General features: G+C 66.7%; 107 protein-coding genes and 1 pseudogene (1 of these 108 running past the window's edge). 60 read left to right on the forward strand and 48 right to left on the reverse strand.

Going from position 1 to position 114574, the window contains the following annotated elements; translation table 11 throughout:
• Window positions 1-259: 259 nt before the first annotated feature.
• The 4 genes from A7G45_RS26300 to A7G45_RS26315 all read left to right on the forward strand — a co-directional run bounded on the left by A7G45_RS26300 (window position 260) and on the right by A7G45_RS26315 (window position 3338).
• Complete coding sequence (locus tag A7G45_RS26300) at window positions 260-541, forward strand: phosphoribosyl-ATP diphosphatase (protein WP_043401046.1); 282 nt, start codon at window positions 260-262, stop codon at window positions 539-541.
• Between the two features lie 26 nt (window positions 542-567).
• Window positions 568-1413, forward strand: a complete 846-nt coding sequence (gene hisG, locus A7G45_RS26305; RefSeq protein WP_260941541.1) for an ATP phosphoribosyltransferase — start codon at window positions 568-570, stop codon at window positions 1411-1413.
• A gap of 61 nt (window positions 1414-1474) precedes the next feature.
• Entirely contained in the window at window positions 1475-1975 is a 501-nt protein-coding gene (locus A7G45_RS26310; protein WP_043401051.1) for a DUF4126 family protein, read from the forward strand.
• Window positions 1965-3338 carry an FAD-containing oxidoreductase gene (locus A7G45_RS26315; protein ID WP_260941320.1) on the forward strand — a complete coding sequence of 458 codons (1374 nt, stop codon included), beginning with the start codon at window positions 1965-1967 and terminating at the stop codon, window positions 3336-3338. Before A7G45_RS26310 ends, A7G45_RS26315 begins: the two co-directional genes overlap by 11 nt.
• On the opposite strand, the gene A7G45_RS26320 is transcribed toward A7G45_RS26315, so the two are convergent.
• The 4 genes from A7G45_RS26320 to A7G45_RS26335 all read right to left on the reverse strand — a co-directional run bounded on the left by A7G45_RS26320 (window position 3322) and on the right by A7G45_RS26335 (window position 8136).
• Window positions 3322-3957: a flavodoxin family protein gene (locus A7G45_RS26320; protein WP_260941322.1), complete on the reverse strand. Its 636-nt coding sequence runs from the start codon at window positions 3955-3957 to the stop codon at window positions 3322-3324. The genes A7G45_RS26315 and A7G45_RS26320 overlap by 17 nt on opposite strands.
• A 9-nt stretch (window positions 3958-3966) precedes the next feature.
• Window positions 3967-4494 (reverse strand): SRPBCC family protein, encoded by a 528-nt coding sequence (locus A7G45_RS26325; protein ID WP_260941323.1) that lies wholly within the window; start codon window positions 4492-4494, stop codon window positions 3967-3969.
• The gene (locus A7G45_RS26330) at window positions 4481-4807 is read right to left on the reverse strand and encodes an ArsR/SmtB family transcription factor (RefSeq protein ID WP_043400991.1); all 327 of its coding nucleotides are present in this window, start codon (window positions 4805-4807) and stop codon (window positions 4481-4483) included. The genes A7G45_RS26325 and A7G45_RS26330 overlap by 14 nt, the downstream gene beginning before the upstream one ends.
• Before the next feature lie 80 nt (window positions 4808-4887).
• Entirely contained in the window at window positions 4888-8136 is a 3249-nt protein-coding gene (locus A7G45_RS26335; RefSeq protein ID WP_377042123.1) for an arabinosyltransferase domain-containing protein, read from the reverse strand.
• A 70-nt stretch (window positions 8137-8206) separates the two neighbouring features.
• Here A7G45_RS26335 and A7G45_RS26340 point away from each other — a divergent pair, with 70 nt between their 5' ends.
• Both A7G45_RS26340 and A7G45_RS26345 read left to right on the forward strand, forming a co-directional pair.
• Window positions 8207-8809 carry a TetR/AcrR family transcriptional regulator gene (locus A7G45_RS26340; protein WP_260941325.1) on the forward strand — a complete coding sequence of 201 codons (603 nt, stop codon included), beginning with the start codon at window positions 8207-8209 and terminating at the stop codon, window positions 8807-8809.
• A gap of 142 nt (window positions 8810-8951) precedes the next feature.
• Entirely contained in the window at window positions 8952-9746 is a 795-nt protein-coding gene (locus A7G45_RS26345) for an LLM class flavin-dependent oxidoreductase (RefSeq protein WP_260941327.1), read from the forward strand.
• On the opposite strand, the gene A7G45_RS26350 is transcribed toward A7G45_RS26345, so the two are convergent.
• Window positions 9707-11281 carry an MFS transporter gene (locus tag A7G45_RS26350; RefSeq protein WP_260941329.1) on the reverse strand — a complete coding sequence of 525 codons (1575 nt, stop codon included), beginning with the start codon at window positions 11279-11281 and terminating at the stop codon, window positions 9707-9709. The genes A7G45_RS26345 and A7G45_RS26350 overlap by 40 nt on opposite strands.
• A 23-nt stretch (window positions 11282-11304) precedes the next feature.
• Window positions 11305-12183, reverse strand: a complete 879-nt coding sequence (locus A7G45_RS26355; protein WP_260941331.1) for an alpha/beta fold hydrolase — start codon at window positions 12181-12183, stop codon at window positions 11305-11307.
• Window positions 12184-12244: 61 nt separating this feature from the next.
• On the opposite strand from A7G45_RS26355, the gene A7G45_RS26360 reads away from it, so the two are divergent.
• Window positions 12245-12895, forward strand: coding sequence for a winged helix-turn-helix transcriptional regulator (locus tag A7G45_RS26360; RefSeq protein ID WP_260941333.1), 651 nt, complete (start codon window positions 12245-12247; stop codon window positions 12893-12895).
• A gap of 9 nt (window positions 12896-12904) precedes the next feature.
• Here A7G45_RS26360 and A7G45_RS26365 read toward each other — a convergent pair whose 3' ends face one another.
• Complete coding sequence (locus A7G45_RS26365) at window positions 12905-13696, reverse strand: thioesterase family protein (RefSeq protein ID WP_260941335.1); 792 nt, start codon at window positions 13694-13696, stop codon at window positions 12905-12907.
• Window positions 13693-14526 carry a RecB family exonuclease gene (locus A7G45_RS26370; RefSeq protein ID WP_043986631.1) on the reverse strand — a complete coding sequence of 278 codons (834 nt, stop codon included), beginning with the start codon at window positions 14524-14526 and terminating at the stop codon, window positions 13693-13695. The genes A7G45_RS26365 and A7G45_RS26370 overlap by 4 nt, the downstream gene beginning before the upstream one ends.
• A gap of 120 nt (window positions 14527-14646) precedes the next feature.
• Between A7G45_RS26370 and A7G45_RS26375 the strand changes: the two genes are divergently transcribed.
• Window positions 14647-15504, forward strand: coding sequence for a tRNA (adenine-N1)-methyltransferase (locus A7G45_RS26375; RefSeq protein WP_260941337.1), 858 nt, complete (start codon window positions 14647-14649; stop codon window positions 15502-15504).
• Here A7G45_RS26375 and A7G45_RS26380 read toward each other — a convergent pair.
• Genes A7G45_RS26380 through A7G45_RS26390 form a run of 3 tightly spaced genes read right to left on the reverse strand, consistent with a single transcriptional unit; the run spans window position 15501 to window position 16849 of the window.
• On the reverse strand, window positions 15501-15791 hold the full coding sequence (locus tag A7G45_RS26380; RefSeq protein WP_260941338.1) for a DUF503 domain-containing protein: 291 nt from the start codon (window positions 15789-15791) through the stop codon (window positions 15501-15503). The genes A7G45_RS26375 and A7G45_RS26380 overlap by 4 nt on opposite strands.
• A 7-nt stretch (window positions 15792-15798) precedes the next feature.
• Complete coding sequence (locus A7G45_RS26385; protein ID WP_260941339.1) at window positions 15799-16326, reverse strand: lipoprotein LppK; 528 nt, start codon at window positions 16324-16326, stop codon at window positions 15799-15801.
• A 16-nt stretch (window positions 16327-16342) separates the two neighbouring features.
• Window positions 16343-16849 carry an MTB12 family secreted protein gene (locus A7G45_RS26390; protein ID WP_043393137.1) on the reverse strand — a complete coding sequence of 169 codons (507 nt, stop codon included), beginning with the start codon at window positions 16847-16849 and terminating at the stop codon, window positions 16343-16345.
• Between the two features lie 167 nt (window positions 16850-17016).
• On the opposite strand from A7G45_RS26390, the gene arc reads away from it, so the two are divergent.
• Complete coding sequence (gene arc / locus A7G45_RS26395) at window positions 17017-18855, forward strand: proteasome ATPase (protein WP_377042133.1); 1839 nt, start codon at window positions 17017-17019, stop codon at window positions 18853-18855.
• Window positions 18856-18903: 48 nt separating this feature from the next.
• Here the strand turns inward: arc and A7G45_RS26400 are convergent, their stop codons facing one another.
• Window positions 18904-20058: a hypothetical protein gene (locus A7G45_RS26400; RefSeq protein WP_260941341.1), complete on the reverse strand. Its 1155-nt coding sequence runs from the start codon at window positions 20056-20058 to the stop codon at window positions 18904-18906.
• Between the two features lie 43 nt (window positions 20059-20101).
• Here A7G45_RS26400 and dop point away from each other — a divergent pair, with 43 nt between their 5' ends.
• From dop to prcA, 4 genes are all read left to right on the forward strand, one after another.
• On the forward strand, window positions 20102-21610 hold the full coding sequence (gene dop, locus A7G45_RS26405; RefSeq protein WP_260941342.1) for a depupylase/deamidase Dop: 1509 nt from the start codon (window positions 20102-20104) through the stop codon (window positions 21608-21610).
• A 74-nt stretch (window positions 21611-21684) separates the two neighbouring features.
• Window positions 21685-21879: a ubiquitin-like protein Pup gene (locus A7G45_RS26410; protein ID WP_061001614.1), complete on the forward strand. Its 195-nt coding sequence runs from the start codon at window positions 21685-21687 to the stop codon at window positions 21877-21879.
• Entirely contained in the window at window positions 21876-22718 is an 843-nt protein-coding gene (prcB, locus tag A7G45_RS26415) for a proteasome subunit beta (protein WP_377042124.1), read from the forward strand. The genes A7G45_RS26410 and prcB overlap by 4 nt, the downstream gene beginning before the upstream one ends.
• The gene (gene prcA, locus A7G45_RS26420) at window positions 22718-23479 is read left to right on the forward strand and encodes a proteasome subunit alpha (RefSeq protein ID WP_260941347.1); all 762 of its coding nucleotides are present in this window, start codon (window positions 22718-22720) and stop codon (window positions 23477-23479) included. Before prcB ends, prcA begins: the two co-directional genes overlap by 1 nt.
• Here the strand turns inward: prcA and A7G45_RS26425 are convergent, their stop codons facing one another.
• On the reverse strand, window positions 23480-24088 hold the full coding sequence (locus tag A7G45_RS26425) for a TetR/AcrR family transcriptional regulator C-terminal domain-containing protein (RefSeq protein WP_260941348.1): 609 nt from the start codon (window positions 24086-24088) through the stop codon (window positions 23480-23482).
• Window positions 24089-24171: 83 nt separating this feature from the next.
• Here A7G45_RS26425 and A7G45_RS26430 point away from each other — a divergent pair, with 83 nt between their 5' ends.
• From A7G45_RS26430 to A7G45_RS26445, 4 genes are all read left to right on the forward strand, one after another.
• Window positions 24172-25155 carry a nitrilase-related carbon-nitrogen hydrolase gene (locus tag A7G45_RS26430; RefSeq protein ID WP_260941349.1) on the forward strand — a complete coding sequence of 328 codons (984 nt, stop codon included), beginning with the start codon at window positions 24172-24174 and terminating at the stop codon, window positions 25153-25155.
• On the forward strand, window positions 25152-26177 hold the full coding sequence (locus A7G45_RS26435; protein ID WP_260941350.1) for an agmatine deiminase family protein: 1026 nt from the start codon (window positions 25152-25154) through the stop codon (window positions 26175-26177). The genes A7G45_RS26430 and A7G45_RS26435 overlap by 4 nt, the downstream gene beginning before the upstream one ends.
• 153 nt (window positions 26178-26330) lie before the next feature.
• Window positions 26331-26606 carry a DUF3303 domain-containing protein gene (locus A7G45_RS26440; protein WP_260941351.1) on the forward strand — a complete coding sequence of 92 codons (276 nt, stop codon included), beginning with the start codon at window positions 26331-26333 and terminating at the stop codon, window positions 26604-26606.
• Between the two features lie 54 nt (window positions 26607-26660).
• Window positions 26661-27098 carry a VOC family protein gene (locus A7G45_RS26445; RefSeq protein WP_260941352.1) on the forward strand — a complete coding sequence of 146 codons (438 nt, stop codon included), beginning with the start codon at window positions 26661-26663 and terminating at the stop codon, window positions 27096-27098.
• On the opposite strand, the gene A7G45_RS26450 is transcribed toward A7G45_RS26445, so the two are convergent.
• From A7G45_RS26450 to gabT, 3 genes are read right to left on the reverse strand one after another with little or no spacing between them, the layout of a single operon-like run.
• Entirely contained in the window at window positions 27085-29667 is a 2583-nt protein-coding gene (locus tag A7G45_RS26450) for an NAD-glutamate dehydrogenase domain-containing protein (RefSeq protein WP_260941354.1), read from the reverse strand. The genes A7G45_RS26445 and A7G45_RS26450 overlap by 14 nt on opposite strands.
• A gap of 48 nt (window positions 29668-29715) precedes the next feature.
• Complete coding sequence (locus tag A7G45_RS26455; protein WP_260941356.1) at window positions 29716-31170, reverse strand: NAD-dependent succinate-semialdehyde dehydrogenase; 1455 nt, start codon at window positions 31168-31170, stop codon at window positions 29716-29718.
• Entirely contained in the window at window positions 31167-32507 is a 1341-nt protein-coding gene (gene gabT, locus A7G45_RS26460) for a 4-aminobutyrate--2-oxoglutarate transaminase (protein ID WP_043393168.1), read from the reverse strand. Before gabT ends, A7G45_RS26455 begins: the two co-directional genes overlap by 4 nt.
• A 180-nt stretch (window positions 32508-32687) precedes the next feature.
• Here gabT and A7G45_RS26465 point away from each other — a divergent pair, with 180 nt between their 5' ends.
• Window positions 32688-34418, forward strand: a complete 1731-nt coding sequence (locus A7G45_RS26465) for a biotin carboxylase (protein WP_260941357.1) — start codon at window positions 32688-32690, stop codon at window positions 34416-34418.
• Window positions 34419-34465: 47 nt separating this feature from the next.
• Window positions 34466-35650, forward strand: coding sequence for a serine hydrolase domain-containing protein (locus A7G45_RS26470; RefSeq protein ID WP_260941358.1), 1185 nt, complete (start codon window positions 34466-34468; stop codon window positions 35648-35650).
• Window positions 35651-35668: 18 nt separating this feature from the next.
• Here A7G45_RS26470 and A7G45_RS26475 read toward each other — a convergent pair whose 3' ends face one another.
• Window positions 35669-36685, reverse strand: coding sequence for an AraC family transcriptional regulator (locus A7G45_RS26475; protein WP_260941545.1), 1017 nt, complete (start codon window positions 36683-36685; stop codon window positions 35669-35671).
• 120 nt (window positions 36686-36805) lie between these two features.
• On the opposite strand from A7G45_RS26475, the gene A7G45_RS26480 reads away from it, so the two are divergent.
• On the forward strand, window positions 36806-38827 hold the full coding sequence (locus A7G45_RS26480; RefSeq protein WP_260941359.1) for a fatty acid desaturase: 2022 nt from the start codon (window positions 36806-36808) through the stop codon (window positions 38825-38827).
• A gap of 462 nt (window positions 38828-39289) precedes the next feature.
• Here the strand turns inward: A7G45_RS26480 and A7G45_RS26485 are convergent, their stop codons facing one another.
• From A7G45_RS26485 to A7G45_RS26500, 4 genes are all read right to left on the reverse strand, one after another.
• Complete coding sequence (locus tag A7G45_RS26485) at window positions 39290-40831, reverse strand: APC family permease (protein ID WP_260941360.1); 1542 nt, start codon at window positions 40829-40831, stop codon at window positions 39290-39292.
• Complete coding sequence (locus A7G45_RS26490) at window positions 40824-41675, reverse strand: universal stress protein (protein ID WP_260941362.1); 852 nt, start codon at window positions 41673-41675, stop codon at window positions 40824-40826. Before A7G45_RS26490 ends, A7G45_RS26485 begins: the two co-directional genes overlap by 8 nt.
• A 3-nt stretch (window positions 41676-41678) precedes the next feature.
• Entirely contained in the window at window positions 41679-43622 is a 1944-nt protein-coding gene (locus tag A7G45_RS26495) for a primary-amine oxidase (RefSeq protein ID WP_260941363.1), read from the reverse strand.
• A gap of 63 nt (window positions 43623-43685) precedes the next feature.
• Window positions 43686-45116 carry a gamma-aminobutyraldehyde dehydrogenase gene (locus A7G45_RS26500; protein ID WP_260941364.1) on the reverse strand — a complete coding sequence of 477 codons (1431 nt, stop codon included), beginning with the start codon at window positions 45114-45116 and terminating at the stop codon, window positions 43686-43688.
• A gap of 139 nt (window positions 45117-45255) precedes the next feature.
• On the opposite strand from A7G45_RS26500, the gene A7G45_RS26505 reads away from it, so the two are divergent.
• Window positions 45256-46791 carry a PucR family transcriptional regulator gene (locus tag A7G45_RS26505; RefSeq protein ID WP_260941547.1) on the forward strand — a complete coding sequence of 512 codons (1536 nt, stop codon included), beginning with the start codon at window positions 45256-45258 and terminating at the stop codon, window positions 46789-46791.
• Here A7G45_RS26505 and A7G45_RS26510 read toward each other — a convergent pair whose 3' ends face one another.
• Both A7G45_RS26510 and A7G45_RS26515 read right to left on the reverse strand, forming a co-directional pair.
• On the reverse strand, window positions 46792-49635 hold the full coding sequence (locus A7G45_RS26510) for an MMPL/RND family transporter (protein ID WP_260941365.1): 2844 nt from the start codon (window positions 49633-49635) through the stop codon (window positions 46792-46794).
• Window positions 49632-50063 carry an MmpS family transport accessory protein gene (locus A7G45_RS26515; RefSeq protein WP_260941366.1) on the reverse strand — a complete coding sequence of 144 codons (432 nt, stop codon included), beginning with the start codon at window positions 50061-50063 and terminating at the stop codon, window positions 49632-49634. The genes A7G45_RS26510 and A7G45_RS26515 overlap by 4 nt, the downstream gene beginning before the upstream one ends.
• A 252-nt stretch (window positions 50064-50315) precedes the next feature.
• On the opposite strand from A7G45_RS26515, the gene A7G45_RS26520 reads away from it, so the two are divergent.
• The 3 genes from A7G45_RS26520 to A7G45_RS26530 all read left to right on the forward strand — a co-directional run bounded on the left by A7G45_RS26520 (window position 50316) and on the right by A7G45_RS26530 (window position 52602).
• Window positions 50316-50924 carry a mycothiol-dependent nitroreductase Rv2466c family protein gene (locus A7G45_RS26520; RefSeq protein WP_260941367.1) on the forward strand — a complete coding sequence of 203 codons (609 nt, stop codon included), beginning with the start codon at window positions 50316-50318 and terminating at the stop codon, window positions 50922-50924.
• Window positions 50925-51095: 171 nt separating this feature from the next.
• A complete protein-coding gene (locus A7G45_RS26525; protein ID WP_260941368.1) occupies window positions 51096-52277 on the forward strand; it encodes an NAD(P)/FAD-dependent oxidoreductase in 1182 nt (393 codons plus the stop codon).
• 55 nt (window positions 52278-52332) lie between these two features.
• Window positions 52333-52602 carry a metal-sensitive transcriptional regulator gene (locus A7G45_RS26530; protein ID WP_043393193.1) on the forward strand — a complete coding sequence of 90 codons (270 nt, stop codon included), beginning with the start codon at window positions 52333-52335 and terminating at the stop codon, window positions 52600-52602.
• A gap of 18 nt (window positions 52603-52620) precedes the next feature.
• Here the strand turns inward: A7G45_RS26530 and A7G45_RS26535 are convergent, their stop codons facing one another.
• A complete protein-coding gene (locus A7G45_RS26535; protein ID WP_260941370.1) occupies window positions 52621-53313 on the reverse strand; it encodes a cupin domain-containing protein in 693 nt (230 codons plus the stop codon).
• Between the two features lie 172 nt (window positions 53314-53485).
• Here A7G45_RS26535 and A7G45_RS26540 point away from each other — a divergent pair, with 172 nt between their 5' ends.
• From A7G45_RS26540 to A7G45_RS26570, 7 genes are all read left to right on the forward strand, one after another.
• Window positions 53486-53692: a hypothetical protein gene (locus A7G45_RS26540; protein ID WP_043393199.1), complete on the forward strand. Its 207-nt coding sequence runs from the start codon at window positions 53486-53488 to the stop codon at window positions 53690-53692.
• Between the two features lie 134 nt (window positions 53693-53826).
• Window positions 53827-55185 carry a Pup--protein ligase gene (gene pafA, locus A7G45_RS26545; protein ID WP_110789119.1) on the forward strand — a complete coding sequence of 453 codons (1359 nt, stop codon included), beginning with the start codon at window positions 53827-53829 and terminating at the stop codon, window positions 55183-55185.
• Between the two features lie 69 nt (window positions 55186-55254).
• Window positions 55255-56244 (forward strand): helix-turn-helix transcriptional regulator, encoded by a 990-nt coding sequence (locus A7G45_RS26550; protein ID WP_043986644.1) that lies wholly within the window; start codon window positions 55255-55257, stop codon window positions 56242-56244.
• Window positions 56241-57221: a helix-turn-helix transcriptional regulator gene (locus tag A7G45_RS26555; protein WP_260941372.1), complete on the forward strand. Its 981-nt coding sequence runs from the start codon at window positions 56241-56243 to the stop codon at window positions 57219-57221. Before A7G45_RS26550 ends, A7G45_RS26555 begins: the two co-directional genes overlap by 4 nt.
• Window positions 57222-57252: 31 nt before the next feature.
• Window positions 57253-57510, forward strand: a complete 258-nt coding sequence (gene tatA / locus A7G45_RS26560) for a Sec-independent protein translocase subunit TatA (RefSeq protein WP_043393213.1) — start codon at window positions 57253-57255, stop codon at window positions 57508-57510.
• A 61-nt stretch (window positions 57511-57571) separates the two neighbouring features.
• Window positions 57572-58519 carry a twin-arginine translocase subunit TatC gene (gene tatC, locus A7G45_RS26565; protein WP_260941373.1) on the forward strand — a complete coding sequence of 316 codons (948 nt, stop codon included), beginning with the start codon at window positions 57572-57574 and terminating at the stop codon, window positions 58517-58519.
• The gene (locus A7G45_RS26570) at window positions 58503-61361 is read left to right on the forward strand and encodes a DEAD/DEAH box helicase (protein ID WP_260941375.1); all 2859 of its coding nucleotides are present in this window, start codon (window positions 58503-58505) and stop codon (window positions 61359-61361) included. The genes tatC and A7G45_RS26570 overlap by 17 nt, the downstream gene beginning before the upstream one ends.
• 15 nt (window positions 61362-61376) lie before the next feature.
• Here A7G45_RS26570 and A7G45_RS26575 read toward each other — a convergent pair whose 3' ends face one another.
• Window positions 61377-62255, reverse strand: coding sequence for an MBL fold metallo-hydrolase (locus A7G45_RS26575; protein WP_260941377.1), 879 nt, complete (start codon window positions 62253-62255; stop codon window positions 61377-61379).
• A 158-nt stretch (window positions 62256-62413) separates the two neighbouring features.
• On the opposite strand from A7G45_RS26575, the gene A7G45_RS26580 reads away from it, so the two are divergent.
• Window positions 62414-63154, forward strand: a complete 741-nt coding sequence (locus A7G45_RS26580; protein ID WP_043393222.1) for a DUF4333 domain-containing protein — start codon at window positions 62414-62416, stop codon at window positions 63152-63154.
• 350 nt (window positions 63155-63504) lie between these two features.
• Here A7G45_RS26580 and A7G45_RS26585 read toward each other — a convergent pair whose 3' ends face one another.
• On the reverse strand, window positions 63505-66018 hold the full coding sequence (locus tag A7G45_RS26585; protein WP_260941378.1) for an arylsulfatase: 2514 nt from the start codon (window positions 66016-66018) through the stop codon (window positions 63505-63507).
• A gap of 63 nt (window positions 66019-66081) precedes the next feature.
• Between A7G45_RS26585 and A7G45_RS26590 the strand changes: the two are divergent.
• Window positions 66082-66361, forward strand: a pseudogene (locus tag A7G45_RS26590) (arylsulfatase); the annotation flags it as partial.
• A gap of 107 nt (window positions 66362-66468) precedes the next feature.
• Here A7G45_RS26590 and A7G45_RS26595 read toward each other — a convergent pair.
• The 4 genes from A7G45_RS26595 to A7G45_RS26610 all read right to left on the reverse strand — a co-directional run bounded on the left by A7G45_RS26595 (window position 66469) and on the right by A7G45_RS26610 (window position 70790).
• Window positions 66469-67374: an oxygenase MpaB family protein gene (locus tag A7G45_RS26595; protein WP_071288001.1), complete on the reverse strand. Its 906-nt coding sequence runs from the start codon at window positions 67372-67374 to the stop codon at window positions 66469-66471.
• A gap of 197 nt (window positions 67375-67571) precedes the next feature.
• Window positions 67572-68633 (reverse strand): oxygenase MpaB family protein, encoded by a 1062-nt coding sequence (locus A7G45_RS26600; RefSeq protein ID WP_162625426.1) that lies wholly within the window; start codon window positions 68631-68633, stop codon window positions 67572-67574.
• Between the two features lie 77 nt (window positions 68634-68710).
• Window positions 68711-69349 (reverse strand): TetR/AcrR family transcriptional regulator, encoded by a 639-nt coding sequence (locus A7G45_RS26605; RefSeq protein ID WP_260941379.1) that lies wholly within the window; start codon window positions 69347-69349, stop codon window positions 68711-68713.
• 490 nt (window positions 69350-69839) lie between these two features.
• Entirely contained in the window at window positions 69840-70790 is a 951-nt protein-coding gene (locus tag A7G45_RS26610) for a 5'-3' exonuclease (protein WP_043393225.1), read from the reverse strand.
• A 91-nt stretch (window positions 70791-70881) separates the two neighbouring features.
• Here A7G45_RS26610 and A7G45_RS26615 point away from each other — a divergent pair, with 91 nt between their 5' ends.
• The 4 genes from A7G45_RS26615 (at window position 70882) to A7G45_RS26630 (ending at window position 75658) form a co-directional block, all read left to right on the forward strand.
• On the forward strand, window positions 70882-72006 hold the full coding sequence (locus A7G45_RS26615; protein WP_260941549.1) for a M24 family metallopeptidase: 1125 nt from the start codon (window positions 70882-70884) through the stop codon (window positions 72004-72006).
• A gap of 42 nt (window positions 72007-72048) precedes the next feature.
• The gene (locus A7G45_RS26620; RefSeq protein WP_043986603.1) at window positions 72049-73374 is read left to right on the forward strand and encodes an ABC1 kinase family protein; all 1326 of its coding nucleotides are present in this window, start codon (window positions 72049-72051) and stop codon (window positions 73372-73374) included.
• A gap of 141 nt (window positions 73375-73515) precedes the next feature.
• Window positions 73516-74925 (forward strand): HNH endonuclease signature motif containing protein, encoded by a 1410-nt coding sequence (locus tag A7G45_RS26625; protein ID WP_260941380.1) that lies wholly within the window; start codon window positions 73516-73518, stop codon window positions 74923-74925.
• 97 nt (window positions 74926-75022) lie between these two features.
• Window positions 75023-75658 carry a class I SAM-dependent methyltransferase gene (locus A7G45_RS26630; protein WP_260941381.1) on the forward strand — a complete coding sequence of 212 codons (636 nt, stop codon included), beginning with the start codon at window positions 75023-75025 and terminating at the stop codon, window positions 75656-75658.
• Here A7G45_RS26630 and A7G45_RS26635 read toward each other — a convergent pair.
• Window positions 75636-76031 (reverse strand): MmcQ/YjbR family DNA-binding protein, encoded by a 396-nt coding sequence (locus A7G45_RS26635; protein WP_260941552.1) that lies wholly within the window; start codon window positions 76029-76031, stop codon window positions 75636-75638. The genes A7G45_RS26630 and A7G45_RS26635 overlap by 23 nt on opposite strands.
• A 123-nt stretch (window positions 76032-76154) precedes the next feature.
• Between A7G45_RS26635 and A7G45_RS26640 the strand changes: the two genes are divergently transcribed.
• Both A7G45_RS26640 and ligA read left to right on the forward strand, forming a co-directional pair.
• Window positions 76155-78155, forward strand: a complete 2001-nt coding sequence (locus A7G45_RS26640) for an alkaline phosphatase family protein (RefSeq protein ID WP_260941382.1) — start codon at window positions 76155-76157, stop codon at window positions 78153-78155.
• Window positions 78156-78183: 28 nt separating this feature from the next.
• Complete coding sequence (gene ligA, locus A7G45_RS26645; protein WP_043393233.1) at window positions 78184-80274, forward strand: NAD-dependent DNA ligase LigA; 2091 nt, start codon at window positions 78184-78186, stop codon at window positions 80272-80274.
• Window positions 80275-80291: 17 nt separating this feature from the next.
• Here the strand turns inward: ligA and A7G45_RS26650 are convergent, their stop codons facing one another.
• The 6 genes from A7G45_RS26650 to A7G45_RS26675 form a co-directional block, all read right to left on the reverse strand.
• Entirely contained in the window at window positions 80292-81041 is a 750-nt protein-coding gene (locus A7G45_RS26650) for an MIP/aquaporin family protein (protein ID WP_081936602.1), read from the reverse strand.
• A 76-nt stretch (window positions 81042-81117) separates the two neighbouring features.
• A complete protein-coding gene (locus A7G45_RS26655; RefSeq protein WP_260941383.1) occupies window positions 81118-82701 on the reverse strand; it encodes a polyamine aminopropyltransferase in 1584 nt (527 codons plus the stop codon).
• A complete protein-coding gene (locus A7G45_RS26660) occupies window positions 82701-83159 on the reverse strand; it encodes a DUF350 domain-containing protein (RefSeq protein WP_043393237.1) in 459 nt (152 codons plus the stop codon). The genes A7G45_RS26655 and A7G45_RS26660 overlap by 1 nt, the downstream gene beginning before the upstream one ends.
• A gap of 25 nt (window positions 83160-83184) precedes the next feature.
• On the reverse strand, window positions 83185-83601 hold the full coding sequence (locus A7G45_RS26665; RefSeq protein ID WP_043393239.1) for a DUF4247 domain-containing protein: 417 nt from the start codon (window positions 83599-83601) through the stop codon (window positions 83185-83187).
• 5 nt (window positions 83602-83606) lie between these two features.
• Window positions 83607-84218 carry a DUF4178 domain-containing protein gene (locus A7G45_RS26670; protein WP_043393242.1) on the reverse strand — a complete coding sequence of 204 codons (612 nt, stop codon included), beginning with the start codon at window positions 84216-84218 and terminating at the stop codon, window positions 83607-83609.
• A gap of 100 nt (window positions 84219-84318) precedes the next feature.
• Window positions 84319-84975: an ACT domain-containing protein gene (locus A7G45_RS26675; protein ID WP_110789118.1), complete on the reverse strand. Its 657-nt coding sequence runs from the start codon at window positions 84973-84975 to the stop codon at window positions 84319-84321.
• Between the two features lie 113 nt (window positions 84976-85088).
• Here A7G45_RS26675 and gatC point away from each other — a divergent pair, with 113 nt between their 5' ends.
• The 3 genes from gatC to A7G45_RS26690 all read left to right on the forward strand — a co-directional run bounded on the left by gatC (window position 85089) and on the right by A7G45_RS26690 (window position 87997).
• Window positions 85089-85388, forward strand: a complete 300-nt coding sequence (gene gatC, locus A7G45_RS26680; RefSeq protein WP_043393243.1) for an Asp-tRNA(Asn)/Glu-tRNA(Gln) amidotransferase subunit GatC — start codon at window positions 85089-85091, stop codon at window positions 85386-85388.
• Window positions 85385-86869 carry an Asp-tRNA(Asn)/Glu-tRNA(Gln) amidotransferase subunit GatA gene (gatA, locus tag A7G45_RS26685; RefSeq protein WP_043393245.1) on the forward strand — a complete coding sequence of 495 codons (1485 nt, stop codon included), beginning with the start codon at window positions 85385-85387 and terminating at the stop codon, window positions 86867-86869. Before gatC ends, gatA begins: the two co-directional genes overlap by 4 nt.
• A 96-nt stretch (window positions 86870-86965) precedes the next feature.
• Window positions 86966-87997: an ATP-dependent 6-phosphofructokinase gene (locus A7G45_RS26690; RefSeq protein ID WP_043393248.1), complete on the forward strand. Its 1032-nt coding sequence runs from the start codon at window positions 86966-86968 to the stop codon at window positions 87995-87997.
• On the opposite strand, the gene A7G45_RS26695 is transcribed toward A7G45_RS26690, so the two are convergent.
• Both A7G45_RS26695 and A7G45_RS26700 read right to left on the reverse strand, forming a co-directional pair.
• Window positions 87994-88995 carry a glycerophosphodiester phosphodiesterase family protein gene (locus tag A7G45_RS26695; RefSeq protein WP_260941384.1) on the reverse strand — a complete coding sequence of 334 codons (1002 nt, stop codon included), beginning with the start codon at window positions 88993-88995 and terminating at the stop codon, window positions 87994-87996. The genes A7G45_RS26690 and A7G45_RS26695 overlap by 4 nt on opposite strands.
• A gap of 44 nt (window positions 88996-89039) precedes the next feature.
• Window positions 89040-89711 carry a hypothetical protein gene (locus tag A7G45_RS26700; protein WP_260941385.1) on the reverse strand — a complete coding sequence of 224 codons (672 nt, stop codon included), beginning with the start codon at window positions 89709-89711 and terminating at the stop codon, window positions 89040-89042.
• Between the two features lie 23 nt (window positions 89712-89734).
• Here A7G45_RS26700 and gatB point away from each other — a divergent pair, with 23 nt between their 5' ends.
• Window positions 89735-91231: an Asp-tRNA(Asn)/Glu-tRNA(Gln) amidotransferase subunit GatB gene (gene gatB / locus A7G45_RS26705; protein ID WP_260941386.1), complete on the forward strand. Its 1497-nt coding sequence runs from the start codon at window positions 89735-89737 to the stop codon at window positions 91229-91231.
• Here gatB and A7G45_RS26710 read toward each other — a convergent pair.
• Both A7G45_RS26710 and A7G45_RS26715 read right to left on the reverse strand, forming a co-directional pair.
• The gene (locus A7G45_RS26710) at window positions 91228-92340 is read right to left on the reverse strand and encodes a hypothetical protein (RefSeq protein ID WP_260941387.1); all 1113 of its coding nucleotides are present in this window, start codon (window positions 92338-92340) and stop codon (window positions 91228-91230) included. The genes gatB and A7G45_RS26710 overlap by 4 nt on opposite strands.
• Window positions 92341-92366: 26 nt before the next feature.
• Window positions 92367-93542 (reverse strand): PQQ-dependent sugar dehydrogenase, encoded by a 1176-nt coding sequence (locus A7G45_RS26715; protein WP_197063755.1) that lies wholly within the window; start codon window positions 93540-93542, stop codon window positions 92367-92369.
• A 139-nt stretch (window positions 93543-93681) separates the two neighbouring features.
• Here A7G45_RS26715 and A7G45_RS26720 point away from each other — a divergent pair, with 139 nt between their 5' ends.
• Complete coding sequence (locus A7G45_RS26720) at window positions 93682-94566, forward strand: DoxX family protein (RefSeq protein ID WP_260941388.1); 885 nt, start codon at window positions 93682-93684, stop codon at window positions 94564-94566.
• Between the two features lie 11 nt (window positions 94567-94577).
• Here the strand turns inward: A7G45_RS26720 and A7G45_RS26725 are convergent, their stop codons facing one another.
• Window positions 94578-94988 carry a PH domain-containing protein gene (locus A7G45_RS26725; protein ID WP_260941554.1) on the reverse strand — a complete coding sequence of 137 codons (411 nt, stop codon included), beginning with the start codon at window positions 94986-94988 and terminating at the stop codon, window positions 94578-94580.
• Between the two features lie 260 nt (window positions 94989-95248).
• Here A7G45_RS26725 and A7G45_RS26730 point away from each other — a divergent pair, with 260 nt between their 5' ends.
• The 3 genes from A7G45_RS26730 to ilvC all read left to right on the forward strand — a co-directional run bounded on the left by A7G45_RS26730 (window position 95249) and on the right by ilvC (window position 98678).
• On the forward strand, window positions 95249-97090 hold the full coding sequence (locus tag A7G45_RS26730; protein ID WP_043393266.1) for an acetolactate synthase large subunit: 1842 nt from the start codon (window positions 95249-95251) through the stop codon (window positions 97088-97090).
• Complete coding sequence (gene ilvN / locus A7G45_RS26735; protein WP_260941389.1) at window positions 97090-97596, forward strand: acetolactate synthase small subunit; 507 nt, start codon at window positions 97090-97092, stop codon at window positions 97594-97596. Before A7G45_RS26730 ends, ilvN begins: the two co-directional genes overlap by 1 nt.
• Window positions 97597-97676: 80 nt before the next feature.
• On the forward strand, window positions 97677-98678 hold the full coding sequence (ilvC, locus tag A7G45_RS26740; protein ID WP_260941556.1) for a ketol-acid reductoisomerase: 1002 nt from the start codon (window positions 97677-97679) through the stop codon (window positions 98676-98678).
• Between the two features lie 136 nt (window positions 98679-98814).
• Here ilvC and wrbA read toward each other — a convergent pair whose 3' ends face one another.
• Window positions 98815-99414 carry an NAD(P)H:quinone oxidoreductase gene (gene wrbA, locus A7G45_RS26745; protein ID WP_260941390.1) on the reverse strand — a complete coding sequence of 200 codons (600 nt, stop codon included), beginning with the start codon at window positions 99412-99414 and terminating at the stop codon, window positions 98815-98817.
• A gap of 14 nt (window positions 99415-99428) precedes the next feature.
• Complete coding sequence (locus tag A7G45_RS26750; protein ID WP_260941391.1) at window positions 99429-100889, reverse strand: phytoene desaturase family protein; 1461 nt, start codon at window positions 100887-100889, stop codon at window positions 99429-99431.
• Window positions 100890-100976: 87 nt separating this feature from the next.
• Here A7G45_RS26750 and serA point away from each other — a divergent pair, with 87 nt between their 5' ends.
• From serA to A7G45_RS26765, 3 genes are read left to right on the forward strand one after another with little or no spacing between them, the layout of a single operon-like run.
• A complete protein-coding gene (gene serA, locus A7G45_RS26755; RefSeq protein WP_043986588.1) occupies window positions 100977-102563 on the forward strand; it encodes a phosphoglycerate dehydrogenase in 1587 nt (528 codons plus the stop codon).
• Complete coding sequence (locus A7G45_RS26760) at window positions 102560-103570, forward strand: 3-isopropylmalate dehydrogenase (protein WP_043986587.1); 1011 nt, start codon at window positions 102560-102562, stop codon at window positions 103568-103570. Before serA ends, A7G45_RS26760 begins: the two co-directional genes overlap by 4 nt.
• A 4-nt stretch (window positions 103571-103574) precedes the next feature.
• Entirely contained in the window at window positions 103575-104147 is a 573-nt protein-coding gene (locus A7G45_RS26765; protein ID WP_110789117.1) for a hypothetical protein, read from the forward strand.
• Here A7G45_RS26765 and A7G45_RS26770 read toward each other — a convergent pair.
• Window positions 104136-104990 carry a helix-turn-helix transcriptional regulator gene (locus A7G45_RS26770; protein WP_260941392.1) on the reverse strand — a complete coding sequence of 285 codons (855 nt, stop codon included), beginning with the start codon at window positions 104988-104990 and terminating at the stop codon, window positions 104136-104138. The two genes, A7G45_RS26765 and A7G45_RS26770, sit on opposite strands and share 12 nt — an antisense overlap.
• Window positions 104991-105118: 128 nt before the next feature.
• On the opposite strand from A7G45_RS26770, the gene A7G45_RS26775 reads away from it, so the two are divergent.
• From A7G45_RS26775 to A7G45_RS26805, 7 genes are all read left to right on the forward strand, one after another.
• Window positions 105119-106042, forward strand: a complete 924-nt coding sequence (locus A7G45_RS26775) for an alpha/beta hydrolase (RefSeq protein ID WP_260941393.1) — start codon at window positions 105119-105121, stop codon at window positions 106040-106042.
• Window positions 106043-106044: 2 nt separating this feature from the next.
• Window positions 106045-106980: an alpha/beta hydrolase gene (locus tag A7G45_RS26780; RefSeq protein ID WP_260941394.1), complete on the forward strand. Its 936-nt coding sequence runs from the start codon at window positions 106045-106047 to the stop codon at window positions 106978-106980.
• A gap of 46 nt (window positions 106981-107026) precedes the next feature.
• Window positions 107027-107908: a class A beta-lactamase gene (gene bla / locus A7G45_RS26785; RefSeq protein WP_260941395.1), complete on the forward strand. Its 882-nt coding sequence runs from the start codon at window positions 107027-107029 to the stop codon at window positions 107906-107908.
• A 9-nt stretch (window positions 107909-107917) separates the two neighbouring features.
• Window positions 107918-109192: a DUF7373 family lipoprotein gene (locus tag A7G45_RS26790; RefSeq protein WP_260941396.1), complete on the forward strand. Its 1275-nt coding sequence runs from the start codon at window positions 107918-107920 to the stop codon at window positions 109190-109192.
• A 78-nt stretch (window positions 109193-109270) separates the two neighbouring features.
• The gene (locus tag A7G45_RS26795; RefSeq protein ID WP_260941397.1) at window positions 109271-109897 is read left to right on the forward strand and encodes a dihydrofolate reductase family protein; all 627 of its coding nucleotides are present in this window, start codon (window positions 109271-109273) and stop codon (window positions 109895-109897) included.
• Window positions 109894-110202, forward strand: coding sequence for a hypothetical protein (locus tag A7G45_RS26800; RefSeq protein ID WP_260941398.1), 309 nt, complete (start codon window positions 109894-109896; stop codon window positions 110200-110202). Before A7G45_RS26795 ends, A7G45_RS26800 begins: the two co-directional genes overlap by 4 nt.
• Before the next feature lie 33 nt (window positions 110203-110235).
• The gene (locus A7G45_RS26805; protein WP_260941399.1) at window positions 110236-110520 is read left to right on the forward strand and encodes a hypothetical protein; all 285 of its coding nucleotides are present in this window, start codon (window positions 110236-110238) and stop codon (window positions 110518-110520) included.
• A 33-nt stretch (window positions 110521-110553) separates the two neighbouring features.
• Here A7G45_RS26805 and A7G45_RS26810 read toward each other — a convergent pair whose 3' ends face one another.
• From A7G45_RS26810 to A7G45_RS26820, 3 genes are all read right to left on the reverse strand, one after another.
• Window positions 110554-111495, reverse strand: coding sequence for a GNAT family N-acetyltransferase (locus tag A7G45_RS26810; RefSeq protein WP_260941400.1), 942 nt, complete (start codon window positions 111493-111495; stop codon window positions 110554-110556).
• Window positions 111496-111576: 81 nt separating this feature from the next.
• Window positions 111577-112002, reverse strand: a complete 426-nt coding sequence (locus A7G45_RS26815) for a type II toxin-antitoxin system VapC family toxin (RefSeq protein WP_260941559.1) — start codon at window positions 112000-112002, stop codon at window positions 111577-111579.
• Complete coding sequence (locus A7G45_RS26820; RefSeq protein ID WP_061001016.1) at window positions 111999-112238, reverse strand: AbrB/MazE/SpoVT family DNA-binding domain-containing protein; 240 nt, start codon at window positions 112236-112238, stop codon at window positions 111999-112001. The genes A7G45_RS26815 and A7G45_RS26820 overlap by 4 nt, the downstream gene beginning before the upstream one ends.
• A 106-nt stretch (window positions 112239-112344) precedes the next feature.
• On the opposite strand from A7G45_RS26820, the gene A7G45_RS26825 reads away from it, so the two are divergent.
• The 3 genes in view from A7G45_RS26825 to A7G45_RS26835 are tightly spaced (each overlapping or abutting the next) and all read left to right on the forward strand, a layout consistent with a single transcriptional unit that may run on beyond the window.
• On the forward strand, window positions 112345-113799 hold the full coding sequence (locus A7G45_RS26825) for a DUF3375 domain-containing protein (RefSeq protein ID WP_260941401.1): 1455 nt from the start codon (window positions 112345-112347) through the stop codon (window positions 113797-113799).
• Window positions 113796-114395 (forward strand): DUF4194 domain-containing protein, encoded by a 600-nt coding sequence (locus tag A7G45_RS26830; RefSeq protein WP_260941402.1) that lies wholly within the window; start codon window positions 113796-113798, stop codon window positions 114393-114395. The genes A7G45_RS26825 and A7G45_RS26830 overlap by 4 nt, the downstream gene beginning before the upstream one ends.
• Window positions 114388-114574 carry the beginning of an ATP-binding protein gene (locus tag A7G45_RS26835; protein WP_260941403.1) on the forward strand. 3092 nt of this gene lie beyond the right edge of the window, so only the first 187 of its 3279 coding nucleotides appear in the window; it begins with the start codon at window positions 114388-114390; the stop codon falls past the right edge of the window. Before A7G45_RS26830 ends, A7G45_RS26835 begins: the two co-directional genes overlap by 8 nt.

Below are 114574 nucleotides of genomic sequence, written 5' to 3' on the forward strand. Positions count from 1 at the left end.
CGTCCAGGCCGGTGTAGTCCAGGGCTGCGATCCGGGCCGCGGCGGCGGCGTACTCGGCGTAGGCCTCCTCGATCACGGCCGCGTCGGTCAATCCCATACTTCGAACACTAGTTCGAATCACCGACATTTCGCTGTGACGAATGTGCTGCTAGTTACCTACCGTGACCAGCGAAAACAAAGTGACCAAAGTTTTTTCGAGACTGGGTGTGCTGCCGCCGCGGCGCCCCGGGCAGCCACGTGCACAGCCCACGTCCGCAGCGTGAAACAATTGCAGCCCGTGAAGACCTTCGATGCGCTATTCGCCGAGCTCAGTGAGCGAGCGCAGACCCGGCCGGCCGGCAGCGGCACCGTCGCAGCGTTGGACGCCGGGGTGCATCACCTGGGCAAGAAGATCATCGAAGAGGCCGGCGAAGTGTGGATCGCCGCCGAATACGAGAGCGACGACGAGCTGGCCGGCGAAATCAGCCAGCTCCTGTACTGGACGCAGGTGCTGATGATCAAGCGCGGCCTGACCCTCGACGACGTGTACGGCAAGCTGTGAACACCGCGACGAACGAGACCAACGGCATGCTCCGCGTCGCCGTCCCGAACAAGGGCGCGCTCAGCGAGTCGGCCGCCCACATCCTGTCCGAGGCCGGATACCGCCGCCGCACCGATCCCAAGGACCTGACGGTCGTCGACCCGGTCAACAAGGTCGAGTTCTTCTTCCTGCGGCCCAAGGACATTGCGATCTATGTGGGGTCCGGGCAGCTGGACTTCGGCATCACCGGCCGCGACCTGGCCGCTGAGTCGATGGCGCCCGTCAGTGAGCGGCTGGCGCTGGGCTTCGGCTCGTCGACGTTCCGGTACGCCGCGCCCGCCGGGCGGGATTGGTCGGTGGCCGACCTCGCCGGCAAGCGCGTCGCCAGTGCTTACCCGAACCTGGTGCGGAAAGACCTGGCCGGCAAGGGGATTGAGGCCACCGTGATCCGCCTCGATGGCGCGGTGGAGATCTCGATCCAGCTCGGAGTGGCCGACGCGATCGCTGACGTCGTCGGCTCCGGTCGGACCTTGGCGCTGCACAATCTGGTGGCCTTCGGCGAATCGCTGTGCGATTCGGAGGGCGTGCTGATCGAGCGTGCCGACGCGGCGCCCGATCAGGCCCGTGACCAGCTCGCGGCTCGTATCCAGGGTGTGGTCTTCGGGCAGCAGTACCTGATGCTCGACTACGACTGCCCCCGCACCGTTTTGGAGCAGGCGACGGCGATCACGCCGGGTCTCGAATCGCCGACCATCGCGCCGTTGGCGGATGCCGACTGGGTGGCCGTGCGTGCCCTGGTGCCGCGCCGGGAGGTCAACGCGATCATGGATGAGCTGACGGCCATTGGTGCCAAGGCAATCCTCGCTTCCGATATCCGGTTCTGTCGCTTCTGACCCGTGCCGGTGTTAGCGTCCCCGTAGGTTCGACAACCTGCACTTCCGACTGGAGGGTCACGTGACGCAAGCGCTGGTTCTGTTGTTCGCCTTACTCATCGGTGTGGTTGCGGGCCTGCGGGCCCTCACTCCGCCTGCGGTGGTGGCCTGGGGTGCCAAGCTCGGCTGGTTGCCGTTGGCAGGTACCTGGGCCGAATGGGTCGGCCACCCGATCACCGTGACGGTGCTGACCATCCTGTTGGTGGTCGAGTTGATCACCGATCAGCTGCCCAAGACTCCGGCGCGGACAGTGCCTGCGCAGTTCGGGGCCCGGTTGCTCACCGGTGCGTTCGCCGGCGCAGTCATCGGCGCGGGTTGGCACCACACGTTCATCGGCATGGGCGGCGGAATGATCGGCGCGGTGATCGGTACCTTGGCGGGCTTCCATGCTCGTCGAATCCTGGTGGCGCGCAACGGCGGAAAGGACCTGCCGGTGGCGCTCGCCGAGGATGTCCTCGCGGTCGGAGGCGGCTTCGCGGTAGCGGCCTTCGCTCTGAGCGCGATCGGTCCCTATGTCGTCTGAGGCCACCGCGTTCGACGCCATCATCGTCGGCGCGGGACAGGCCGGACCGCCCCTGGCAGGCAGGCTGGTCGACGCCGGCCAGACCGTTGCCGTCGTGGAGCGCAAGCTAGTCGGCGGCACCTGCGTGAACTACGGCTGTATCCCGACCAAGACATTGGTCGCCAGTGCCTACGCCGCACACCTGGCCCGCCGCGGTGCCGAATACGGTATAGGTACCGGCGAAGTCACCGTCGACATGGCAAAAGTCAAGGGCCGCAAGGACGGCATCGTCACCGCGGACCGCGACGGCGTCGAAAGCTGGCTCGAAGGCATGGACGGCTGCACGCTGCTGCGCGGACACGCCCGATTCATCGACCCCCACACGCTCCAGGTCGGTGACCAACGGATCACGGGCAAGCAGATCTTCCTCAACACCGGTGGCCGCGCGACGGTCCCGGACATCCCCGGTCTGGCCGACGTCGACTACCTCACCAACGTCGGCATCCTCGAACTCGACACCGTGCCAGAGCATCTGGTGATCATCGGCGGCAGCTACATCGGGCTCGAGTTCGCGCAGATGTTCCGCCGGTTCGGCGCCGAGGTCACTGTGGTCGAACGCGGGCCACGGCTGGCGTCCCGCGAAGACGACGACGTCTGCGTCGCCATCAAGGACATCCTGGAGCGCGAGGGCATCACCATCCATTTGGGCGCCGGCGAGATTCGCGTTGCCAAGGACGGTGACGGAGTGGCGGTTAGCACCGGTAGCGCCGTCGTATCGGGCTCACACCTCCTGGTCGCCGTCGGCCGGGTGCCCAACACCGACGATCTGGGGCTCGAAAAGGCCGGGGTGGCAACCGACTCCAGGGGATACATCACCGTCGACGACCAGCTGCGCACCACCGTCGACCACATCTGGGCCATGGGTGACTGCAACGGGAAGGGCGCGTTCACCCACACGTCGTACAACGACTTCGAGATCGTCGCAGCCAACCTGCTCGACAACGAACCACGCCGGGTCAGTGACCGCATCCCCACCTACGCGCTGTACATCGACCCGCCGCTGGGGCGGGCCGGCATGACCGAGGCCCAGGTTCGGGCGTCAGGGCGAAAGGCGTTGGTGGGTAAGCGTCCGATGACCCGCGTCGGCCGGGCGATCGAAAAAGGCGAGACCCAGGGCTTCATGAAGGTCGTGGTCGACGCCGAGACCAACCAGATTCTCGGCGCGGCCATTCTCGGCGTCGGCGGCGACGAGGTGGTGCACTGCATTCTCGATCTGATGTCCGCCAAAGCCCCGTACACCACCATGACGCACACCGTGCACATCCACCCGACCGTTGCCGAGTTGGTGCCGACGATGCTCGAGGGGCTCAGGCCCCTGCAGTAACGGGCTGTGTAACAGCCTGCGCGACAGCGCGTCCGGCGACCAGCTGCCGAGTGACCTCGGCGACCCGCCGGCCCAGGTGCTCGCAGGTCGCGACGTCAGAGGGGTGTACCCCGTCGGGATTTGCGTCGACGTCGGTCGCCGCGGCGGCACCCAGCCAGAAGCCCAGTCGGTTCAGTTCGTCCTCGCTCGCCGTGGAGTGATTCCAGCCCGGACCGAGACCCAGATTGACCCAGTGCATGTGATGCTGAGCGGCGAAAACCGCCAGTGAGACAAGCGCATTGAGCTTGTCGCCGCTCTTGCTTCCAGAGTTGGTGAAGCCTGCCGCCACTTTGTCGCGCCAGGTGCCCTGTTGGCAGCGACGGCCCGTCTGCTCGGCGAACGTCTGAAACGCCGCCGACACGTTGCCCATGTAGGTGGCGGTGCCGAAGATGATCGCGTCGGCCGCGTCGAGTACCTGCCAATCGTGTTCGCTCACATCAGCCAACCGGATCGGGGTGACGGCCGCGCCCGCGGACCGAGCGCCGGCGGCCACTGCCGCGGCCAGGAATGCGGTGTGGCCGAACCCGGACTGGTAGGCGACGACCACCGACGGGGCGTCGTGAAAGGTGTTGTCCGACATCAATTTCTCCTAGGCGGGTGGAACTGTGGGTGGGATGTCGAGAGGGCTGTGGCCGGCGATCTCGGCGTAGCGCTCCAGCCAGCTGGGTAGGGGAGTGCCGTCGAGCAGCGCCTGCAGCCGGTCGAGGAAAGCCTGTGTGCCGGGCCGGAATCCGTTGGCGTTGGGCACTCCGAGGCCGCGATGGGTCATCCGGAGCAGGGTGCCGGTGCCGTCTGCGGTGAGTTCGTAACGGACCACGCCGGGTTCGACGATCTGCTGGTGCCATTCGTGCTCGAACACGTGCGGCGGATCCCAGACCAGGATGCGCCCGGTCATGCGCTTCATGTCCGGTGGCACCGGTGGACCGGAGGCGACCGTTTCGATCGAGCCGCCCTCGCGGCCGTCGATGACGGACTTGCCCATCCAGATGTCGCGATGCGCGGGCTCGGTGATTGCGGCCCATACCCGTTCGACGGGGTGCCGCAGTCGACGCTCGAACGTCAGCGTTGCGCGGTCGCCGTCGATCGTGACGACGCCCTCGAGTTCATCGGTTGCCATGTTCCTCCTCGAATGTCGAATCAAGATGACGCTCAAGGGCGTCCAGATGGTTGGTCCAGTAGCGGCGGTAGCGGTCGATCCACTGGTCCATCTCGACCAGGCCGTCGGCGCGCAGCGCGTAGATGCGTCGCTGGGCATCGGGCCGGACCTCGACCAGCCCCACCTCGCGCAGCACCCGGAGGTGACGGGAGACCGTGGGCTGGGTCAGGCCCGGGAGGGTGGCGACCAGTTCACCGGCCGTGCACTCGCCCTCGGCGAGTACGTCGAGCAGCGCGCGCCGATTCGGTTCGGCGACCGCTTCGAAGACGTCCATGAAGTCAGTATGCCTAGGCGTCTATATAGATGCAAGTAAATATAAGTGGGCTGACAGGATTTCCAACTGCGTCTCGTTGCCTACGGTCCGATGCGGATGGGGCCGGGGCTCCACAGTCCGCTGCGGGTAGCGGTGCCGAGGTCGAGATGCGCTTCGGGGGCATCAGCGATGGGTGTGAATCGGCGCAGCGATCCCCAGTCTCGGCCCCAGTCGCGCGAGAGGTAAGTGGGTATCACGTGGGCGCGCAACAGCAGGTCTGTGATTCCCAATGGGCCGCCGTTTTCGCCGGATTGCCAGGTGTCGGGCATTTCGATCTTGGCGGGGTAGTCCGGGGAGATGCGGTAGGTGGGGACCTGTGTGACGCCGTTGGCGTGCAGCATGGGCTGCTGGCAGGGGAACACCAAGCCTACGGCCCAGTCCAGCAAGATCGGCTGTGTCGAGCCCAAATGCTCTTGGAGCGAACGTAATTCGGGCAGGCGGGGCGGAGTGACGGCCACCCAGTCGCCGACGTCCAGCGAGTCGTCTTCGGCAATCACTCGGACGTACTGGGCGTCGGAGGGAATCTGGGTTCGCGGGAAGCGCAGGTTGCGCCAGGCTGGTTGTGGGCCGATGTCGTACGGCGTGAGTCGGCCTTGGGCGGTGGGTGTGCCGTCGGGGCCGCGGGTGCCGTATTCCAGCGCGACGGTTTGGGCTGCGGTGTGTCCGGACAGGACGCTGTTGCCGGTGATGGTGCCGGCGGCGGTGATGACCACCAGTGGGTGGGCGGCATCGGCGGCGGGGAGTCGATACCACGCGGAGGTGAGCCTGCTGACGCGTTGAGCACCGTCGGTGAAGCTGCCGGCGATCGGCACTCGGGCGGGGTCCAGGCCGTAGGGCAAGACGACGCTGGAGCCGTTGGCTCCGAGTGCGTCCAGGGCGGTGGGAGCGTCCCAGTCGTAGTCGGTTCCCGATTTGGGGTGGTCCTGCCAAATCGACTCTGCCAGTGTGTGTTCGGGTACACCGTTCGGATCGAAGCCGATCGGATCGGCTCCGCCCAACGGGCCCAAGGGCCCGTAGCGCCCGGCTTCAGGCGTGAGGAACCCGGCGTTGGCGTCAGGTTCGACGAGGACGTCGTCGGCCAGGCCGCAGCCGCCGGCGAGCTCGCGCAGGTTGGCCCAGCCATTGGAGTAACTCGGGTATTCCTTGATCGCTCCGGTCAGCATCGACCCGACGCACACCAGCACCATGGCCCCGGCCGCAATCGGTACCGGTGCGCCGGTCAGCAGCTGGGTGAGGCGGGATTCGTGGCGGGCGGGCGGGGCCAGGTGGAGCCACCCCGCGTAGCCGGCGGCCAGCAGGCACAGCGCGAACAGAACAGCGCTGACGGTGACCGGTCCCCAGTGGGGGCTGCTGTCGTTGAACGGCACGCCGTAGCTGGAGACGTACCAAAACCCGTTGGTGGAGGCGAAACACAGAGCCAGGACGAAGAGCACGACCGACAGGAACGCCATCCGGTTGCGCAGGGAACGCAGCACCGTCGGACCGAGCAGCACGGTGGCCACCGCTGCCATCGCGGCACCGACGGCGGCGAACAGGCCGAAGTGGTGAATCCACTTCGTCGGGGCGAAAGTCAGCAGGAACAAGGTCGCGAAGATGACGCCGATCAGCCGCCACACGGGGCCGGTGGCAACCCCGGGAATTCGTTTGCGGCGCAACAGCAACAGCATCGAGGGGAAGACGCACGCCATGGTCATCAAGATTCCGAAGCGGCGCGACAGGGCGGCGTCGGTGGTCGGCAAGATCAGGTAGAAGTACCGGAGGTTCTCGGTGTACCAGGGCTGGGCGGGTCCGATGGCGGTGCGTACCGCGGTTGCCTCGCCCACCGCAGCCAGGGTCTGGTCCGCGAAAACGACTGTCAGCACGACGAATCCGGCTGCGGCCAGCGGCAACAACACCGGCGCGAACCCGACCGTTCGTGCGCGGGCGACGATGATGCGCACGATGGGACGTCCGCCGGCCAGCAAGACGGCGGCCGCGATGATCCCGGTGGGCTGGATGCCCAAGGTGAAAGCGGCCACGACGATCGCCAGCCCGACCGGCGTGAGGCGGCGGGTGATGATCGCCCGTTCCACCAGAACGTAGGTGATCAGGGCGCCGGTGGCGATCTGTCCTTCGGGACGTAATCCGTTGTTGAAGGGCATCCACGCCGCGATGAACACCAAGGCCGCGGCCCACGCGGCCGCGGGGCTGGTGGCTTCGGCGGGGCCGAGTCGGGGGAGCACCTCTCGGGACAGCAGCAGCCAGCACACCAGCGCACAGATCAAGTCCGGCAGCCGTAGCCACAGGCTGGCGTGACTGATGTGCGTCATTGCGGCGATCAGGTCGTAGTACCAGCCGAACGGATCCTCGGGGCTGCCGAACCAGCGGAAGTAATTGGCCATGTACCCGGCGTGACTGGCCGTGTTGGACATGCCGAATTGGTAGCCGTCGTCGGAGGAACCCGCGCCGGCGACGTACCAGAACACGGACACCGCGATCACCGTGACATCCACGGCGGTGAAGGCTCGCCACCGGGTGGGTATGAGACGCCGGGCGCGACGTCCGTCGAGGCGATCGAGGCGCCACAACGCCAGTAGCGCAACGATTGTGCCCGTAACGCCGGCAGCCATCGCCGCCGCCTTCAACGGCGAGGGAGAGCTGGTGAATCGGGTGTCGATCGTTGCCGAGAAGGTGAGCACGGATGGGGCGGGGCCGGTCAGGTCGGTGAACACTCCAACGATCTGGGGCCGCAGGTTCGGATCAGCGAAGCCGCTGCGTAGTTGAGTGCCGGTATCTGGGGCGGTCAGGCCGCTGATCGAGGCGAAGGTGCCTGCCGTCGACGACGAGAGCTGCAGTTGCTGACATTGCGGGGCGCTCAAGCGACTGCGCGGCACAGTGAGAATGACGATGTTGCGCGCGACCACATCGACGCGCTGTGCGGTAGCGGTGATGAAGAGCCCATTGAGCATCGCTTGCTTACCTGCCGCGGGCGCCGTCCCCAGAACCAATCCGCCTGAGGCCGGCATATCGCGAATCAGACTGCACGGCACCGATGCTGTCAGCGATATCGGCGTCAACGAGACCAGCGGCGCGGTGACGTTGCCCAGCTGCCCAGCTTGCGGCCAGTTCAGCGTCGCGGTGGTCTGGACAACCGGCAACACCGGGATCAGAACGCTCGCAACGACTCCCACCAGGCCGGCGAGGATCGCGACCCATCGGGTGGTACGCACCGGTCGACCGGCACCGGCCGTTGACGTATCAGCCTGGGTGTCGTCGGTCGCTGAATCGGCGTCATCGCGAACCAAGCTCACCGAGCGCCCCCCGCCCTCGTGTTCAACCGCACCTCACCATCAGTATCCGAAGCAACTGTTACAGTCAAGCGTGCCGCGTCCGTTCGACCATGCGAAACGTGAAGAGCTATTGGCCTGCGCCGGTGCCATTTTGGCGCGCACCGGTGTGGTCGATACCTCCATGCGCGAGCTCGCTGCCGAGATGGGAACGAGCGCCCGCATGCTGGTGTACTACTTCGGCACCAAGGAAAAGCTCATGCTCGAGGTCTTGCACCGTCAGCAGCGCGCGGCGATACCGGAAACCGACGAGCTCGATTTGCCGGATTCCATCGCTGCACATAGGCAATGGTGTTTCGAGGACTGGTACGAGTGCACGCGCGGAGAACGCCGCGACAGCCTGCGGGTCGTGCTGCAAATCTTTGGCGCGGCATGCGGGCTCGACAGCCCGTACCGCGAATACACCTGGGACACCTTGTCTTTGCTGACCCGCAACTCCAAAGCGCGCCTCCTCTCGCTCGGAATGCCCGATCACATCGCAGAAACCCGCTCACGCATCGCTCTGGCCACCTTCCAGGGCTTGATCATCGAGTTCTTCACCGCCCCCGACCCCGCCTTCGTCGACGACACCTTCGCCAGATTCGTCGACGAATTCCTGCTTGCACCGTTCAGCGCTGGACCGCGGAAATCGGAGTGATTCGGTTGCGGTCCACCCGTCAAAGGTCTTGTGCACCAGTTCATTCGGATAGCAGGTGAACCGATAGGAAGCGTGGTGCGGATGGCATTTTCCGGCGCTCTCGGCGGCAGGCTGAACGTGGGCTCGGTGTTACGGTGTCGTGGTGCGCCACGCAATCTTCCTGCCGCCGTTCGGCGAATTGGCCGACCCTCAAGCCATCGTCGATATCGCGATCGCCGCCGAGGAATCGGGCTGGGACGGCCTATTCCTCTGGGACCATGTACTGAGCCCGATCGGCGGCCAGTGGGAAATCGCCGATCCGTGGGTCGCATTGGCGGCTGCTGCGTCCAGCACGAGTCGAATCAGGTTGGGGCCGATGGTGACACCGCTACCGCGCCGTCGCATCGTCAAACTGGCACGGGAAACCCTGACATTGGATCGGCTGAGTCGTGGGCGGCTGACCGTGGGTTTGGGCACCGGCGACGATCGGGGCCGGGAATACTCTGCCTTCGGCGAGGATGCCGACGCACGGCGACTCGGGGGTTTGCTCGATGAAGGTGTCGGAGTATTGACTTCCCTGTGGGCCGGTGAAACTGTCACGCATCGTGGTCAGCTGGTCGCCGAGAATGTGCGTGCGCTGCCGGACTCGGCGCAGCAGGTGCGCATCCCGTTGTGGTTCGGCACCGCACGTCACAGCGGCAAGCCCATCGAACGTGCCGCCCGCCATGACGGCATATTTCCGCTCACCGGCGACGCGTCGACGGTGGCCCAGATCGCCGACACCATCGACCAATTACGCGGCAGCCGTAAAGGTTTCGATATCGCCGTGAAGACTCGTCCGGGCACCGATGCGGCCGAGTTCGCCCGCGCCGGCGCGACCTGGGCAATGCACGCCTTTTGGCCGGGCGACGGCACCGATCAGGTACTGCGAGTGATCACGGCCGGCCGCCCGAGCTGACGAGTTGCTGCACCTTCCTCGTCCGCGGTGCTCGTCGTGATGATCGGCGGTTGAAACCGTCGACCGGGCAGCGCAATGACTCCGGCGGCAGCGGCGACATAGCATAACGCGGCGACTACGATGCAGGCCGCGGTGAGGCCATTGAGGAATGAATGTTGCACGGCTGCAAGAAGTTCGGAATTCGTGGCGGCGATCCCGAACGCGGTCGGCACGGAGTCGCCGGCCTCACCGGCTTTCCCAGTTGTCGCGAATGCACTGTCAACGAGGCGGGCGCTGAAGACCGAGGAGAACAGTGAACCGACGATGGCTACGCCCAGTGTCGAGCCGAGTTCGCGCGTGGCGTCGTTGACCGCTGAGCCGACACCAGCCCGGGCCGGCGGCAGTACGAGCATGATGGATTCGGTTGCGGGAGTGGAGATCAGGCCGATGCCCAGGCCCATGAGCAGCATCTGGGCAACGATCGTGGTCCAGTAGGGCGTGTCGGTGTCGATGCTGCCTGCGATCCAGGCCATCGCGCTGCCGAAGGAAGTCAGTCCGCTCACCACCACCGCGCGGGTACCGACGCGTGGTGCGAGCAGACCGCCGACGATGGAGCCGACTGCGATGGATCCTGCGACGGGCAGGATTCGGGCACCGGTTGAAAGCGGGCTGAATCCGCGGAGCACTTGGAAGTACTGCGTGATGATGAAGATGAAGCCGGACAGCGAGAAGAACGCGACGGCTACGGACGCGCTGGCGGCGCTGAATCTGCGGTCGGCGAACAGCCTGACATCGAGCATCGGATGCTCGGCTGCCTGTTCGACGGTTACGAACGCTAGTGCCAGCGCTGCGGCAGCCACAAAGCCGAACAGCGTCGCGGGGCTGTGCCAGCCTCGGACAGGGGCTTCGATGATGGTGTAGACGAGAATCCCCAGCAGGGCGATCGATGTGATCAGGCCGCGGATGTCGAGTGGGGGCACGCCCGGGTCACGTGATTCCGGCACCAGGATGACTGCGAGCGCTGCTGCCAGCAGCGCCAACGGGATGAGGGCCCAAAAGACGCTGCTCCATGAAAAGTGTTCGAGCAGAAGGCCTCCTGTGACCGGTCCAGCCGCGACACCGACGCCGACGACCGCACCCCAGCCGCCGAGGGCAGCGGCGCGTTGCCGGCGATCGGAGAAGGCGTTGGTGATGATCGACAAGGTGGTGGGGAAGATCAGCGCGGCAAATACTCCCATGCCGAATCTCGCCGCGACCAGTGCTCCAGTGGTGGTGGCGAGCGCGCCGATTCCGCTGGTGGCAGCGAAGCCGAGCAACCCGATCAGCAGGGCAGGCCTGTGCCCGTAGCGGTCCGACAGGCTGCCGGCCGCCAGTACGAGCGCGGCGAAGCTGAGGTTGTAGCCGTCGACGACCCATTGCAGGCCACGGGTATCCGCGTGAAGTTGGGTCGCGATGCTGGGTAAGGCGACGTTGACGATTGTGACGTCGAGGTTGATGGCCAGGACCGCGACGTAGACAGCGGCCAGGATCCCGGCCTTGCGGCGCGTTGGGTTCATGCGAGCCAGCGGGTCCGCGACCATCACGACCCCGACGACATGTGCCAGTCGCGGATCGCTGCCGCGAATTGCTCGGGAGCGTCGGAGGGGACGTAGTGGCCGGCGCCTTCGACGACCACGGTCCGAGGGTCGGCGAAGGTCTGTTGCCACCGTCGTAGTTCATTGTCGCCGAACGCGAAGTCGGCATCACCCCAGATGATCAACGTCGGCAGTGCCGCGATATCTGGAAGACCGGCTTCGACCTCCGCGAGAAAGGTTCTGCTTGAGGTGATTTCGCGGGGAAAGACCGCGGAACCTTCCCGTCGGGCAGGGCTGTCGAGGGCGTGCTTGTAGTGGGCCATCTGCGCAGCGGTGGGCTTGGTCAACCGGTGCCCGACGGGAATCATGAGGTTGACGAAGAGGTTGAGCTGCCGAATCGCCAGGCGCCCAAGTGGGCCGCCCATCACGTACGACATGACCTGAATCAGAGGGTCGCTGACCGGCCAGGCCCAGGTGTTGGTCAGCACCAACCGATTGAAGACATCGGGGCGCATCTGTATTGCCGCCATGCCGATTGGGCCGCCCCAGTCGTGGGCCACCAGCGTGACCTCGCTCAGTTCGAGCGCGTCCACGAATCTACTGACCACGCGGGCATGTTCAGCGGGCAGATATCGGTAGCCCGGAGCCGCATGGGACAGCCCGAATCCTGGGTAGTCCACTGCGACACAACGAAATTCGTTGCGCAGGGATGAGATGACCTGGCTGTAGTCGAACGACCAGGTCGGATTGCCGTGCAGAAACAGCAGTGTGGGGCCCGAGCCTTCATCGATGTAGTGGATGTGGTGCCCGTCGATGTCGATGAATTGGCTTTCGAACGGATACAACTCGTTGTCGACCCAAACCGGCCTGTCCGCGACTGTCATAGCCACCTCCGCTCGATGGTTGATATAATCAGTTGCACTTTAAATTTACAAGTAGGAGATGATGAGTCGAGATTACGGCCAATACTGCGGGCTCGCCAGGGCGCTAGATGTGGTGGGTGACCGGTGGAATTTGCTGATCGTCCGCCAGCTCCTGATCGGCCCGGCGCGCTTCGGCGAGCTGAGAGAGGGGCTGGCAGGGATTGCCACGAATCTGCTGACGGACCGGCTTCGAGACCTCGAAACCGCTGGTGTCGTGACACGGCGCCTGTCCGACGAGGCCAACGCGATCACATACGCCCTCACCGACTGGGGTGCTCAACTGCGCGAGCCGATCAATGCACTGATCCGCTGGTCGACGCCGCTGATGATCCGGGGTCCCGAAGGGGATGCCTTCCGCCCCGACGGATTTCTGGTGGCTCTGCCGGCCCTGTTCGCCGGACGCACTCCGGGAAATCGGTCGACGGCAGTGGGAATCGTGGTCGACGGTGTCACCATCCAGCTGTGCGCCACGAAGTCCGGCATCGAGGTGGGCTGGCCCGACGGGCGCAAGCTCGAGGCCGTGCTGACGGCCGAGGCTCAGATTGTTCTCGGGCTCTCGGCGGGCTTGTTGTCGCTTGACGACATGGCCCCGCTCGTCGACATCAGTGGCGACCGTGCGGCATTGCGCGTTTTCTTCGACGCGCCGATGTCGGCCGTCGACGTCGCGAAGTGACCCGATACGTCAGCGCCGCTGCACCAACAGCGTCTGTGCTGACGTCCCGATGAAGCCCTGCTCGTCGAACAGCTCGGCCGTGGTCGACCCGAGGCCGTCGGGTCCGATCGAGCCGCGGGCGCGCAGGCAGAACTCCGGGCCGACGGGGGCGCGGTGCAGGTGCACCGTGGTGTCGGTGTTCATGAACATGAACTCGTCCGGATCCAGCGTCGCGCCAACGCCATTGGCGGAATCGACGACCATCGCGAGCCGCTGCAGGTCGGTCAGTTCCTCGTCGTCGACCAACGAAATCAGGGGCTGCATCCAGACCACCGACGCGTTGGCGTCGTCGGGTTGCGGCACCCAGGTGACGGTCTCCAGATAGCCGGGCCGGCCCTGCCAGGAATGCCGGTGCCCGGTATCGGGCACGCGCGTCATCGGTGGGTACCGATCGATGACGGCGTCCCGGGTGTCACTGGTGGCCAACAGCCACGCCGACATCCGAGCCACCGCACGTTCGGAACCGTCCCGCTGGGTGGCCGTCATCTCCGCGGTCATCATGCAGATGCGCGAACCGGGCCGCGATACCCACGCGCGAACCGCAACGGGCGCAACGGGAATCGCACCCAGAATGTCGAGGGTCAGCCGGCCCACCTGCATCCCGCTACCGGCGGCAAGCTCTTCGATGGTCTTGGTCAACAGTGCCAGCGGCGGCGAACCGTGCTGAATGCTCGAATCCCAGTTACTGCCGGTGCCCTCGGTCGATTCGAAGCGTTGAAAATCGCCGTCGGCGTCGAGCCGACGGTAGTAGCAGTCGATCATGCAATTCCGAAACTGTCTGGCCAGCCCGGATAGGGCGGGGGAGTGCCACCGAACGCGGGGCACAGTTCTTGGTGTGTGCACCAGGAACATAGCTTGGACGGGTTGGGCCGGAAGTCACCGGTCTCGCCGGACTTTTGAATGGCCTGCCAGATGGCCATCAGTGTCTTCTCGAACCTCTCCAGCTCGGCCAGATCGGGGCTGTAGTCCAGCACCTGGCTGTCCGCCAGATACAGCAGCCGCAGCCGCGCCGGCACCACGCCCCGGATGCGGAGCAGGGCCACCGCGTAGAACTTCATCTGGAACATGGCCTTGAACTCGGCCAGCGCCCGCGCCTCCGGCGGCGCCTTGCCGGTCTTGTAGTCGACGACTCGCAGCTCGCCGGTCGGCGCCACGTCGATCCGGTCGACGAATCCGCGCAGCAGCGTGCCGTCGGACAACTCGACCTCGACGCGTTGTTCGCAGCTCTGCGGGTCGAACCGCGTCGGGTCCTCCAGCCGGTAGTACCCGGCCAGCAGGGCCCGCGCTTCCTTGAGCAACGTCTCCCGCAACTCGGGCGCGATCTCCTCGGCCAGCTCGGGCTTCTCCGTCACCACGGCATCCCAGGCCGGTATGACCAGGGACAGGGCGGTCTCCGGCACGCGGTCGATGGCGGGCAGTGCGTACAGCTGCTCCAGCGCGGCATGCACCACCGATCCGCGCAACTGGGCGGTCGACGACGGCTCGGGCAGCCGGTCGATGGCCCGGAACCGGTAGAGCAGAGGGCACTGTTTGAAGTCACCGGCCCGCGACGGCGACAGCGCCGGCCGTCGGACAGGGGCGGCAGCGGTCATGCGCGATCCGCCTTCGGCTCCTCGCTGGCGGTACTCATATCAGCAGCTTAAGCGGGGGCGACGACAAACTTGCCGAACCCCGGCCGTCTGCCGGGACGGGTCGGCTGGCAGGCTGGCCCGGTGAGAATCACCGGACCCTTCACCGTCGGCGACCGCGTCCAACTGACCGACGCCAAAGGCCGGCACTACACAATGGTGCTGGCCACGGGTGGGGAGTTCCACACCCATCGCGGCATCGTCGCCCACGATTCGGTGATCGACCAGCCCGAGGGCAGCGTCGTGAAATCCACCAACGGCGACCCCTTCCTGGTGCTGCGTCCGCTGCTGATCGACTACGTCCTCTCGATGCCGCGCGGCGCGCAGGTCATCTACCCGAAGGACGCCGCGCAGATCGTGCACGAGGGCGACATCTTCCCCGGCGCAAGGGTTTTGGAGGCCGGCGCCGGCTCCGGCGCGCTGACGTGTTCGCTGCTGCGGGCCGTCGGCCCGGGCGGTTCCGTCACCTCCTACGAGGTCCGCGACGACCACGCCGTGCATGCGGTGCGCAACGTCGAGACCTTCTTCGGCGAGCGGCCCGAGAACTGGAACCTGGTCATCGCCGACCTCAACGCGTACGGCGGGGCATCAGGGGCGAGCGAAGCGACGGGGGAGGGCCAGGTCGACCGGGTGGTGCTCGACATGCTCGCGCCGTGGGACGTGCTGGAGACGGTCTCGAAGGCGCTGGTCCCGGGTGGCGTGCTGATCGTCTACGTCGCGACCGTCACCCAGTTGTCGAAGACGGTCGAGGCGCTGCGCGAGCAGCAGTGCTGGACCGAGCCGCGGTCGTGGGAGTCGCTGCAGCGCGGCTGGGACGTCGTCGGCCTCGCGGTGCGTCCGCAGCATTCGATGCGTGGCCACACCGCGTTCCTGATCAGTGCCCGCCGGCTGGCGCCGGGCGCGGTGACGCCGCAGCCGCTGCGCCGTAAGCGCAACATTTAGTCCTCGCTGCTGACCAGACCCCGCCGCACGGACAACAACTCGATCTCCGGGCGGGCCGCCACCTGGCGTTCGGCGGCGTCGAGCACGTCGACGACGAAAGTGCGGTGGGACGCCACCACGGCAACGCCGATCGATGCCCGACGGTGCAGATCCTGATTGCCGCTTTCAGCGACAGAGACGGACAACTTCCGAAGTTCGGCGATGATCGGCCGGACCACCGAGCGCTTCTCTTTCAGCGAGTGCACATCGCCGAGCAACAGGTCGAACTCCAACCAACCGACCCACATCGACAGCTCAGCGACCCGGGGTCGTGGTGGCGTTCGGTCCGCCCGGCTGGCCCAGTTTCAGCAGCAGATTCGCGGTTTGCCGATTCAGCTGCCAGGCATCCCGGATGGGACTGAATTCCATGGGGAACGTGAACTTGTTGTCCGGTGCGGCGACGGAGGTGATCGTGATGGTGGCGATGATGTCGCCCGGCTGGCCGGCTGACCACAGCAGCTCGGTGGCCGTCACGTTCATCGGATTGAAGCCGTTGTCGCGCAGCGCTTTGGTGAAGTTGTCCAGCCCGGCCTGATCCTCGGCGGTGCCGTATTGGATCAGCCCGATCTTTTGTGCCGAGGGCACCGCCGGGTCGGCGATCTTGTACAGCACCGCGGTGAGCGCATCGGGCGGCGGCAGCGGCGCGGCCGCCGGCGTCTTGGCGTCGGTGGTCAGCAGCGAACGGGGCATCGGGTCGGCCGGCGGCTCGACGTGTTCACTGCACCCGGCCAACCCGATCGCCGCCACGACGACGGCGATCAGGGTCCCTCGGGTTGACTTCACCGGTTGTTCCTGGCGCCTACTTCACCGACGACAGCAGGGCCATGGCAGACCCCTTGGACAGTTGCCAGCCGGTCGGGCTGGGGCCGGCGACGAAGGTCAGCGGCTGGGCTGCGGTGGCTCCGGTGGCGGCGGTGGCTGTGACGTTGGCCGTCGCGGTGCCGTCGCCGAGGTCATCGATGTCGGCAACGGCGAAGCTCATGGGGAACACGCCCTGCTTCACGGCGTTGCTGTACGCCCGGTCGGCGGTGATGGCCTCGAGGCGGCCGACGCCGCCCTGGATGTAGCTGCCCTTGGACCCGGCGAAGCTCCCGGCGGCCGTCAGACCGCTGAGCGTGGACACCAGCGACGCCTGCAGGCCCGGCGCGGGTGCCTGGGGCAGCGGCACCTGGCGGACGACCGGCGCGACGGCCGGTGACGTGCCAGCGGTCAGTCCGGCCGGCTGAGACGCCACAGTCGTACCGACGGCTGCTGCACCTACGAGGGCGGCGGCTGCCATGCCGGTGACGAGGGATTTGACGATCACTGCGGTCCTTTCGATGAGCCCGACTTGCGTATGAGGTTAACAGCGCGGTCAGAGCAACACCCGTGTGTCGCGATTCCTTGAACGCCCATGAATGACGGATGGCCGGTAGCGTTGAGGTATCCGCCGCACCAACTTCCGGTGCGGGAAAGGAGCGCAAGATGTCTGAAATGGATCGCCCGGACGCCTTCGGCAACCCGGGCATACCTCGTCAGAACCCCATGTCCAGCACTGATGCGGCCGAGTTGGCGCGGCTTCGCAGTGAAACGGCGGCGTTGCGCGAGCAGCTCACGAACGCGGCCGCGGCGCACCGCGGACCGCGCGATGTGCAGCAGCTCGAAGCCCGAATCGATTCGCTGACGACTCGCAACGGCAAGCTGATGGACACCCTCAAAGAGGCGCGACAGCAGTTGCTGGCGCTCCGCGAGGAGGTCGATCGACTTGGGCAGCCGCCCAGCGGCTACGGCGTCTTGCTGCTCGCTCACGACGACGACACCGTCGATGTCTTCACCTCCGGGCGCAAGATGCGGTTGTCGGTGTCGCCGAACATCGAGGTGTCCGAACTCAAGCAGGGCCAGACCGTCCGCCTCAACGAGGCGCTGACGGTGGTCGAGGCCGGCTCGTTCGAGGCGGTCGGCGAGATCAGCACATTGCGCGAAATCCTGAACGACGGAAAGCGCGCCCTGGTGGTCGGCCATGCCGACGAGGAGCGCATCGTCTGGCTCGCCGAGCCGTTGGTCGCGCTGGAGTTCCTCGATCCCGAGGTTGCCGAGGTGCTCGAGGGTGTCGACGACCTGGCCGACGAGCGGGCGCGCAAGCTGCGGCCGGGTGACTCGCTGCTGGTCGACAGCAAGGCCGGGTACGCCTTCGAGCGGATTCCCAAGGCCGAGGTCGAGGACCTGGTTCTCGAAGAGGTGCCCGACGTGAGCTACGAGGACATCGGCGGCCTGACGCGACAGATCGAGCTGATCCGCGACGCGGTGGAACTGCCGTTCCTGCACAAGGATCTGTACAAGGAGTACTCGCTGCGGCCGCCGAAGGGCGTCCTGCTCTACGGCCCTCCTGGTTGCGGCAAGACGCTGATCGCCAAGGCCGTCGCCAACTCGCTGGCCAAGAAGATGGCCGAAATCCGGGGTGACGACGCCCGCGAGGCCAAGAGCTACTTCCTGAACATCAAGGGCCCCGAGCTGCTCAACAAGTTCGTCGGCGAGACCGAGCGGCACATCCGGCTGATCTTCCAGCGCGCCCGTGAGAAGGCGTCCGAAGGCACCCCGGTGATCGTGTTCTTCGACGAGATGGACTCGATCTTCCGCACCCGTGGTACGGGCGTCAGCTCCGACGTGGAGACGACGGTTGTGCCGCAGCTACTTTCGGAGATCGACGGCGTCGAGGGCCTGGAGAACGTCATCGTCATCGGCGCCTCGAACCGCGAGGACATGATCGACCCGGCCATCCTGCGGCCCGGCCGCCTGGACGTGAAGATCAAGATCGAGCGGCCGGATGCCGAAGCGGCACAGGACATCTTCAGCAAGTACCTCACCGAGCACCTGCCGGTGCATGCCGACGATCTGGCCGAGTTCAACGGTGATCGTGCGCTGACCATCAAGGCCATGATCGAGAAGATCGTGGACCGGATGTACGCCGAGATCGACGACAACCGCTTCCTCGAGGTCACCTACGCCAACGGTGACAAGGAGGTCATGTACTTCAAGGACTTCAACTCCGGCGCCATGATCCAGAACGTCGTGGACCGGGCCAAGAAGTACGCGATCAAGTCGGTGCTGGAAACCCAGCAGCGGGGTCTGCGGGTTCAGCACCTGCTGGACTCCATCGTCGACGAGTTCGCCGAGAACGAGGACCTGCCCAACACCACCAACCCCGATGACTGGGCACGGATTTCGGGCAAGAAGGGCGAGCGGATCGTCTACATCCGCACCCTGGTCACCGGCAAGAGTTCGTCGGCCAGCCGGGCGATCGATACCGAGTCCAACCTGGGTCAGTACCTGTAGCAGCGACGAAGGGTGAGGGCCGGGCACGCACGACCGCGTGCTCGGCCCTCACCCTTGTCTGCGGTCGGCGAGGTAGCGGTCGCGGGCATCCAGCCGGCGACGCAGGCTGTCGACCTGAGGGTCGACGAACTCCTCCCTGTATGAGGCGTCGGTCGTCGTGCGGGCCGTGATGTACATGAACGTCAGCGCGCCCAGGAACAACGTCGTCTGGATTAGCGACTCCGGGATCGGCAGCGTCATGCCGAAGACGGTGCCGTCGGGGGTGCCGTTGTTGCGGGTCCATTCGGCGAGCAGTTTCGGGTCGATCAGGATCAGCCCGAGCACCAGGAAGATGAACGCGGTCACCAGGGCGACGATCAACAACTGCAGGACCTGAGACATCGCGAGGACGAACACCACGTTGACTCGTTCGATGCGGGACAACGGAATTCGCTGGCCGACGGCGGCCATCTTCGCGAAGGGAGTATCGGCCAAGACTTCGAGCTGGGCCTCCGGTGTGTCGGGTGTGCTGGCCGTCAGGATCGGGCGCACGCGGTCCACCGTCGACGCGATGACGAACGCCACCGCGATCAGCGAAAGAAAACCCAGCGCGCCCCACAACCGGGCGCGGCTGACGATCGCCGCCATCAGCCAGACGTAGGTGTTGAAGAACACCAGCACCGTCAGCAGCATGACGGGCAACGCCCGCACGAACAGGTTTCCCATCAGCGAAAGACTGTGCGCTGTCACGTCGAGGGCCCAGCCGAGGATCGACCCGATGCCGGTCGCGGTGCAGGCCAGGATGACGACGATGATCAGCCCGACGTAGACCAGATTGCCGCCGACCCGCGGGCCAGGGCCGCCGAGCACCGCACCGGCCAGGCACACCGCCACCGAGACCGCGGCCGCGGCGGCGCGATTGCGCCACGACGAGATTCGCGACACCTGCCACCCCACGAACAGCGCGACCGGCGCCACCAGCAGGAGCAGAGCCAGGATGAACCAGTCGGTCCGCGTCGGCTGCCCGTCGATGTTGATGGTGTGCTGGCCGGTGACCGCGACGACGATGATCGAGTTGGTCATGAACACGGCGAACCCGGCCAGCGCCGGCGCCGAGCGTTGCCACAGCCGTCGCACCAGAGCCCCCGGACGCAGCACCGCGGGCAGGCCCCGGCGCAGAAACCAGGTCTCGGCGGCGACGCGATCAGTGGCCGATGTGGTCATGCGCCCCATCGTCGCGCATTGACGCCCGTCTAGGCTGTGCGGCATGCAACGGATCATCGGAACCGAGGTCGAATACGGCATTTCGTCGCCGTCTGATCCGACCGCGAACCCGATCCTCACGTCCACGCAGGCGGTGCTGGCGTACGCGGCGGCCAGCGGCATCCAGCGGGCCAAGCGCACCCGGTGGGACTACGAGGTCGAGTCCCCGCTGCGCGACGCCCGTGGCTTCGATCTGAGCCGCTCCACCGGTCCGGCACCGATCGTCGATGCCGACGAGATCGGTGCGGCCAACATGATCCTGACCAACGGCGCCCGGTTGTACGTCGACCACGCCCACCCGGAGTACTCCGCTCCCGAGGTCACGGACCCGATGGACGCCGTCATCTGGGACAAGGCCGGCGAGCGGGTCATGGAGGCGGCGGCCCGTTATGTCGCCAGCGTCCCGGGCGCCGCGAGGCTGCAGCTGTACAAGAACAACGTCGACGGCAAGGGCGCGTCGTACGGCACGCACGAGAACTACCTGATGAGCCGTCAGACGCCGTTCAACTCGGTGATCGCGGGGCTGACGCCGTTCTTCGTGTCGCGTCAGGTCGTCACGGGTTCGGGCCGCGTCGGCATCGGGCAGTCGGGGGATGAGCCGGGCTTCCAGCTGACCCAGCGCGCCGACTACATCGAGGTCGAGGTCGGGCTCGAGACCACGCTCAAGCGCGGCATCATCAACACCCGCGACGAGCCGCACGCCGACGCCGACAAGTACCGCCGGCTGCACGTCATCATCGGTGACGCCAACCTGGCCGAGACGTCGACGTACCTCAAGGTGGGCACCACGTCGCTGGTGCTCGACCTGATCGAGTTCGGGCCGGCCGAGGGCATCGACCTGTCCGACCTGGCGCTGGCCCGGCCGGTGCACGCGGTGCACGTCGTCAGCCGGGACCCGTCGCTGCGCGCAACCGTGGCCCTGGCCGACGGTCGTGAGCTGACCGCCCTTGCCCTGCAACGCATCTACCTCGACCGGGTGGCCAAGCTGCAGGCCCGGCGCGACCCCGACCCGCGCGCCGACCACGTCCTCGAGACGTGGGCGCACGTGCTGGATCTGCTGGAGCGCGATCCGATGGAATGCGCCGAGCTCCTGGACTGGCCGGCCAAGCTGCGTCTGCTGGAGGGCTTCCGGCAGCGGGAGAACCTGAGCTGGAACGCCCCGCGCCTGCACCTGGTCGACCTGCAGTACTCCGACGTGCGGCTGGACAAGGGTCTGTACAACCGCCTGGTGGCGCGCGGCTCGATGAAGCGGCTGGTCACCGAGCAGCAGGTGCTCGATGCGGTGGAGAACCCGCCGACGGACACCCGGGCCTACTTCCGTGGCGAGTGCCTGCGCCGGTTCGGTGCGGACATCGCCGCGGCCAGCTGGGACTCGGTGATCTTCGACCTCGGCGGCGAGTCGCTGGTACGGATTCCGACGCTGGAACCACTGCGCGGAAGCAAGGCCCATGTCGGCGCGTTGCTGGATTCAGTGGACAGCGCGGTCGAGTTGGTGGAACAGCTGACCACGTAAAGGGTTGTGTTCCCGGGGAACCCGGGCACGGACCGGTAGGGTGAAGTTAGATATCGAGCAATCAGGAGGCGGCGATGGCTCAGGAACAGACCAAGCGCGGTGGCGGCGGCGGCGAGGACGACGACGTCTCCGGCCCGTCTGCCGCAGGTCAGGAACGTCGCGAGAAGCTCGCTGAGGACACCGACGACCTGCTCGATGAGATCGATGACGTGCTGGAAGAGAACGCTGAGGACTTCGTGCGCGCGTACGTCCAAAAGGGCGGCCAGTGACCCCAGCGTTCGGGCCCTTCTCTGATCGACTGGATGTCACCTCACCCCACCTGAACCTGTCCTCGTTTTCGGACTTTCTCAGCCGGCAGGCGCCCCACCTGCTGCCGGTGGTCGGTGATTCCGTGGCGGGAGGCGCTGATCTACCGCATGGCACGACCATCGTCGCGATCAAGTTCCCCGGTGGTGTGCTGATCGCGGGGGACCGGCGGGCCACGCAGGGCAACATGATCGCCAGCCGTGACGTGCAGAAGGTGCACATCGCCGACGACTACACCGCGACCGGTATCGCCGGCACCGCGGCCATCGCGGTGGAGTTCGCACGGCTGTACGCGGTCGAGTTGGAGCATTACGAGAAGCTCGAAGGCGTGCCGCTGACGTTCCGCGGCAAGGTCAACCGGCTGGCCATCATGGTGCGCGGCAACCTGGCTGCCGCCATGCAGGGTTTCGTCGCGCTGCCGCTGCTGGTGGGCTACGACCTGGACGACTCCGATCCGGGCAACGCCGGTCGCATCGTCTCGTTCGACGCCGCCGGCGGCTGGAACATCGAAGAAGAGGGCTACCAGTCGGTGGGCTCGGGGTCGCTTTTCGCCAAGTCGTCCATCAAGAAGCTGTATTCGCATGTGGCCGATGCCGATTCGGCGCTGAAGGTCGCCATCGAGTCGCTGTACGACGCCGCCGACGACGACTCGGCCACCGGCGGACCCGATCTGACGCGGGGCATCTACCCGACCGCGGTGCTGATCGGTGCCGACGGCGCCGAAGAGGTGTCCGACGAACGGATCGCCGCGCTGGCCCGGGAAGTGATCGCGAACCGCACCCGCGCGGGAGGTAATGGCTGATGAGCTTTCCGTATTTCATCTCGCCCGAACAGGCGATGCGGGAACGTTCCGAGCTTGCGCGCAAAGGCATTTCGCGGGGCCGCAGTGTGGTCGTGCTGGCCTACGAGGGTGGCGTGCTGTTCGTCGCGGAGAACCCGTCGCGGTCGCTGCAGAAGGTCAGCGAGCTGTACGACCGGGTGGGCTTCGCGGCAGTCGGCCGGTTCAACGAGTTCGACAACCTGCGCCGCGGCGGTATCCAGTTCGCCGACACCCGCGGCTACGCCTACGACCGGCGCGACGTCACCGGACGCCAGCTGGCCAACGTCTACGCCCAGACGCTCGGCACCATCTTCACCGAGCAGGCCAAGCCCTACGAGGTCGAGCTGTGTGTCGCCGAGGTCGCGCACCACGGCGAGACGAAAGCCCCTGAGCTGTACCGGATCACCTACGACGGGTCCATCGCCGATGAGCCGCACTTCGTCGTGATGGGCGGCACCACTGAGCCGATCATCGCCGCGCTCAACGACTCCTACGAGGAGAACGCGAGCCTGGCCGACGCGGCGAAGATCGCCGTCGATGCGCTGCACGCCGGCGCCGGCGATCGGGTGTTGGGTGCCGCCACGCTGGAGGTGGCGATCCTCGACGCCAAGCGGCCGCGTCGTGCGTTCCGCCGGATCACCGGTGCCGCGCTGGACGCGGTGCTGCCGAAGGTTGAGGCCGAAGCCGAGGGCAAGACCAAGGACGAGGACAAGGCCAAGCCTGAGGGCGACGCCGCCGAGTAACTAGGACGGGACCCCCGCCAGTCCGCGCAGCAGTACCGCGATGCCGAATTCGAAGGCGTCGTCGGCGCGTTCGGGCTTGGAGCTGCCGGTGGCGAGTGCCGCCGCGAACTCCGGGCCGACTTCGGCGCCGGCCTGCCAGGGTTCGTCGGGTGCGGCGACGTCGAGCGCCGAACCCAGGACGAACGAATCGATCAGCGTGATGGCGCGCAGGGTGTCCGCGGGGTTGAATCCGGCGCGGCCGAACGCGACCGCCAACACGTTGTACATGGTGAGGGCGTGGTCGCTGTTCACTGCGTGCGAGGTCAGCAGGGGGATGAGCCGCGGATAGCGGGCGTAGCTCTGGCGGTAGGACCGCATGATGTCGGCGACGACGTCGGTCCACGGGCGGTGCGGGTCGTCGGCGGGCAGCGCGACCTCGGACATCGCCCGTTCGCGCAGCAGCTCGACGATCTGTTCGCGGCCGGCGACGTGGTTGTAGAGCGAGGACGGACTGACCTTCAGTGCCCGGGCCAGTTCGGGGACGGTGAAGCCGCCGGTCTTGTTGACCAAATCCATTGCTGCACCGGTGATGCGATCCGTGGATAGCAGCGGTTTGGAGGGGCGGCCCATGGAATCTTTCTACTACCTCTTTACAAGCACGGGTACCTGGGGCCACAATTAAACGAATCCAATTCGTTTTAGGAGCCCAGCTGATGATCACCCTGACCGCCACCGCGCCCGAATCGCTGTCCCGCAGCACGGAGTCGACGCGACCGCCGGTGCGCGTCGGTCTGGTGCAGCACCGGTGGCGCTCCGACGCCGACGAGCTCGCCAAGGTCTTGCGCGACGGCATCGACCGGGCGGCCGGAGAGGGCGCCACCCTGGTCTGTCTGCCCGAGATCACCCTGCTGCGGTACCCCGCCGACACCCCGGCCGGCCCGAACCCGGGCGATACCGCCGAAGACCTCCTCGAGGGCCCGACGTTCGCACTGGCCGCCGAGGCGGCCCGGGCCAACGGCATCTTCGTGCACGCATCGCTGTACGAAAAGGCGCCGGCCGCAGATGGTTTGGGCTTCAACACGGCCATCCTGGTGGCCCCGTCGGGCGAGTTGGCGGGCCGGACCCGCAAGATGCACATCCCGATCTCGGCGGGCTACTACGAGGACACCTACTTCCGCGCCGGCCCCGCCGAGGGCAACCCGTACCCGGTCTACGAGCCGGCGGGGCTCGGCGCCAAGCTGGGCATGCCGACCTGCTGGGACGAATGGTTCCCCGAGGTGGCCCGCAACTACTCGCTGGGCGGCGCCGAGATCGTCGTCTACCCGACGGCCATCGGCTCCGAGCCGGTCTTTCCCGCCTTCGACACCCAGCCGCTGTGGCAACAGGTCATCGTCGCCAACGGCATCAACAGCGGCCTGTTCATGGTGGTGCCCAACCGGATTGGTGATGAGGGCGCCGTGACCTTCTACGGCTCGTCGTTCATCTCCGACCCCTACGGCCGGGTGCTGGTGCAGGCGCCGCGCGACGAGGAGGCTGTGCTGGTGGCCGATCTGGACCTCGATCAGCGTCGCGACTGGCTGGAGCTGTTCCCGTTCCTGCTGACCCGGCGGCCGGAGAGCTACAGCACGCTGACCGCGCCCGTCGACGTGCAGCGTCCGTACGGTGCCGGTCACGAGGCCACCGCGGTGGTGAAATGACGAACTACGTGATGCCGGCGGAGAGTGCGCCACAGGACCGGGTGTGGATGGCGTTCCCGTCCGAAGGTTATTCGTTGGGGGACAACGAAACCGAACACCACGAGGCCCGCTCGACGTGGGCGGCCGTGGCACACGCGGTGCTGGAGTTCGAACCGGTGACCGTGGTGGTGGATCCCGCCGAAATGGTGGTGGCGCGCCGCTACCTGTCCGCCGAGGTCGAGATCGTCGAGGCGCCGCTGAACGACGCCTGGATGCGCGACATCGGCCCGACGTTCGTGCATGCCGACGACGGTTCGGTGGCCGCGGTCGACTGGGTGTTCAATGGCTGGGGTGCCCAGGACTGGGCGCGCTGGGATCGGGACGCGAAAATCGGTGCCGCGGTTGCCGGTTGGGCCGGCGTCCCGGTGGTGAGTTCGGAGCTGGTCAACGAAGGCGGCGGTATCCAGGTCGACGGGCAGGGCACGGTGCTGGTCACCGAGACCGTCCAGCTGGACCCGGGCCGCAATCCCGGCGCGACCAAGGCGGACATCGAGGCCGAACTGGCCCGCACCATCGGCGCCACCCATGCCGTGTGGTTGCCGCGCGGCCTGACGCGCGACTCGGAGCGCTTCGGCACCCGCGGCCACGTCGACATCGTCGCCGCCATCACTTCGCCCGGGCGCTTGTTGCTGCACGCGCAGCACTCCGACGCGCATCCTGATCACCTGGTGTGCAAGGAGATTCGCGAAGCGCTTGCCGATACCCGCGACGCCGTGGGCCGCCCCTGGGAGATCGTCGAACTTCCCGCGCCGGATCTGCTGACCGACGCCGAGGGCTACGTCGACTACAGCTACATCAACCACCTGGTGGTCAACGGCGGCGTCATCGCGTGCGCCTTCGGCGACCCGCGCGACGCCGACGCCGCGGCGATCCTGGCTGAGCAGTACCCCGGTCGCCGGGTGGTCAGCGTCGATGCCCGGCCGCTGTTCGAGCGGGGCGGCGGCATCCACTGCATCACGCAGCACCAGCCGTCGCCGCGGTGATCTGATCTCAGCCATTTGGCTGATGCTCAGCTGCCCGAGTGGTGCTTTATTGAAGTCATCGCCCCATGGACGCCGCTGATTGTTCGGGAGGTCGCGGCGGCTCCTCGGCCGCGACCTGCAGTGCCCGACAAATGACTTCAAAGGCGGCTTCTCATGAAATACCTGGTGCAATGGCATGCAATCGATCCGGCTCGGATGCGGGCGACGGCAGAACATTTCCTGCAGACCGGGGCCAAGCCGCCCGACGGCGCCACCCAACTCGGACGGTGGTTCGGCCTCAACGGCAGCGGGTGCTCGGTGGTCGAGGCCGCTGACGCCAAGCCGGTCTTCGAGCTCATCTCCGAATGGCAGGAGTACCTCCAGATCGAAGCCACCCCGGTACTGGAAGACGACGAGTTCGGCGCGATAGTCGCCAAGCTCTACGGGTAGCGGCGATCCGCTGGAGCGGGTTTGAGCAGGGCCCTGCTGGGTAGCATCCACCGCATGGCCATCAAACTCGAGAACGTCGGCATCGCCGTGCGCGATCTTGACGCGACGATCGCATTTTTCACCGACCTCGGCCTCACGGTCGTCGGCCGCACCACGGTCAGCGGCGAGTGGACCGATACGGCCGTCGGCCTCGATGGCAACCATGCCAAGGTCGCCATGCTCGAGACGCCGGACGGTCATGGCCGGGTCGAGCTCTTCGAGTACATCCATCCCGAGGCCATCGAGTCGGAACCGATTCTGCCCAACGTCATTGGCATGCACCGCGTCGCGTTCTCGGTCGATGACATCGACGCAGCCCTCGAGATCGCCGCACGGCACGGGTGCCACCCGCTGCGTGGGGTGGCGACCTACGAGGACATCTACAAGCTCACCTACGTCCGTGGCCCCAGCGGCATCATCGTGATGCTCGCCGAGGAGCTCAAGAAGAGCTGACGGCCATCAACCGGCTGACGGCCGCGCTCACCCGGTCGCGGTTGCCCGCGCCGTTGCGCACCACCCACGACGTCAGGTGCTCGAGCAGTTCCCGGATCTCCAGCAGCGCCTGAATGCGCCCGCTCTCATCGGTTTTGCCGGTCAGCACCTCGGACCACAGGGCGTCGAGATCGAGGATGTCACGCACCGTCGCGTAGGCCATGGCCACATCGGATGTGCTCACCGACAGGCGTTCCTGCATGCGGTAGATGGTGCCCGGGCCGACGCGGTTGATCAGCTCACCGGCCACCGAGGTCGCGACGATCTCGCGGCGCAGCGGGTGGTTCGCGATCTCCGTCTGTGCCTGCGCGGCAATGGTGGCCGGGAAGTACTGCTCCAGGCGGCCGACGAACATCTCGTGATCCGGGACGTCGGAGGCCAACAGCTCCTGCGAGACCAGGTTCTTGGATTGCGCCAGCAGCACGGCGATTTCGGGCCGGGTGAGCCCGAGTCCGACGAGGCGGCGGCGATCCAGTTCCTGCTTCGACGGCAGCCCTTCGACGTCGGGGTCGACGCCGGCCTCGGCCTTCAGGTTGCTGATGAGCCTGACGTGCCGGTCCAGCAGTGAGCCGGCCTCGGCGGCAGCCATGCTGATCGCCAGGATCTGGTCGGCGTTGTCGGCCAGCACCCGCGCGGCCACGTCGTCGGTGGCACCGGCGAGCAGCGTATTGCGTTGTGCGGTGGCGATGTTGCCGGAGTCCAGCGCGATCTTGAGGTTGACCTCGAGGTCCGAGGTGGCGACCCCGGCGGCGTTGTCGATGAAGTCGGCATTGACCCGGCCGCCGTTCAGCGCGAACGCGATACGGGCCTGCTGGGTCAGGCCGAGGTTGCCGCCCTCACCGATCACCTTGCAGCGCAACTGCGATGCGGTGACCCGCACCCGGTCGTTGGCCTTGTCCTGGGCGTCGGCATCGGTCTCGTCGTCGGCGCGGACGTAGGTGCCGACGCCACCGGTCCACAGCAGGTCGACCGGTGCGCGCAGGACCGCGTTGATCAGTTCGTCGGGTGTGCATTCGGCGGCCTTGATGCCGAGGCTCGCCCTGGCCTGCTCCGACAGCGGAATCGACTTGGCGGTACGGGGCCACACCCCACCTCCGGCCGAGATCAGCGCCGGAGCGTAGTCCTGCCAGCTGGATCGAGGGAGGGCGAACAGGCGCTCGCGCTCGACGAACGAGGTCTCCGGGTCGGGGTTCGGGTCGAGGAAGATGTGCCGGTGATCGAACGCGGCCACCAGCTTGATGTTGCGGGACAACAGCATTCCGTTGCCGAACACGTCACCCGACATGTCGCCGATGCCGGCGACGGTGAACGGGTCGACGTCGATGTCGTGACCGGCTTCGGCGAAGTGCCGGCGCACCGACAGCCAGGCGCCGCGGGCGGTGATGCCCATGGCCTTGTGGTCGTATCCGGCCGATCCGCCCGAGGCGAAGGCGTCGCCCAGCCAGAAGCCGTATTCAGCGGCAACGGAATTGGCCAGATCGGAGAAAGTCGCGGTGCCCTTGTCGGCGGCCACGACGAGGTAGGCGTCGTCGCCGTCGGGGCACACGGTGCGGTCGGGGTGGCGGACCGTGCCGTCGACGATGTTGTCGGTGACATCGAGCAGGCCGCGGATGAAGGTGCGGTAGCCCGCTGCAGGATCAACGGAAGTGGGATCGCCCGTAGTCGACCGCAAGACGAAGGCACCCTTGGCGCCGGTAGGCACGATCGGGGCGTTCTTCACGGCCTGCGTCTTCATCAAGCCGAGCACCTCGGTGCGGAAATCTTCGGCACGATTCGACCAGCGCAGCCCGCCGCGGGCGATGGCGCCACTGCGCAGGTGCACGCCCTCGACGGTGTCGGAGTGCACGAAGATTTCGCGATAGGGGACAACGGGTCCGGTGATGGACAGCCGCGACGAGTCGATCTTGAACGACACGTAGTCCTTGGGGGCGCCGTCGGGGCCCACCTGGAACCAGTTGGTGCGCAACGTCGCCGCGACGAACGCGTGCAGCGCCCGCTGGATCCGGTCGTCGTCCAGTGAGGTCGCGGCATCCACCAGGCGTGCCACCTCGCGATCAGCCTGGTCGACATCGGCGGTGGTGTCCGGGTTGAACCGGGCGTCGAACAGTGCCAGCAGTGCGTTGACGAAATCCGGTGCTGCGACAAGGGATTCGATGATGTAGTCCTCGGAGAATCCCAGCCCCGTCTGCCGGACGAACCGGCACGCGGCGCGGATCAGCACCGCCCGACGCCAATCGATGCCGGCCGCCGCGATGAGCATCGCGTACCGGTCGACGTTCCAGCGCCCCGCGATGGCTGCCTCGAAGGCGTCCGCGATGAGGGCGAGGGTCGAATCGGGCAGCGACAGATCGCCGAACTCGTAGTAGTGCGCGGCATCATCGGCGTGGTGGTAGGAGGCGACGCGCAGGCCGAACCGCTCGAACGTCGCGCAGACGTCGGCCAGCAGCGGCGGGTGCCCGGGCCACTGGATTTGGGCGTGGTTGATGAGCCCGTCGGCGTCGAAAGACACCCGGGCAGAGGAATTCTGCATGGGAGGACTACTCCGGTCTATTTACTTGGAGGAGGGAGAGACGGAAAGCTATTGCAGCGCGATGTACTTGGTCTCGAGGTATTCCTCGATGCCCTCACTGCCGGCCTCGCGGCCGATGCCAGATTCCTTGATGCCGCCGAACGGCGCGGCGACGTCGGAGATGACGCCGCGGTTGACGCCCACCATGCCGGCCTCGACCGCGTCGGCGACCCGCAGGGCGCGGTCCAGGCCCTGGGTGTAGACGTAGGCGGCCAGGCCGTACTCGGTGTCGTTGGCGGCGTCGATGCCGGCCTGCTCGCCGTCGAATCCGATGATCGCGGCGACCGGTCCGAAGATCTCCTCGCGCAGCAGGCGGGCGTCGGCGGACACATCGGCGAGCACGGTCGGCGGGTAGAAGAATCCTTCGCCTTCAACAGGTTTGCCGCCGGTGGCCACGGTCGCGCCCTTGCTGACGGCGTCCTGCACCAGTTCGTCGACCGTCGCCCGCTGCTTGGCGGTGATCAGCGGACCGACCTGGCTGCCGGCCTGGTCGCCGGGGCCGGTGGCGAGCGCCGCCATGCGGGCAGCGAGCTTGTCGGTGAACTCGGCACGCACGGCGTTGTCGACGTGGATGCGGTTGGCGGCGGTGCACGCCTCGCCCATGTTGCGCATCTTGGCGGCCATGGCGCCGTCGACCGCGGCGTCGAGATCGGCGTCGTCGAACACCACGAACGGGGCGTTGCCGCCGAGTTCCATCGAGGTGCGCAGCACCCGATCGGCGGACTGCGCCAACAGCTTTCGGCCGACACCGGTGGAACCGGTGAAGGTCAGCTTGCGCAGCCGCGGGTCCGCCAGGAGCGGGCCCGTCAGCCCGGCGGCATCGGTGGTCGGCAGGATGGACAGCACACCTTCGGGCAGGCCGGCGTCGGCGAACACCTGGCCCAGCAGCAGCATGGTCAGCGGCGTCTCGGCCGCGGGCTTGACGATCATGGTGCAACCGGCTGCCAGTGCGGGCCCGATCTTGCGGGTGCCCATGGCCAGCGGGAAGTTCCACGGCGTGATCGCCAGGGTGGGGCCGACGGGCTGCTTGGTCACGAGGATGCGACCGTTGCCGGTGGGGGACTGGGTGTAGCGGCCGTTGATCCGGACCGCCTCTTCGGCGAACCAGCGCAGGAACTCGCCGCCGTAGTTCACCTCACCCTGGCTCTCCGCCAAGGGCTTTCCCATCTCGAGCGTCATGGTCAGGGCGAAGTCGTCGCGGCGCTCCATGACCAGTTCCCAAGCGCGCCGCAGGATTTCGGCGCGTTCACGGGCCGGGGTCGCGGCCCACGACGCTTGCGCGGCAACCGCTTCGTCGAGGGCGCGGGCGCCGTCGGCGGGCGAAGCGTCGGCGACCTCGATGAGGACGGCGTCCGTGGCCGGGTCGTGCACGGCGAAGCGCGCGCCCGTGGACGCGGGCACCTGCAGGCCGCCGAGCCACAGCTCGGTGGGCATGGACTCGAGAAGCGTGGTGCGGTCGATCATCGGGCCGCCGCCATTTCGCGCACGATGCTGCCCAGTTCGGCGATGCCCTCGTCGAGCAGTTCGTCGCTGATCACCAGCGGCGGGAGCAGGCGGATGATGTTGCCGTACGAGCCGCAGGTCAGGATGATGACGCCGCGCTTGAACGCCTCTGCCGCAATGGCTTTCGTGAGCACCGGATCCGGATCGTTGGTTCCCGGTTTGACGATCTCGATGGCGAGCATGCCGCCGCGGCCACGGACGTCGCCGATGACTCCGGTGTCCTTGAGGGCCTCCAGCTTCGGCAGTACCGAGGCTTCGATGGCGCGGGCCCGGGCGGGCAGGTCCATCTCGGCCATGGCGTCGAGCGTGGCGAGTGCCGCGGCGCAGGCGACGGGGTTGCCGCCATAGGTGCCACCCAGGCCGCCGGGGTGAACGGCGTCGAGCAGGTCGGCGCGGCCGGTGATGGCGGCCAGCGGCATGCCGCCGGCGATGCCCTTGGCCATGGTGATGATGTCGGGGACGATGCCGTCGTGCTCGGAGGCGAACCATGCTCCGGTGCGGGCGAAGCCCGTCTGCACCTCGTCGGCGATGAACACGACACCGTTGGCCTTGCACCAATCAACAAGGGTGGCAAGGAATCCCGGTGCGGGCACGATGAAGCCACCCTCGCCCTGCACGGGCTCGATGATCACGGCGGCCAGCGAGGCGGCGCCGATCTGGGTCTCGATGCGGCTGATGGCGGCCTTGGCGGCGGCTTCGCCGGTCAGCCCGTCGCGGTACGGGTAGGACGCAGGCATCCGGTAGATCTCGGGTGCGAACGGACCGAACTGCGTCTTGTAGGGCATGGCCTTGGCGGTCAGCGCCATCGTCATGTTGGTGCGGCCGTGGTAGGCGTGGTCGAAGGCGACGACGGCCTGCCGACCGGTGGCGAGCCGTGCCACCTTGACGGCGTTCTCCACAGCTTCGGAGCCCGAGTTGAAGAAGGCGGTCCGCTTCTCGTGATCGCCGGGGGTCATGGCGTTGAGCCGCTCGGCGAGTTCCACGTAGCCCTCGTACGGGGTGATCATGAAACAGGTGTGGGTGAAGCGGGCGGCCTGCTGGGCCACCGCTGCCGCGACACCGGGATGCGATGCGCCGACGCTGGTGACGGCGATGCCCGAGCCCAGGTCGATGAGCGAGTTTCCGTCGATGTCGACGATGACGCCGCCGTCGGCATCTGCCGCGTAGACCGGTGCGGACGAGCTGACGCCGGCCGCGACGGCGGCCTGTCGCCGCGTCGACATCTCGGCCGATCGCGGACCGGGCAGAGCGGTCACGATATTGCGCTTCTGCGCCAGGCGATAGGTGATGTCGGTCATCGGTTGCTCCTGGTGATCGAACGGCTTGTGTACTGCCGATTCTGTTCCGTTCGAGTGCGAATGACTATGTCCATGATGTCGATTTGAAGATCGCCTCACGCGCCATTTTGTCGTGTGTGCGGCGACGCCTCCGAAACCACACTGTGAACACCGCCAAACCGACTCGACCAGGGGTGAACCGTGACCGAACCAACTCGCCGCACCACAGCCCGCGGCAGCCGTGCCGCGAAGGCCACGACATCGGCGAAGGTGCCGGTCAAGACCCCTGCCAAGACCCCTGCCAAGGCGCCCGTCAAGACCCCGGCGAAGACCCCGGTGAAGCGGGCGGCCACCCGGGCCGCCAAGCCGGCTCCCGTCGTGCCGACACCGGCGCCCGAGGTCAGTGTGGGCACGGACGCCGCGTTCGCGTCGTCGCCGTCGACCACCGCACAGCCGCACCGCTCGCGGCACCTGCGGAACATGTCGGAGGTCCGCCACTTCTTCCGCACCAACGACGTGCCCATCTACTTCGTCGGCGCCACCCCGTTCAACCTGCTCGGCCTGGACCGGTGGGTGCGCCGGTTCTCGTTCGTCACCTACTACGACGGCTGGGACGGTTCCCACCCGCATGTGTTCACCCCCCAGCACAAGCCGTACCGCGAGTTCGAGAGCGGCGAGGCGATCAACAACTGGCTGCTGCGCAATCCCGAGGTGCGGGCGCACATGCAGCGTGGCCTGGCGCCGGGGGTGCGGCCCAAGGTGGCCATGGTGTTCTTCGACGCCGAGACCGAGGCCATCTGTGCCGAACTCGGCTATGACCTGATCCTGCCGCCGGCCGCGCTGCGCGAGCACCTGGACTCCAAGCTCGTCACCACCCGGCTGGGCAACGAGGCCGGTGCACCGAGCGTGCCCAACGTGCTGACCAACGTCGACGACTACGAGCAGCTCACCGCGGCGGCCGAAAAGGCCGCGCTGGGCAATGAACTCGTCGTCCAGACGCCCTACGGTGACTCCGGCAAGACCACGTTCTTCATCTCGTCGGAAGCCGACTGGCGCAAGCACGCCCAGCACATCGTGGGCGAGGACATCAAGGTGATGCGCCGCATCAACAACCGGCCTGTCGCCGTCGAGGCGGTGCTGACCCGGTGCGGCACCGTCGTCGGCCCGTTCATGAGCGAGCTCACCGGCTACGCCGAGCTGACCCCGTACCGCGGCGGTTGGTGCGGCAACGAGATGTACTCCGACGTGCTGACGCCCGAACGTCGCGCCACGGCAACCCAATTGGTGCGCCGGCTCGGCGACCGCCTGGCCGCCGAGGGCTACCGCGGCTACTTCGAGGTCGACGTCCTGGTCGATACCGATGACGGCGAGGTGTATCTGGGTGAGCTCAATCCGCGGATCAGCGGGGCGACGTCGATCACCAACGTGACGGCCGGTGCCTACGCCGACGTGCCGCTGTTCCTGTTCCACCTGTTGGAGTACATGGACGTCGAATTCGACCTCGACGTCGACGAGATCAACGAGCGCTGGGAGCAATTGGCGTCGGCCGACGTCTGGAGCCAGATGGTGATCAAGGAGACCAGCGATACGGTCGAGCAGCTGGTCGGTACGCCGGCGACCGGGCACTACGCGCTTGATGCCAACGGCGCGTTGGTGTTCCGCCGGGCCGCCCTGGACTGGCATCAGTTGCAGGACGAGTCCGAGGCCTTCTTCCTGCGGATCTACCCGGCCGGTGACTACCGGTGGAAGGGCGCCGACCTGGGCGTGCTGGTGACCAAGGGCAGGTTGCAGTGGGATGCCGCGCAGGGCGGCACCGCGCTGACCATCCGTGCTCGTCACCTGATCGACTCGATCCGGGCGCTGTACCGCGGGGTTCCGTTGGCGCAGTCCGCGTCGCCGGCTGTCGTGGGCGGGAGCGTGAAGTCACTATGATGAGGCCATCGCGCCGGCTCACTCGGCGTCGTGCGACAGGAGCGGCCGTGCTTGGTGCAGACCCGGGCCGCACGCCGTCGGCGATTTCCCTGGCGAACTGGCAGTCCGCCCCGCACCTGCACTGGTCGTTTCAGCACGTCGCTGAATTACTGCCCACCGCAACCATTTCCCGTGGTGCGGGACCGGTCGCAACGCTGCCGCCGGCTCACTCCGATGTCGCGGCTGTTGCGGTGACGCTGCCCGATGGCACGCCATCGACGGTCGGGCAGGTCATGGCGTCGACCGCCACCGACGGCTGGATCGTCACCCATCGCGGCCGGGTGCTGGCCGAGCAGTACTACGGCGGCATGCAGCCCGACACGGCGCACCTGCTGATGTCGGTGAGCAAGACGCTGATCGCCGCGGTGGCCGGTGCGCTGGTCGGTTCCGGAGCGCTCAACGTCGACGCCCTCGCGTCCGATTACGTTCCGGCGCTGGCCAACTCCGGCTACTACGGGGCGACGGTCCGGCACCTGCTGGACATGCGCTCGGGCATCGCGTTCTCCGAGGACTACCTGGACCCGGCCGCTGAGGTGCGGGTGCTGGAACAGGCGATCGGCTGGTCACCGCGGACGTATCCGGACGTCCCGGCCACCATGTACGACTTCCTGCTCACGCTGCGGCAGAAGGTGCCGCACGGCGGACCGTTCGAATACCGTTCCTGCGAAACCGATGTGCTGGGCTGGGTGTGCGAGGCCGCGGCCGGTGCCCGGATGCCGGAGCTCATGTCGCAGTTGGTGTGGAGCCGCCTCGGCGCCGCTCACGACGCGAACATCGGCATCGACTCGATGGGCAGCGGCATGTTCGACGGCGGCATCAGCGCCAGCCTGACCGATCTGGTCCGCTTCGGCTCGCTTTATCTGGGTGATGGGGTGTCGCTGCTGGGCGAGCAGGTGCTGCCCGCCGCCTGGGTCGCCGATACCCTTGTGGGAGGGCCGGATTCGCGCGAGGCGTTCGCCTACAGTCCGGGCGACAACCGGATGCCCGGCGGCATGTACCGCAACCAGGTCTGGTTCCCATATCCCGGCAACGACGTGCTGCTGTGCCTGGGTATCCACGGTCAGATGATCTACGTCAATCGCCCGGCCGGGGTGGTGGCCGCCAAGCTGTCGAGCTGGCCGCTGCCGCAGCACGCGCACATGCTGTTCTCCACGCTACGTGCGTTCGATGCGGTGTCCGCCGAGCTGCTGTGACGCAGGTATGACGCCGAGCTACGACCGCGGTCTGCGGAAGTAGCTCGGCGCGGTGCCTTCCCAGCGCTTGAAAGCGTGGGTGAAGTTGGCTGTTTCGGCGTATCCCAGGCGTCGGGAAATCTCCTCCACCGACAGATCCTGCTGGAGCAGCTCGACGGCCAGGTGCCAGCGGACCTCGTCGAGCAATGCGCGATAGGACGTGCCCTCGGCGGCGAGCCGACGGCGCAAGGTGCGCGGATCGACGTGCAATTCGTCGGCGACGGTCTGCATCGCCGGCAGTTCGCCGGGGTTGTGCAGCAGCCGGCTGCGGACCTGACCTGCGACCCCGACGCGAGACAGCCTGCGTTCGAGCAATTCCCGACATTGGTGCTCGATCTTTCGAGCCGTGTTCGCATCGGCGAGCGGCGACGGCATGTCGAGCACCTCATGGCGGACGGCGAGGCGGTTCGTGGACTGACCGGAACGTACGTCAGACGTGGGAAGCTGCCACAGCTCGGCGAGCTTCGCGGCCCGATCGGCGTCGAGCGTCGTCTCCGCGCGCGTGGGGGTCAGTGCCAGATGGGCGCCCTGCGTCGCGGCGACGAATCCGGCCAGGTCCCGTTCGACGATGAATGACCGCACGTCTGTGGGCAATTCGCTGTCATCGCCCACGAGGTACCCGTACTCGTCGTCGGTCTCGACCGAGAACCGCAGGTGGGTGGGGGACAGCGCCAGGTAGGGCAGGATCAGCTCAACGCCCTTCCGCAGGGTGGGGCTGGCCAGGATCAGGAAGCCCAGCAAGCCGGCCCGGCCCAGTGTGGAGTGCAGTCCCACCTCGATGCCGACACCGGGTCTATCGCCAAGTCCCGCAATGAGATTGCGGATGACGTCGAATTCCTGGTGGGCCCAGATTTCGGCGTTCTCGTCGTCCAGATCGGTCTCGGGCAACCCGCTGCCCGCCAGGCACTCGGCCGCGGTCATGCCATGAGCAATAGCGCCCTGCACCATGATGCGGACGCCTTCGGTGCCCCGCGGCACCGCCCAGACCGGGGTCATTCCCACTGTCCGAAAATACCAAATCGTCGTCCCGTTGGAACATTCAATCGCGAAGGCCGCTTCCGTAGCGTTTTCTCCAGACGCAACCGACGTTGGTTGCCGGAACAGACGGAGTGTCGAATGTCGCCAGTCGAAGTGGTTGATCGGGCGGACAGTCAAGCCGGTGCGCGTCAGGCGCTGCCGGATCCGGGCGAGCAGGTGCCCAAGCTGGCCTGGCCGACGGTGGCGCTGTTTCTCGCGGGAGCCGTCGCCTTCGTGGCGTCGACCGTCGGCTACATTTCCGGCGCGGTCCCGACGTGGGTTCCGATCGTGGTCAACGCGGTGGTGACGTTCACGATGTTCACCGTCGTCCACGACGCGGTCCACTACGCCATCAGTTCTGCGCGCTGGGTCAACGGGCTGATCGGACGGTTGGCGGTGCCGTTCGTCCAGCCGTTGATCTCGTTTCCCTCGTTCGGCTTCATTCATATTGAGCACCACCGGCATTCGAACGATGACGAGAACGATCCCGATACCTTCGCCTCCCATGGGCCGGCGTGGCAGCTGCCGTTCCGGTGGGCGGTGCTCGACATTTGGTACGGCAACTACCTGATCGGCAAGATCCGTAGCCGCCCCAAGGCCGAGATCGCAGAAACCCTGGCGTGCGTGACCATTTCGGTGACCGGGCTGATCGTCGCGATCATGTCGGGCCACTTCTGGACGCTGGCCGTCGTCTTCATCATCCCGCAGCGGATCGCGGTGGTGGTCTTGGCGTGGTGGTTCGACTGGATGCCGCACCACGGTCTGGAGGACACCCAGCGCAGTGACCGCTACCGGGCGACCCGAACCCGCGTCGGCATGGAGTGGCTCTACACCCCGCTGATGCTGTCGCAGAACTACCACCTGGTGCACCACCTGCATCCGTCGGTGCCGTTCTACCGGTACACCAAGACCTGGCGTCGCAACGAGGAGGCGTACCTGGACCGGGGCGCCGCGATTTCCACGGTGTTCGGGCAGGAGCTCAACTCCGACGAGTTCCGGCAGTGGAAGCAACTGAACGGCAACCTCGGACGAGCCTTGCCGGTGCGGATGCCGGATCGCTCCAGCGCTCCGCACGCGGTGTTCCACCGGATTCCGGTCGCCGCGGTCGACCCGATCACCGCCGACAGCACGCTGGTGACCTTCGCCGTTCCCGAGGCGCTGCAGGATCAGTTCCGCTTCGAGCCGGGGCAGCATGTGTCGGTCCGCACCGACCTGGGTGGTGAAGGGGTGCGTCGCAGCTACTCGATCTGCGCGCCGGCCACCCGGGCACAGCTGCGGATCGCGGTGAAACACATTCCGGGAGGCACGTTCTCGGGCTTTGTCGCCGATCAGCTCAAGGCCGGCGACGTCCTCGAAGTGATGACCCCGGCCGGCAGCTTCAGTTCGGCGCTGCATCCGTTGCACCGCAAGCACTATGTGGGCCTGGTGGCCGGCAGCGGCATCACGCCGGTGCTGTCGATCCTGGCGACCGTCATGGAGCTCGAAACCGAGAGTCGTTTCACCCTCATCTACGGCAACCGCACCACCGAGTCGACGATGTTCCGCGCCGAACTCGACCGCCTCGAATCCCGCTACTCCGACCGCCTCGAAATCCGCCACGTGCTGTCGAGCGAGCCGATGCACATCCCGGAACTGTCGGGTCGCATCGATGCGGAACGCCTGACCCGCTGGCTCACGACGGACCTGCACCCCGAGACCGTGGACGAGTGGTTCCTGTGTGGTCCCGCCGCGATGTCCACCGGTGTGCGCGAGACACTCATCGAGCGTGGCGTGGACCCCGAGCAGATCCATCTGGAGTTGTTCACCGGCTTCGATCGTGCCGACGCGCCGGCGCGCGACTACCAGGCGTCCACCGTCACCTTCCGGCTGTCCGGCAAGCAACAGACCGTCGACGTCGACGGCGGCGACACGATCCTGGAAGGCGCCCTGCAAACCGGCAGTAGCGCGCCCTACTCATGCATGGGCGGCGCGTGCGGTACCTGCCGGGCCAAATTGCTCACTGGCACAGTCGAAATGGACCAGAACTTCGCCCTCGGGCGCAGTGACCTCGACGCCGGCTACATCCTCACCTGCCAGTCGCACCCCACCAGTCCGACGGTGTCGGTCGACTACGACGCCTGACGGCGCAAGAACGAGCGCATCCTGCTGATGGCAAGTTCCACAACGGGACTTGCCATCAGCCATGTGTGGCTGCCATCGATTGGTGGGGCGCCGGCTCGACAGAGCGAGGTGGAGAAATCCCTGAGCTCAATCGGCGCGGCGATCTGCCGGTGATTGTTGAAGCCAGGGACGTGTGGCCGCCGGAACTGGTACCTCGCTTCAATCAGTATGCCGACAGGGCCGCGTGATTGAAGCGAGGTACTTGCCGGCCGGCTGTCGCGTTGACTCGGTAACTAGGCACATGGCTACTCGGTTTTTTGCGCCTAGGTTTCCGAGTCAATGGGGGAACGGTTGGCGGCGGTGTTGACTCGGTAACCAGGCACATGGCTACTCGGTCTTTCGCGCCCAGGTTTCCGAGTCAACGGCACAGGGCAGCAACACGCCCCGCCATGCCGAAGCATGACGGGGCGAGTCGACCCCCGCTCAGGGCAGCGGGGGAGTGTCCATCGTCAGGGTCTCGCCGCGGAAGAACGCCGGCTGGGTGGCGCGCATGGCGAGCATCAGGACGGCGCCGAAGATCAGGATGCCGAAGCCCAGATAGAACACCAGGCCGATGCCGCCGATCTCCGCGCCGCTGCCACTGGCCGTCGGATCCATGCTGACCAGCACCGATTTGACGAACACCGAGAGCAGCATGATGCCGCCGAGCAGCGGGAACACCAGCTTGTAGATGACGTTGTGCGCGTTGAGGAAAAGCTCCTTGCGGAAGAACCAGACGCACGCGAATGCCGTGATGCCGTAGTACCAGCAGATCATGATGCCAAGGGCGGCAATGGTATCCAGCAACGTGCGCTCCGACAGCAGCGTCACGACGGTGTAGAAGGCGGCGGTGACCACGCCGGCGACGACGGTGCTGTACACCGGCGACAGTGTCCGCGGGCTGACACTGGCGAACCGCTTGGGGAAGGCGCCGTAGGTGCCCATCGCCAGCATGGTGCGGGCGGCAGGCAGCACGGTGGTCTGCAGGCTGGCGATCGACGAGGCGAATACCGCCAGCAGGAGCAGTGGCCCGCCCCAATCGCCCAGCACCGGGTAGGCCAGTGCGCCGAAGACGTTCGCCGCGTTGTCCTTGTTGCCCAGGCCCAGGCCGGTGTCGCCGATACCGGCGTACATCATCACGGCGACCGCCACCAGGAGGTACGTCAGCAGAATCGACAGGACGCAGAGCAATCCGGCGCGACCGGGCACCTTGGTGGGGTCCTTGCATTCCTCGCCCAGGGTCAGGCAGGTATCCCAGCCCCAGAACGCGAAGATGGAGCCGATCAGGCCGATCACGAAGGCGCTCATCGTGAGTCCGGTGAACGGGTCGAACCAGTCGATGTCGAAGCTCAGGTGCCCTTCGGTCCCACTCGACCGCACGATCGCGACGATCGAGAACGTGACCAGCACGATCATCTGGAAGCCGACCAGCACATACTGCACCTTCTCGCTGGTGGTGATGCCGCGGCAGGAGATGTAGGTGGCGATGGCCAGCAGTGCGACGGTGGACCCGATGTTGATCCAGACGTTGTCGGCCGAGAGCGTGGCGAGCTTTTCGTTGTGGAGCACCTTGCCCAGGAACTCGTAGCCGAACTGGACGCCGATCGAGGCGAGGTTGGACAGCACGATGATGGTTGCGATCACCATGCCCCAGCCACACATCCAGCCGACATACGGGCCAAAAGCCTTGGTGGACCAGGTGAACGAGGCGCCGCAGTCGGGTGCCCGCGAGTTCAGCTCGCGGTAGGCGTAGGCGGTGAGGAACATCGGGATGAAACCGGCGATGAGGATGGCCGGCATCTTCAGGCCGACCGCCGCGACGATCAGTCCGATGCTGGCCGTGAGGGTATAGCCGGGCGCCACGGTGGAGATACCGAGAATCGCTCCGGTGATGGTGCCGATCCTGCCTTCAGCGAGGCCCTTGGCGACCAGACCTTCCTCCCGCTCGACGCGGGACAGGTCGGTGTCGGCCAGTCTTTCAGTCATTATCAGCCCCTTCATCTTTCGGTACCACGATCATGGGGACCTGCAGGACGCGCAGCATTTTTGCCGCGGTGGATCCCAGGAAGAGCCGGCGGGGCTGCGCGAGCCGACTGGACCCGACCATGATGACGTCGCCGTCGTGCCAGCCGAGTTTGTTGATGGCGTCCTCGACGCCGGCGCCGGTGGCCACGCGTGAGCTGACCGGAATGCCTTCCGGCAGGAAGGCTTTCGCTTGGTCGAGGGCTTTCTGTGCGTGCTGCTGTGCCAGCTCCAGATCGTCGGCGTCGTCGACGGCGACCAGCGAGACCAGGCGCAGCGGTGTCTCGGTGTCCCGGCAGAGTCGCAGCGCGGCGTCCAAGAGCAGCTTGGCTCCCTGGCGGGTGCCGACGGCACAGGTGACTTCGCGAATCCGATCGTTGCGCTTCAGGCGGGCGCCGCGGGGTGCGATGACCACCGGAATCGGCGACGCGTGAACCAGATCGTTGACCACCGAGCCCAGGGACAGGGAGCCGGCGATTCCGCCGCCGGCGCCGCCGACCACCAGGGCCTCGGCGCCAACGGCTTCCGCTGCCGCGATCAGGCCCGCGGTGCTGGATTCGTCGAAGCTCAGATGCGTGGTGACCGTGAGGTCGTTCTGGACTCCGGCCGCGGCTGCGGCGAGCCAGCTTTCGGCTTCGCGCTGCAGGATGCCGCCGGGTGTGGTGGCCAGCGGCGAACGGTCGCTGGGCAGCACCATGCACAGGTCGAGCTGCGCGCCGAGGGTGCGGGCGATCTGCTCGCCGACGGCGACGGCGTCGTCACCGCCCGGGGTGGCGAGATACGCCACGGCGATTCTTGGGGTGGTCACGGCCTAACCTTCTTCGCAGTCGGAGGACATGTGGCAGGCCTTGGGCGGCGTCGGCGCCACATCGATCGAGGGGTTGCGGTCGAAGAAGCCGACCGGCTTGAGCCAGAAGTTGACGGTGTCCACCGGCATGATCGGCCAGTCCTCCGGCCGCGTGATGTGGTGGATGCCGAACACGTACCACAGCACGACGTCGGTGTTCTCGATCGAGCGGTTCGCCTCGGTCCACATCGGCAGACCGGTGTCTTCCTTGCTCTGCGTGACGAATTCGCCTGCGGGCCAACGCTCATCGGGAGAGTTGGGGGTAACCCACACGGTGTGCTCGATGGCCCGGCAACGCGCCAGGATCGGCGAGTTCGGATCGAACATGGCCGGGAATGCGCCGCCGGGCACCAGCTTGTAGGCCGGCGCGGTGCCGATGCCGTTGCGGACGTTGTCGTTGACGACCTTCCACGCCCGCTGGGTCTGGAAGTTCATGTCCTGCTTGCCCTCGGCCTCGGTGCGCAGCGGGGTGTTGCGCTGCCGCAGCGACAGCCCGTACGGGTTGTCCGGCCCCATCGGTTCGATCTCGGTCTCGCTGGCGTACACCGTGTTCTCGGTGCCGTCGACGTCGAGGTCGAGTCGGGCGACCAGGAAGTGCTGGTGGTACGGCGCGTACGTGCGGTTGTCGACCAGCGTGCCGTGCGGGTGGGCCTGGCCTTCCGGGAAGTTGCTCACCACCATGATTCCCGTTGCGCGGACCTCACATTCGATGTTGCCGTCCTGGTAGAACCGCCAGTAGGTGAGGTACTCGTAGTTGGCGACGGTGACGTGGAACGACACCGTCAGCCGGCGCATGCGGCGCACCTCGGCGCCGCCGTGGTGGTCGACGTGCTTCCACAGCACGGCGTTGTCTTCTTCGTGGATGCAGATGGCGTTCTTGATCGTGTACGGCTCGCCCTTGCTGTTGTGCAGCACGGCGTCCAGGTACCGGATCTCGCCGAGACAGTCACAACCCAGCTCGAGCGAGGTGGTCATGAAGCCGATGCCCCACTCGCCGATGTCGAAAGCCGTTCGGCGGTAATGGTCGACGCAGTGATCGCGGTAGGGGACCATCATCTCGGCGAACGAGATCCGGTTGGCCACCGACCGCACGTTGCCGTTGTCGTTGTAGCTCACCGCGTGCAGCGTCATGCCCTCGCGGTAGTTGAACCCGACGCGCAGCGACCAGTTCTGCCACTTCAGCAGGTTGCCCTCCAGCGTGAACGAAACGCCCTCGGGCTGAGTGATGTTCAGGGGCTGCAACGGTTCCCGGGTGCTCGCTTTGCGGATGCGCTCGGGAATGTGCTGCGGCACATACTCACCCATCATCTCCGGCCGATCGACGGTGAAGGTGTCCTCGATCTCCAGCAGTTCCATGGTGTTCATGTCGATGACGCAGTGGAACCCGTTGACGGGGCCGGCGTAGGGGTTGGCGCCGTCGGCGGCCCGCACCCAGGTGTCGGTCCAGCCCAGGCGGCGGTCCTTGTACTTGTCCGGCATCACCACCTCGCCGTAGGTCCAGGTGTCCATGAACACCAGGTCCATGTCCGTGATGCCGCGCTTGGCCAGGGCCGCAATGACTTCCGGGTGCTTGCGCAGCACCTCGTCGGCCTCTTCCCACTCGTCGACGGTGAAGTTCGGCTGCACGCCGGGGATGTGGTCCCACGACAGCACCGACCCGGCGGTCAACGACACCACGCTCTTGAAGGTGTGGTTGTTCGAGGTATCGAGCACCGTCGCCAGCGCGCGACGCTCCGGGGCTGCGCCGGTGGCGTCGAATGCGGCCACCTCAGCTTTGGCCGGTTCGATCATCTCGATGGAGGTGTACCGCCAGCCGTCCCCGACGCCGTGCGCGGCCGCGAGAATTTCGGCGACCTTGGCGAATTCGGCTGCGGTCAGCGGGTCGAGGGGATGGAAGGTGTCGGGCATCGGTGCGGCTCCTGTCGGCAGGGTGGGGTTCGAGTCGGCGGGCGAACGAAAGAGGTGGACGGATCAGTCGTGGGCACTCATGACGTGCTTGATCCGGGTGTAGTCCTCGACGCCGTAGATCGACAGGTCCTTGCCGTAGCCGGATTGTTTGAAACCGCCATGCGGCATCTCGGCGGTCAGCATGATGTGGCAGTTGATCCACACACACCCGAAATCGAGTGCGCGGGTGAACTTCTCGGCGGTCGCGTGATCCTTTGTCCACACGCTGGACGCCAGCGCGAAACGCACGCCGTTGGCGAGTTCGATGGCCTCTTCGTCGGTCGAGAACGGCTGGACGGTGATGACGGGGGCGAAGGTTTCTTCCTGGACGATCGCGTCGTCCTGGTGGACGCCACTGATGATCGTCGGCTCGATGTAGAAACCCTTGTCGCCCCACTGCTTTCCGCCGGTGACGACGGTGGCGTGCGGCGGCAGGCTCTCGAGCTTCTTGATCACGGTGTTGAAGTGGTTGATGTTGTTCATGGGCCCGTAGAACGCGTCAGGGTCGTCGGGCAGGCCGGGACGCAGGTTCTGCGCGGCCGCCGCGAGCGCGGCGACGAACTCGTCGTGGATGGATTCGTGCACGATCACGCGGGTCGCCGCGGTGCAGTCCTGGCCGGCGTTGAAACAGCCGCCCTCGGCGATGCCGGCCGCAGCCTTGGCGATGTCGACGTCGGGGAAGACCACCACCGGTGCCTTGCCGCCCAGTTCCAGGTGGCTGCGCTTGAGCTGCTTGGCTGCTGACTCCGCGACGGCGATGCCCGCCCGCACCGAGCCGGTGATCGAAACCAGGCCGGGCACAGGGTGTTCCACCAATGCCGCGCCGGTCTCACCGGTGCCCAGGATGACGTTCAATACGCCGTCGGGCAGGATGCCCTGGCTCAGCCGCGCCAGCACCAGGGTGCTCTCCGGGGTGGTGTCGCTGGGCTTGAGGACGACGGTGTTGCCCGTCGCCAGCGCGGGACCGATCTTCCAGATGGCCATCAGGAAGGGGAAGTTCCAGGGCGCCACCTGGCCGACGACACCGATCGGTTCGCGGCGGACGTACGAGGTGTAGCCCTCCAGGTACTCGCCGGCGGACAGGCCGTGCACCATGCGGGCGGCGCCTGCGAAGAAACGGAGCTGGTTCGCGCCGGCGATGGCTTCTTCGGCGCGCACGATGGCCTTGGGCTGGCCGGTGTTGCGGCACTGGGCCTCGACGATCTCGTCGGCGTGTGCCTCGATGGCGTCGGCGAGCTTGAGCAGTGCGGACTGGCGGTCACCGGGAGTGCTGCGTCCCCAGGTCTGGAAGGCGCGTTCGGCGGCTGTGACCGCTGCATCTACGTCGGCACGGTTGGAGACCGGCGAACGTCCCACCACGGATTCGTCGACCGGGCTGATCAGGTCGATTGTTTCCGACGATGACGACGCCACAAATTGCCCGTCAATGTAGTTCTGCAGTGTTTCGATCGACATCGCGCCGTCCTCGTGTGAAGTTGGTCAGACAACTGGCTGCCCAAGTGTGCGCCAGGACACACCCCTCAGCATCGGACAATCAGGGGATTTTCGGCGGAGTTTTTCGACATTCTGTACATTCATGCCGGTGACGGTTCCGATGCGATGGGTGCTGGACCAAGCTGATCTGCGGATCCGGCTGCGCGGGGGCGCCGGCGGTGTCGGCAGCGAGATCAGCTTGGTGCTGACCACCGAATTGGCTGACCCGGCCAAGTGGCTGTCCGGTGGCGAGCTGGTGCTGACCACCGGCATCGGTCTACCGCCGGATTCTGCCGACCGGCGGCGCTATCTCCAACTCCTGCACGAAAGTGGCGTTGCCGGCGTCGGATTCGGTATCGGGCTGACCTTCAACGAGGTGCCCGACGAGCTGGTGTCCGCCGCCGAGGAGCTGGGTCTGCCGCTGCTGGAGATTCCGTTGCGGACACCTTTCGCGGCGGTCGTACAGCGGGTCAGTTCGCGGATCGCGGCGCTGCAGTACGACGCGGTGCTGCGGGCGTCGCGGGCACAGCCGCGGATCACGCGAGCGGTCGTGAGCGGCGGCCCGCAGGAGGTCGCCGCCGAACTGGGCCGCGCGCTGCGGGCCAGTGTCGTGGTGCTGGACCCGGCCGGCACGGTGATCGCGTCCCACCCGCGCAATCTCAACGTCACCACCGTCAACCTGGTGCGCGATGCCATCGAGCCCGGTGCCGCGTCGGCCGTCGCGGTGCTCGCCGAAGGCGTCACCGTCGCCCAGCAGTCCATCCGGGTCGGTGGCCGCTCACACGGCGTGCTGGGCGTGGTCAGCGAAACGGCGTTGAGCCCGGTCGACCAGGTGCTGTTGGGCCACGCAAACTCCTTGCTCGCATTGGATTTCGAGAAACCGGTGCGATTGAAGGAGGCGCAGCAGCGACTCAATGAGCAGGCGCTGGGCCTGATCCTCACCGGTGAATTCAACCTGGAGCCGGCCTGGGCGCAACTGGCTCAGGCCGCCGACCACCGGGGCCGGATCAGGGTGCTGGCCGTCCAGGCCGATGCCGACTCCAGCGCCGAAGCCGACACCGCGCACCTGCTGAAGAAGGTGAGTGCGGCGATCCTGGATCGGCTGGACCAGGCAGGTCAGTCGGCATTCGTACATTGCGCCGACAAGTGGCTGGCGGTGCTGTTGCCGGGAGCGGAGGCCGATGAGATTGCCGCGGCACTGGTGGCGGGCATCAATCCAGCGCTGCGCCGGACCATCCGGATGGGGCTCAGCGGGATTCAGCCGCTGGCCAAGCTGGCCGAGGCCGTCGACAACGCCCGGCTGGCGGCCTCCGTCGCGGAATGTGGTCGGCCTCCGCTCGAATTCTCCGCGCTGGCCGGCAGTGCACTGCTGGCGTTCGGGGAGAGCCGGGAGGTGCTGGTTGCGCTCGGGACGGCCGTGCTGACCCCCGTCCTCGACCACGACGCCGAGTTCGGCACCGGGTTGCTCACGTCGCTGCGCGCATACCTGGAAGCCAACGGCCACTGGGAATCCGCGGCCGCGGCGGTCGGGGTGCACCGGCACACGATGCGCAAGCGCATCGAAACCGCCGAGGCGCTGCTCGGTTGCGATCTGGCGGTCGCCCGGGTCCGCGCCGAGCTGCTGCTCGCGATCTTGGCGCGGACGCCGGGCGACTGATCAGCCCACCGGCGCGGGGGAGTGCTGCTCGGTTGGCGCCACCGCCCTGCGTTGGGGCCGCAGCGGCCACCAAAACCACCGGCCCAGCAGCGCCGCGATGGCCGGCGTCATCAACGACCGGACGATCAACGTGTCGAACAACAATCCGAGTCCGATGGTGGTGCCGGCCTGACCGATCGAGCTCAGATCGCTGGCTGCCATGGACATCATGGTGAAGGCGAACACCAAGCCGGCTGTCGTCACGACACTTCCGGTCTCACCCATCGAGCGGATGATGCCGGTCTTCAGTCCCGCGCCGATTTCCTCCTGGAACCGGGACACCAGCAGCAGGTTGTAGTCGGAGCCGACCGCCAGCAGGATGATCAGCCCGAAAACGGGTGCGATCCAGTTCAATTCGAGGCCCAACAGGTCCTGCCACACCAGCACCGAGAGTCCGAACGCGGCGCCCAGTGACAGCAGCACGGTGCCGACGATCACCAGCGACGCGACCAGCGCCCGGGTGATGAGCAGCATGACGACGAAGATCAGCGTCAGCGCCGCGGTCCCGACGATCAGCAGGTCGTACTGCGAGCCTGACTGGATGTCGCGATAGATCGCGGCGGTACCGGCGAGGTAGAACTTGGCGTCGGTGAGCGACGATCCCTTCACCGATTGATGTGCCGCGTCGAGCGTGGGCAGTACCGCGTCGATGCCGTCCGGGGTCGCCGGGTCGGCGGCATGGGTGATGATGAAGCGTGCGGCCTTGCCGTCCGGCGAGAGGAAGAGCTTCAGTCCTCGCTGAAAGTCCGGATTGTCGAACGCTTCTGGCGGCAGGTAGAAGTAGTCGCCGCTGCGCGACGCATCGAAAGCCTGGCCCATGGCACTGGCGGTGTCGGTCATGGCGGACATCTGGGTGATCAGTCCGGAGAAGCTGCTGTGCAGCGTGAGCAGGGTGCCGCGCATGGACTCCACCGTCGTGATCATCGGCGCGAACTGCGCCTTCATCTGGGGCAGCAGCGTCACGGTGCTGTCCATGTCGGTGCCGAGAGCGGCCATGTCCGAACTGAACGTGTCCACGTTGTCGATCGCGTCGAAGACCGATCTGGTTGCCGCGCAGACCGGGATGTCGGTGCAGTGCTGCTCCCAGTAGAAGTAGTTGCGCAGCGGCCTGGCGAAATCGTCGAAATCCGCCAGATGGTCACGGAGTTCGTTCAGCGTCGTGTGCATCTGGTGCACGTCCGTCGCCAGGTGCGCAGTGGTGCCACTCATCTGTTCCACCAGCGCCTGCAGCCGCTTCATCGGTCCGATCAGACCACCGAGATCGTCACTCATCTTCAGGATGTCGCCCATGCGGTCCTTCATGATCTGCAGGTTCTGCTGGATCGGAATCGATTGGGCACTGACCTGGAACGGGATGGACGTGTGCTCGGTCGGGCCGCCGAACGGCCGGGTGATGCTCTGCACCATGGCAATTCCCGGCAGCTTGAAGATGTCCTTGGCCAGCTTGTCGAGGATGATCATGTCGGCGCTGTTGCGCATGTCGTGATCGGTCTCGACCATCAGGATGTCGGGATTCATTGTGGCAGCGCTGAAATGGCGTTCGGCGGCCTGGTATCCCACATTCGACGGCAGGTCACCGGGGATGTAGAAGCGATCGTTGAAGCTCAGTTTCATGGTGGGCATGAACATGATTCCGACGAGGGCGACCAGGAGAGACGCCACGAAGATCGGCGCCGGCCACCGCACCGTGGCGGTGCCGATGCGCCGCCAGCCCTTCGTCTTGGCCTTCCGCTTCGGTTCGAGCAGGCCGCGGCGGGTGGCCACCGCCACCACGGCCGGCGCGGCGGTCATCGCGCCCGCGACGACCACGAGCAGCCCGAGCGCGGACGGAATGCCCAATGCCTTGAAGTACGACAGCCGCGCCAGGTGCAGGCACAGTGTGGCTCCGGCGATGGTCAATCCCGAGCCCAGGATGATGTGAGCCGTGCCGCGAAACATGGTGTAGTAGGCCGCTTCCGGGTCCTGCCCGGCCTGGCGTGCCTCGTGGTAGCGACCCACCAGAAATATCGCGTAGTCGGTTCCCGCGGCGATGGCCAGCGAGGACAGCATGGCCACCACGAACGTCGAGAAGTCCAGCAGGTTGTGGTTTCCGAGCAGCGCGATCAGGCCCCTGGCGGTGCCCATCTCGAAGCCGACCATGACCAGCACGAGCACCACGGTGGCGGCGGAGCGGTAGGCCAGGGCCAGCATGATGATGATGACGACGCCCGTCACCCCCATCATCACGAGCATGCTCTTGTCGGCGGCTTCGTTCATGTCGGTGGTCAGCGGCGCCGGCCCGGTGACGTAGACCTTCAGGCCCGGGGGAGGCGCCTGGCGATCGACGATGTCGCGCACGCGATCGACCGACGCGTTTCCCAGCGTGCTGCCCTGGTCGCCGGCGAGATTCAGTTGGACATACGCCGCCTTGCCGTCGCGGCTCTGCACACCTGCCGCGGTGAGCGGGTCGCCCCACACATCCTGGACGTGCTGGACGTGCTCGGGGTCCGCCTGCAGCGCCTTCACCAGGCCGTCGTAATAGCGGTGGGCCTCGGCGCCGAGTTTCTCGTCGCCCTCCAGGACGATCATCGCGATGCTGTCAGAATCCGATTCGCGGTACGTCGCGCCGATCTTCTTGGCGGCGATCAACGCCGGCGCATCCTGCGGCGACATCGTCACCGCGTGGTCTCGGGCCACCGATTCGATCTGCGGCACAAGCACATTCAGGCCGACCGTGAGCAGCAGCCAGCCGATGATGATCGGCCAGGCGAACCTGCGGATGAACCGCATGTACGCCGGCGGGGTGCTGTTGTTGTGGCCGCTCATGCGTTCTTCACCAGACATGAGGTTTGGGCGTGACGTCCGGTCGAGGACTGCTCCTGGTGGGTCTCGCCGTCGACGGTGATGCGGCACCCGAGTCGGTTGCCGTCACCTTGCGCCACCACGCTCGCGATCGTGGCCGGCGCGGTCGTGCTGATCGTGACGGTCCACGGCAGGCTCGTGAAACTCGCCTGCACCGGCTGGGCGTTCTGATCGAGGAAGTTGACGCTGCCCGCGGTGTCGCTGGGGCCGAAAACCTCATAGACCACGTGCTTGACGTGCGTGGCCACGAGTGGTTCGGCGCCACTGCCGGTTGCGGTGAAGACCGACTCGGAGCCGAAGGTGCCCCGCAGTTGGGTGACCGCCACCGCGCCGAGTGCGACGGCCACCACGGCCACGGTGGGCACCCAGATTCTCGCCAGGACGGTTGGCATCGTTGTTTCCCTTCACCGGTGTGCTGGTTATCGCGTGAACGGGGCAGCGTGTCGACCGCATCGCGATCAGCTCCGCATATACCCCATGGGGTATGCCCAACGCGGCCAACGTACCATACCCCTAGGGGTATGCAGTGATGTCGTGATGCGGCGCACAACGTCATTGACTTATACCCCCAGGGGTATGCTATAAACGATGGAGAACAGCCCGGGCGGCGTGCCCGATCGGATCGAATGACCAAGGAGTGCAACGTGGCCAGTGAACAAGCCGGCGAACCGACCCCGGTGACCCTGTGGCTCGACCCGGTCTGCCCGTTCACCTGGAACACGGCCCGCTGGTTGCAGGCCGCGGTTGAGGCCGGCGTGGCTGCGATCGATTGGCGGCTACTGAATCTCGCTGTGCTCAACGAAGGGCGGGAACTGCCTGCCCCGCAGCAGGCCCGGATGGCCGACTCGCGCCGGGTTGGCCGGCTGATGGCCGCCATCCGCCGGGACGTGGGCGTCGAAGCGCTGGTGACCGCCTACTTCACTTTCGGCGAGGCCTATTTCGATCAATCGGCGCCGGTCGACGAGGCGCTGGCAGCCAAGGTCCTGGCTGCCGTCGGGGCTGCGGAGATCACTCCGGCGGTGCTCGACGATGACTCGCTGGACGAGCTCATCGCGCAGTCGCATCAGGCCGCGCAGGACGCCTACGGCGCCACCGGGGGCAGCCCGCTGCTGACCATCAACGGTCACACCTTCTTCGGGCCGGTCTTCACCGAGCTGCCGGCGCTCGAATCTGTGGCATCGGATTTCGCGGCCGTGGTCACCCTGACCGCCATGCCGCAATTCACGCAGATCGAGCGTCCGCGCGTCCACTGAAAGGCTCGAAGATGTGTCACCCCAAGCGTTGTTCGGTGTGCGGCAAGACCACCTGGTCGGGCTGCGGCATGCACGTGGATGCAGTCAAGGCTGCGGTGCCCGCCGACCAGTGGTGCGAAGGGCACCCCAAATCCGATCGACCATCCCGCATGAAGTTCTGGAGGTAGCAGCATGAAAAACAGCAAGTTGGTCATCCTCGGCGCCGGTATCGGTGGCCTGTCCGTCGTCAAGGAACTCGCCGAATCCGGTGTGGCCCTTGATGATCTCGACGTCACCATCGTCGACGAAGACTTCTCGCACTTCCTCGGCTTCACCCTGCCGTGGGTGCTGCGCGGTTGGCGCGAGGAAGGCACCGTGCCCATCGAACCTACGGTTTCCGCCCTGCGCGGCGTCAACACCGTCACCGGAACCGTTGCCGACGTGGATCATTCGGCCCGCATGGTCAAGTTGGCCGACGGCACCGACATCGCGTTCGATGCACTGATCATCGCCACCGGTGCCCGCAATGTCATCGACAAGGTTCCGGGTCTGCGGGACGCCGTCGACGCCGGATCGGCCGTGCACTACTACAGCGCTGACGCCGCGGCTGCCGCGCACGCCGCGCTGGAGCAATTCTCCGGTGGCAGGCTCGTCTTCCTGGTCACGTCATTGCCGTACCGCTGTCCCGTCGCGCCCTACGAGGGAGCGCTGCTGGCCGCGGACCTGTTGCGTGACAACGGCCATCGTGAGTCGACCGACATCACGGTGTACACCCCGGAAAAGCAGCCCATGCCGTCGGCGGGGCCGTACGCCGGCCTGGAACTGGTGGAGATGTTGGGCGCCAACAACATTGCTTTCCACGGCGAGCATGCGGTCGAGCGCATCGACGCCGAGCGGAAGGTGATCCACTTCGCCGACGGCGCCAGTGCCGAGTTCGACCTGCTGGTGTTCGTCCCGCCGCACGAGCCGGCCGTGACGCTCGACGGCATGGGCTGGATCGCCGTCGACACCGATATGGCCACCGGGTACCCGGGCATCTTCGCCATCGGTGACACCGCCGCGGTGAACGCGGAGTCCGGTCGGACGGTGCCCAAGGCGGCGATCTTCGCCAAGAACGGGGCAAAGGCCGCTGCCCGCAATGCCCTGCACTACCTCGGCCGGGTCGACGACGGCGCCGCGCTGTCGGGTGAGGGCTACTGCTACATCGACGTCGGTGGGCACGTCTCCGCTCAGGGCAAGGGCAACTTCTTCGCGACGCCGCATCCGACGATCCATCTGACCGAGCCGTCCGAACTGCTGCACCACGACAAGCAGGCCGAGGAAGACGACTGGCGGGCGCTGTGGGAGCGCGCCGCCGTGCCGGCCGGCCGCTGATACCCTGTGGGGTATAGCGGATCGGGCCGGACAACTAACGAAAGGTAGGTGCGACATGGTCGGTGATGAAGAGGCCATGGCCGCCGTCCTGGCCCGGTTGCGACGGGCGCAGGGGCAGTTGGCCGGAGTCATCTCGATGATCGAGCAGGGCCGCGAGTGCAAGGACATCGTCACGCAACTGGCGGCGGTATCGAAGGCGCTGGACCGCGCCGGGTTCAAGATCGTCGCCACCGGCCTGCGCGAATGCCTGGCCGGGAACGCCGAGGATGGTCGTGCGCCGATGACCGAGGCCGAGCTGGAGAAGCTGTTCCTTTCGTTGGCCTAGCTGCACTGTCCAGCGGGGTCAGGCGGTCGGTCGCTTGATGATGGTGAGCGACTGATCGATCTGCTTGAACTTGGTGAAAGTGTCCGCGGGCACACCGAACACGACGCTGAGCACATCGGGCGGCAGCTTGCTGATGGACGCGCCGATCCCGATGTCGTCCTTGCCCTCTTCGGTGCTCGCGTTGAAGACGATGAGCAGATCGAGTTCTTGGGTGCCCTTGTTCTCGAAGTAGTGCAAAGAGCCTTGCGGGGCGAACACCACATCGCCCACGTTGGCTTCGAAGTGTTCGGAATGCCCGAGCGGGTCGAGCAGCGTCCAGGTCGCCACGCCGCGCGTGATGACGTTTATCTCCCAGGCGCTGGGATGCCAGTGTGGCTCGCGGATACCACCGGGTTCGAGCGTCACCATCACGACGCTGGCTTCCTGTCCCATCAGTATCGGCCAATTGCCTTCGTACGCTTGGCGTAGCGTTCCGCCGTCGAACTGCGTCTTCTGTAGTGCGCCGAGGTGGAACATGTGCGGCTGCGCCGTGTTCAGTTCGGCAGGGATGCGGGGATCGCCGAAACGACCGGCTTCTGGGTTCACGGCTGTCTCCTGGGTGTTGTTGCGGGGCAAGGGGGATGAGAACGCGTGGTCGGCACCTGCGCCGGCGATCGCCGCCACGCCGACTGCGCCGGCTCCGCCGAGCATCGTGCGTCGATTGATCATCATGTGGTCAGCGTGGACCGCGGCGGTCTCGTTGTCGTCAGCGCTGACCCCCAGGTGTGTCTACCGGCTGGCTGCAATACGGAATGGGTGCCTGCGGTAGCGACTTTTGCCTGCTCAGAGCCGACGATTGAGTCAGTCCGAAAACGGACGAGCACTCTGACAGAAGGCGCCGATCATGAAGAACCCGATCAAGTTCATCGCTCCCGGACTGGCCGCGGCCGGCATCGCCGGCGCGCTCCTGCTGGCACCGATCGCCAGTGCGAACACCGACCCGCTGGTGCCCAACGGGACCGATCCGCATTCGTCGTACGTGCTGGGCGAGCACTTCTCCAACCACGACGAGGCCAATCAGACCGCGGGCAGCTTGGACGTTCCGTTCTGATCGTGCCGAGTTGGCCCGGCTCCGGCCGCCACCCACCGTGGGTGGCGGCCGGAGCCATTTCTGGCTGTCCGACGTGGATCGCTACCCGGCCTGTTGCCCACCCATACCCAACGCCAACCCGTAAGCTCGATTATGTGCAGCGACGGATCATGGGAATCGAGACCGAGTTTGGCGTGACCTGCACGTTTCATGGTCACCGCCGGCTCAGCCCGGACGAGGTAGCGCGGTATCTGTTCCGGCGAGTGGTGTCCTGGGGCCGCAGTTCCAACGTCTTTCTCCGGAACGGCGCGCGCCTGTACCTCGATGTGGGTAGCCACCCCGAGTACGCGACGGCCGAATGCGACAACCTGGCGCAGCTGGTCACCCACGACCGCGCCGGTGAGCGCGTGCTGGAAGACCTGCTGGTCGACGCCGAGCAGCGGCTGGCCGACGAGGGCATCGGCGGCGACATCTACCTGTTCAAGAACAACACCGATTCGGCCGGCAACTCCTACGGTTGCCACGAGAACTACCTGATCGTGCGGGCCGGCGAGTTCTCCCGGATCTCCGACGTGCTGCTGCCGTTCCTGGTCACGCGCCAGCTGATCTGCGGCGCCGGCAAGGTGCTGCAGACCCCGAAGGCCGCGACCTTCTGTCTGAGCCAGCGGGCCGAGCACATCTGGGAGGGCGTCTCCAGCGCCACGACGCGCTCGCGGCCGATCATCAACACCCGCGACGAGCCGCACGCCGACGCCGAGAAGTACCGCCGGCTGCACGTCATCGTCGGCGACTCCAACATGTGCGAGGCCACCACCATGCTCAAGGTGGGCAGCGCCTCGCTGGTGCTGGAGATGATCGAAGCCGGCGTCCCGTTCCGGGACTTCTCGCTGGACAACCCGATTCGGGCCATCCGCGAGGTCAGCCACGACCTGACCGGGCGCCGCGCCGTGCGGCTGGCGGGCGGACGGCAGGCCTCGGCGCTGGACATTCAGCGCGAATACCACTCGCGCGCCATCGATTACCTGCAGACCCGCGAGCCCAACGTGCAGCTCGAGCAGGTCGTCGACCTGTGGGGCCGGCAGCTCGACGCCGTCGAGAGCCAGGACTTCGCCAAGGTCGACACCGAGATCGACTGGGTGATCAAGCGGAAGCTGTTCCAGCGCTACCAGGATCGCTACAGCATGGAGCTGTCCGACCCCAAGATCGCCCAGCTGGATCTGGCGTACCACGACATCAAGCGCGGTCGCGGCGTGTTCGACCTGTTGCAGCGCAAGGGATTGGCCGCCCGGATCACCACCGACGAGGAGATCGACGCGGCAGTCAACACGCCGCCGCAGACCACCCGGGCCAAGCTGCGCGGCGAATTCATCACGGCCGCACAAGAAGCCGGGCGCGACTTCACCGTCGACTGGGTGCACCTCAAGCTCAACGACCAGGCCCAGCGCACCGTGCTGTGCAAGGACCCGTTCCGGTCGGTCGACGAGCGGGTGAACCGGCTGATCGCCAGCATGTGACGGGCGCGTCCGTCGCGGCGGGCGCGCCGGTAACAGGGCAGCCCACAGCAACCACTTAGTCTGTTGGACGTGGCGACGTCCAAGGTAGAGCGGTTGATGAACCTCGTCATTGCGCTCCTGTCCACCCGTAGTTACCTGTCCGCGGAGCAGATCCGGGCCAACGTCACCGGCTACCAGGACCCGCCGACCGACGAAGCGTTCTCCCGCATGTTCGAACGGGACAAGAACGAGCTGCGCGATCTCGGCATCCCGCTGGAGACCGGCCGCGCCTCGATGATGGACGTCAACGACGGCTATCGCATCAATCGCACCGCGTACGAGTTGCCGCCTGTCGAGCTGACCGGCGATGAAGCGGCCGTCGTCGCCATCGCCACGCAGCTCTGGGAGTCGCAGGAGATGGTGACCGCCACCCAGAGCGCGCTGCTCAAGCTACGGGCCGCGGGGGTGGACGTCGACGCATCCGACGCCGGCGTCGCGATCACCACCGGAGCCGCCCCGGGCCTGCGCGGCTCGGAGGAGGCGCTGGGAATCCTGTTGTCCGCCATCGACTCCGGACGTGCCGTGCAGTTCGCGCATCGACCCAACCGGAGCGCGCCGTACATCGACCGCACCCTCGAGCCGTGGGGCGTGGTCACCTACCGCGGCCGGTGGTACGTCGTCGGGCACGATCGGGACCGCAACGCGGCGCGCACCTTCCGGGTATCGCGCATCGGCGATGGCGTGCGTGCGGTGGGACCCGACCGCGCCGTCACCCGGCCGGACGGGGTCAACCTGCGCGACATCGTGCACCGGGCGGTCGCCGAATGGCCGGCCGGTGAGCTGGCCCGGATCTGGGTGGCCGACGGCCGGGGGACGGCACTGCGCCGGCAGGCCGTCAGCACCACACCCAGCGCGCGCAATGGGCGCGGCGGCGACGAGGTCGTCGTCGACATCGGCATGGTCGACCGGCTGGCCCGCGAGGTCGCGGGTTACGGCGCCGACGCCGTGGTGCTGGAGCCGGAATCATTGCGGGACAATGTGATCGGCCGGCTGCGGGCGCAGGCGGGGGAGGGCGCATGAGTAACGTGTCGAACCGCTTGGTGCGGCTCTTGAACATGGTTCCGTATTTCCAGGCGAACCCGCAGATCAGCCACGACGAGGCGGCCGCCGAGCTGGGCGTGACCCGCAAGCAACTGCTGGCGGATCTCAACCAGCTGTGGATGTGCGGCCTGCCCGGCGGGCTCCCCGGTGACCTGATCGACCTGGACTTCGAGGGCGACACCATCGAGGTGATCTTCTCGGCCGGGATGGACCGGGCGCTGCGCCTCACCTCACCGGAGGCCACCGGTGTGCTGATGGCGCTGCGGGCGCTCGTCGACGTGCCCGGCGTCGTCGACCCCGACGTGGCGCGCAGCGTGATCGCCAAGGTCGAGGCCGCCGCCGGTACTGCCGGAGCGGTCGCGGCGTCGGTACCGGCCCCCGATATCACCGGCGATGCCGAGAACAAGGCCACCGCGGTGGTGCGGGCCGCGGTCCGGGACAAACGGGCGTTGTCCCTCGAGTACCACTCGGCTTCGCATGACACCGTCTCGCAGCGCACCGTCGACCCGATCCGGGTGGCCCTGATCGGCGACCACAGCTACCTGGAGGCGTGGTGCCGCACCGCCGAGGGCGTGCGGCTGTTCCGCTTCGACCGCATCGTCGACGCCACCGCCCTGGACGAACCGGCCGCTCCGCCGGCGCCCGCCGTGCAGGCCGGGCCCGACACGTCACTGTTCTCCGCCGACACCGCGGATCCGACGCTGCCCGTGGCGACACTGCTGATCGACGTGTCCGCGTCGTGGATGTTCGACTACTACCCGCTGGCAGTGCAGCGGGAGATTCCCGACGGCAGCTGGGAAGCCACCATGACCTACGCGTCGGACGAGTGGATGGCCCGTTTCGTCCTCGGTTTCGGTTCGGCGGTCCGAGTCCTGGACCCGCCCGCGCTCGCCGACCGCGTGCGCGAGTCCGCGGCGGCGGCGCTGGCGGCGTATGAACCCGGCCTTGGCGAGTAGACTCGGCCTCAACTTCTGGAGGTGACCCAAATTGGGCGGTTTGCAACCGTGGCACTGGTTGATCGTCATCGCGGTGTTCGTGCTGCTCTTCGGCGCGAAGAAGCTGCCGGACGCCGCGCGTTCGCTTGGCAAGTCGATGCGCATCTTCAAGTCCGAGTTGAAGGAAATGCAGTCGGACAGCACGTCGGAGCAGTCAGCGGCTCCGCGTCCCATCACTGCTGAACGCGTCGAGAACCCGGCACCTGCACCGCAGGCAGCGCCGGATGCCGCGGACAAGCACCCGGCCTGACCTTTTGCCGTGATCCCGCCGCAGGCCAGCGCCCGCGGCGGTCGGCTCATCTCATACTCACGTGCCAGCATCTGGAATCTTCCGCAAGCTTGACCCGCGCCGTCGACGGTCGCGGGTCAATCCTGACGGCACCATGTCGCTCGTCGATCACCTCGAGGAGCTGCGGACACGGTTGCTGATCGCGGTCATCGCGGTCCTGTTGACGACCGTCGTCGGCTTCCTCTGGTACGGGCACGGCTTCTTCGGATTCCCCAGCCTCGGTGACTGGCTGCGCGGCCCGTACTGCTCGCTGCCGGCGTCGTCGCGCGCGTCGATCGCCCCGGACGGGGAGTGCCGGCTGCTGGCCACCGCGCCGTTCGATCAGTTCATGCTGCGGCTCAAGGTCGGCATGGCGGCGGGCATCATCCTGGCCTGCCCCGTCTGGCTGTACCAGATCTGGGCGTTCATCACCCCTGGCCTGTACAAGAAGGAACGGCGCTTCGCGTCGCTGTTCGTGGGCGTCGGTGCGCTGCTGTTCGTGTCGGGCTCGGTCCTGGCCTACGTGGTGCTGTCGACGGCGTTGTCGTTCCTGCTGACCGTCGGCAGCGACGTGCAGATCACCGCACTGTCCGGTGACCAGTACTTCGGCTTCCTGATCAACCTGCTGGTCGTGTTCGGCATCAGCTTCGAGTTCCCGCTGCTGATCATCATGCTGAACATGGTCGGGGTGCTCACCTACGAGAAGCTCAAGGCCTGGCGCCGCGGGCTGATCTTCGGCCTGTTCGTCTTCGCCGCGTTCGTGACACCCGGCTCGGATCCGTTCTCCATGCTGGCGCTGTCGCTGGCGTTGACCGTGCTGCTGGAAATGTCGATCCAGGTGGCTCGGTGGCACGACCGGCGCAAGGCCCGGCGCGAGGCCGAAACCGTTCCCGACGACGAGGCCGCCCCGATCGGGTCGGTCGAACCCATCGATGCGCCTGCTGCCGTGCCTACTCCGACCCGGCTGACCATCGATGACGACGCCACCTGAGTCGCAGGCGGCGGTGCCGCCAGATTCCACACCGGCGCCTGACGCCGAGCCGGGTCCTCAGCTGCGCGACTTCGCCGCGGGCCTGTCGTTCACCCTGGACCCCTTTCAGACCAACGCCTGCATCGCGCTCGAGAACGGTCGCGGTGTCCTGGTCTGTGCCCCGACTGGTGCCGGCAAGACCGTCGTCGGCGAGTTCGCGGTGCATCTGGCGCTGGCCGCCGGGCGGAAGTGCTTCTACACCACGCCGATCAAGGCACTGAGCAACCAGAAGCACAACGATCTGGTGGCCCGCTACGGACCCGAACGCATCGGCCTGCTCACCGGTGACCAGGCGATCAACGGTGACGCGGACATCGTGGTGATGACCACCGAAGTGCTGCGCAACATGCTCTACGCCGATTCGCATGCACTGCACGGCCTGGCCTATGTCGTGATGGACGAGGTGCACTTCCTGGCCGACCGCATGCGCGGCGCGGTGTGGGAGGAAGTGATCCTGCACCTGCCCGACGAGGTCCGGCTGGTCAGCCTGTCGGCGACGGTGAGTAACGCCGAGGAGTTCGGCGGCTGGATTCAGACTGTTCGCGGTGACACGACCGTCGTCGTCGACGAACACCGCCCGGTGCCGCTGTGGCAGCACATGCTGGTGGGCAAGCGGCTCTTCGATCTGTTCGACCTGTCCAAGGGCACCGACGGAGGCAAGGGCGGCGGCAAGGGTAAGGCCCGCGTCGATCCGGAGTTGTTGCGGCACATCGCGCATCGTCGCGAGGCGGACCGGCTCATGGACTGGCAGCCCCGGGGACGCAGCGGAGACGGGCGCGGACGTTCCGGCGGCCGGCCCGCGATGTACCGGCCACCGAGCCGGCCCGATGTCATCGGCACGCTGGACCAGGCCGGGCTGCTGCCGGCCATCACGTTCGTGTTCTCGCGCGCCGGGTGCGATGCCGCGGTCAAGCAGTGCCTGCGGTCCGCGGTGCGCCTGACCAACAAGGCCGAACGCGACCGGATCGCCGAGATCATCGACCGGCGGTGTGCCGATCTGGCCGAGTCCGATCTGGTGGTGCTCGACTATCACGAATGGCGCGAAGGCCTGCTGCGCGGCCTGGCCGCCCACCACGCCGGACTGTTGCCGGTGTTCCGGCACACCGTGGAGGAGTTGTTCACCGCAGGTCTGGTGAAAGCCGTCTTCGCCACGGAGACACTGGCTTTGGGCATCAACATGCCGGCCCGCACCGTCGTGCTGGAACGGCTGGTCAAGTACAACGGCGAGCAGCACGCCCCGTTGACGCCGGGGGAGTACACCCAGCTGACCGGGCGCGCCGGGCGGCGCGGCATCGACATCGAGGGCCATGCCGTCGTGTTGTGGCATGCCACCGACGAGATGGCCGATCCCGCGCAGGTCGCCGGCCTGGCGTCGACCCGAACGTTCCCGCTGCGCAGTTCCTTTGCGCCGTCGTACAACATGACCATCAACCTGGTTCAGCACATGACGCCGGCGGCGGCGCACCGACTGCTCGAGCAGTCGTTCGCGCAGTACCAGGCGGACCGGTCGGTGACCGGGCTGGTGCGCGGTATCAAGCGCGGTGAGCGGATGCTCGCCGAGATTGCAGCCGAGCAACGCGAGAGTTCGGATTCAGCGCAGGGTGTCGATTGGAACTCCGTGCTGGAGTACGCCCGGCTGCGGGCGACCATCACCGAACGTGAGCGGGCGCAGTCTCGAGCCGGCCGCTTGACTCGGCGCAAGGGCATCAACGATGCGCTGGCCGCGCTGAAGCGTGGTGACGTCATCGCCATCGGCCTCGGCCGCCGCAGTGGCCTGGCCGTGGTGCTGGAGGAGGCTTTCGACGCAGACGATCCGCGGCCACTGGTGCTGACCGAACATCGTTGGGCAGGAAGGATTTCCGCTGCCGACTACGCCGGGACGTCGCAGCGTCTGGGCAGCATGTCCCTGCCCAAGCGGGTGGAACACCGGCAACCGAAAGTGCGCCGTGACCTGGCATCGGCGCTGCTGAGGGCTGCCGACGCCCTGGACGTGCCATCGGTGCGCCGCAGTCGCGGTTCTGCTGACGAGACACCGGACATCGACCCGGAGCTCGCCGGTCTGCGGGAGCAGATGCGCCGTCACCCCGCGCATCAACTTCCCGACCGCGAGGCGAAAGTGCGTGCGGCCGAACGCTATCTGCGCATCGAACGCGACAACGACCAGACCCAGCAGAAGGTCGCCGCGGCCACCAACTCGCTGGCCCGCACCTTCGACCGCATCGTGTCGCTACTCAGCGAGCGTGGCTTCATCGAAGGCGCCGACGGCGAACCGGCGGTGACCGACGACGGCCGGCTGCTGGCCCGGATCTACAGCGAGAGCGACCTGCTGGTCGCCGAGTGTCTACGCGGCGGCGTGTGGGACGGTCTGAATCCGGCCGAACTGGCCGCGGTGCTGTCGTCGGTGCTCTTCGAGTCACGTGGTGACGGCCCCACGGTGCCGCCCGGCGCCGAGCAGGCCACCGACGAGGTGCGGCGCGCGCTGGCCAAGACCCGCCGGCTGTGGACCGACATCCGCGGCGACGAGCGCCGGCACCGGCTGCCGTTCAGCCGTGAACCCGATGGTGGTTTCGTGGCCGCGATGTACAGCTGGGCGACGTACGGCGATCTGACCGCGGCGCTGCTGATGTCCGACAACGGCAACGGAAATGCTTTGCCCGCAGGCGATTTCGTGCGGTGGTGCCGTCAGGTGCTGGATCTGCTCGACCAGGTGCGGCTCGCCGCGCCGTCACCGCAGCTGCGGGTGACGGCCAAGCGGGCCATCGGAGCGGTGCTGCGCGGCGTGGTGGCGATAGACACCATGTGACTTCGCCGGTGACCGTCAGGCCAGGCCCAGATCCAGCCAGTCGTCGACCATGAACCGGTCGCCGCGCGCCACGATGGTGGCGCCGCCGTGGCCGGCGTAGTGCGCCGGGACCACGGCCGCCCGCCGCCGCGACGCCTCGGTGAACACCCGCTTGCGGGTGACGGTGGCCTCGGCCGCGTTGACGTCGTAGGCGCACGGATCATCGGGCCGGGGAATCTGGATCGGGCAGTGCGTCAGGTCGCCGACGAACACGGCCGGCTTGCCGGCATCCAGCCACAGCACCGACGAGCCGGGCGTGTGACCGGGCGCGGGGCGCAGCCACACCGAATCGCTCAGTTGGTGGTCACCGGAGAACAGCTCCGTCTGGTCGGCCACGGGGATGACGCTGTCCTCGAACACCGTTCGCATCTCGTCGGTGGTGTCGGGGTTGTCGGGCGCGAAGAACCGGTGGTCCGCTTCCGGCATCAGGTAGCGGGCGTTCGGGAACGTCGGCGCCCAGGCGCCGTCGACCAGTTGGGTGTTCCAACCGACATGGTCGGTGTGCAGGTGTGTGTTGAGGACGACGTCGACGCCGGCCGGGTCGATTCCGGCTGCCCGCATGTTGTCGAGGAACGGCGTGTTCAGGTGATCGAGCGGCGGCATGTGCGGCCGGTGCCGGTCGTTGCCCGCGCCGGTGTCGATGACGATGGTCAGTCCGTCGACCTGAAGTACCCAGCTTTGAATGGCGATGCGGAACAGGTCGGTCTCGGGGTTCCAGAACCGCGGGGCCAGCAGGTCGGCCTCGGCGTGCCAGGCCTCCGGCGGCGTCGACGGCCACAGTGACGTGGGGATTTGCACCTGGGTTTCCGCGACGCGGGTCAAGGTGGCATTGCCGAGCCGGATTTGGTCCGTCATACCGCGAGAGTAAGGCCGAGCGTTCGCCAGCTGACGGCCAGACACGCGCGCCGCGGAAGACTGTGCAGGTCATCCACAAACGGTTGCACCGGTAGTGTGGTTGACCAGCACCCCGGAGTCAGTGACATCCGGGTAGGGGAGAGCACCGAGGAGAAACGATGAGCGGTCCAGAGGGAACTGACCCGTCGCAGCAGTGGCAAGGTCAGCAGCCCGCTTGGGGTCAGCCGGCGGCCGGCGCCGAGCAGCCGACCACTGCCGCCCCGGCGTGGGGGCAGCAGCCGGCCTACAACCCCGAGCAGTACCAGCAGCAGTACCCGGCGGGTCAGCCTGGTGCCGCGCAGCCTGGAGCGCAGCAGGTGCCGGGTTATCCGCAGCAGCAATACCCGGGTTACCCGCAGCAGGGCTACCCGCAGGCCGGTGCCTACGGGCAGCCGCAGTACGGACAACCGCAGTACGGGCAGCCGGGACAGTACGGCCAGCCGGGGCAGTACGGTCAGCCGCAGTTCGGTGAGGGCGCCGCGGGTCAGCAGTTCGACCAGCAGTTCGGTGCTCCGGCGGGCAAGAAGTCCAACAAGGCACTGCTGCTCATCGGTGGCGTCGTGGCCGCCGTCATCGTCGCGGTCGTCGGCGTGCTCGGATTCCTGTGGCCCGGCTTCTTCGTCACCACCAAGCTCGACATCAACGCCGCGCAGTCCGGCGTGCAGAAGATCCTGACCGACGAGTCCACCGGTTACGGCGCCAAGAACGTCAAGGACGTCAAGTGCAACAACGGCACCGACCCTGAGGTCAAGTCCGGCCAGACCTTCGACTGCGACGTGAACATCGACGGCACCAAGCGCACCGTCAAGGTCACCTTCAAGGACGACAAGGGCACCTACGAGGTCGGCCGCCCGAAGTAGTTCTCTCGCGAACAGACACAAAACTGCCCCTTTTCAAGCGAAAAGGGGCAGTTTTGTTGGGTGTCAGTTCTAAGAACGGATGCCACATTCTCAATTGAGATGTCGTGCAGTGTCACAAATAAAATGGTTTGAGAGTCTCCGGGTGCCTTCTCAGCCCGCCAAGGAGCTGGACGGCGACTATGTGACCGATGCCCTCAACGCCCCGGCTCTCGTCGCCTGGGCTCAGTCCGTCACCCACGGACGGTAATCAGAGCGCCTCGCAACACCGGAGCGTGAGCCCGGGTGTCCCCGGTCTGATAGCCGATGGTAGAACCGCCGAGGAAGAACAGTTCGGGCCAGCCCGCCGTGATTCAGTCCCGGGCAAATGCCGCGGCGGCCTCCTTCTCCAGGTCGATGTACGCCTTGCCGCTGACGTCCACGGCGACGACATTGATGGTGCCGCCGGTGAACCGGCCCGGAGTCTGGTAGAGGCTCGACACGTTGTCGCCGCTGTCGAAGCCGATGCAGAGTCCGTCACCAGCCAGGGTGAATTTGCCGATCTGTGCCCGCATGGGCCCTTGCGCCACGGTGTTGCCGTCGACGTAAAGCTTTGCGGTGCCGATGGATTCGCCGTACTGGCCGCTGTGCTCCCGGATGAACTCCATGCCCAGGGCGTGCTTTCCGGGCGACAGCGGCGGGGAGGCGAATACCTGCTCGGGCGGAATGCCGAGGAAGTTGTACACGTAGAACAGCTTGTTGTCCTTGATGAACAGCGCGTGCCCGCCGAATCGGGATCCGTGCGCGAAGATGACGCCTTGGGCTTGCGGTGTCAGGTCGGTGTTCGCGATGATCTTGTACGACTTGCCGCGGATGTTCACCGCCACACCTTCGGGCACTGGGGAGGCATCGGGGTAGTACAAATAGCGCTCGCGAGGCGGTTCGAACTGCGGTCGTTGAATGGCGAGAAGTTCGGTCGCAGAGCGGTCATCCAATGGCAGCACGAAGTTCTTCTTGGCTTCATCGAACCACGCGTCCTGCAGTTCTTTCAGCTTGTCCGGGTACTTGGCGGCGAGATCCGTTGATTCCGAACGGTCTTCGTCGACATGGAACAGCTGCCACTTGTCCTGGTCGAAGTGACCTTTGCTACTCAACGGGGCATGCAGTGCGGCGGCCTTCCATCCGTCCTGCCAGATACCGCGGGTGCCCAGCATGGCGTAATACTGGCGCTTTTTCTGGGTCGGGGCATCAGGCTTCGCGTCGAAGCTGTACTTCATCGAGACGCCGTCGAGTGGGAACTGCGGTACCCCACGGTAGGTGTCGGGCATCTTGATGCCGGTCACATCCAGGATGGTGGCCACGACGTCGGTGGCGTGGTGATACTGGTGCCGGACTTCACCTTTGGCCTTGATGCCCTTGGGCCAGTGGATGACCATCGGGTCGCAGGTCCCGCCGGAGAACTGGGAGTACCGCTTGAACATCTGGAACGGCGTGGAGAAGGCGACGGCCCAGCCGGTCGGGTATTGATTGTAGGTGGCCGGCGTGCCGAGCTTGTCGATCATCGCCATGTTCTCGGCCAACTCATCGGGATAGCCGTTGAAGAACTTGTTTTCGTTGACCGACCCGTTGGGTGAACCTTCACCGGAGGCGCCGTTGTCGGCGCAGTAGAAGATGAGCGTGTTGTCCATCTGACCGGTCTGCTCGAGGTAATCGACAATACGGCCCACCTGCGCATCGGTGTATTCGGAGAACCCGGCGAACACTTCGGCCATCCGCGAGAACAGCCGCTTCTCGTCGGGGTTCAGGGTGTTCCATGGCCGCACCATGTCAGCGTCGATGGCGACGTCTTTGGGCAATGGGTTGATCGGTCTGAGCGTCGTGTCCTTGGGCATGATGCCCTTGTCCTTCATCCGCTGCAGTACCCACTCGCGATAGGCCTCGTAACCGTCGTCGAACTGGCCCTTGTACTTGGCCGCATACTCGGCCGGGCTGTGATGGGGTGCGTGGTTGGCGCCGGGGCAGAACCACATGTACCAGGGCTTGGAGGGGTTGGTGGCTCGCTGGTCGCGGAGCATCCGAAGTGCTTGATCGGCAAGGTCTTTGGAGAGGTGGTAGCCCTGTTCGGGGGAGTACGGCTGCTCGATGAAGCGGTTGTCCTCGACCAGGTCGGGGTACCAGTTGTTGGTCTCGCCGCCTAGGTATCCGTAGAACCGGTCGAAGCCCTTCTGCACCGGCCATTCTGATTTGCTGCCGCCGCTGGCGACGTCTTCCTCGGGGACGTTGTGGTTCTTGCCGACCCAGAAGGTGCTGTAGCCGTTGTCCTGCAACACCTGTCCGATGGTGGCGCATTCGGCAGGCAGTCGGCCGGAAGCGCCCGGGAAACCATTGGCGGCCTCGGTGATCGAGGCAAAGTTGTTGACGTGATGGTTGCGGCCGGTCAGCATGCACGAACGGGTCGGCGAGCACAGCGCGGTCGTGTGCCACTGCGAATAGATCAGTCCGTTGTCGGCGAGCTTCTGCATGGTCGGCATGTTGATCCGGCCGCCGTAGGGCGACCACGACGCCATGCCTGTGTCGTCGTAGAGCACCACCAGAACATTCGGCGCTCCCTCGGGTGCGTGCTTGAGCTGCCATGGGCCCCAATCCGGCTTGGAGTCACGGACGTCGAGTTTGACCTCGCCCTTGAAGTCCTTCATCACGTCGCTGGCCGCGGCGGCGCCGTTACCTTCGCTCGCGGTACCGCCCTTGTCGTTGTTGCAGCCCGCGATGATCGACGACCCCGCCGCGACGCCGGCGGCGGCGGCCAACCCACCGATCATCGATCGCCGGGACAGCTTCGGACCGGTGGAATCGGGGGTGGGCTCGGACGGTGAGGTATCGGACGTCATAGCGCTATTATTGAGAACGGCGCCGGTTCTTCGCAACGAGTGCCCAGATTTGAATCCCGGTACGTGCGATGCCAATTCGTCAAACTCGACATCAGCGACTCCGAGGCCGACTATGGTCCCTATGGGGCGCCTGTCGCGCCGGAGGGTTGCGCCAAATGTGCTTTACCTGGTGTGAGAAGACACCGGCATTTGCCACCTCGGTCGGAATGGCGACCATCGCGGAATTCACCGTCGGGTTCCCGGGCTGCAAGGGCCGCATACCTTTTGAGGCCGCCCTCTGCCCGAGGTGCCGTCTGAGGTGCTGGCCGAACGGGGCTGGAACACCTACTGCGTCGGCAAATGGAGGAGTCCAATCTCACATCGACCAGGGCGGTTCCGCGGGTCCGGACATCAGGGAACATCCCCAATCCTGAGCCGGGCGATGACTACCTGGCGTGACGTGTTTTGGCTTTAGTCGACCCGATTGGTGGTTGGGGCCGTTGGGCGCTCGGGTGCGAATGAGGTGAGCCCCATCCCGTTGTATTTCGCAATGATCCGTTCGTAGTTGCGGCGGTTGCGGACTAGTGGTGTGTCGGTGATTGCGGCGGGCAGACACCGGTAGGCCAGTCGTACGAGGAGGGCTAGCGCGGTGAACTCGAGGTCGTGGCGGCGAGTCCAGGTCGTCGGGACCAGCGCCCGCACGCCGGGGTGCATGACGCCGAAGCTCAGTACGGCGGCGAGGTGTCCCATCACGGGCGCGGTGAGCTTCCAGATGGGTGCAGCCAGCGCGGGAAGGAAATCCGGCATTGGCGGATGCAGCACCGTGTCGACTGCGCACTCCAAAGTTGGCGTGACTTCGAGTTTCTCGGCCACAATGTGGTCGTAATAGGCGCAGAGTTCATCGTAGCTGTCGATGAGCCGTGATTTCCCGGGCAGCTGCAAGTCGGTGGCGCGCTCCCGGAAATGGTCCCAAACGGCCTGGTTTTCCGCGGCGGTGAAGTCCACACCGCTGATCACTGCTGCCGCGTTGCGGTACATGAAGAACGTGCTGATCAAGATCCAATTCCACAATTCGGGGTTAAGGGCGCTGTAGCGAATCCCGTTGGCGCCGACCCCCTTAACGTCGCGATGAAGCCGAACAAGCCGTTCAGATTCGGCGCGCCGATCGGCCGGGTCGCCGGCGAACACGATCTGATCGGACGCCGCGCCGCGCATCGCGCGCAGCCACGGCGTGTTGCGGATTCGTCCGGTGTCTTCCAGGGCCGCCGATACCGCCGGCAGCATCGCCTGATCGAACAAGGCCCCGGCGAACAGCCCGACAAACACCGACCCCGTGGCCCGCTCAAACGTCCTGACCGCCGCGGCGTGCGGGATCATCTTGTCGACCGCGAGGCGGCCTATCGTTGCAGGGTCCCCCGTCGTCGGCGACTGCGCGGCCTGCGGGCTACCAACAGGACAGGTCATCTGTGTACTCCCTAGTGTTCGGCGCCGACATTGTGGATCGGCGGAGGGTGCTTTCCCGAGCCCGGCGGCGCATAGATGGCTGCGCCACAAGGGGTTCAGACCGAGCGGGCCTATTCGGTGCGGCTGGGCGCCCGTCGCAGGGAATTGACGCGGCGCCGCAGGGCGGGGTCGTGCAGGACGGTGATCCCGGGTCGGTCTGCAGGACACTTGGGTGCGTCGGACGGGTCCAGCGCAGCCGAGCCGAGTAACTCTTGGATGCTGGGACTCGGCTCAGTGGTCAGAAATCGTCGGCGACGGGCGAGGCGAACCAAGGCCGGCTCGTGCAGACGGCGCACTGGGGCCGGCACCTTGTTGCCGAGGCGCAGAATCGTGATCAGTCGCTCGGCGGCGCGCTGGCGTTTCGGGGTCCACGAATAGCCGAGGTGTTGCTCGAGAAGGGGCCGTATTTCGGCGGGACCACCGGCCGCCAGGAGGAAGATCGTGGCCCTGCCGGCGACAACACTGATGGGCCACCACAGCAGCCGCGGAACGAACCGGGGCGCTGGTGGACGCGAGAAAAGTCCTAAGCCCTCAGCTATGCCGTCATGCCCGGCCGCTAGCCGCGCGATCATGTCGTCCCAGTAGGCCTCGAACTCGTCTACGGTCGAGGGAATGCACCGTTCCTGCACGCCGAGGATCCGGCCGAGGTTCTTGAGCTCCTCGTAGAGGCGTTCCTTGAGTTCCTGGGTTACCGGCTCCGGCTGGAATAGCTCCAGGGAAGCGATTGCCGGGAGCCAAGCGGTCGCCCACACCCAGGCAAACGGCTCCGGTTGCAGGGCGTGGTAGCGCTGTCCATCGAAGTCGACGCCGACGATGTCTTTATGGATCGCACGCATGACGCGAGCTTCATCGAGTGCCCGATCCCCACCGTAGATCCATCGCATCACCGCATCCAACGATCGCCAGGCCCGCCGACCGGGGTCACTGAACACGGTCGAGTGATCGAATACCGCGGCGGCAATCACCGGGTGCATACCCTGCAAGATGAACGCTGCAGTCCCGTTGAGAATCCACGGCCGCGGGTCGGCAAACATCTGCCACAACATGGAGTCCCTGTCGAACACGACAGCCCCCGGAGCTTTCCGGCGCTTTCCGTCAACGTCGGTGGGTAGCTCGAGTTCTGGGCCGGACATGGATTCTCCTGACTGACAAGGGGATGGTGTGTTTTTCGTCGACTGCATCGCTGGTTGACCGTGAATGGGCTGCTGACTCACGGGGTGAATTCCGCGACGAACCCGGCGAGGGCAATGTTGATCATGCGGGCGCACTTGTCCACCAACTGTTCGCGCGACAGATCCAGTGTTCCGGCCAGCCACGCGATGACCAGTTCAGCGGCGCCGGCGACCACGTACAGCACACTCATCTGGAAGTCGACGGACTGGCCGACACCCGGCCCGAGGATGGTCTCGGCGTACCCGGCCGAGACGTTCGCCGCCATTTTCGTCAGGGTCGCCCGGTAACGCCACAGGGTTTCGCCGCTGCCAGCCGAGGTCAGATCATCGGGGTGGAAGTCGTCAAGGATCGATTGAACCGTGCCATCGACCATGATGCGCAACCGTGCCGCGACGTCGCCCACCAGCGACGCCTGGGCGAATACCCGCGCGGCACGTTCGGCAGTGGCGCTTTCGAACAGTGCCTCGAGGAACGCGGCGCGATTGGTGAAGTTCTCATAGAAATACCGGTCGTTGAGCCCCGCCTTGGCGCAGACACCGGTCACCGTTACCTGGGCCACCCCGTCGGACTTGAGCAATTCCCGGCCCACACTCACCAGTCGCGCACGACGCTGGTCGCGTCGTGCCTGCGCGGCCAGTCCGCCGTACCGGCGACCGGTTGACGTGTCAGCGGTCATGCGAGTCTCACCCATCTGAAGTATGCAACACCAGATTTAATTTCCGTTCAAAAACTAACATGCCGCTATCTGGGGTGGCAATCCCCAGATGGGCCGTTCTTGAGTGCTGTGGGGCCGAACGCGGCGAGATTGGAGTCCTTCGTTGAGATCTGTGAACCATGACACCCGTGAGTGCTACCGCATGCGCGCGACGCTGTTGCCGGCGCTAGCGACGCCAGAAGGCCGGAACTTTCTATTGGCTTGGCCGGCACGAATAACTGGCTTCGAGGACCAATTCGACCGAGTCGCCCGCGGTGGCGCTTCCTCGCATCTACGCCCAGCGCGGCTACTAGTGCGCATACCGCCAAGCCATGGTGGTGAACGCCGGCATGGTGATAGTCGATTCGCCCCCGTGCCGATCGCGATGACGATGCCGAGCGAGAATCAAGAGTGACCACTGACATTGGGGAGCACTTCACTCAGGCGGACTGCTCGCGGGTAGTTCGGCGAGCTACAGCTTGTCCAGGGCCTTCTGGAGCCGTGCGATCGAGTTGGTGACGCCGTACGTGCCGGCCAGCTCGGCCACCCGCTGCGGGTCGCGAGCGGCGAGCGGCAAGGCATCCGAATCGGTCGACATGGACACCGGCGCATCGGTCGCGACCCGGACGACGGGCAGCGCGGCAGCAATGTAGTCGGTCGCGGCGAGCAGCTTCTTCCGTTGTGCCGCAGCCATTTTGGAGGCTGAGTCCTGGGCGGCGGCCTCGATCGCCGTGAGTGAGCCATAGGTCTGCAGCAGGGTGGACGCCGTCTTCTCGCCGATCCCGGCGACGCCCGGCAGCCCGTCGGACGCGTCGCCGCGCAGCAGGGCCAGCTCGGCGTACGCGGCACCGGCACGATCCAGCGGGACGCCGTAGGTCTCGGCAACCTCGGCGGGCCCGTAGAGCACTGCCTTGGCCAGGCCGCGGCCGATATAGAACACCCTGATTCCTGGCGCGTCATCGCTGGCGAGCTGCAGCAGGTCGCGGTCGCCGCTGACCACGATCGCCGGGTCGGTCTGTTCCTGGGTGGCCAGCGTGCCGAGCACGTCGTCGGCCTCGAAGCCCGGTGCGCCCGCGGTGGCGATGCCGAACGCGTCGAGCAACTCCATGATCATGGCGACCTGCGGCGTGAGGTCGTCGGGCACCTCTTCGATGTCGGGGTCGTCGCCAGGCACCTCTTCGACCACCCGGTGCGCCTTGTAGGACGGGATCAGGTCGACCCGCCACTGCGGCCGCCAATCCAGGTCCAGGCACACCACGAGGCGGCCGGGGCGGTGCTGGGTGACCAGGGCCGCGATGTTGTCGAGGAAACCGCGGACCGCGTTGACGGGGCGGCCGTCGGGCGCCGTGATCGAGGACGGCACCCCGAAGAACGAGCGGAACCACATGCTGGCGCCGTCGAGGAGCAGGATCGGCTGGGTCATGAGGCGAGCGAAGCGACGGGGGAGGTTACGGGGATGTCGATCGGCATCGCACTAGCCTATTGGCATGCGGGCGAGCGAAGCGACGGGGAATGTGACAGTTGGCCGATTCAACACCGACGTCTATGCCGCGCGTCTGCGCTCGGCCGCCGCTGCTGCCCACGCCGCCGGCCTGGCCGGTTTGGTCATCACCCCGGGGTACGACCTCCGGTATCTGGTGGGGTCACGGGCGCAGACCTTCGAGCGGCTGACGGCGCTAGTGGTGCCGGCGGACGGTTCGACACCGACGGTCGTGGTGCCGCGGCTGGAACTGGCCTCGCTCAAGGAGTCGGCGATCGTGGAACTGGGCCTGGCGGTTCAGGATTGGGTCGACGGCGATGACCCCTACGCGCTGGTGGCGGCCGCGTTGCCGGGCAGCGCCGTCGCGGTCACTGACGCCATGCCCGCGCTGCACCTGCTGCCGCTGGCGTCGGTCCTCGGTGTGGTGCCGGTGCTGGCCACCGACGTGCTGCGGCAGTTGCGAATGATCAAGGACCCCAGCGAGATCGACGCTCTGGCGAAGGCCGGCGCGGCCATCGACCGGGTGCACGCGCGGGTGCCGGAGTTCCTGGTGCCGGGACGCACCGAGGCCGACGTGTCCGCGGACATCGCGGAAGCGATTGTCGCCGAGGGTCATTCGGAGGTGGCGTTCATCATCGTCGGCTCGGGGCCGAACGGGGCGGACCCGCACCATGAATGCTCCGACCGTGAACTACAGGTCGGCGACATCGTCGTCGTCGATATCGGCGGTCCGGTCGAGCCCGGCTACAACTCGGACTGCACCAGGACCTACAGCATCGGTGAACCCGATCCCGTGGTGGCGCAACAGTATTCGGTGCTGCAGCGCGCGCAGGCCGCGGCGGTGGCCGCAGTCCGGCCAGGAATGACCGCCGAGCAGATCGACGCGGCGGCCCGCGACGTGCTTGCCGCAGAAGGGCTTGCCGAGGTGTTCGTCCACCGCACGGGCCACGGCATCGGCCTGTCGGTCCACGAAGAGCCCTACATCGTGGCGGGCAATGGGTTGACGCTGGAGCCTGGCATGGCGTTCAGCGTCGAGCCCGGGGTCTATTTCGCGGGGCAGTGGGGCGCGCGGATAGAGGACATCGTCGTCGTCACGGACGACGGCTGCGTGTCCATGAACAACCAGCCGCACGAACTCGTGGTTGTGCCAGTTTTTTAGGGGTTGTTGTCAAGATCGGCTAAGAAAGACAAGATCAACTCCATGGCTGAAATCCGCCGTGGCCGCACGGGACGTGCCGCCAAGCTGGCAACCCTTCCTGCCGGGATCGCAGGCCGCGCCGTCCTGGGCGTCGGCAAGCGCATGGCCGGCAAATCGAAAGACGACGTCAACGCGGAGTTGGTCGAGAAGGCCGCTGAGCAGCTGTTCCAGGTGTTGGGGGAGCTCAAGGGCGCTGCAATGAAGCTCGGACAGGCGCTTTCAGTGATGGAGGCCGCCATCCCACCGGCATTCGCCGAGCCCTATCGCGAAGCGCTGACCAAGTTGCAGAGCGACGCCCCGCCGCTGCCGGCGGACAAGGTGCACCGCGTGCTGGACAGCCAGCTGGGCACGAAGTGGCGCGAGCGCTTCCAGTCTTTCGATGACGAGCCCGTCGCCTCCGCGAGCATCGGTCAGGTGCACAGCGCGGTGTGGAGCGACGGCCGCCGGGTCGCGGTCAAGGTCCAGTACCCGGGCGCCGACCAGGCAGTGCGCGCCGACCTCAAGACCCTGCGGATGCTGACCACGCTGTTCAAGCAGGTGGTTCCGGGCGCCGACGTCAAGAGCATCATCGACGAACTGATCGAGCGTACCGAGGAAGAGCTGAACTACCGGATCGAAGCGGACTATCAGCGCGCCTTCGCGAAGGCTTTTGCGGGCGATCCGCAGTTCTACGTGCCGGCGGTCGTCGCGTCGTCCCCGAAGGTGGTCATCACCGAGTGGATGGAGGGCCGCAAGCTCTCCGAGATCATCACCAGCGGCACCGAAGACGAGCGCAACCGGTGCGCGCACATGCTGCTCGAGGTCACCATCAGCGCCCCGTACCGCTGCGGCCTGCTGCACGTCGATACTCATCCGGGCAACTTCATGTTGCTGGACGACGGGCGGTTCGGCGTCATGGACTTCGGCGCCTGCGCGGTCCACGAAGGCGGCCTGCCGCGGGCAACCGGGCCCATCCTGCGGCTCGCGCGGGACGAGAAGTGGGAGGAGATGACGACCTACCTACGGGAGGAAGGTTTCATCCCCGCCGGGGCCACAGTCTCTCACGAGGAGATCAACGCCTACCTGCTGCCATACATCGAACCGTTGCGGCACAAGAGCTTCCACTTCAGCCGCCGGTGGCTGCAGGGCATCGCCGCCACCGCGGCAGACATCCGCAGCGAGCAGTTCGCCGCGACGTTCAAGACCAGCCGTCAGCTGAACCTGCCGCCCAACTACTTGATGATGTTCCGGGTGCTCGGTGGTCTGCTCGGGATCGCCGCGCAGCTGGACGCGACCATCAACTACGCCGAGATCGTCGACAAGTGGGTGCCCGGGTTCCGCGAGGACTGACGAGTTCGGCTCAGTGGCTCCGGAGTAGACGTCAGCGGGTGGAACATCCTGCTGGGCAACATGTTTGACCTCATCAATCACTTTCGGCACAGGTGTCCCAAACTGTGAAAATTTGTCGGTAGTTCGAACTAGTGTTCGACTATGGACATTGCCAGCACCACCGCCGTGGAGGAGGTCTACACCGACCTCGACACGGCACAGGCGCGGGTTGCGGCGGTGGACTACATGGCGTTGTCGGTGCCGGAGTTGTTGGCGGTGCAATCCCACCGTGAGCAGATGCGGTGCGCCGCCCAAGCCGTTGATCATGCCGTGGTGGCCGCATTGCAGGCCCACACCACCGCACAGGAGATCGGGGCGAGAAACTGGGCCGACGCGATGCGTGCCCGGGACCGGCTCAGTAGCGAGGAGGCTCGCCGCCGGGTCCGGCACGCCGAACTCCTGGGCCCGCGGCGATCGTTGACCGGGGAGCTGTTGCCGCCGCTGCGTCCGCATGTCGCTGCCGCCGTGGCTGCGGGAGCGATCAATGCTGATCATGTCGATGTCATCGAATCGTTCTTCGCGAAACTGCCCACCTGGGCCGGCCTGGACACCCTCGATGAGTGCGAACTGGCGCTGGTGGCCGCCGCCCGCAACCTCACCCCGGAAGGGTTGCGGTCGGTGGTCAAACGCAAGCTCTACGAACTCAATCAGGACGGCCCCGAACCCGATGACCGCGACCCCGAACCCGACCGGGACCGTGCCCTGGTGCTATCGAAGCAGGCTGCCGATGGCAGCAGTGAGCTGCGGGGTCGGCTCACCCCGACAGCACGCGCGGTCTATGAAGCGTTGATGGTCAAGTACGCGGCCCCTGGCATGTGCAACCCTGCCGACGAACACCCCTGCACCTCGGGAACGCCCACCCAAGAGCAGATCGACAACGATCACCGCACGCTAGCTCAGCGCCAGCACGATGCCTGGGAAACGATGGGCCGACTGCTGTTGTCCACTGATCTGGGTGAGCACAATGGCTTCCCGGTCACCATCGTGGCGACCTGCACTCTCGAACAACTCGAGCAGCGCGCCGGGGTCGCGCAGACTCACACCGGCAGCTCCCTGCCGGTCAAGGACCTGCTGAACCTGGCCGCGCAGGCCGGGGCGTCCTGCTATCTCACGGTGTTCGACAACCATGCCGATGTTCCGTTGTATTTGGGCCGGGCGCGGCGCACCGCGACCACCGGCCAACGCCTGGCGCTGTTCGCCCGCGACAAAGGCTGCAGCCGCCCCGAGTGCACCCGGCCGGCCGCCGACTGCCAAGCCCACCACGCGGTCGCCGACTGGCGCGACGGCGGCCGGACCGACATCACCGACCTCACGTTGGCCTGTGGCCCCGACAACCGCCTGGCCACCGACGGTGGCTGGACCACAGAAATGAGAAACGGCCGCGCGCACTGGACCCCACCACCACTGCTCGACGTCGGCCAACCCCGCACCAACACCATCTACCAACCCCAGCTCTATCCCACCGAGAGCGGAGACGACGAAGGCGGTGAAAGTGACAGTCCCGCAAGCTAACCCGGTGTCAATAGCGACCGGTGGCACGACACGTCGGTGCGCTGCGGATGTCACGCATCGGGCCGACCGTGTCACCATGCCCGCGTACCGTTGGCCGATGCCTGATTTTCTGGCCACGACACGCGATGGCTACGACCGGGCGGCCGCGAACTATGTCGCGCGCTTCCAGCACCATCTCGATGACAGACCGGTGGACCGCGCAATGATCGGCGCGTTCGCTGAGCTGGTACCGCGAGGCCCGGTGCTCGACGTCGGCTGCGGCACCGGGGTGGCGACCGTGGCACTCGCGGCCGCCGGCTTGGATGTGACCGGAATCGATCTGTCTCCCAACATGATCGCGCAGGCACGCCAGCACAACCCGGGCCTGGCGTTTCGGGTTGGCTCGATGCTCGACCTCGATGCGGAGGACGGCAGCGTCACCGGGCTCTGCGCCTGGTACTCGATCATCCATGTGCCAGACACGCATCTGCCGCACGTCTTCGCCGAATTCCACCGGGTGCTGGCGCCTGGCGGCATGGTGCTGCTGGCATTTCAGGTCGGCGACGAACCGCGGGTGCTGACGGACTTCGACGGCGAGCCGGTGAGCTTGACGTTCATCCGCCGCCAATCCACGGCCGTCGCAGATCTCTTGTCGAACAGCGGGTTCCGCGTCTATGCCGAACTGGTCCGGCAACCGGACGACGGACTCGAATCCACCGCGCAGGCCTATCTCATTGCGCGTCGAGCAATTTGACCAGCCGCTTCGTCGCGACCAGCCGGAATGACGCGTCCAGCAGCTCACGGACCTCGTTCCAGTCGACCTTCGCCGCGGTGAAATCCAGCCCGAGCCAACCGAACGGTCCCATGTAGGCGGGGTAGTAGAAGCGCGAATCCTGTTCCAGCGCTGCGCGGTCGGACTCGTCGACCTTGACCAACAGTGAGTACGGGTAGGCGACCATCTCGCCGGTCGCCTTCGAATTGCCGCCGTACATCGCGAACATCTTGGGTGCGCAGAACACCGGCCGGCCCCAGGACACTTTCTCGAACGCTTCAGGGAAGCTCAGCGCCACCGCTCGCAGCTCCGCCAGGCCGGGGTCGTCATCGTCGAACATGATCGGATGCGGCACATTGCCACGGTAACCCTTGACCTGCCCGCGCGGTGACATGAGGACGGCCAACCTTCAAATTGACTGTGCATCAGGTTGGCGATTCCTGTGCGATCGGTAATTGTCGCGCGTTATACATTCCGGATGACAGCTGGAAGTTTTGTTGGTCGGGTCGGGGGACTGGCGGTCGCACTGGGGATCGGTACCGCGCTCGCGGGGTGGAGCGACTGTCCCGCCTGGGCCGACACCGCCGCAGGGGCAGGTACGACGTCCCAGACCTCCCAGCCAGGGCAGTCGGCAGGTGCATCGTCGGACGCCCCGGCGAAGAAGCAGCGGAAGCCCGCCAAGTCGAAGTCGAAGCCCGCCAACAAGGACCAGGCCGCCAAGCCGGACAAGAAGGCGCAGAAGCCGACCGCCGCCGAGAAGCCCACTGCTGCCGAGAAGCCGACCGCCTCCGACGCCCCGACCGCCTCTGACAAGACGGCAGCGACCGAGCAGGCGAAGCCCGCGGCGCGGGTGCGCCCACCGCGCGTCGCTCCCATCAAGCCGGCCGAGCATGTGACGGCCGCCGAGCCGGCCAAGACTGTCGCGGCGCCGGCGGTCACCGCTGCCGTCGCGCCGCAGGCCACGAGCGAACAGCCCGCCGTCAAGGTGGCCGCGGTATCCACCGCTCCCATCGCCAAACTCACCAAGGCCCTGCGGTCGCTGCAGGCGCCGGTGTCGCCGCTCAGTGCGACGTCGGTGCTGGTGGCCCTGGCCGCGGTCCGCGACGAGCTGGAACGCAAGACCGTCAAACCCGCCAGTACTGTTGCACCGCAGTCGGTTTCGACGCTCGTCGACACCACGCCCAACGTCCTGGTGATCGGCGTCGACGGCACCAATCTGAGCCGCGTGCTGGCCGACCCGGCCAACGCCAATTTCTTCCAGCTGATGCAGGGCGGCACCACCGCGCCGGCCAGCATCGCCGGGCACACCACCATCAGCAATCCGTCCTGGACCGCCATCCTCACCGGCGCCTGGGGTGAGAAGACCGGCGTCATCAACAACATCTTCAATCCGGCGGTCTACAAGAAGTGGCCCACGGTGTTCAACCGACTCGAGACGTTCAACCCCGGTATCCAGACCACCGTGATCGCGAACTGGGACGTCGTCTCGGCCATCGCCGTGTCGGGCTCGGTCGGCGCAGACCACGTCGTCAACATCTCCCACATCGCGGGCGACGCCAACTGGTCACTCACCGACGACGCCGTCGGCGACGCGACCGAGGCGGCGATCGGCGCCGCCGACCCGAACAAGCCGAACTTCGTGTTCAGCTACTTCGTCGGGGTCGACGAGAACGGGCACAACTACGGCGGCGCCTCCACGGCCTACGCCGACGCGGTGCGAAATGTCGACCGCAACATCGGCGAGATCATGCAGTCGGTCAACGACTGGGAAGCGGCCACCGGGGAGCAGTGGACCGTCATCGTCGTCACCGACCACGGCCACCAGGACAGCAAGGGCCTCGGACACGGCTTCCAATCACCCAATGAGACATCGACTTTCGTCATCGCCAACAACCCGGACCTGTTCACCGCCGGCGGCGTCAACCTGAAGTACCAGATCGTCGACGTCACGCCGACGGTCGTGACTCTGTTCGGCGGCACGACCGCTCCCAGGTCCGACGGTGTCTCGATCACCAACCTGGGCGGCAGCACCGTGAAGCCGATCGATGACGACGCGGCACTGCGTGCCACGGTGCTGGATGTGATCGGCAAGTACGGGTACCCGAACATCGGCACCGATCTGACGCTCGGCGTGCGGACCGTCGCCGCGTCGGTGCCCTACTTCCTCAACCAGGCTTTCGATCAGGTGACGGCGCAATTGGAGTCGATCGCGGCGCAGCACATCTTCATCATCAGCCCGCTGGCACAGGCGATGACCGTGCCCGTGCAGCTGGTCGGCGACCTGTCGTATGCGGCGACGAACGTCGTCGCGCAGATCGTCGCCAGGCTCACCGGGGTCACCGGGGCCAGCCTCGTGCCGATCTTCATGCCGCCGTTGCCGCCGCTGGTCGGTACCGAGGATCCGCAGCCGCTGAGTCCGGTGGCTGCCTGCACCGTCCTGGTGGCGTGCGGGACGTCGTCGGGGATCATCGCGGCCTGACGTCGTACCCCTTCGCTAGCCTTACCCCGTGAGCTCACCCGATCCCGACGTGCGCCGGCAATGGCAGGAACTGGCCGAAGAGGTTCGCGGTCACCAGTTCCGCTACTACGTCAAGGACGCGCCGATCGTCTCCGACGGTGAGTTCGACAAGCTGCTGGGGCAGTTGCAGCAGCTCGAGGACACGTACCCCGAACTGCGGACGCCGGATTCGCCGACGCAGTTGGTCGGCGGCGCCGGATTCGCCACCGAGTTCGGCGAGGCACAGCATCTGGAGCGGATGCTGTCGCTGGACAACGCGTTCAACACCGACGAGCTGACGGCATGGGCGGCGCGGCTCACCAACGAACTGGGTAGCGACCTCGAATATCTCTGCGAGCTCAAGGTCGACGGCGTCGCGCTGGCCCTGGTGTACCGCGACGGCAAGCTGGTTCGCGGCGCCACCCGCGGCGACGGCCGCGCCGGTGAGGACGTCACGCTCAACGCCCGCACCATCACCGACGTCCCCGAGCAGCTGACCGGCACCGACGAATTCCCGGTGCCCGCCGTGCTGGAGGTGCGCGGCGAGGTGTACTTCCGGGTCGAGGATTTCGCCGCGCTCAACGCCAGCCTCGTCGAGGAAGGCAAGGCGCCGTTCGCCAATCCGCGCAACAGCGCCGCCGGGTCGTTGCGGCAGAAGAATCCGGCCGTCACCGCACGCCGCCGGCTGCACATGATCTGCCACGGGCTGGGCTACACCGAAGGTTTCGAGCCGGCGTCGCTGCACGACGCGTATCGCGCGCTGCAGGCCTGGGGTCTGCCGGTGTCCGACCACACCACCCGGGTTACCGGCATCGCCGCGGTAGCGCAGCGCGTCGCGTATTGGGGTGAGCACCGCCATGACGTCGACCACGAAATCGACGGTCTGGTGGTCAAATTGGACGACCGGACGCTGCAGCGGCGCCTCGGCGCCACCAGCCGGGCGCCGCGCTGGGCCATCGCCTACAAGTACCCGCCCGAGGAAGTCACCACCAAGCTGCTCGACATCCGGGTCAGCGTCGGACGCACCGGTCGGGTCACGCCGTTCGCCTACATGGAGCCCGTCACCGTCGCGGGGTCGACGGTCGGGCTGGCGACGCTGCACAACGCCACCGAGGTGAAGCGCAAGGGCGTGCTGATCGGCGACACCGTCGTGATCCGTAAGGCCGGCGACGTCATCCCCGAGGTGCTCGGCCCCGTCGTCGATCTGCGTGACGGCACCGAACGCGAATTCGTGATGCCTGCAACGTGTCCCGAGTGTGGCAGCACCCTGGCGCCCTCGAAGGAGGGCGACGCTGACATCCGCTGCCCCAACACGCGGTCCTGCCCGGCGCAGCTGCGAGAGCGGGTGTTCCACGTCGCGGGCCGCGGTGCCTTCGACATCGAGGGCCTCGGCTACGAGGCGGCGACCGCGCTGCTGGCGGCCGACGTGATCACCGATGAGGGCGACGTCTTCGACCTCACCGCGGAACAGCTGTTGCGCACCAGCCTGTTCACCACTCAGAAGAACGAGCTGTCCGCCAACGGCGCCCGGCTCCTGGCCAACCTCGGCAAGGCCAAGCAACAGCCGCTGTGGCGGGTGCTGGTGGCGCTCTCCATCCGGCACGTCGGCCCGACGGCGGCCCGGGCGTTGGCCGCGGAATTCGGTGATCTGCAAGCGATTACCGAAGCCTCCGAGGAACAGCTGGCCGCGGTCGAGGGCGTCGGCCCGACCATCGCCGCCGCGGTGATCGACTGGTTCACCGTCGACTGGCACCGCGCCATCGTCGACAAGTGGCGGGCCGCGGGCGTCCGGATGGCCGACGAGCGCGACGCCGGTATCGAGCGGAACCTCGAGGGTCTGTCGATCGTGGTGACCGGTTCGCTGACCGGTTTCTCGCGCGACGAGGCCAAGGAGGCGATCCTGGTCCGCGGCGGCAAGGCGGCCGGCTCGGTGTCGAAGAAGACCGCCTATGTGGTGGCCGGTGACGCACCAGGTTCCAAGTACGACAAGGCCGTTGAGCTCGGGGTGCCCATCCTCGACGAGGACGGCTTCCGGCGCCTGTTGGAGGTCGGTCCCGAAACGGAGGCATCCCCCGAGGGGGAAGCCTCGGGGGACGCGTAGCGGGCTCGTACTTGGCCCTACTGGTCGGTGGGGTTGAGGTGGCGGAAGGTCAGTCCCGCGATGGTGGCGCCGGCGATCTGCGCGATCAGATAGACCCACAGCGTGGGCCAGGCGAACAGGCCCATCGCCGCGGCCCCGAGGACGACGGCCGGGTTGAAGGCCGCGCCCGAGATACTCCCGACGGCGGCCGCGCCGGCGACCACGGTGAAGCCGATGGCCAACCCGTAGAAGCCGTTGTTCGGATGGCTGCGGCTGGTCGCGACGTTGAGCACGACGTAACACAGGGCGAAGGTGAAGATCAGCTCCACCAGGAACGCGGCGATGATGGCGTGGCCCGACAGCGTCAGGGCGGCGGTCTTGGCGGCTTGCGCGGGATCGATGACCGCCCACACGGTGAGTGCGGCAACCAGGCCCGCGCCGAGCTGCGCAACCCAGTAGCCGACGGCGTCGCGCAGCTCGATTCGGCGGCGTAACAGGACGGCCAGCGTGACGGCCGGGTTGTAGTGGCCGCCGGAGATGTGCCCGCCGGCGTAGATCATCACCATCAGCGCGGCGCCGATGGCCAGGGGCGCCAACGGGCTTCCGCTGTACACCGCCGCGCCGACGGTGAACACCAGCATGAAGGTGCCGATCGCCTCGGTGACGTATTTTGCTGTGGGGCTGGGGGATTCGTCTGTTCGCGACCGGGGCGCCGGGACGGGCAGGTGGTCGGAGTCGGGTTTGTCGGAGACGGGGATGTCGAGCGTTGGTGCGGCGAGGGTTGTCATGGCATCAAGCGTCGCGCCGGGCCGGCCCGATGTCATTCCTGCGGGCGTCCGTCGTCCCTACCGGCTAGCTGGAAGGTCAGCGGTACCCGCGACGCATGTCGTCGACGATCAGCGGATGCTCCAACGTCGACGGCGGCAGGTGCTGCGGCGCGGTGTCGGGCGCGAAGACGGTGGCGGCGTCGAGCACCTGCTGATTCAGAAACCGAAGCGGGGGAGCGTCTTTCGGTAGCACCGGCATCGGTGGCTCCGGGCCGCGGCGGGCGAGGGTGAAGCCCCAGTCGCCGAACGTCGGCACCTCGACGTGGTAGGGCCGCACGGCCAGCCCTGCGGAGGCGATGGTGGATACCGTGCGCCAGAACGCGATCGGCGTGGAGTAGGGGCTGCCGGACTGGACCACGAGCAATCCCTGCGGCGCCAGCGCCCGGGCAATCAGGCTGTAGAACTCCGTGGAGTACAGCCGGCCGAGCACCGGGTTGTCGGGGTCGGGTAGGTCGACGATGACCGCGTCGAATCCGCCCGGCGGCACCACGTCCGGGTGTGGGACCCGCAGCCAGGTCATGGCGTCGTCGAGAATCAGCTGGAGCCGCGGATCGTCGAGTGCGCCGGCGTTGGCGTCCCGCAGCTTGGTCCGCGCCACCGCGACCACCGCCGGATCCAGCTCGACCTGGACGATCCGGTCGATACCTTTCTGGCGCAACAATTCCCGCGCCGCCAGGCCGTCACCGCCGCCGATCACCAGCACCGAGCGCGCGCCCGCACCCAGCGCCGGGTACACCAGCGACTCGGTGTACCGATACTCGTCGCGCGTCGAGAACTGTAGTCCGCCATCGAGATACAGCCGGGTGTCGTCGCCGCGGCGGGTCACCACGATCTCCTGATAGGCCGAATGCCGATAGGCGACGATCGGGTCGGCGTACAGCCGCTGCCGGGACGTGGTCTCGATGCCGTCGGCGGACGCCATCAGCGTGGCCAGCACCGCGAACGCCAGCACGAGGGCGCCCAGTGCGCCGATGAATTCGCGCCGGCTCAGGATGCGGCGCAGCAGGAACACCGAAACCACCGCTGCGGCAGCCAGGTTGATCATCCCCGTGGCGGCAGCGCCGCGAATCATGCCCAGGTACGGCAGGACCAGGAACGGCCACGCCAGGCCGCCCAGCAGGGCGCCCAGATAGTCGGCGGCATTGAGGTTGGCCAGCACCCGGCCCGCGTCGGTGGCCCCGGCCACGCGGCCCCGCTGCAACAGCGTCATCAGCAGCGGCACCTCGGCTCCGACCAATCCACCGATCAGCGCTGTCGCGACGCCCAGCACCCAGTCCGAGTCACCGAGGTAGGCGAACGTCACGTACAGCACCGTCGCCGACAGACCGCCGACGACGCCCAGCGCGGTCTCTACCGCGATGAAGCTGATGGCTGCACGACCGAGCAGTGCTTTGGCCAGCAGCCCGCCGACGCCCAGGGCCGCCACGTAGCCCGCGACGATCAGCGAGGTCGACACCACGCCGCCACCGTTGAGGCTCGTCGAAAGAGTCAGCAGCGCAAGCTCATAGACGATGCCGCACGCGGCGCACGCCGCCACGGCCGCCAAAAGCAGCGCGCGCCACCGGGTTCCGATGACCGGCTCGGGGGCCGTCGGGGCCGTCCCGATGGCCTCTGTCACCATCAGGTGAGGGCGGCGGCGTTGATACCGCCGACGGCGAGCAGGACAACGGCCACCGCGACCGCGGCGGGGTGGAAGTCCTCGGAGTGGATGTCATTGCGGAAGTGGCCGGGCGCCAACAACTCCACGGCCACCAGGGCCAGACCCTGCAGGGCGACGCCGATCAGCCCGTAGATCAACGTGTCGATCAGGCCCTGCCCGAGACGGTCGGAGCTCGAGTGGATGGCGGTGATGATGATGGCTGCCAGTGAGACGTCCATGGCGGCGGTGACGGCCACCGCGTTGGGCCGCCGCTCGACGAAGACCTGGCGGCGCAGATTGCCGGGCGTCAGCACGTCGACCATGACGAAGCCGGCGGCCAGCACCAGGACTCCGACCACGAAGTACAGGGCTGCGCTGACCACGTTCTGGATGAGTGCGTCGGTATGGACGGTGCCGAAGTCGATGGCGGCCAGGTTCATCGGAGTCTCCTCGGAATTGGTTTGGTCATTTGACGCCGCCCGGCCCGCCCGAGCTGCCGCCGGAACTGTGTGACGGCGATCCCGGGCTGAAACCCGGACCCAGAAAGAAATAGCTGCCGTGGTTGTAGCCGGAGTTGAGGCTCTCCATTCGGATGGAGCAGGCCTGCCCCGAGCCCGCGCCGACGATCACGATGGAGTCGCTGTAGCGCAGGTAGTAATTGCCCTGGTCGGTCGCCCGTGCCTGCGGCTGGTGGGCCTCGGCGAGGTCGTCGGCCACGTCGCTCGGGTCCCCGTCGCATCGGTAGGTGTTGTTGCCGACGTTCTGGTAGTGGTCCTTGACGTACGACTGGACCGTGCGGGCGGTGCTGATGCCGAACACCAGGCAGATCACTGACGCGATCGCCAGCACCCCGGCGAGAATCAGCATCTTGCCCCGGGTCATGGCGCCTACGAACCCGCGGGCGGCGCGGGGTACACCGTGAGTTCACCGGGCGACATGACCTTGCCGGTCGACACCTCCCACGGCGTATTCGGGCCCCATTGCTCAAAACTCAGCAGTGCGGCGCGGCCCCCGCTGGTGTAGTCGACGTACATCATCTGGCCGTTGGACGGCAATCCGGTGGTGCCTTCGCAGCTGTAATACGGCTGCCCGCGCTCGACCTCGGTGTACTGGACGCCGTCCACGGTGTGCGGGCCGCCGGGCTGCAGCGCCAGGTCGGGGCGCTTGGTCCAGAACGCGAGTTCCAGCCGTCCCTCGTCCTCTTCGACGCTGAACCAGATCGGTTCTCCCTGACCGCCTTCCAGCAGATGCTCCCACCAGATGAACGGGCCTTCGCGATAGGTCACCGAGCCGCGCACCACGTAGTCGACGCCGCCGTAGCTGACGATCGCGCCGGGCCCCAACTGTTTCGGCCCGAACACCGGCATCTCGCCTGACTTCAGCGGGTCCTGGCGGGCGCCGGAGGTTCCCGGCTTCTTCGCCCGGGTGAACGCGAGCACCACGACGATGATCGCCGCGATCAGTAGCAGCACGCCGATGACGATCAGAAATGTGCTCACGCAGGCCTCCAGCGAGATGTGGCGAGAACGCTAGCAGTTGACGCCGCGACGCAACGGCATTCGCGCACCACCAGATTGGCTGGGAATTCGCTGGTAACGCCTAGCGCACGATGGTCGCGACGATGCCCGCGAGGTATCCGAGCCGCGCGACCTCCGACGGACGGAAGGCCGGGCCGCCCGGGCGGCCGAGCATGATCGCGGTGTACGGGTCACCCAGCGGCGCCGCGGCCAGGGTGGTGTCGATGTCCCGCCAGAACTGCGGCACCCAGTCGCCCGTGGCGTCCAGGGCGGCGGCGTGTTCCAGCGGTAGCCACGGTGCCGAGTCGGCGAGTGTCTCGGGCGCACCCGGGCTGCCGGCGATGCGGCGAGGTTCGGCGCCGCCGGTCACCACGACGCACCATCCGACGCGCAGCACGCGCGGGGCTTCGTCGGCCAGCACCTGGAGGCGGGCGGCCTTGCCCTTGGCGGCGGCCACGTGGTCGATCAGTTCCAGTTCGCGATGGGCCTCGAGCAGCCCGGTGTGGGGCCGGATGCTGTCCACGTACACGCCCTTGAGGGCCTCTGCCGCGGTGATCAGGGTGTCGGGCATGGACCCGAGCGGCAGCTCGACCACCAGGTCGTCGACGGCGTAGCCCGGGCCGCGTTCGACGACGTCGAGCGACAGGATGTCGGCGCCCACCGTGCCGAGAGCCACCGCCAGCGAGCCGAGGCTACCGGGGCGGTCTTCGAGCTGGACCCGCATCAGATAGGAGGACACGCCACAACTGTGGCACAGCGTCGTGGCGACGGCAGGACGTGCGGGTGCGGTGCGTGTCACGGATGTATTCCCCGTCGCTGCGCTCGCCCGGCCTCCCACTAGGGTGTTTAGACGTGTCGAAGATTTCCCGGGACGATGTCGCCCATCTGGCGAATCTGGCCCGGCTCGCCCTGACCGATGGTGAGCTGGACAGTTTCGCAGGCCAGCTCGATGCCATCCTGGCGCACGTCGGCAAGATTCAGGCCGTCGACGTCACGGGTATCGAGGCGACCGGCAATCCCCTCAAAGAGGTCAACATCACCCGGCCCGACGTCGAGGCAGCGAGCCTCTCGCAGGACCAGGCGCTGGCGGAGGCCCCGCGGGCCGAGGATGGCCGGTTCGCCGTGCCGCGCATTTTGGGAGAAGCAGAATGAGCGACCTGATCCGTTTTGACGCGGCCACGCTCGGCGAGAAGATCGCCGCCGGCGACGTGTCGGCCACCGAGGTCACCCGGGCTCACCTGGACCAGATCGCCGCCACCGACGAGACCTATCACGCCTTCCTGCACGTGGGCGCCGAGGAGGCGCTGGCCGCGGCCGCCGCGGTCGACAAGCAGGTGGCGGCGGGCGAGCCGCTGGCCTCGCCACTCGCCGGAGTTCCGTTGGCGCTCAAGGACGTTTTCACCACCACCGACGCGCCGACCACGGCCGGCTCGAAGATTCTGGAGGGCTGGCGGTCGCCGTACGACGCGACCGTCACCGCCAGGCTGCGTGCGGCCGGCATCCCGATCCTCGGCAAGACCAACATGGACGAATTCGCCATGGGGTCGTCCACCGAGAACTCGGCCTATGGCCCGACCCGCAACCCCTGGGACGTCAACCGCGTGCCGGGCGGTTCCGGCGGCGGTAGTGCCGCGGCGCTGGCGGCCTTCCAGGCGCCGCTGGCGATCGGCACCGACACCGGTGGCTCGATCCGTCAGCCGGCCGCGCTGACGTCGACCGTCGGCGTCAAGCCCACGTACGGCACGGTCTCGCGGTACGGCCTGATCGCCTGTGCATCGTCGCTGGACCAGGGCGGACCGTGTGCCCGCACGGTGCTCGACACCGCGCTGCTGCACCAGGTGATCGCGGGCCACGACCCGCGCGATTCCACCTCGGTCGACGCTCCGGTGCCCGACGTGGTCGGGGCAGCCAGGGCCGGTGCCGCCGGCGACCTGAAGGGCGTCCGGATCGGTGTGGTCAAGCAGCTGCACACCGGCGAGGGCTACCAGCCCGGCGTGCTGTCGTCGTTCAACACCGCGGTCGACCAGCTGACCGACCTCGGCGCCGAGATCACCGAGGTCGACTGCCCGCACTTCGACTACTCGCTGGCGGCCTACTACCTGATCCTGCCGTCCGAGGTGTCCTCGAACCTCGCGCGCTTCGACGCGATGCGCTACGGCCTGCGGGTCGGCGACGACGGCACCCACAGCGCCGAAGAAGTGATGGCGCTGACCCGCGCCGCCGGCTTCGGCCCGGAAGTCAAGCGCCGCATCATGATCGGCACCTACGCCCTGTCCTCGGGCTACTACGACGCCTACTACAACCAGGCCCAGCGGGTGCGCACCCTGATTGCCCGTGATCTGGACCAGGCCTACGAGAAGGTCGACGTGCTGGTCACCCCGACCACCCCGACCACCGCATTCGGGCTGGGGGAGAAGGTCGACGATCCGCTGGCGATGTACCTGTTCGACCTGTGCACGTTGCCGCTGAACCTGGCCGGGCACTGCGGCATGTCGGTGCCGTCGGGCCTGTCGCCGGACGACAACCTGCCGGTGGGTCTGCAGATCATGGCGCCCGCCCTGGCTGACGACCGGCTGTACCGCGTCGGTGCGGCCTACGAAGCCGCCCGCGGCGCACTGCCCACCGCCGTATAGCCACGAGCGTGCACACAGCTCGCCGGATCTGCGGAGCCGGCGAGCTGACTGCACATTCGACGCGAACCAAAACCCGCGAGCGGGCAGTATGGGGGCATGCGGATAGGCGTGCTGACCGGTGGTGGTGACTGTCCTGGCTTGAACGCGGTGATCCGGGCGGTGGTCCGTACCTGTGACGTCCGGTACGGCTCGACGGTCGTCGGGTTCCGGGACGGCTGGCGCGGCCTGCTCGAGAATCGTCGTGAGCAGCTCAAGAATGACGATCGCAACGACCGGCTGCTGGCCAAGGGCGGCACCATCTTGGGCACCGCGCGCGTCAACCCCGACAAACTCCGGGCCGGGCTCGATCAGATCAAGCAGACGCTCGAGGACAACGGCATCGACGTGCTGATCCCGATCGGCGGCGAAGGCACCTTGACGGCCGCGCACTGGCTGGCCGAGGAGAACGTCCCCGTGGTGGGTGTGCCCAAGACCATCGACAACGACATCGATTGCACCGACGTCACTTTCGGCCACGACACCGCGCTGATGATCGCCACCGAGGCCATCGACCGACTGCACAGCACCGCCGAGTCGCATCAGCGGGTGATGCTGGTGGAGGTGATGGGCCGGCACGCGGGCTGGATCGCGCTGGGCGCGGGGATGGCCTCCGGTGCGCACATGACGCTGATTCCCGAGCAGCCGTTCGATATCGAAGAGGTGTGCCGGCTGGTGAGACAGCGCTTCGTGCGCGGTGACTCGCACTTCATCTGTGTGGTCGCCGAAGGGGCGCGGCCGTCAGAGGGCTCAATGCAGTTGCGCGACGGCGGAATTGACGAGTTCGGGCATGTGAAGTTCACCGGTGTCGCGCAGCAGCTGGCCATCGAGATCGAGAAGCGGATCCGGAAGGAAGTCCGGACCACCGTGCTGGGCCACGTGCAGCGCGGCGGTACCCCGACGGCCCACGACCGGGTACTGGCCACCCGGTTCGGCGTCAACGCCGCCGACGCCGCGCACTCGGGTGAGTACGGGATGATGGTGTCGTTGCGGGGTCAGGAGATCGGCCGGGTGCCGCTCGCGGATGCGGTGCGCCAGCTCAAGTTGGTGCCGCAGACCCGGTACGACGACGCCGCCGAATTCTTCGGCTAGCGGTAGGCCGCCGGTAGCGGCATCCCGAGTGCGGACTCCACCGCGCGGAGCCGGGCCGGGTAGTCGGTGATGATGCCGTCGGCGCCGGCGGCGATCTGCGCGCGCATGGTGTCGGCGTCGTTGATCGTCCACGGAATCACCTTGAGGCCGAGGGCATGTGCGCGGTCGATGAATGCCCGGTCGGCGATCAGCGCGAACCCCGGGTCCTTCGGTGTCAGCCCGTAGGGGACCGAGTAGCCGGGAGACAGGATGTTCGCCCCGACCGACGCCGCCCCGGCGATCGGGTCACCGACCACCGCCGGATTCACGTCTGCCGTCCATGCCGAATTCGGCACCCACGTCGTCTCATCCCACAGCGCCACCAGTGGGATGCCGGGTTCCTGCTGGCGGACCAGGGGCAGGGTGCGCCAGTCGAAACTCTGGATCTCGACCTTGTCGACCTTGCCCGCGGCCCGGACGGTGCCGAGGATGACGTCGACGAATTGTTGTGGTGCCGCTGATGTTTCGGGCTTGTCGGCTTCGATCTTGGTCTCGATGTTGTACCGCACACCGGCGTGGTGCGCGTCGGCGAGCGCGAAGACCTCGTCGAGCGTGGCGATCTTGTTTCCGGTCACCACTTCGGCGGCCGGGAATCCGCTGAGCAGTTTGCCGCAGTTCAGGGTGCGCAGCTGGGCTCGGGTGAGGTCGTGCACGAGCTTGCCGACGTACGGGTACTGCGGGTCACCGGGGACGGCGGGGCCGGTGTCGGTGCATTTGTCGGGCTGGATGGTCGGGTCGTGCCACACCATGGGCGCACCGTCCTTGGAAAGGACGATGTCGAGCTCCAACGTGGTGACACCGAGCTCGATGGCCTTGGTGAACGCGCGCAGCGATTCCTCTGTGGTCTCGCCCCGTCCGCCGCGGTGTGCCTGCAGGTCGAAAGTGTCGGGAGCGGCCGTGGCGATGGGCACGGCAGTCAGGGCGAAGGTGGTCAGCAGGGCGCCGATGCGTGCGAGCATTCGCGGAGGTTAACCGGGCCGAGGAAATGGCCGGTGAACGAGGGTCACACCGCGGCGAGCTTGTGCACCTGCGCGTTGAACAACGAGACCAGCGGCTGGTCGCAGGTCTGCGGCTGGTCGGTGGTCGTCATGAGGCAGATGGCGGTGACCGACACCCCGCGGTACTGCCCGAGCACCTTGACGCTCAAGAACGGTGTCACCAGGCCGATGCGGTCGGAAACTGTCTCGCGAACGGTCACCGCCCAGGCGGGCAGGCCCTTGCGATTCGCCTGATGGTGGACGTCGATCACGAGCAGGTCGTTCAGCGTGTATCGCGTGCAGGTGCGGGCAGCCTCGCGGTAGTTCGGCCACTCGTACGGCAGTCTCAGCCAGACTGCCAGGGCATGGTGGGTGTCCTTCTTCAGCTGCACCTGAACCGACTGTCTGCTCGGTGCGCCGGCCAAGGGCACACAGAATTGCGGTGACACGTCGTCGGTTGTCGTCCGGGTGGCAGCGTTCTGCTTGGGTCCGTCGAGCGTGGCCGTCGGCCAATCGGGAAAGTCGCGCCGCCCGACCGCCATCGAGGTCTCGAGGTTGGTGATACCGGGGTCCAGGACCCGACGGATTGCGACGACGCCACCGGTGATCACGATGGCCGCCGCCACTATCGCGCCGACCACGAGCGCGGCGAACTTCCGATTCGTCGGCGGTGGGGGCAGCGGTTGACCGGTGCTCATGAGGCCGACACTACGATCAAGGCATGGCTGACGCAGACCTTCTCGACTACGACGACGTCCTCGCGACGTACGAGCCCGTCATGGGCATGGAAGTCCATGTCGAACTGTCCACCGAGACCAAGATGTTCTGTGGCTGTGCGAACCGGTTCGGTGCCGAGCCGAACACGCTGGTGTGCCCGGTGTGCCTGGGCCTGCCCGGGGCGCTGCCGGTGGTCAACGAGTCCGCGGTCGAGTCCGCGATCCGGATCGGGTTGGCACTGAACTGCGCCATCACGCCGTGGGGCCGGTTCGCCCGGAAGAACTACTTCTACCCGGATCAGCCGAAGAACTACCAGATCAGCCAATACGACGAGCCCATCGCCGTGAACGGTTACCTCGACGTTCCGCTGGAGGACGGCAGCATCTGGCGCGTCGATATCGAGCGTGCCCACATGGAGGAGGACACCGGCAAGCTGACGCACCTGGGCAGCGACACCGGCCGGATCTCCGGCGCCACCACCTCGCTGGCCGACTTCAACCGGGCCGGTGTGCCGCTGGTGGAGATCGTCAGCAAGCCCATCGAGGGCGCCGGTGAACGTGCTCCGGAGATCGCCCGTGCCTACGTGACGGCGCTGCGGGATCTATTGCGCGGCTTGGGCGTTTCCGACGTGCGCATGGACCAGGGTTCGATGCGCTGTGACTCCAACGTCTCGCTCAAGCTCAAGGGTGCCGCGGAGTTCGGCACCCGCACCGAGACCAAGAACGTCAACTCGCTCAAGAGCGTCGAGGTGGCGGTCCGCTACGAGATGCGCCGGCAGGCCGCTGTGCTGCAGGCCGGCGGCACCATCACGCAGGAGACCCGGCACTTCCACGAGGACGGCCACACCACGTCCGGCCGGAGCAAGGAAACCGCCGAGGACTACCGCTACTTCCCGGAGCCGGACCTGGAGCCGATCGCCCCGTCGGATGAGTTGGTGGAGCGGCTGCGCGGCACCATCCCCGAGCTTCCGTGGTTGGTGCGCAAGCGGATTCAGGACGACTGGGGCATCTCCGACGAGGTGATGCGCGACCTCGTCAACGCCGGCGCGATCGAGCTGGTGGCGGCGACCGTCGAGCACGGCGCGTCCAGCGAGGCGGCGCGCGCCTGGTGGGGCAACTTCCTGACGCAGAAGGCCAACGAGAGTGAAGTGACCCTCGACGAGCTGGCCATCACCCCGGCCCAGGTCGCCGCGGTGGTCAAGCTGGTCGACGACGGCAAGCTGTCCAACAAGCTGGCCCGGCAGGTCGTTGAGGGCGTACTGGCCGGTGAGGGCGAGCCCGAGCAGGTCATGAACGACCGCGGTCTTGTTGTGGTGCGCGACGATTCGCTCATCCAGGCCGCGATCGACGAGGCACTGGCCGCCCAGCCCGACATCGCCGACAAGATCCGCGGTGGCAAGGTTCAGGCCGCCGGCGCGATCGTCGGCGCGGTGATGAAGGCGACCAAGGGTCAGGCTGACGCGGCGCGCGTGCGCGAACTCGTCATCGCGGCCTGCAGCTAGTGCAGCACCTGCTGTTGCGGCGCGGGCGCCGTCGTCGGTCGCAGTGACGACACGCCCGCGACGCAGTAGCCCGCGATCACGAAACACACCGCGGCGCAGGGCAGATTGCCGGTCGGCGTACCGGCACCGGTGACGCCGTCGATGGCACCGGCGAAGTCCGGCAGTGCGGCCAGCCAGAGCACCGTGAAGGTGAGCAGGTACAGCACCCCGAACACCCGGACGTACTGACTGGGGTGCTGCGTCCCGACGCGGCGCGTGATCCGCCAGTCCTGCACCAGGATCGGGATCGCCACGAAGGTGAACACCGCGACCTCGACGCCGAGCACGGCGTACTGCGTTGCGCTGTGCCGGGCCGAGAGCAACGTCGGCAGGCTGAGCAGCCCCATGATGACCGGTGCCAGCACACTGATGACGGGGATGCGCCAGGCCAGTGACAGCCGGGCCGGCGGTGTGCCCGCCTCCACGCGGCGCCCGATCAGCACGTGCACCAGGAACGCGACCGCCGCGGGCCCGACCACTGCCAGGCTGACCCAACTGCTCACCGGCACGCAGCCGAGCGTCGGGTGGTTCAGCGGGTTCGCGGTGTTCCACACCCACCAGCGCAGCTGTGGCCCGAGATGGTCGAAGATGCCGTAGACGCAGCCGTGCACGAATCCGACGCAGATGGCGCCGATGAGCGCGCCGCGCCGTTCGAATACGCCGGTGGCGCGGACGATGTCATAGGCCAGCGTGATGGTCGCCGGGTACAGCGCCACGATGTACAGCGGCAGCCGTCCATCGACGAAATCGACGCTGAACACGTTGTGCACCAACATGACCCCGAGCCGGGTGCCGGCGAACAGGTCCGGTGGATGCCGGGGTAATTCGGTCACCAGGGCGTAGGCCACCGATGCCAGCCAGATCGCGATCCCGGTGGGGTCGCGGCGGACCCGCCGCAGCGCGTAGGCCAGCGCCAGGCCCGCGCCGACCAGCATCAGCAGCTCGACGACCGGCATGCTCCAGTGGGTGAGGGCCAGCGGGTTCCGCAGCTTGACCCAGGAATCGTCGTCGCAGGAGAAGCCCAGGTAGCCGGCCAGCCGAGCGAAGTCGGCCGGGCACGCGCGCATCATCGAGCGACCCTCATGTCGGGCGTCAATTACGTCTTGTCGTCGGTGCTACGCGGGAATCCGCCCTGCGGGAACAGCGGGAACACGACGTCGTCGAACTTCTCCACGTCGCCGGCCGTCTTGTTCACCGTGGCGCCCCAGATATTGCCGTCGGGGGAGAGCTCCAGCGCGAAGACGTGTCCGTGGGTGTCCGTGCGGAGGGCCTCGGGGTCACCCGTGACCGCGCCGGTTTCCTTGGCCAGCCGCAGCGCCACAGTCTTCTTGGTGTTGACCAGATTGACCATGACGGTGTTGTCGACCGCCACACAGCCGGCGACACCGGGACGATCGGGCCAGCTCCACACCGTGGACACCTTGGAGTCCTTGGTGATCTTCTGCAGCCGGTCGCCGGTGGGGGTGCGGTCGGTGACGTACAGCGAGCCGCTGGCCCCGTCGATGCACAGCCCGCCGCCGGAGCCCATGCCCGACAGTGCGGTGGTCGGCGGCGCCTGGCCCACTGTTGTCGGCTGCTCGATGCGCAGCAGCTTGCCCGCCAGCGAAGCCGGATCGGCTGCGGCGGCGGGGTTGCCGGCATCTCCGGTGAGCACCACGAGGGTGGTCGGGCTGCTGAAGATCAGCGCCCCGGTGTTGCCCGTGGGGCCCTTGGGAATCCCAGTCAGGATCGGCTTGGGAACGTCGCCGTCGGCGATCCGGACCACCCGGTTGTCGGTGGGCGTGGTGATGTACGCGTACATCAGCCGGTCCTGTTGGTAACTCGGCGAAAGTACGATGTCCATGAGACCGCCGTCGCCGGATGCGTCGACCGGGATCACCATCTTGACCTTGGGTTCCGCGTTCGTGGCGATGTTCTTGACCGCGCCGGTGACGCGCTCGGCGACGATTGCCGACTTGCTGTCGCCGCCCATGATCAGGCCGCTGGTGCTCTCCAGGCAGCCCTGCATCACCGCCGGTGCCGGGCACGCCTTCGGGAACGGGTTCGGCGGCAACGGCGGCGGAGGCGGCGGGGTCGAGCTCGGCGCCCCACCGAGCTCGGGCTCGATGGTGAACGGCTCAGATGCGGCCGAATCGAAACGGGCGCAGCCCTGCAGTGCCAGCAAAGCGATGGCGCACAACGCCAGAACCCGTCGAGCGGGTGCAGCACCAACACGCTCAGGCCGGCGTTCGGGCCTCGTCAGCGCAGTCCGCGTCGACCGCCGCAATGTCATGCCCGCCAGGTTACGGACTGTTCGACGGTGCTCGCCACGTCGGGGCCGCGCGCCGGGCCGGGCAAATCCGGTGAACAACCGGGTCAAACCACCGTTTAAATCCACGGTCAGCAGCGCAATTGCACTTACCCTGGCAACTATGACCAGTACTTCCCATGAGTCGCGTGCATGGCAACGGCCCGACGAGTCGGCCGCCAAGCCCGCGTCGGCACGCCTGGTCGATCCCGAAGACGACCTGCCCATCACGACCTACCGTGGCGATAGCGGCGAGACCGCGGCAACCACGGCCATTCCGCGGTTCGACACCGCATCGCCAGACGATGTCACGGAGGTGACATCCGCATCGTCCTCGTCGCCGTCCTCGATGGCGTTCGATCTCATGCACGAACCCGAGCCGCTGCCGTACGTGCAACCCCGCGAACGGGGCTCGCAGCAGCCCGCCGAGCCTGCCGAAATCGAACCCGATCCCGAGACCGATGCCCGGGTGCGGGTGGCCAAGCGCCGCGGCACCCAGGACCTGGGGCTCTTGGTCTTGCGCGTCGGCCTGGGTGCCTGGCTGGTGGTCCACGGTCTGCAGAAGGCGTTCGGCTGGTGGGGCGGCCAGGGGCTGAACGGGTACGAACACGCGCTGGCCGCTGCCGGCTTCCAGCACGCCGGGATACTGACCTATCTCGCCACCGGGGCGCAGATCGGGGCCGGTGTCCTGCTGGTGCTGGGGCTGTTCACTCCGGTCGCCGCCGCGGTCGCCCTGGGTTACCTCGTCAACGCCCTGGCCGTGGAGGTGGCCGCACAACCCGTGCACGGCTACTTCCCGTACTTCCTGCCCGAAGGGCACGAGTACCTGGTGACCATGATCGTGCTGGCCGCGGCGCTGACCCTGACCGGGCCGGGGCTCTACGGCTTCGACGCCGGGCGCGGCTGGGCCCGCCGCCCCTTCATCGGGTCGTTCCTGTGCCTGCTGATCGGTGTCGGCCTGGGCGTCGGCGTGTGGATGCTGCTGAACGGATCAAACCCGCTGCACTGAGCGGGGCCGGCTCACTCGTTGTACGGGTTGGGCACGACGCCGCCGCTGGCCGCGGTCAGCACCGGCAGTGACGCGAACGTCACACCCGGCAGCCGCAAGTCGGTGCCGTCGGTCAATTCGGCCTTGGCCCACTTGGAGCCGTCGAAGCGCAGGCCCTTGATGTCCTGCCACGTCACCGTCCGGCTGCCGAGCAGCGACCGCGCGGTGACGCCCAACTTGTCGGCCACCGTGCGGTAGCGAATCACCATCGCCGACAACAGGATCGGGATGACGAGCAGCGCCGCGCACCAGGCCGGCCCGGCGAACACCAGGGCCAGCAGCCCGATGGCGAAGAACCCCACCGCCAGATGGGCGACCCCCGGGATCTTGATCACGACGGGTCGGGCTGCGGTCGAAGAGGTTCGGCGGCTCACGCCATCTATCTTCCCAGGCGGTGGGTCGGCGGGTTGCCGGGTGTATCCGGCTACGGAACTGATTTGACCTGCGCGCGCCGTGGGGACTACCGTCCTTGCTTATGCAGAACTCGGGATTGCTTGTAGTAACTGGGCGCGTTGGTGCGTGACCAGGCTGACTAAGCCGACTACAAGCATCGACGCGCAACCCTCGTACAGCCACCCACGCTGACGGGGGTTTTTTGTTTGCCCGAGAACGCCACAACCGCAACACGATCAAGAGGACAAGAGTGAGCGCACCCACCACGCGACCGCCAGAGTCGACGCAACAGCCCGACGGCCCCAGCGGCGCGGTCAACGGTCATTCGAAAATCGTTGCCCCGCAGCAGATGACCGGTGCTCAGGCCGTCGTCCGGTCGCTCGAGGAACTCGACGTCGACACCATCTTCGGCATCCCCGGCGGTGCCGTGCTGCCGGTCTACGACCCGCTGTTCGACTCGAAGAAGGTCCGCCACGTGCTGGTCCGGCACGAGCAGGGCGCCGGCCACGCCGCGTCGGGCTACGCGCATGCGACCGGCAAGGTCGGCGTGATGATGGCCACCTCGGGTCCGGGCGCCACCAACCTGGTCACGCCGCTGGCCGACGCCCAGATGGACTCCATCCCGGTCGTCGCCATCACCGGCCAGGTCGGCCGCGGGCTGATCGGCACCGACGCGTTCCAGGAAGCCGACATCTCCGGCATCACCATGCCGATCACGAAGCACAACTTCCTGGTCCGCAACGGTGACGACATCGCCAAGGTGATCGCGGAGGCGTTCCACATCGCGTCCTCCGGCCGGCCCGGTGCCGTCCTCGTCGACATCCCGAAGGACGTGCTGCAGGCGCAGTGCACGTTCAGCTGGCCGCCGGTCATCGACCTGCCCGGCTACAAGCCGAACACCAAGCCGCACAGCCGCCAGGTGCGCGAGGCCGCCAAGCTGATCGCCGCCTCGCACAAGCCCGTGCTGTACGTCGGCGGCGGCGTCATCCGCGGCGAGGCCTCCGCGGAGCTGCTGGAGCTCGCCGAACTGACCGGCATCCCCGTCGTCACCACCCTGATGGCACGTGGCGCGTTCCCCGACAGCCACCCTCAGCACATGGGCATGCCGGGCATGCACGGCACGGTGTCGGCCGTGGCGGCGCTGCAGAAGAGCGACCTGCTGATCGCTCTCGGCACCCGCTTCGACGACCGGGTCACCGGTCAGCTGTCGTCGTTCGCGCCCGAGGCCAAGGTGATCCACGCGGACATCGACCCGGCCGAGATCGGCAAGAACCGGAACGCCGACGTGCCGATCGTCGGTGACATCAAGAACGTCATCGTCGACCTGCTCGCGGCGCTGCGCCGCGATGGCGTGTCCGCCGACACGCTGGACCTGGCCGACTGGTGGACCTACCTGAGTGGCATCAAGGAGACCTTCCCGCTGAGCTACGGCCCGCAGAGCGACGGCAGCCTCTCGCCGGAGTACGTCATCGAGAAGCTGGGCCAGATCGCCGGGCCGGACGCGCTGTACGTGGCGGGTGTCGGTCAGCACCAGATGTGGGCCGCGCAGTTCATCAAGTACGAGAACCCGAAGACCTGGCTGAACTCGGGCGGTCTGGGCACCATGGGCTTCTCCATCCCGGCCGCGATGGGCGCCAAGTTCGCCCGCCCGGAGGCCGAGGTGTGGGCCATCGACGGTGACGGCTGCTTCCAGATGACCAACCAGGAGCTGGCCACCTGCGCCCTCGAAGGGGCGCCGATCAAGGTTGCGCTGATCAACAACGGCAACCTCGGCATGGTGCGGCAGTGGCAGACGCTGTTCTACGAAGAGCGCTACAGCCAGACCAACCTGTCCACGCACTCGCACCGCATCCCGGACTTCGTGATGCTGGCCGAGGCGCTCGGTTGCGTCGGCCTGCGCTGCGAGCGCGCCGAAGACGTCGAGGACGTCATCCGGCAGGCCCGCGAGATCAACGACCGCCCCGTCGTCATCGACTTCATCGTCGGCGCCGACGCCCAGGTGTGGCCGATGGTCGCCGCCGGCACCAGCAATGACGAGATCATGGCGGCGCGCGATATCCGTCCGCTGTTCGACAACGAGGATCAGGTCTAGTGGCTACTACTCACACTCTCTCGGTTCTCGTCGAGGACACTCCCGGTGTGCTCGCCCGCGTGGCAGCGCTGTTCTCGCGGCGTGGCTTCAACATCCAGTCGCTGGCGGTTGGTGCCACCGAGCAGAAGAACATGTCCCGCATGACCATCGTGGTCTGCGTCGAGGAGCAGCTGCCGCTGGAGCAGATCACCAAGCAGCTCAACAAGCTGATCAACGTCATCAAGATCGTCGAGCAGGAGCCGGACAACTCCGTCTCCCGCGAGCTGGCGCTGATCAAGGTGCGGGCCGACGCCAGCACCCGTGGTCAGGTGATCGAGGCGGTCAACCTGTTCCGGGCGAAGGTCGTCGACGTGTCGACCGAGTCGCTGACCGTCGAGGCCACCGGCACCCAGGAGAAGCTCGAAGCACTGCTGCGCGTGCTGGAGCCGTATGGTATTCGCGAGCTGGTGCAGTCCGGTGTGGTTTCGTTGGCGCGCGGCCCGCGCGGCATCGGCGCGGCCAAGTAACCGCTGACCCCGAGCAAAACTTCGAATAACAGAGCTTCAACAACAGATACAAGGGTAAGGAAGAGCAAGTGGCAGTTGAGATGTTCTACGACGACGATGCGGACCTGTCGATCATCCAGGGTCGCAAGGTCGCCGTCATCGGCTACGGCAGCCAGGGGCACGCGCATTCGCTTTCGCTGCGCGACTCGGGTGTGCAGGTCAAGGTCGGCCTGAAGGAAGGCTCGAAGTCCCGCGAGAAGGTCACCGAGCAGGGCCTCGAGGTCGACACCCCGGCCAACGTCGCCGCCTGGGCCGACGTCATCATGCTGCTGGCGCCGGACACCGCGCAGGCCGAGATCTTCACCAACGACATCGAGCCCAACCTCAAGGACGGCGACGCGCTGTTCTTCGGCCACGGCCTCAACATCCACTTCGGCCTGATCAAGCCCCCGGCCAACGTCACCATCGGCATGGTTGCCCCCAAGGGCCCCGGCCACCTGGTGCGTCGCCAGTTCGTCGACGGCAAGGGTGTGCCCGCGCTGATCGCCGTCCACCAGGACCCCAAGGGTGAGGGCCAGGCGCTGGCGCTGTCCTACGCCAAGGGCATCGGTGGCACCCGCGCCGGCGTCATCAAGACCGACTTCAAGGAAGAGACCGAGACCGACCTGTTCGGTGAGCAGGCCGTTCTCTGTGGTGGCACCGAGGAACTGGTCAAGGCCGGTTTCGAGGTCATGGTCGAGGCCGGTTACGCCCCGGAGATGGCCTACTTCGAGGTGCTGCACGAGCTCAAGCTCATCGTCGACCTGATGTACGAGGGTGGCATCGCCCGCATGAACTACTCGGTGTCCGACACCGCTGAGTTCGGTGGCTACCTGTCCGGCCCGCGCGTCATCGACGCCGACACCAAGGACCGCATGCGCGCCATCCTGAAGGACATCCAGGACGGCACCTTCGTCAAGCGCCTGGTCGCCAACGTCGAGGGTGGCAACAAGGAGCTCGAGGGTCTGCGCCAGGCAAACGCCGAGCACCCGATCGAGGTCACCGGCAAGAAGCTGCGCGACCTGATGAGCTGGGTCGACCGGCCGATCACCGAGACTGCCTAGTCTCCAACCGCCGACTGGCCAGTTATCGCACGCGATTCACGAAAAAGCGTGCAATAACTGGCCTTTCGGCATTTCAGGGCGTTTCGTCACCCCATCACGCTAAGTCGGGCCGGCGAGGTGTCCCGACGCCAAATTTCTACCCGCCCAGCCGGTCAGCGACCGAGACGACCCGTCGCGCCAGGTGGTCCAATGCCGCATAGGTGTTGTCGTCGAACTGGCGGATGTTGTCGTGGTTGGCCAGCAGGCTCACGCCGTACGGGTTGCCGTCGGCGAACTTGAGCGGGTCGGTGTAGCCGGGCGGGACGATGATGCCGCCCCAGTGCATCAGGGTGATGTACAGCGATAGCAGCGTGGTCTCCTGCCCGCCGTGCGCGGTGTTGGTCGAGGTGAATCCGGCGTACACCTTGTCCGCCAGAGCGCCCTGAGACCACAGGCCGCCGAGCGAGTCCAGGAACGCCCGCAGCTGTGACGCGACGGAACCGAAGCGGGTCGGAGAGCCGAAGATCACGGCGTCGGCCCAGACGATGTCGTCGCCCGTGGCGGTCGGAAGGTCTTTGGTTGCTTCGTAATTCGCGGTCCACGCCGGGTTGTGCGCAAACGACGCGGGGTCCGCGGACTCTGCGACGGGCCGCAACCGCACCTCGGCGCCCAACGATTCGGCGGTGCTCGCGACCCGCTGCGCCATGGAAGTGCCGTGCCCGGTCGCGGAGTAGAAGATCACAGAAAGCTTGGCCATGAGCCAAGCCAACACTATGGCGCGAGCGACGGCAGCGTCTTCACTCCGAATTCACGACGCAGCACGGTGCGGGCCGCATACATACCCGCCATGCCGTGCACGCCGGTGCCCGGCGGGGTGGCCGACGAACACAGGTATGCCTTGGGGATCGGCGTGGTCCACGGGTTGGCCCGCAGCGTCGGCCCGATCATCGCGGCCTTGAGCGTCGCGCCGCCGACGATGATGTCGCCGCCGACGTAATTGGCGTTGTGCTGCGACATCTCGGCGGCCGGCACCGCGCGGGCCGCGAGCACCAGATCGCGGAAACCCGGTGCGGCGTCCTCGAACAACCCGATGACGGTCTCGGTCTGGTCGACGGTCGAGCCCGCGGGCACGTGACAGTAGGTCCACAGCGGCCGTCGGCCCTGGGCGTCGATGCGGGACGGGTCGGCGAGGTGGGGCAGCGAGGCCAGCGTCATCGGGTGCTCGGCATGGCGCCCCTGCCAGATCTCCCGTTCGGCATGCGCCATCTGGGTCCGGGTGCCGCCGAGGTGGACGGTCGGTGACGATGCCATCCGCGGGTCGCGCCAAGGGATCTCACCGGACAGCACGAAGTCGATCTTGCAGACGCCGGGACCGAACTTGTAGCGGCGCAGTGCTTTTGCATAGCGGTCCGGAACGGCAGACCCGTAGATGTCGAGCAGGGCGGTCGGGGAGGTGTCGTAGATGACCACTCCGGCGGGCGGATTCGTCACGGGGGAGCCGGCGACGAGCTCACCGCCGTGTGCGCGCAGATCGGCGATCAGCGCATCGGTGATCGTCTGCGTGCCGCCGACCGGAACCGGCCAGCCCGCCGTGTGGGCGACGGTGCTGAGCATGATGCCCGCGCCGCTGTTGACGGGCGACGGCATGGGGTGGATGGCGTGCGCGCCGACGCCGGTGAACAGGGCCTGGGCGTCGTCACCGCGCAGCAGGCTCCACGCCGGGCTGCCCTGGGTCAGCACCCGCAGTCCGGCACGCACGGTGCTCGGCAGGTCGGGCGGCAGGGAACGCTTGTCGCCGAGGAAGAAGGCCAGGACGCCGTCGACGTGCTCGACCAGCGGGCCCAGCAGCCGCCGCCAGGACGAGCCGTGTTCGAGCTCCGCGCAGGTGCGATCGAGGGAGCGGTACGCGATGGCGGCCCGGCCCGAGGCCTTTCCCGTCGCTTCGCTCGCCCCGGCAGGCAGGGGATTGGCGTACGAGATCTCCGGGGTGACCATCCGCACACCGCGGGCGGCCAGGTCGAACTCCGCGAAGAAGGGCGACGCCACACCCAGCGGATGCACCGCCGAACAGACGTCGTGCAAAACGCCTGGGTATTCGGGGTCGGGGGCGGTGCGGGCACCGCCGCCGGGGGTCTGCTGGCCTTCGATGACCCGGACGGACAGCCCGGCGCGGGCGCAGATGACGGCCGCGGCCAGTCCGTTGGGTCCACTACCGACGACGGTGACGTCCACCACTTGATGGTAGTGACAGGCCGGGACAACCCAGATCAAGGCAACCGCGATTGGAAGCGCGGCCATGCCGCCCACTAGTCTGTGCGCGTGAGCCTTCCTGTCGTACTCATCGCTGACAAACTCGCCGAATCGACCGTCGCCGCCCTCGGCGACCAGGTAGAGGTCCGTTGGGTCGACGGACCCGACCGCGAAAAGCTGCTGGCCGCCGTGCCGGACGCCGACGCCCTGCTGGTGCGCTCGGCCACCACGGTGGACGCCGAGGTGCTGGCCGCGGCGCCCAAGCTCAAGATCGTCGCCCGCGCGGGCGTCGGCCTGGACAACGTCGACGTCGACGCCGCCACCGCCCGCGGTGTACTGGTCGTCAACGCCCCGACCTCGAACATCCACAGTGCCGCCGAGCACGCCCTGGCGCTGCTGCTGTCGGCCGCCCGCCAGATTCCGGCCGCCGACGCCACGCTGCGCGAGCACACCTGGAAGCGGTCGAAGTTCTCGGGCACCGAAATCTTCGGCAAGACCGTCGGCGTCGTGGGCATGGGCCGCATCGGCCAGCTCGTGGCGCAGCGCCTTGCCGCGTTCGGCGCGCACATCGTCGCCTACGACCCCTACGTCTCGCAGGCCCGTGCCGCGCAGCTGGGCATCGAGCTGCTGACCCTCGATGAGCTTTTGGGCCGCGCTGATTTCATCTCGGTGCACCTGCCCAAGACCAAGGAAACCGCCGGCCTGATCAACAAGGACGCGCTGGCCAAGACCAAGCCGGGCGTCATCATCGTCAATGCGGCCCGCGGTGGCCTCATCGATGAGCAGGCCCTGGCCGACGCGATCATCAGCGGCCACGTCCGTGGCGCCGGCCTCGACGTCTTCGCCACCGAGCCCTGCACCGACAGCCCGCTGTTCGAGCTGCCGCAGGTCGTCGTCACCCCGCACCTGGGCGCCTCCACCGAAGAGGCGCAGGACCGCGCCGGCACCGACGTCGCCGCGAGCGTGAAGCTGGCGCTGGCCGGCGAGTTCGTGCCGGACGCCGTCAACGTCGGCGGCGGTGTCGTCGGCGAAGAGGTCGCGCCGTGGCTCGACCTGGTGCGCAAGCTGGGTCTGCTGGTCGGTGCCCTGTCGCCGGCGCTGCCGTCCTCGCTGGATGTGCAGGTCCTGGGCGAGCTGGCGTCCGAAGACGTTGAGATTCTGAAGCTTTCGGCGATGCGCGGGCTGTTCTCGGCCGTCATCGAGGACCAGGTGACGTTCGTCAACGCGCCGGCGCTGGCCGCCGAGCGTGGCGTCGAGGCCACCCTGGGAACCGAGTCGGAGAGCCCCAACCACCGCAGCGTCGTCGACGTCCGCGCCGTGGCCGCCGATGGTTCGGTTTTCAACGTGTCGGGCACCCTGAGCGGTCCGCAGTTGGTCGAGAAGATCGTCCAGATCAACGGCCGCAACCTGGACCTGCGTGCCGAGGGCGTCAACCTGATCCTCAACTACGGCGACCAGCCGGGCGCCCTGGGCAAGATCGGCACCCTGCTCGGTGGAGCCGACGTCAACATTCTCGCCGCTCAGATGTCGCAGGACTCTGACGGTTCGGGCGCGACGGTCATGCTGCGGCTCGACCGTGAGGTGCCGGCCGACGTGCTCAGCGCGATCGGCGACGCCGTCGGCGCGACCACGCTGGAACTGGTGGATCTGTCGTGAAGCTCGCCGTCATCGCCGGTGACGGCATCGGCCCCGAGGTCATCGGCGAGGCACTGAAGGTCCTCGATGTCGTGCGGCCGGGTGTCGAGCGCACCGAGTACAACGTGGGTGCCAAGCGCTACCACGAGACCGGGGAGACCCTGCCCGAGGGCATGGTCGACGAGCTCAAGACGCACGACGCAATCCTGTTGGGCGCCATCGGCGATCCTTCGGTGCCCAGCGGCGTGCTCGAGCGTGGCCTGCTGCTGACCATGCGGTTCGCGCTGGATCACCACGTGAACCTGCGGCCGTCGCGGCTGTTCGCGGGCGTCGACAGCCCGCTGGCCGGCAACCCGGACATCGACTTCGTCGTGGTTCGCGAGGGCACCGAGGGGCCGTACACCGGCACCGGTGGTGCCATCCGCGTCGGCACTCCGCACGAGGTGGCCACCGAGGTGTCCACCAACACGCGGTTCGGTGTCGAGCGCGTGGTGCGCTATGCCTTCGAGAAAGCTCGCGCGCGGCGTAAGCACCTGACGCTGGTGCACAAGAACAACGTGCTGGCCTACGCCGGTTCGCTGTGGACCCGCACGGTCGACGAGATCGGCACCGAGTACCCGGACGTCCAAACCGCCTACATGCACGTGGATGCGGCGACCATCTACATGGTGACCGATCCGGGCCGCTTCGATGTGATCGTCACCGACAACCTGTTCGGCGACATCATCACCGACCTGGCCGCGGCCGTCTCCGGCGGTATCGGTCTGGCGGCATCGGGCAACATCGACGCGACGGGCACCAACCCGTCGATGTTCGAACCGGTGCACGGCAGCGCGCCCGACATCGCCGGTAAGGGTCTGGCCGACCCGACCGCGGCCATCATGAGTGTGGCGCTGCTGCTGACTCACCTCGGCGAGAACGAGGCCGCGGCCCGCGTGGACAAGGCTGTGGCCGAGCATCTTTCGACACGTGGCGACGCCAAACTGTCGACGTCGGAGACCGGCGAGCGGATTCGCAGCTTCCTGTAGTGCCGTGAACAGCATCGCCACCCTCACCAGGCAGTGCTGGCTGTTCGCCGTCGGCTCGACGTTCTTCGCCCTCGCCACGGTTCCCGGGTTTCCCTCGGTGGCCGGGGCGGGTGCGACGAACCTGCTGTGCTTCATCGGGTCATGGTTCTTCACCGCCGCGGCGCTCATGCAGTATGTGCTGGCGCCCCCGGGAATCCAATGGTGGTCGGCGGCAATCCAATTCATGGGCACCGTGCTGTTCAACGTCAGCACCGGTGCATCGGTGTGGGCGCACGCCGTGCTCGCCGAGCGACGCTACGTGTGGGCGCCCGACGCCGCCGGGTCGCTGGCCTTCCTGCTCAGTGGCCTGCTGGCAGTCATGGTCGTCGGTCTGTGGGCGCCGAAATCCGTTGACTGGCAGGCATCTTGGATCAACATGATGGGCTGCGTCGCGTTCGAGGTGTCGGCGCTGGCGGCTTTCGTCCGCACGACCGGCGTGACGGTCGACGAGTGGCTGGCGAACTTCGGGACCTTCGTCGGCGCATTGTGCTTCCTGGTCGCCGCCCTGATGGTGCGGCCGCGCCGGTCAGCGGCTTGATTGTCTGGTGGCCGCCAGGCTGCCGAGCAGCTTCAACCGGTCCGCTGTCGGTGAATTCGGTTCCGCCGTCATGACATAGAGGGTCAGTCCCGGATCGGCGGACAGTTCCAGCCCGTCGAAGGTCAGGTCGAGTTGACCGACGTCAGGATGCTTGAGCGCTTTCGGGCCGGACTGATGTGCCCGGATGATGTGTGCGCCCCACCTGACCCGGAATTCGTCACTGCGCGTGCTCAATTCACCGACCAGCTGGGTGAGCCTGTCGTCATACGGATCACGGGCCGCGGCGCCGCGGAGGATGGCAACGGCGTTGTCGGCCTGCTGGTTCCAGTCGACGAAGAAGTCTCGGGCCCGGTGGTCGAGGAACAGGAACCGGGCGATGTTGGCCTGGCCGTCGGCTCCGTCGATGGCGTCGCGGTAGAGCTCAGTGCTGACGGCATTGGTGGCCAGGATGTCGAGGCGGTCGTTGCTGACCCAGGCAGGCACGCCCACCATCGCATCGAGGATCTGCTGGACGCTCGGCCGAATCCTGGTGCTCGGTTTGCGTGGGGTACGCCTTGGCCCCTGGCTGACTCTGACCAGGTTGAACAGGTGCGCGCGCTCGGTCTCGTCGAGTTGCAGGACGGTGGCCACCGAGTTGAGTACGGAGTCGGATACGCCGCTGAGATTGCCGCGTTCCAGGCGGGTGTAGTAGTCGACGCTGACGCCGGCCAGCAGCGCGACTTCTTCCCGGCGCAGGCCGGGAACCCGCCGCTTGGCGCCGTAGTCGGGCAGGCCGGCCTGCTCGGGAGTCATCCGTGCGCGCCGGGACGTCAGGAATTCCCGGATGTCCTTGCGCTGGTCCACGCTTTCCACAGTAGAGGCCGTGACGGCCGGGAAAGGGGGTTTGCTGGACCCTGGTTCAGCTGCCCCTGGCAGCGCGGCGTTGCTCGGTGTTGGGTCGAGTGCAGCAGCCAATCCCAAGGAGAAGCAGGATGTACACCTCGATCACTTTCCCCAACGGCCCGATCAGCGTGGCGGGCAACGTGTTTCTGCCGCCGGACTTCGATGCCTCCGGCAGCCATGCCGCGATCGCCGTCGTGCACCCCGGTGGTGGAGTCAAGGAACAGGTCGCGGGCCTCTACGCGGAGAAACTGGCAGAGCAGGGGTTCGTGACGTTGGCATTCGATGCGTCGTACCAGGGCGAGAGTGGCGGTGAACCGCACTTTCTCGAAGATCCGTCGGCGCGAGTGGAGGACATCCGCGCGGCGGTGGACTACCTGCAGTCGCTGCCCTATGTCGATCTGGAACGGGTCGGGGTGTGGGGCGTCTGCGCCGGTGGCGGCTATGCCGTCAACGCAGCCTTCACCGACCATCGGATCAAAGCGGTCGGCACCGTCAGTGCCGTGAATATCGGCGCCGCGTGGCGGCGGGGCTGGTACGGCACGGGGGCAGATTCAGATGCGGTGGCGACCCTGCAGGCAGCGGCAGCGCAGCGCACGGCGGAAGCCACGGGAGACGAGGCTGCGTATGCGCCATACGTCCCAACGGAACTCGGCGAGGGCGTGCCGTACGACCTGGTGCAGGCCCACGATTACTACCTGACGCCGCGGGCGCAACATCCCAACGCGCAGAACAAGTACCTGACGGCCAAGAGCCTGGACAAGATCGTGGCGTACGACGCCTTCCATCTGGTCGAGCACCTGCTCACTCAGCCGATCCTGCTGATTGCCGGTGCTGAGGCCGGATCGCTTTGGTCCTCAACCGAATTGCACTCGCGCGTGCGGAGCGCCAAGAAACTCGTGGTGGTCGACGGGGCGACGCACATGGACTTCTATGACGTGCCGAAGTACGTCGACCTGGCGGTGGCCGAGGCCACCCCGTTCTTCACCGAACACCTGAGCACCGAAGGTAATTGATCATGGCACTGGACAACCTGAAGACCGTCGCGGTGCCGACGCCCTACTGGGATATCGCCGCTGACATCTACTTTCCGCCCGGCTTCGACCCGGCTATCGCGTACCCGGCGATCGTCAGCATGCATCCGATCGGCAGCTGCAAGGAGCAGACGTCGGGCAATGTGTACGGCACCGCACTGGCGGACGAGGGCTACGTGGTCATCGCGTTCGACGCGAGTTTCCAGGGTGCCAGTGGGGGACAGCCGCGGTTGATCGAGGATCCGACCCAGCGGGTCAGAGACGTCAGCAACGTGATCGACTACTTGGTGACCTTGCCCTACATCGACTCCGACCGCATCGGCATCATCGGCGTGTGCGGTGGTGGCGGATATTCGATCAATGCGGCGACGACGGAACGCCGGATCAAGGCTGTCGCGTCGATCACCGGTGTCAACTTCGGGCGCCTGATGCATGAGGCCTTCTCGAGCTACGACCCGATCGGTTTTCTGGAATCTGTTGGTGCCCAACGCACCGCCGAGGCGCGCGGAGCCGATCCGCAGGTGAACAATCTGCTGCCGGCGAACCCAGAAGACGCTGCGCGGCAAGGGATCACCGAGATCGACGTCGTCGAGGCAACCGACTACTACCGCACGCCGCGCGGCGAGCAGGAGCACGGCACAACTCGTTCGCTGTTCTCGCACCAGGCGGCCGCGGTGGGTTGGGATGCCTTCAACAGGCTAGAGACGCTGATGACGCAACCGCTGATCGTCGTGATCGGGGACAAGCCGGGCGCGTTCGGTGCGTACCGAGATGGTCTGGAGGCCTATCGACGGGCGGCGTCGGCGACGAAGGAACTCGTTGTGGCAGAGGGTTGGTCGCACTACGACCTGTACGACAAGCCCGCGGCGGTGGCCTTGGCGCTGGCGAAGGTCCTGCCCTTCTTCAAGACGAACCTCTGATCACCCCCGTTGGCATCCGGCACCGATCCATGATTGGCTGGAATGTGTGGGGGTATCGCTGAGCCGACGTGATTTCATCGTCGGGTTGGCCGCGACCGGTGTGCTGGCTGGGTGCCGGCCCGATAAGCCGGTCGAGCCAACCAGATTTGAAGAACTGGAAGACCGCTATCAGGCGCTAATCGGCGTCTATGCAGTGGATTTGGAGTCATCGGCGACGGTCGAGCACCGTGCCGACGAGCGGTTCTCGATCTGCTCGACCTTCAAAGCCTATGCGGCGGCGCGTATCTTGCAGATGGCCAAGGCCGGTCAGGCGAATCTCGATGCCATGGTGCCTATCACCGCCGCGGACATTGTGGTCAACTCGCCGGTGCTGAGCCCGGCCGTGGGGACCCGGATGGAGCTGCGGGAGATTTGCGCCGCGGCCCTGACTCAGAGCGACAATGCGGCGGGCAACATCATGCTGCGGACCATCGGTGGGCCGTCCGCCGTCACTGCTTTCGCCCGCTCGATCGGCGATTCGCAGACGCGGCTGGATCGCTGGGAACCGGACCTCAACGACGCGGCGCCCGGCGACCTGCGCGACACCACCACGCCGAGGGCCCTGTGCGGTGGATATCGCGCCATTCTCGTCGGCGACGCGTTGTCCGGTGCGGGTCAGTTCCAGCTGAAACGGTGGATGACCGAGACGACGACGTCGACCCGACGTTTTCGCGCAGGTCTGCCCGAGGGTTGGACCAGCGCGGACAAGACCGGCAGCGGTGACTACGGGTCGACCAACGACGCCGGCTTGCTCATCGGACCCAAACGCGAGCGGGTCATGCTCACAGTGCTGATCCGCACGCGCACCCTGCGGCGGGACGCCGGGCCGTTCAACGAAGCGGTGGCAGAGAGCGTGCGATCAGTGCTGGCACGCCTCGGCCACAGTTAGTGTTGGATCGTGGGGATCCGGAAGTTGGCATTGGCCGTGGTTACGTGCGTGTGTGTGGTCGCGGGGTGTTCGACGACCACGACGGGCACCGCGCGGTTCGGCGGCTCACTGAGCGATCCTGAACCCGACGTCAGCCAACTCAGGACCGGTAACTACCAGATCAAGCCGAGTACCCCGTTCTTCAGTGCCGGACCAAATCCGCTCACGCAGTCGATCATCGAATCGACCCGCATGGCCGAGTATGTCGTCGGGCCTTGGGAAATCGATTCGTCGGTGACCAGGCAGGGAGCGCTCGGAACAGGCACCATGACATCGGAATTCGGTGTCGATGTCATTCTCGGCGTGTCCAAAGACAATGTCATGCAGGGCATTGCCAGAGCGCACAAGCTGGTCGCCGGATTCGGGTCATCGCGGTCAGCCGGGGCCCGGGATACGGATCTGGAAATCCAGAACGCGGTCCTGATGTTCCCCGATGAGGCACAAGCTGCGGCGGCCGCGGGTGAATTCACCGCGCAGTTCGGACCCGTCGTCGTCGATCGGATCCCGACATATCCCGTCCAGATCTCGGTGGGCGCCAGTTCGGTGCCGGCGATTGGCGTCGACTACGGCACCGGGGTCAGTGCAGTCGCCGCCTACAGTGCGTACGGGCGGTTTGTGCTGTACCAGTTCGTGAACGCGAGGGCCACCAAATCCACCAGGGCGCCGCTGCGCGCTGAGTTGCTGACATCCGACCTGCTCGGTCGACAGCAAGCGCTGATCAAGAGCTTTGTGCCGACAGAGCCGGCGAAACTCGCTGATCTACCCAAGGATCCGAGCGACGACCAATTGCTGTCGAAGACGATCAGCACACCTGATCGGCAGCAAGGGGTGCTGATCGGGACCTGGCGGCCGCGGGCGTGGTTGCACTTCGAATCCGATCCGGTGAGCATGACCACCCAGTTCGAGCGTGCCGGCGTCCAATGGGTGACCCAGCGGTGGGGCCGGGTGTATCAGGCCCCCAACCCCGACTCGGCTGCACAGCTGCTGGACTTCACCACCGCCGCGCTGATGAAGAATTCGGATGTGCAGCTGGCCGGCGCCGTGCCGGGGTTCCCCGGCGCGTGGTGTTTCGAGCACCTGCAGGACTATGCGCGCCCGGACGCAACGGTGACGTGGCGCATCCTGGGGTGGCACTACAGCTGCATCGCGCGCACCGACAGATTCGTGTTCCAGGTGTTCGCCGATGATGAAACCGCTGTGGACCAACAGATTTCGGCGCAGTACCGGGTGCTGTCCGGAAAGTAGCCGGCCGCTCCGATGAGTTTCGCCGGGTCCGGTGGTCTACCTCACTGACAGACACCAATGACTCGTCAGGAGCTAGAAATGGGCCAGATCCACCTCGCGTTGTTCGCCACCCTCGACCTCGTCGGGCAGGCGCCTGGCGGTCCCGGAGAAGACTCGGACGGTGGTTTTCGGTTCGAAGGTTGGCAGGCACCGCTGATCGACGACGTGTCAGGGGAGCAGGTCGGCGCGGCACACGAAGGTACCGATGCGCTGCTGCTCGGCCGGCGGACGTACGACATCTTCGCGGGCTACTGGCCGCATCAGGACGACGAATTCGCTGACATGTTCAATCGCATCCCCAAGTACGTCGCGTCCCGTGGCAAGCCCGATCTGTCGTGGTCCGGCTCGACGCAGATCGGCTCGGATTTGGTGGCCGAAGTGCGTGAGATCCGAGAGCGCCACGACCACGTCAAGGTGGTCGGGAGTTTGAATTTCGTACAGACCCTGTTGCGCGAAAAACTGTTTGATCGCATGGACCTTTGGGTGCATCCTATTGTGCTGGGGGCCGGCAAGAAGGTGTTCGACGGCGGCGCGGTGCCGTCGAACCTGACGCTGCTGAAGCCGCCAGTGTCCAGCCCTGCGGGAATCGTCTACCTGCAGTACGGGTTGGCAGAGGGTGTGCCGGCAACAGGGGACATGAGCGCACCGGATCGGGGGGACGTTTGACTGGTACGGACTGGACCCGCGGCGTGCTCGGCGGCGCGGTACTCGGGGGAATCGGCTGGGGCCTGTTGGCCGTTGATGCGGTAGGTGTGTCCGGCGGCGACTTGCTCTTGAGCCGGATCGACGGAGCGTACTTACCTGTTGCGGTGGGTATTTCGTTGCTCTGCCTGGTAATTGCAGTGGTGTTGCCCAAGGTGGGGACACTGCGCACGGTCGCTATCGCGCTGGTGGTCGCACCGACAAGCGGCTGGTTCGTGGTGGGTCTGCTGTACCTGCAGACCTTTGCGATTGTGGCGACATGGCGGTGAGCGAGGGCTCGCCGGTCAGCGGAGGGGGTAAGCATGTCCTACGAGCATGAAAGTGCACTCGATCCGCGCACCGAGCAGACGGTCGATCCACGGTATCTGCTCGGTGGTTATGTACTCGGGCTGATCGCGATGTCGCTGGCGCCGGTGATCTACTTCTGGCTCTTCGCGCCGGCGGGCGCGCTGCTCGTCGCTGCGGTGGCCGTGCTGGTCGCGACGGTGCGGCCACGGTTTGACGACGTGGCTCGCGGCGCGTACTTCGCGGCGCTGTTCGGTTTGGCGGCGACGCTCGTGCTGTTCTTCGTCGGCGCTCAGCACTGACCGAGGTCCACGGTTCGCGCAGTCGTGTCTCGGCTACCGCCAGTCGTCGATGACGAACGCTCCTGGTCGGCTGTAGCCGTCGGAGTTCGGCCGATGCATAGCGACGCCCTGGATGTCGGTGCGAAAGCCCCGGGCCAGCATGCCGCTGTAGGCCTCGTGGCGGGCGGTATTCACACCAGCGGCGATTCTGGCCAATCCGTTTGTGGCGGAGAGTGATTCGACGGCGTCGAGCAGTTGGAAGAACGCAGTCTCGGCGCCGGGCCCGGGGCGCGCCGCGCCGAACTTGATGTAGCAGGTGCCGCTACCGGCTTCGGTGCCTGCGCCGTAATGGCACACCGCGACACCGGCGAGGGAGGCGTCGTCCCACAGCAGGACTGTTTCGCCGAGTCCCTGATCGGCGACTGCACGGATCTCGGTGGTGAGGTCGAGACCGTCGAACAGTTCGCTGGTCAGCTCCCGGCATTCAGCCACGGCTGAATCTTGTTCAGCAGCAGTGAGTTCGGAGAACCGGATGGCGGTAGGTGCAGTGCGGTTCGGGTCGACGGTCTTGGACATCACGGCGGTGAGGAACCGCGGCCAGAAGCCGAATCGCTGGTAGAGCCCAACGTGTTTCGGGCTCTCTGCGAAGGTGAACAGTCCGGTGTGCGTGGTCTGCCAACGGTCGAAGCAGTCGATGATCGGTTCCAGCAGTAGCCGTCCGATACCGCGATCCCACAGGTCGGGGCGGATGGTCAGTGGGCCAAAGAAGCCGACGCTGCCCCAATGCGTCGCGAAGTTGGACCCAACGACCTCGCCGGAGTACTCGGCTGCGAAGGCACCCGACGGTTCGGTGCGCCAGCGGGTACGCACGTAATCGGCATCGCCCATGAAGGTTTCGGGTTCGGGAAGACCGACGAATGTGCCGAACGCGATGCGCGCGATGTGATCGGCTGTCGCCAGGTCGTCCTCACGCAGCGGTCGGATGCTGATCGTCATTGCTTCCCTTCCGGTCGTCCATTGGCTATCCAGCTTCGGTGCATGATTTTCGCCTTCCGCGCCTGTTTTACCAACGACAGGTCAGGCGCCGGCCAGCACTTCCGTGTTCACCCCGAGGGCGTCGTAGGTTGCCTTGGCTCGTGCATCGCGGGTGACGAGGACCGCACCATGCTCACGAGCGGCCAACGCGACCAAGCCGTCATAGGTGGCGCCGCCAGCGATGCCACGACGGGCGAAGTCGCGATGGGCGTCACGTGCGGCGTCGGCACCGAGCTGAAGGGGCTCTGGGAAGTTCTCGTCGATCAATGTCACCGCGTCAGTGGGGTCGACGCGAGCATCGCCGGGCAGACGCGTCAGCACCGAGTATGTTTCGGCGAGCGCATGCCCGCTGAGCTCAAGACGTCGGCCTGTTGCCCACTGCGAGACCGAGACATGCTGCGGATGCGAGGTCACAAGCAACGGCACGGCGACACTGGTGTCGATCGCCGTGACCCGCGGCGATGTCAGCGTCGCCCCGAATCGATGAGCGCAAACATCATTTCATCGGTGACGACTGTGTCCGCGTTGGCGACCAGGCGTCCGTCCTTGTTCCGCACGAGTCGCGCGGAGCGACCGCCGGGGACTATCTGCAGGCCAGGACCGTACGCCGAAATATCAACCGTCGAACCAGGCGTCAGTCCCAACGCGTCGCGTAGTTGCTTGGGCACCAAGATCCTGCCGCCTGAGTCGATGACAGCTTCCATGGGATTAGGATACCAGTGAGATCCCATTCCGGGGTCCATGCTGTTCAGGAACGGATCACTCGTCAAGGTGGAGAGACTTGTCGCCGCTTCCGGCTAGTCTCCCACCGTGGCGATAACGTCCGCGGTCCTGCGCTTCCGGCGCCTGCAGCAGGAGGCGCCGGAGTGGTCGCTGCTCAGGGCTCGGAATGCGGGGCTGATCATTGCCGTGGTCCAGGAATACTTTCCGCCTGAACGGCGCGTGCGCCCGGCAGCCGAGGTTGTCGCCGAACTCGACCAGGATCTCGAACTCCTGCGCGGGACCGGGGCCGAGTTCGATTCGACTGCAACAGGATACGTTGCCGGTTGGGTGCATGACGGTTACTTGGTCCGCCGTCCCGGCCAGGCGCGGGGCACCGAAACGCTGGCTCCATCGGCGGCAGCGTTGAACGCGGCCGCAATGGTGAACGGAATCGATGCGCCGCAACGTACCGCCTCGGCTTCGCGCTTGGGTTCGATCGCCGCTAACCTCATTGCACTGCAACGTGATTCGGACCCAGTCTCGGCATCGCGTCTCGCCCTGCTGCAGGCCGAACGCAAGGCTGTCGAGCAGCGCATTGACGAAGTCGAACGCGGAGAGTTCGTTGTGCTGGATGCGGAAACCGCAAAGGAGCGGGTCGCTGAGGCGTTGGGCTTGGCGCAGGAGGTACCCGTGGATTTCGCCCGGGTGCGGTCGACCATCGAAGAACTCAGCCGGGACCTTCGGGCCAAAATCCTTGACGACACCGCTGAGGGCGGTGCGACGTTGGGCAATGTTTTTCGCGGTGTGGATCTGCTGGCGGATTCCGAAGCGGGGCGGTCCGTGAACGGCTTCTACGATGTGATCCTCGACGCTGAACAGTCGACCCGCCTTCAAGAAGCGATCACCGCCATCCTGTCACGAGACTTCGCTGCTGAGTTGACTCCACAGATGCGTACCGACCTGAGCACTCTGCTCACCCGGTTGGAAGACGAAGCCACCACGGTACGTCAGACCATGATCCTGCTATCCCGGTCGCTGCGCCATTTCGTGCTTTCGCGCCAATACGAGGAGCATCGGCGGCTGCGCCAACTGATCCAGCGCTGCCAGTCGCTGGCGGTGCGCGTGAGCGCCCACCACCGACCTGAGAAGCCAATGAACTTGGAACTCACCAGAATTGGCATGCAGATTCGTTCGATCGACGCACTCAAACTGCACAACCCCGGCGAGGGACGAGTGCCTACCGAGTTCGACCGGCACGACACCGATGAGGTCGACTTTGCGGAACTCGCTGCGCAGGCACACGAATCCGACATCGATTTCGAGGAACTCCGCAGCAACATCGTTGCCAGCCTCGGTCAGGCAGCGGGACCCGTCACCGCGGGGCAAGTGCTGACCGAGTTTCCCGCCACCCAGGGCTTGGCCAGCATCGTCGGCCTGATGGTTCTCGGTGCCGAGCACGGCACCGTCTCAGCAGACGCTACAGAACGGGTCGCTCTGGACCAACGCACCGTCGTGCTCCCGACCATCACATTCAGTCCTGACGCATTCGAGGATCACCGGTGAATCCCGAGGTGACGTTCCCGTTCGAGGCAAAGCGCGCGCTCGTCCAACTGCTCCGTGGGCCGGTGGTGACACATGACGCGCATCGACAGCAATGGTCGGCAATTCTCGCCCACCGCAACGAAATCGAATGGCGACTGGCCGACGTGTTCCTCGATCTGGTTCTCGACGAGGACGACGGCATTGCGTTCACCCGGCCACAACCCGCGCCCGATGACCCCAAACTCGCTCCACCGCAGGTACTTCGGACCGAAACGCTGACCTTCATGGACACGCTGGTGATACTCGCGCTGCGCTACCAGTTGCTCGTGGCACCACCCGGCCAGCGGGTGATCGTCGAATACGACGACATTGTCGCCGACATGGATCCCTACCGCGGCCGCTACACCACCGATGCTGCCGGGTTCCGGAAACGGATCAATGCGTCGTGGGAAAAGATGAAGAAGTACTCGCTGATCGCCGCCGCCGACACGGCGGGCCGGTTCGAAGTATCGCCAGTGCTCCGTCAGTTGTTCGACGCGGACGAAGTTGCCCTAGTCGAAGCCGAGTACCAACGGCTCTTAGACGACACCGGCGATGCCGAGGCCGGCGATGAGTGAGGACCTGTTCCGACATGGTCAGCACCGCCTGGCACGCGTTCAGCTCTTCAATTGGGGTACCTACGATGGATATCACGACCTGTCCGTGGCCCGCCGGGGCTTCCTGATCACCGGTCCCTCCGGGTCGGGCAAGTCCACCTTGCTGGACGCGATCTCGACCGTGCTGGTGCCACCGACGA

Origin of the sequence: Mycolicibacterium llatzerense, assembly GCF_025331195.1 — a bacterium.
GTDB lineage: Bacteria > Actinomycetota > Actinomycetes > Mycobacteriales > Mycobacteriaceae > Mycobacterium > Mycobacterium llatzerense.

Bases quoted from the DNA above. Each gene is read 5' to 3' on its own strand.
- A7G45_RS26325 (WP_260941323.1), bottom strand. From the start codon at position 4,494: ATGGCAACCGATGAACTCGAGGGCGTCGTCACGATCGACGGCGACCGC.
- A7G45_RS26440 (WP_260941351.1), top strand. From the start codon at position 26,331: ATGAAATACCTGGTGCAATGGCATGCAATCGATCCGGCTCGGATGCGG.
- ilvC (WP_260941556.1), top strand. From the start codon at position 97,677: ATGTTCTACGACGACGATGCGGACCTGTCGATCATCCAGGGTCGCAAG.
- A7G45_RS26540 (WP_043393199.1), top strand. From the start codon at position 53,486: ATGAAGAACCCGATCAAGTTCATCGCTCCCGGACTGGCCGCGGCCGGC.
- A7G45_RS26515 (WP_260941366.1), bottom strand. From the start codon at position 50,063: ATGCCAACCGTCCTGGCGAGAATCTGGGTGCCCACCGTGGCCGTGGTG.
- A7G45_RS26425 (WP_260941348.1), bottom strand. From the start codon at position 24,088: ATGGGCCGCCCCTCCAAACCGCTGCTATCCACGGATCGCATCACCGGT.
- A7G45_RS26605 (WP_260941379.1), bottom strand. From the start codon at position 69,349: ATGACCGCTGACACGTCAACCGGTCGCCGGTACGGCGGACTGGCCGCG.
- A7G45_RS26495 (WP_260941363.1), bottom strand. From the start codon at position 43,622: ATGCCCGACACCTTCCATCCCCTCGACCCGCTGACCGCAGCCGAATTC.
- A7G45_RS26805 (WP_260941399.1), top strand. From the start codon at position 110,236: ATGTCCTACGAGCATGAAAGTGCACTCGATCCGCGCACCGAGCAGACG.
- A7G45_RS26650 (WP_081936602.1), bottom strand. From the start codon at position 81,041: ATGACAACCCTCGCCGCACCAACGCTCGACATCCCCGTCTCCGACAAA.
- gatA (WP_043393245.1), top strand. From the start codon at position 85,385: ATGAGCGACCTGATCCGTTTTGACGCGGCCACGCTCGGCGAGAAGATC.
- A7G45_RS26370 (WP_043986631.1), bottom strand. From the start codon at position 14,526: ATGACCGCTGCCGCCCCTGTCCGACGGCCGGCGCTGTCGCCGTCGCGG.
- A7G45_RS26480 (WP_260941359.1), top strand. From the start codon at position 36,806: ATGTCGCCAGTCGAAGTGGTTGATCGGGCGGACAGTCAAGCCGGTGCG.
- A7G45_RS26580 (WP_043393222.1), top strand. From the start codon at position 62,414: ATGAGCGGTCCAGAGGGAACTGACCCGTCGCAGCAGTGGCAAGGTCAG.
- A7G45_RS26600 (WP_162625426.1), bottom strand. From the start codon at position 68,633: ATGTCCGGCCCAGAACTCGAGCTACCCACCGACGTTGACGGAAAGCGC.
- A7G45_RS26630 (WP_260941381.1), top strand. From the start codon at position 75,023: ATGCCTGATTTTCTGGCCACGACACGCGATGGCTACGACCGGGCGGCC.
- A7G45_RS26475 (WP_260941545.1), bottom strand. From the start codon at position 36,685: ATGACCCCGGTCTGGGCGGTGCCGCGGGGCACCGAAGGCGTCCGCATC.
- A7G45_RS26530 (WP_043393193.1), top strand. From the start codon at position 52,333: ATGGTCGGTGATGAAGAGGCCATGGCCGCCGTCCTGGCCCGGTTGCGA.
- A7G45_RS26400 (WP_260941341.1), bottom strand. From the start codon at position 20,058: ATGACCACATCGGCCACTGATCGCGTCGCCGCCGAGACCTGGTTTCTG.
- wrbA (WP_260941390.1), bottom strand. From the start codon at position 99,414: ATGGCCAAGCTTTCTGTGATCTTCTACTCCGCGACCGGGCACGGCACT.
- A7G45_RS26445 (WP_260941352.1), top strand. From the start codon at position 26,661: ATGGCCATCAAACTCGAGAACGTCGGCATCGCCGTGCGCGATCTTGAC.
- A7G45_RS26610 (WP_043393225.1), bottom strand. From the start codon at position 70,790: ATGACCCAGCCGATCCTGCTCCTCGACGGCGCCAGCATGTGGTTCCGC.
- A7G45_RS26525 (WP_260941368.1), top strand. From the start codon at position 51,096: ATGAAAAACAGCAAGTTGGTCATCCTCGGCGCCGGTATCGGTGGCCTG.
- A7G45_RS26435 (WP_260941350.1), top strand. From the start codon at position 25,152: ATGACGAACTACGTGATGCCGGCGGAGAGTGCGCCACAGGACCGGGTG.
- A7G45_RS26555 (WP_260941372.1), top strand. From the start codon at position 56,241: ATGAGTAACGTGTCGAACCGCTTGGTGCGGCTCTTGAACATGGTTCCG.
- A7G45_RS26715 (WP_197063755.1), bottom strand. From the start codon at position 93,542: ATGACATTGCGGCGGTCGACGCGGACTGCGCTGACGAGGCCCGAACGC.
- A7G45_RS26355 (WP_260941331.1), bottom strand. From the start codon at position 12,183: ATGACAGTCGCGGACAGGCCGGTTTGGGTCGACAACGAGTTGTATCCG.
- A7G45_RS26620 (WP_043986603.1), top strand. From the start codon at position 72,049: ATGGCTGAAATCCGCCGTGGCCGCACGGGACGTGCCGCCAAGCTGGCA.
- A7G45_RS26640 (WP_260941382.1), top strand. From the start codon at position 76,155: ATGACAGCTGGAAGTTTTGTTGGTCGGGTCGGGGGACTGGCGGTCGCA.
- A7G45_RS26655 (WP_260941383.1), bottom strand. From the start codon at position 82,701: ATGGTGACAGAGGCCATCGGGACGGCCCCGACGGCCCCCGAGCCGGTC.
- A7G45_RS26665 (WP_043393239.1), bottom strand. From the start codon at position 83,601: ATGACCCGGGGCAAGATGCTGATTCTCGCCGGGGTGCTGGCGATCGCG.
- A7G45_RS26485 (WP_260941360.1), bottom strand. From the start codon at position 40,831: ATGACTGAAAGACTGGCCGACACCGACCTGTCCCGCGTCGAGCGGGAG.
- A7G45_RS26505 (WP_260941547.1), top strand. From the start codon at position 45,256: ATGCGATGGGTGCTGGACCAAGCTGATCTGCGGATCCGGCTGCGCGGG.
- A7G45_RS26710 (WP_260941387.1), bottom strand. From the start codon at position 92,340: ATGATGCGCGCGTGCCCGGCCGACTTCGCTCGGCTGGCCGGCTACCTG.
- A7G45_RS26585 (WP_260941378.1), bottom strand. From the start codon at position 66,018: ATGACGTCCGATACCTCACCGTCCGAGCCCACCCCCGATTCCACCGGT.
- A7G45_RS26625 (WP_260941380.1), top strand. From the start codon at position 73,516: ATGGACATTGCCAGCACCACCGCCGTGGAGGAGGTCTACACCGACCTC.
- A7G45_RS26775 (WP_260941393.1), top strand. From the start codon at position 105,119: ATGTACACCTCGATCACTTTCCCCAACGGCCCGATCAGCGTGGCGGGC.
- A7G45_RS26380 (WP_260941338.1), bottom strand. From the start codon at position 15,791: ATGTGGGTCGGTTGGTTGGAGTTCGACCTGTTGCTCGGCGATGTGCAC.
- gatB (WP_260941386.1), top strand. From the start codon at position 89,735: ATGGCTGACGCAGACCTTCTCGACTACGACGACGTCCTCGCGACGTAC.
- A7G45_RS26810 (WP_260941400.1), bottom strand. From the start codon at position 111,495: ATGACGATCAGCATCCGACCGCTGCGTGAGGACGACCTGGCGACAGCC.
- A7G45_RS26500 (WP_260941364.1), bottom strand. From the start codon at position 45,116: ATGTCGATCGAAACACTGCAGAACTACATTGACGGGCAATTTGTGGCG.
- arc (WP_377042133.1), top strand. From the start codon at position 17,017: ATGGATCGCCCGGACGCCTTCGGCAACCCGGGCATACCTCGTCAGAAC.
- A7G45_RS26365 (WP_260941335.1), bottom strand. From the start codon at position 13,696: ATGATCGACTGCTACTACCGTCGGCTCGACGCCGACGGCGATTTTCAA.
- A7G45_RS26330 (WP_043400991.1), bottom strand. From the start codon at position 4,807: ATGGACGTCTTCGAAGCGGTCGCCGAACCGAATCGGCGCGCGCTGCTC.
- A7G45_RS26695 (WP_260941384.1), bottom strand. From the start codon at position 88,995: ATGCTCGCACGCATCGGCGCCCTGCTGACCACCTTCGCCCTGACTGCC.
- A7G45_RS26350 (WP_260941329.1), bottom strand. From the start codon at position 11,281: ATGAACCCAACGCGCCGCAAGGCCGGGATCCTGGCCGCTGTCTACGTC.
- A7G45_RS26430 (WP_260941349.1), top strand. From the start codon at position 24,172: ATGATCACCCTGACCGCCACCGCGCCCGAATCGCTGTCCCGCAGCACG.
- A7G45_RS26510 (WP_260941365.1), bottom strand. From the start codon at position 49,635: ATGAGCGGCCACAACAACAGCACCCCGCCGGCGTACATGCGGTTCATC.
- A7G45_RS26360 (WP_260941333.1), top strand. From the start codon at position 12,245: ATGAGTCGAGATTACGGCCAATACTGCGGGCTCGCCAGGGCGCTAGAT.
- A7G45_RS26575 (WP_260941377.1), bottom strand. From the start codon at position 62,255: ATGACGGACCAAATCCGGCTCGGCAATGCCACCTTGACCCGCGTCGCG.
- A7G45_RS26820 (WP_061001016.1), bottom strand. From the start codon at position 112,238: ATGGAAGCTGTCATCGACTCAGGCGGCAGGATCTTGGTGCCCAAGCAA.
- A7G45_RS26595 (WP_071288001.1), bottom strand. From the start codon at position 67,374: ATGATCCCGCACGCCGCGGCGGTCAGGACGTTTGAGCGGGCCACGGGG.
- A7G45_RS26410 (WP_061001614.1), top strand. From the start codon at position 21,685: ATGGCTCAGGAACAGACCAAGCGCGGTGGCGGCGGCGGCGAGGACGAC.
- A7G45_RS26320 (WP_260941322.1), bottom strand. From the start codon at position 3,957: ATGTCGGACAACACCTTTCACGACGCCCCGTCGGTGGTCGTCGCCTAC.
- prcA (WP_260941347.1), top strand. From the start codon at position 22,718: ATGAGCTTTCCGTATTTCATCTCGCCCGAACAGGCGATGCGGGAACGT.
- A7G45_RS26780 (WP_260941394.1), top strand. From the start codon at position 106,045: ATGGCACTGGACAACCTGAAGACCGTCGCGGTGCCGACGCCCTACTGG.
- A7G45_RS26455 (WP_260941356.1), bottom strand. From the start codon at position 31,170: ATGATCGACCGCACCACGCTTCTCGAGTCCATGCCCACCGAGCTGTGG.
- A7G45_RS26570 (WP_260941375.1), top strand. From the start codon at position 58,503: ATGACGACGCCACCTGAGTCGCAGGCGGCGGTGCCGCCAGATTCCACA.
- A7G45_RS26660 (WP_043393237.1), bottom strand. From the start codon at position 83,159: ATGAACCTGGCCGCCATCGACTTCGGCACCGTCCATACCGACGCACTC.
- A7G45_RS26720 (WP_260941388.1), top strand. From the start codon at position 93,682: ATGACCAGTACTTCCCATGAGTCGCGTGCATGGCAACGGCCCGACGAG.
- hisG (WP_260941541.1), top strand. From the start codon at position 568: ATGCTCCGCGTCGCCGTCCCGAACAAGGGCGCGCTCAGCGAGTCGGCC.
- gabT (WP_043393168.1), bottom strand. From the start codon at position 32,507: ATGACCGACATCACCTATCGCCTGGCGCAGAAGCGCAATATCGTGACC.
- A7G45_RS26795 (WP_260941397.1), top strand. From the start codon at position 109,271: ATGGGCCAGATCCACCTCGCGTTGTTCGCCACCCTCGACCTCGTCGGG.
- A7G45_RS26450 (WP_260941354.1), bottom strand. From the start codon at position 29,667: ATGCAGAATTCCTCTGCCCGGGTGTCTTTCGACGCCGACGGGCTCATC.
- A7G45_RS26690 (WP_043393248.1), top strand. From the start codon at position 86,966: ATGCGGATAGGCGTGCTGACCGGTGGTGGTGACTGTCCTGGCTTGAAC.
- A7G45_RS26700 (WP_260941385.1), bottom strand. From the start codon at position 89,711: ATGAGCACCGGTCAACCGCTGCCCCCACCGCCGACGAATCGGAAGTTC.
- A7G45_RS26535 (WP_260941370.1), bottom strand. From the start codon at position 53,313: ATGATGATCAATCGACGCACGATGCTCGGCGGAGCCGGCGCAGTCGGC.
- dop (WP_260941342.1), top strand. From the start codon at position 20,102: ATGCAACGGATCATCGGAACCGAGGTCGAATACGGCATTTCGTCGCCG.
- A7G45_RS26315 (WP_260941320.1), top strand. From the start codon at position 1,965: ATGTCGTCTGAGGCCACCGCGTTCGACGCCATCATCGTCGGCGCGGGA.